Source organism: Achromobacter veterisilvae (assembly GCF_037619525.1).
GTDB lineage: Bacteria > Pseudomonadota > Gammaproteobacteria > Burkholderiales > Burkholderiaceae_B > Achromobacter > Achromobacter veterisilvae.
In genome coordinates, this window is record NZ_CP148753.1 from 624,703 (window position 1) to 737,943 (window position 113,241).

General features: G+C 66.1%; 101 protein-coding genes and 1 pseudogene (2 of these 102 cut by a window edge). 55 read left to right on the forward strand and 47 right to left on the reverse strand.

What is annotated here, in order from left to right; translation table 11 throughout:
- Window positions 1–874, forward strand: partial view of a tripartite tricarboxylate transporter substrate binding protein gene (locus WHX56_RS02885; protein WP_338880327.1) — the 3' portion only. 95 nt of this gene lie to the left of the window's left edge; only the last 874 of its 969 coding nucleotides appear in the window; its start codon lies beyond the left edge, outside the window; it ends in the stop codon at window positions 872–874.
- Window positions 875–937: 63 nt separating this feature from the next.
- Here WHX56_RS02885 and WHX56_RS02890 read toward each other — a convergent pair whose 3' ends face one another.
- Together WHX56_RS02890 and WHX56_RS02895 are read right to left on the reverse strand one after the other, a co-directional pair.
- On the reverse strand, window positions 938–4,897 hold the full coding sequence (locus WHX56_RS02890) for an FAD/FMN-binding oxidoreductase (RefSeq protein WP_338880329.1): 3,960 nt from the start codon (window positions 4,895–4,897) through the stop codon (window positions 938–940).
- A gap of 130 nt (window positions 4,898–5,027) precedes the next feature.
- Entirely contained in the window at window positions 5,028–5,564 is a 537-nt protein-coding gene (locus WHX56_RS02895) for a YqaA family protein (RefSeq protein WP_129240278.1), read from the reverse strand.
- Between the two features lie 84 nt (window positions 5,565–5,648).
- Here WHX56_RS02895 and ilvA point away from each other — a divergent pair, with 84 nt between their 5' ends.
- Complete coding sequence (ilvA, locus tag WHX56_RS02900; protein WP_129240280.1) at window positions 5,649–7,157, forward strand: threonine ammonia-lyase, biosynthetic; 1,509 nt, start codon at window positions 5,649–5,651, stop codon at window positions 7,155–7,157.
- A 167-nt stretch (window positions 7,158–7,324) separates the two neighbouring features.
- Here ilvA and WHX56_RS02905 read toward each other — a convergent pair whose 3' ends face one another.
- Window positions 7,325–8,437: a porin gene (locus tag WHX56_RS02905; protein ID WP_338880332.1), complete on the reverse strand. Its 1,113-nt coding sequence runs from the start codon at window positions 8,435–8,437 to the stop codon at window positions 7,325–7,327.
- 467 nt (window positions 8,438–8,904) lie between these two features.
- The gene (locus tag WHX56_RS02910; protein WP_287755400.1) at window positions 8,905–9,288 is read right to left on the reverse strand and encodes a DUF4148 domain-containing protein; all 384 of its coding nucleotides are present in this window, start codon (window positions 9,286–9,288) and stop codon (window positions 8,905–8,907) included.
- Window positions 9,289–9,672: 384 nt separating this feature from the next.
- Here WHX56_RS02910 and WHX56_RS02915 point away from each other — a divergent pair, with 384 nt between their 5' ends.
- Window positions 9,673–10,563 (forward strand): LysR family transcriptional regulator, encoded by an 891-nt coding sequence (locus tag WHX56_RS02915; RefSeq protein ID WP_287755401.1) that lies wholly within the window; start codon window positions 9,673–9,675, stop codon window positions 10,561–10,563.
- Between the two features lie 11 nt (window positions 10,564–10,574).
- Here the strand turns inward: WHX56_RS02915 and WHX56_RS02920 are convergent, their stop codons facing one another.
- The 8 genes from WHX56_RS02920 to purT form a co-directional block, all read right to left on the reverse strand.
- The gene (locus tag WHX56_RS02920) at window positions 10,575–11,126 is read right to left on the reverse strand and encodes an adenine phosphoribosyltransferase (protein ID WP_129240287.1); all 552 of its coding nucleotides are present in this window, start codon (window positions 11,124–11,126) and stop codon (window positions 10,575–10,577) included.
- Window positions 11,127–11,180: 54 nt separating this feature from the next.
- Entirely contained in the window at window positions 11,181–12,878 is a 1,698-nt protein-coding gene (cydC, locus tag WHX56_RS02925) for a thiol reductant ABC exporter subunit CydC (protein ID WP_338880335.1), read from the reverse strand.
- Window positions 12,875–14,551, reverse strand: a complete 1,677-nt coding sequence (cydD, locus tag WHX56_RS02930) for a thiol reductant ABC exporter subunit CydD (protein WP_338881734.1) — start codon at window positions 14,549–14,551, stop codon at window positions 12,875–12,877. The genes cydC and cydD overlap by 4 nt, the downstream gene beginning before the upstream one ends.
- An 89-nt stretch (window positions 14,552–14,640) precedes the next feature.
- Entirely contained in the window at window positions 14,641–14,766 is a 126-nt protein-coding gene (gene cydX, locus WHX56_RS02935) for a cytochrome bd-I oxidase subunit CydX (protein WP_042796116.1), read from the reverse strand.
- A 15-nt stretch (window positions 14,767–14,781) separates the two neighbouring features.
- A complete protein-coding gene (gene cydB, locus WHX56_RS02940) occupies window positions 14,782–15,936 on the reverse strand; it encodes a cytochrome d ubiquinol oxidase subunit II (RefSeq protein WP_129240292.1) in 1,155 nt (384 codons plus the stop codon).
- A gap of 13 nt (window positions 15,937–15,949) precedes the next feature.
- Window positions 15,950–17,521, reverse strand: a complete 1,572-nt coding sequence (locus WHX56_RS02945) for a cytochrome ubiquinol oxidase subunit I (RefSeq protein ID WP_129240294.1) — start codon at window positions 17,519–17,521, stop codon at window positions 15,950–15,952.
- Window positions 17,522–17,648: 127 nt separating this feature from the next.
- Window positions 17,649–18,194: a GbsR/MarR family transcriptional regulator gene (locus WHX56_RS02950; RefSeq protein ID WP_287755403.1), complete on the reverse strand. Its 546-nt coding sequence runs from the start codon at window positions 18,192–18,194 to the stop codon at window positions 17,649–17,651.
- A gap of 257 nt (window positions 18,195–18,451) precedes the next feature.
- The gene (gene purT / locus WHX56_RS02955) at window positions 18,452–19,669 is read right to left on the reverse strand and encodes a formate-dependent phosphoribosylglycinamide formyltransferase (RefSeq protein WP_338880340.1); all 1,218 of its coding nucleotides are present in this window, start codon (window positions 19,667–19,669) and stop codon (window positions 18,452–18,454) included.
- A gap of 104 nt (window positions 19,670–19,773) precedes the next feature.
- Between purT and WHX56_RS02960 the strand changes: the two genes are divergently transcribed.
- The 9 genes from WHX56_RS02960 to WHX56_RS03000 all read left to right on the forward strand — a co-directional run bounded on the left by WHX56_RS02960 (window position 19,774) and on the right by WHX56_RS03000 (window position 27,256).
- A complete protein-coding gene (locus WHX56_RS02960; RefSeq protein WP_129240300.1) occupies window positions 19,774–20,763 on the forward strand; it encodes a KpsF/GutQ family sugar-phosphate isomerase in 990 nt (329 codons plus the stop codon).
- On the forward strand, window positions 20,760–21,368 hold the full coding sequence (locus WHX56_RS02965; protein ID WP_129240301.1) for a KdsC family phosphatase: 609 nt from the start codon (window positions 20,760–20,762) through the stop codon (window positions 21,366–21,368). Before WHX56_RS02960 ends, WHX56_RS02965 begins: the two co-directional genes overlap by 4 nt.
- A gap of 37 nt (window positions 21,369–21,405) precedes the next feature.
- Window positions 21,406–22,038 (forward strand): LPS export ABC transporter periplasmic protein LptC, encoded by a 633-nt coding sequence (lptC, locus tag WHX56_RS02970; RefSeq protein WP_129240303.1) that lies wholly within the window; start codon window positions 21,406–21,408, stop codon window positions 22,036–22,038.
- Entirely contained in the window at window positions 22,035–22,664 is a 630-nt protein-coding gene (gene lptA / locus WHX56_RS02975; RefSeq protein ID WP_129240305.1) for a lipopolysaccharide transport periplasmic protein LptA, read from the forward strand. The genes lptC and lptA overlap by 4 nt, the downstream gene beginning before the upstream one ends.
- A 33-nt stretch (window positions 22,665–22,697) precedes the next feature.
- Window positions 22,698–23,492 carry an LPS export ABC transporter ATP-binding protein gene (lptB, locus tag WHX56_RS02980; protein ID WP_129240307.1) on the forward strand — a complete coding sequence of 265 codons (795 nt, stop codon included), beginning with the start codon at window positions 22,698–22,700 and terminating at the stop codon, window positions 23,490–23,492.
- Between the two features lie 222 nt (window positions 23,493–23,714).
- On the forward strand, window positions 23,715–24,053 hold the full coding sequence (gene hpf, locus WHX56_RS02985; protein WP_043546933.1) for a ribosome hibernation-promoting factor, HPF/YfiA family: 339 nt from the start codon (window positions 23,715–23,717) through the stop codon (window positions 24,051–24,053).
- Window positions 24,054–24,397: 344 nt separating this feature from the next.
- Window positions 24,398–24,853: a PTS sugar transporter subunit IIA gene (locus tag WHX56_RS02990; RefSeq protein ID WP_129240309.1), complete on the forward strand. Its 456-nt coding sequence runs from the start codon at window positions 24,398–24,400 to the stop codon at window positions 24,851–24,853.
- Between the two features lie 20 nt (window positions 24,854–24,873).
- Window positions 24,874–25,800, forward strand: coding sequence for an HPr(Ser) kinase/phosphatase (hprK, locus tag WHX56_RS02995; protein WP_013396727.1), 927 nt, complete (start codon window positions 24,874–24,876; stop codon window positions 25,798–25,800).
- A 22-nt stretch (window positions 25,801–25,822) separates the two neighbouring features.
- Window positions 25,823–27,256, forward strand: a complete 1,434-nt coding sequence (locus WHX56_RS03000) for a PLP-dependent aminotransferase family protein (protein WP_338880352.1) — start codon at window positions 25,823–25,825, stop codon at window positions 27,254–27,256.
- A 3-nt stretch (window positions 27,257–27,259) separates the two neighbouring features.
- Here WHX56_RS03000 and WHX56_RS03005 read toward each other — a convergent pair whose 3' ends face one another.
- The gene (locus WHX56_RS03005) at window positions 27,260–28,540 is read right to left on the reverse strand and encodes a cytochrome c (RefSeq protein WP_338880354.1); all 1,281 of its coding nucleotides are present in this window, start codon (window positions 28,538–28,540) and stop codon (window positions 27,260–27,262) included.
- A gap of 12 nt (window positions 28,541–28,552) precedes the next feature.
- Window positions 28,553–29,311: a c-type cytochrome gene (locus WHX56_RS03010; RefSeq protein ID WP_287755407.1), complete on the reverse strand. Its 759-nt coding sequence runs from the start codon at window positions 29,309–29,311 to the stop codon at window positions 28,553–28,555.
- 184 nt (window positions 29,312–29,495) lie between these two features.
- Between WHX56_RS03010 and rapZ the strand changes: the two genes are divergently transcribed.
- Window positions 29,496–30,368 (forward strand): RNase adapter RapZ, encoded by an 873-nt coding sequence (gene rapZ, locus WHX56_RS03015; protein ID WP_129240466.1) that lies wholly within the window; start codon window positions 29,496–29,498, stop codon window positions 30,366–30,368.
- Window positions 30,365–31,324 carry a septal ring lytic transglycosylase RlpA family protein gene (locus tag WHX56_RS03020; RefSeq protein WP_338880356.1) on the forward strand — a complete coding sequence of 320 codons (960 nt, stop codon included), beginning with the start codon at window positions 30,365–30,367 and terminating at the stop codon, window positions 31,322–31,324. Before rapZ ends, WHX56_RS03020 begins: the two co-directional genes overlap by 4 nt.
- 12 nt (window positions 31,325–31,336) lie before the next feature.
- Here the strand turns inward: WHX56_RS03020 and WHX56_RS03025 are convergent, their stop codons facing one another.
- Together WHX56_RS03025 and rsmI are read right to left on the reverse strand one after the other, a co-directional pair.
- A complete protein-coding gene (locus WHX56_RS03025) occupies window positions 31,337–31,921 on the reverse strand; it encodes a methylated-DNA--[protein]-cysteine S-methyltransferase (RefSeq protein WP_287755409.1) in 585 nt (194 codons plus the stop codon).
- A 3-nt stretch (window positions 31,922–31,924) separates the two neighbouring features.
- Complete coding sequence (gene rsmI / locus WHX56_RS03030; protein ID WP_338880358.1) at window positions 31,925–32,860, reverse strand: 16S rRNA (cytidine(1402)-2'-O)-methyltransferase; 936 nt, start codon at window positions 32,858–32,860, stop codon at window positions 31,925–31,927.
- A gap of 66 nt (window positions 32,861–32,926) precedes the next feature.
- On the opposite strand from rsmI, the gene WHX56_RS03035 reads away from it, so the two are divergent.
- The 4 genes from WHX56_RS03035 to WHX56_RS03050 all read left to right on the forward strand — a co-directional run bounded on the left by WHX56_RS03035 (window position 32,927) and on the right by WHX56_RS03050 (window position 35,312).
- Window positions 32,927–33,409 carry a YraN family protein gene (locus WHX56_RS03035; protein ID WP_338880360.1) on the forward strand — a complete coding sequence of 161 codons (483 nt, stop codon included), beginning with the start codon at window positions 32,927–32,929 and terminating at the stop codon, window positions 33,407–33,409.
- Between the two features lie 84 nt (window positions 33,410–33,493).
- The gene (locus WHX56_RS03040) at window positions 33,494–34,087 is read left to right on the forward strand and encodes a phosphoheptose isomerase (RefSeq protein ID WP_165359025.1); all 594 of its coding nucleotides are present in this window, start codon (window positions 33,494–33,496) and stop codon (window positions 34,085–34,087) included.
- Window positions 34,084–34,824 carry a BON domain-containing protein gene (locus tag WHX56_RS03045; RefSeq protein WP_129240326.1) on the forward strand — a complete coding sequence of 247 codons (741 nt, stop codon included), beginning with the start codon at window positions 34,084–34,086 and terminating at the stop codon, window positions 34,822–34,824. The genes WHX56_RS03040 and WHX56_RS03045 overlap by 4 nt, the downstream gene beginning before the upstream one ends.
- Window positions 34,821–35,312, forward strand: a complete 492-nt coding sequence (locus tag WHX56_RS03050) for a peroxiredoxin family protein (protein ID WP_129240328.1) — start codon at window positions 34,821–34,823, stop codon at window positions 35,310–35,312. The genes WHX56_RS03045 and WHX56_RS03050 overlap by 4 nt, the downstream gene beginning before the upstream one ends.
- 276 nt (window positions 35,313–35,588) lie before the next feature.
- Here WHX56_RS03050 and WHX56_RS03055 read toward each other — a convergent pair whose 3' ends face one another.
- Entirely contained in the window at window positions 35,589–36,377 is a 789-nt protein-coding gene (locus tag WHX56_RS03055) for a MetQ/NlpA family ABC transporter substrate-binding protein (protein ID WP_129240330.1), read from the reverse strand.
- A 264-nt stretch (window positions 36,378–36,641) separates the two neighbouring features.
- On the opposite strand from WHX56_RS03055, the gene argB reads away from it, so the two are divergent.
- The 5 genes from argB (at window position 36,642) to WHX56_RS03080 (ending at window position 41,798) form a co-directional block, all read left to right on the forward strand.
- Window positions 36,642–37,544 (forward strand): acetylglutamate kinase, encoded by a 903-nt coding sequence (gene argB / locus WHX56_RS03060; RefSeq protein ID WP_129240332.1) that lies wholly within the window; start codon window positions 36,642–36,644, stop codon window positions 37,542–37,544.
- Between the two features lie 118 nt (window positions 37,545–37,662).
- On the forward strand, window positions 37,663–38,409 hold the full coding sequence (locus WHX56_RS03065; RefSeq protein WP_129240335.1) for a pyrimidine 5'-nucleotidase: 747 nt from the start codon (window positions 37,663–37,665) through the stop codon (window positions 38,407–38,409).
- Window positions 38,410–38,463: 54 nt separating this feature from the next.
- Window positions 38,464–39,039: a nucleoid occlusion factor SlmA gene (gene slmA / locus WHX56_RS03070; protein WP_129240337.1), complete on the forward strand. Its 576-nt coding sequence runs from the start codon at window positions 38,464–38,466 to the stop codon at window positions 39,037–39,039.
- A 203-nt stretch (window positions 39,040–39,242) separates the two neighbouring features.
- Window positions 39,243–40,736, forward strand: coding sequence for a DASS family sodium-coupled anion symporter (locus WHX56_RS03075; protein WP_338880367.1), 1,494 nt, complete (start codon window positions 39,243–39,245; stop codon window positions 40,734–40,736).
- Window positions 40,737–40,748: 12 nt separating this feature from the next.
- Window positions 40,749–41,798 carry an Ldh family oxidoreductase gene (locus WHX56_RS03080; RefSeq protein WP_338880369.1) on the forward strand — a complete coding sequence of 350 codons (1,050 nt, stop codon included), beginning with the start codon at window positions 40,749–40,751 and terminating at the stop codon, window positions 41,796–41,798.
- Window positions 41,799–42,962: 1,164 nt separating this feature from the next.
- Here WHX56_RS03080 and rodA read toward each other — a convergent pair.
- The 5 genes from rodA to WHX56_RS03105 all read right to left on the reverse strand — a co-directional run bounded on the left by rodA (window position 42,963) and on the right by WHX56_RS03105 (window position 48,605).
- Window positions 42,963–44,099 (reverse strand): rod shape-determining protein RodA, encoded by a 1,137-nt coding sequence (gene rodA / locus WHX56_RS03085; protein ID WP_129240343.1) that lies wholly within the window; start codon window positions 44,097–44,099, stop codon window positions 42,963–42,965.
- Window positions 44,096–46,024 (reverse strand): penicillin-binding protein 2, encoded by a 1,929-nt coding sequence (gene mrdA, locus WHX56_RS03090; RefSeq protein ID WP_129240346.1) that lies wholly within the window; start codon window positions 46,022–46,024, stop codon window positions 44,096–44,098. The genes rodA and mrdA overlap by 4 nt, the downstream gene beginning before the upstream one ends.
- Before the next feature lie 15 nt (window positions 46,025–46,039).
- Window positions 46,040–46,606 carry a rod shape-determining protein MreD gene (gene mreD / locus WHX56_RS03095; protein ID WP_129240348.1) on the reverse strand — a complete coding sequence of 189 codons (567 nt, stop codon included), beginning with the start codon at window positions 46,604–46,606 and terminating at the stop codon, window positions 46,040–46,042.
- Entirely contained in the window at window positions 46,593–47,477 is an 885-nt protein-coding gene (gene mreC / locus WHX56_RS03100; protein ID WP_338880372.1) for a rod shape-determining protein MreC, read from the reverse strand. Before mreC ends, mreD begins: the two co-directional genes overlap by 14 nt.
- An 84-nt stretch (window positions 47,478–47,561) precedes the next feature.
- Window positions 47,562–48,605 carry a rod shape-determining protein gene (locus WHX56_RS03105; protein ID WP_006216320.1) on the reverse strand — a complete coding sequence of 348 codons (1,044 nt, stop codon included), beginning with the start codon at window positions 48,603–48,605 and terminating at the stop codon, window positions 47,562–47,564.
- A 226-nt stretch (window positions 48,606–48,831) separates the two neighbouring features.
- Between WHX56_RS03105 and gatC the strand changes: the two genes are divergently transcribed.
- From gatC to WHX56_RS03130, 5 genes are all read left to right on the forward strand, one after another.
- A complete protein-coding gene (gene gatC / locus WHX56_RS03110) occupies window positions 48,832–49,140 on the forward strand; it encodes an Asp-tRNA(Asn)/Glu-tRNA(Gln) amidotransferase subunit GatC (protein WP_129240351.1) in 309 nt (102 codons plus the stop codon).
- Window positions 49,141–49,143: 3 nt separating this feature from the next.
- The gene (gene gatA, locus WHX56_RS03115) at window positions 49,144–50,679 is read left to right on the forward strand and encodes an Asp-tRNA(Asn)/Glu-tRNA(Gln) amidotransferase subunit GatA (protein ID WP_338880375.1); all 1,536 of its coding nucleotides are present in this window, start codon (window positions 49,144–49,146) and stop codon (window positions 50,677–50,679) included.
- 4 nt (window positions 50,680–50,683) lie between these two features.
- Entirely contained in the window at window positions 50,684–52,141 is a 1,458-nt protein-coding gene (gatB, locus tag WHX56_RS03120; RefSeq protein WP_129240354.1) for an Asp-tRNA(Asn)/Glu-tRNA(Gln) amidotransferase subunit GatB, read from the forward strand.
- A gap of 132 nt (window positions 52,142–52,273) precedes the next feature.
- Complete coding sequence (locus tag WHX56_RS03125; RefSeq protein WP_287754444.1) at window positions 52,274–52,525, forward strand: hypothetical protein; 252 nt, start codon at window positions 52,274–52,276, stop codon at window positions 52,523–52,525.
- Complete coding sequence (locus WHX56_RS03130; protein WP_338880379.1) at window positions 52,522–53,067, forward strand: type II toxin-antitoxin system VapC family toxin; 546 nt, start codon at window positions 52,522–52,524, stop codon at window positions 53,065–53,067. The genes WHX56_RS03125 and WHX56_RS03130 overlap by 4 nt, the downstream gene beginning before the upstream one ends.
- On the opposite strand, the gene pyrE is transcribed toward WHX56_RS03130, so the two are convergent.
- Window positions 53,043–53,726 (reverse strand): orotate phosphoribosyltransferase, encoded by a 684-nt coding sequence (gene pyrE / locus WHX56_RS03135; RefSeq protein ID WP_338880381.1) that lies wholly within the window; start codon window positions 53,724–53,726, stop codon window positions 53,043–53,045. The two genes, WHX56_RS03130 and pyrE, sit on opposite strands and share 25 nt — an antisense overlap.
- Window positions 53,727–53,858: 132 nt before the next feature.
- Here pyrE and WHX56_RS03140 point away from each other — a divergent pair, with 132 nt between their 5' ends.
- Complete coding sequence (locus WHX56_RS03140) at window positions 53,859–54,647, forward strand: exodeoxyribonuclease III (protein WP_129240360.1); 789 nt, start codon at window positions 53,859–53,861, stop codon at window positions 54,645–54,647.
- Here WHX56_RS03140 and WHX56_RS03145 read toward each other — a convergent pair.
- The gene (locus WHX56_RS03145) at window positions 54,629–55,561 is read right to left on the reverse strand and encodes a LysR substrate-binding domain-containing protein (protein ID WP_338880384.1); all 933 of its coding nucleotides are present in this window, start codon (window positions 55,559–55,561) and stop codon (window positions 54,629–54,631) included. The two genes, WHX56_RS03140 and WHX56_RS03145, sit on opposite strands and share 19 nt — an antisense overlap.
- Window positions 55,562–55,669: 108 nt before the next feature.
- Here WHX56_RS03145 and WHX56_RS03150 point away from each other — a divergent pair, with 108 nt between their 5' ends.
- Entirely contained in the window at window positions 55,670–56,281 is a 612-nt protein-coding gene (locus WHX56_RS03150; protein ID WP_338880386.1) for a LysE family translocator, read from the forward strand.
- A gap of 429 nt (window positions 56,282–56,710) precedes the next feature.
- Entirely contained in the window at window positions 56,711–58,057 is a 1,347-nt protein-coding gene (gdhA, locus tag WHX56_RS03155) for an NADP-specific glutamate dehydrogenase (RefSeq protein WP_129240367.1), read from the forward strand.
- A gap of 263 nt (window positions 58,058–58,320) precedes the next feature.
- Here gdhA and WHX56_RS03160 read toward each other — a convergent pair whose 3' ends face one another.
- Together WHX56_RS03160 and WHX56_RS03165 are read right to left on the reverse strand one after the other, a co-directional pair.
- Window positions 58,321–58,821 carry a copper chaperone PCu(A)C gene (locus tag WHX56_RS03160; protein ID WP_338880388.1) on the reverse strand — a complete coding sequence of 167 codons (501 nt, stop codon included), beginning with the start codon at window positions 58,819–58,821 and terminating at the stop codon, window positions 58,321–58,323.
- A gap of 19 nt (window positions 58,822–58,840) precedes the next feature.
- Complete coding sequence (locus WHX56_RS03165) at window positions 58,841–59,740, reverse strand: LysR family transcriptional regulator ArgP (protein WP_129240373.1); 900 nt, start codon at window positions 59,738–59,740, stop codon at window positions 58,841–58,843.
- A 149-nt stretch (window positions 59,741–59,889) separates the two neighbouring features.
- On the opposite strand from WHX56_RS03165, the gene WHX56_RS03170 reads away from it, so the two are divergent.
- From WHX56_RS03170 to WHX56_RS03195, 6 genes are all read left to right on the forward strand, one after another.
- Window positions 59,890–60,522 carry a LysE/ArgO family amino acid transporter gene (locus tag WHX56_RS03170; protein WP_129240376.1) on the forward strand — a complete coding sequence of 211 codons (633 nt, stop codon included), beginning with the start codon at window positions 59,890–59,892 and terminating at the stop codon, window positions 60,520–60,522.
- Window positions 60,523–60,626: 104 nt separating this feature from the next.
- A complete protein-coding gene (locus WHX56_RS03175) occupies window positions 60,627–61,565 on the forward strand; it encodes a LysR substrate-binding domain-containing protein (RefSeq protein ID WP_165360125.1) in 939 nt (312 codons plus the stop codon).
- Between the two features lie 319 nt (window positions 61,566–61,884).
- A complete protein-coding gene (locus WHX56_RS03180; protein WP_129240378.1) occupies window positions 61,885–63,048 on the forward strand; it encodes an ABC transporter substrate-binding protein in 1,164 nt (387 codons plus the stop codon).
- Window positions 63,049–63,189: 141 nt separating this feature from the next.
- Window positions 63,190–64,062: a branched-chain amino acid ABC transporter permease gene (locus WHX56_RS03185; RefSeq protein WP_129240380.1), complete on the forward strand. Its 873-nt coding sequence runs from the start codon at window positions 63,190–63,192 to the stop codon at window positions 64,060–64,062.
- 2 nt (window positions 64,063–64,064) lie between these two features.
- A complete protein-coding gene (locus WHX56_RS03190; protein ID WP_287752358.1) occupies window positions 64,065–65,987 on the forward strand; it encodes an ABC transporter permease subunit in 1,923 nt (640 codons plus the stop codon).
- Between the two features lie 18 nt (window positions 65,988–66,005).
- Window positions 66,006–66,728 (forward strand): ABC transporter ATP-binding protein, encoded by a 723-nt coding sequence (locus WHX56_RS03195; protein ID WP_129240383.1) that lies wholly within the window; start codon window positions 66,006–66,008, stop codon window positions 66,726–66,728.
- 268 nt (window positions 66,729–66,996) lie between these two features.
- Here the strand turns inward: WHX56_RS03195 and WHX56_RS03200 are convergent, their stop codons facing one another.
- The 3 genes from WHX56_RS03200 to WHX56_RS03210 all read right to left on the reverse strand — a co-directional run bounded on the left by WHX56_RS03200 (window position 66,997) and on the right by WHX56_RS03210 (window position 68,794).
- On the reverse strand, window positions 66,997–67,422 hold the full coding sequence (locus WHX56_RS03200; protein ID WP_338880393.1) for an organic hydroperoxide resistance protein: 426 nt from the start codon (window positions 67,420–67,422) through the stop codon (window positions 66,997–66,999).
- 140 nt (window positions 67,423–67,562) lie between these two features.
- Window positions 67,563–68,024 carry a MarR family transcriptional regulator gene (locus WHX56_RS03205; RefSeq protein ID WP_338880395.1) on the reverse strand — a complete coding sequence of 154 codons (462 nt, stop codon included), beginning with the start codon at window positions 68,022–68,024 and terminating at the stop codon, window positions 67,563–67,565.
- 59 nt (window positions 68,025–68,083) lie between these two features.
- On the reverse strand, window positions 68,084–68,794 hold the full coding sequence (locus WHX56_RS03210) for a Crp/Fnr family transcriptional regulator (protein ID WP_129240386.1): 711 nt from the start codon (window positions 68,792–68,794) through the stop codon (window positions 68,084–68,086).
- A 169-nt stretch (window positions 68,795–68,963) separates the two neighbouring features.
- Between WHX56_RS03210 and WHX56_RS03215 the strand changes: the two genes are divergently transcribed.
- From WHX56_RS03215 to WHX56_RS03245, 7 genes are all read left to right on the forward strand, one after another.
- Window positions 68,964–70,940, forward strand: a complete 1,977-nt coding sequence (locus WHX56_RS03215; RefSeq protein ID WP_338880397.1) for an AMP-dependent synthetase/ligase — start codon at window positions 68,964–68,966, stop codon at window positions 70,938–70,940.
- A 5-nt stretch (window positions 70,941–70,945) separates the two neighbouring features.
- Window positions 70,946–71,779 (forward strand): ABC transporter ATP-binding protein, encoded by an 834-nt coding sequence (locus WHX56_RS03220; RefSeq protein WP_338880398.1) that lies wholly within the window; start codon window positions 70,946–70,948, stop codon window positions 71,777–71,779.
- Window positions 71,780–71,787: 8 nt separating this feature from the next.
- Window positions 71,788–72,717: a branched-chain amino acid ABC transporter permease gene (locus WHX56_RS03225; protein WP_129240389.1), complete on the forward strand. Its 930-nt coding sequence runs from the start codon at window positions 71,788–71,790 to the stop codon at window positions 72,715–72,717.
- Window positions 72,718–72,727: 10 nt separating this feature from the next.
- The gene (locus WHX56_RS03230; protein WP_129240390.1) at window positions 72,728–73,792 is read left to right on the forward strand and encodes a branched-chain amino acid ABC transporter permease; all 1,065 of its coding nucleotides are present in this window, start codon (window positions 72,728–72,730) and stop codon (window positions 73,790–73,792) included.
- Between the two features lie 126 nt (window positions 73,793–73,918).
- Window positions 73,919–75,256: an ABC transporter substrate-binding protein gene (locus WHX56_RS03235; RefSeq protein WP_338880400.1), complete on the forward strand. Its 1,338-nt coding sequence runs from the start codon at window positions 73,919–73,921 to the stop codon at window positions 75,254–75,256.
- Between the two features lie 193 nt (window positions 75,257–75,449).
- Window positions 75,450–76,289, forward strand: a complete 840-nt coding sequence (locus WHX56_RS03240) for an ABC transporter ATP-binding protein (protein ID WP_129240392.1) — start codon at window positions 75,450–75,452, stop codon at window positions 76,287–76,289.
- Between the two features lie 82 nt (window positions 76,290–76,371).
- The gene (locus WHX56_RS03245) at window positions 76,372–77,640 is read left to right on the forward strand and encodes a phenylacetate--CoA ligase family protein (RefSeq protein WP_338880402.1); all 1,269 of its coding nucleotides are present in this window, start codon (window positions 76,372–76,374) and stop codon (window positions 77,638–77,640) included.
- 71 nt (window positions 77,641–77,711) lie between these two features.
- Here WHX56_RS03245 and WHX56_RS03250 read toward each other — a convergent pair whose 3' ends face one another.
- Genes WHX56_RS03250 through WHX56_RS03260 form a run of 3 tightly spaced genes read right to left on the reverse strand, consistent with a single transcriptional unit; the run spans window position 77,712 to window position 78,896 of the window.
- Window positions 77,712–78,131 carry a DUF6691 family protein gene (locus WHX56_RS03250; protein ID WP_338880404.1) on the reverse strand — a complete coding sequence of 140 codons (420 nt, stop codon included), beginning with the start codon at window positions 78,129–78,131 and terminating at the stop codon, window positions 77,712–77,714.
- Between the two features lies 1 nt (window position 78,132).
- Window positions 78,133–78,564 carry a YeeE/YedE family protein gene (locus WHX56_RS03255; RefSeq protein ID WP_338880405.1) on the reverse strand — a complete coding sequence of 144 codons (432 nt, stop codon included), beginning with the start codon at window positions 78,562–78,564 and terminating at the stop codon, window positions 78,133–78,135.
- On the reverse strand, window positions 78,561–78,896 hold the full coding sequence (locus WHX56_RS03260; RefSeq protein WP_129240396.1) for an ArsR/SmtB family transcription factor: 336 nt from the start codon (window positions 78,894–78,896) through the stop codon (window positions 78,561–78,563). The genes WHX56_RS03255 and WHX56_RS03260 overlap by 4 nt, the downstream gene beginning before the upstream one ends.
- A 124-nt stretch (window positions 78,897–79,020) precedes the next feature.
- Here WHX56_RS03260 and WHX56_RS03265 point away from each other — a divergent pair, with 124 nt between their 5' ends.
- From WHX56_RS03265 to tenA, 8 genes are all read left to right on the forward strand, one after another.
- Complete coding sequence (locus WHX56_RS03265) at window positions 79,021–79,884, forward strand: MBL fold metallo-hydrolase (protein ID WP_129240397.1); 864 nt, start codon at window positions 79,021–79,023, stop codon at window positions 79,882–79,884.
- 106 nt (window positions 79,885–79,990) lie between these two features.
- The gene (gene pap, locus WHX56_RS03270) at window positions 79,991–81,457 is read left to right on the forward strand and encodes a polyphosphate:AMP phosphotransferase (RefSeq protein ID WP_129240398.1); all 1,467 of its coding nucleotides are present in this window, start codon (window positions 79,991–79,993) and stop codon (window positions 81,455–81,457) included.
- A gap of 22 nt (window positions 81,458–81,479) precedes the next feature.
- Window positions 81,480–81,929 (forward strand): GNAT family N-acetyltransferase, encoded by a 450-nt coding sequence (locus tag WHX56_RS03275; protein ID WP_338880408.1) that lies wholly within the window; start codon window positions 81,480–81,482, stop codon window positions 81,927–81,929.
- Window positions 81,926–82,390 carry an HIT family protein gene (locus tag WHX56_RS03280; protein WP_129240400.1) on the forward strand — a complete coding sequence of 155 codons (465 nt, stop codon included), beginning with the start codon at window positions 81,926–81,928 and terminating at the stop codon, window positions 82,388–82,390. The genes WHX56_RS03275 and WHX56_RS03280 overlap by 4 nt, the downstream gene beginning before the upstream one ends.
- A gap of 93 nt (window positions 82,391–82,483) precedes the next feature.
- Entirely contained in the window at window positions 82,484–83,704 is a 1,221-nt protein-coding gene (gene nhaA / locus WHX56_RS03285; protein WP_338880410.1) for a Na+/H+ antiporter NhaA, read from the forward strand.
- 59 nt (window positions 83,705–83,763) lie between these two features.
- A complete protein-coding gene (locus WHX56_RS03290) occupies window positions 83,764–84,153 on the forward strand; it encodes a DUF488 domain-containing protein (RefSeq protein WP_338880412.1) in 390 nt (129 codons plus the stop codon).
- Between the two features lie 146 nt (window positions 84,154–84,299).
- Window positions 84,300–85,088 (forward strand): 3-hydroxybutyrate dehydrogenase, encoded by a 789-nt coding sequence (locus WHX56_RS03295; RefSeq protein WP_287752135.1) that lies wholly within the window; start codon window positions 84,300–84,302, stop codon window positions 85,086–85,088.
- 92 nt (window positions 85,089–85,180) lie between these two features.
- A complete protein-coding gene (gene tenA, locus WHX56_RS03300; protein WP_287752133.1) occupies window positions 85,181–85,843 on the forward strand; it encodes a thiaminase II in 663 nt (220 codons plus the stop codon).
- Between the two features lie 50 nt (window positions 85,844–85,893).
- Here tenA and WHX56_RS03305 read toward each other — a convergent pair whose 3' ends face one another.
- The 6 genes from WHX56_RS03305 to WHX56_RS03330 form a co-directional block, all read right to left on the reverse strand.
- Window positions 85,894–88,296, reverse strand: coding sequence for a TonB-dependent siderophore receptor (locus WHX56_RS03305; RefSeq protein WP_338880417.1), 2,403 nt, complete (start codon window positions 88,294–88,296; stop codon window positions 85,894–85,896).
- Between the two features lie 321 nt (window positions 88,297–88,617).
- On the reverse strand, window positions 88,618–89,613 hold the full coding sequence (locus WHX56_RS03310; protein ID WP_338880419.1) for a FecR family protein: 996 nt from the start codon (window positions 89,611–89,613) through the stop codon (window positions 88,618–88,620).
- Window positions 89,614–89,624: 11 nt separating this feature from the next.
- On the reverse strand, window positions 89,625–90,131 hold the full coding sequence (locus tag WHX56_RS03315; protein ID WP_129240405.1) for an RNA polymerase sigma factor: 507 nt from the start codon (window positions 90,129–90,131) through the stop codon (window positions 89,625–89,627).
- A 290-nt stretch (window positions 90,132–90,421) separates the two neighbouring features.
- On the reverse strand, window positions 90,422–91,183 hold the full coding sequence (locus WHX56_RS03320; protein ID WP_338880421.1) for a hypothetical protein: 762 nt from the start codon (window positions 91,181–91,183) through the stop codon (window positions 90,422–90,424).
- 574 nt (window positions 91,184–91,757) lie between these two features.
- Window positions 91,758–92,381 carry a hypothetical protein gene (locus tag WHX56_RS03325; RefSeq protein ID WP_287752123.1) on the reverse strand — a complete coding sequence of 208 codons (624 nt, stop codon included), beginning with the start codon at window positions 92,379–92,381 and terminating at the stop codon, window positions 91,758–91,760.
- A gap of 24 nt (window positions 92,382–92,405) precedes the next feature.
- Window positions 92,406–93,599: a hypothetical protein gene (locus WHX56_RS03330; RefSeq protein WP_338880423.1), complete on the reverse strand. Its 1,194-nt coding sequence runs from the start codon at window positions 93,597–93,599 to the stop codon at window positions 92,406–92,408.
- A 235-nt stretch (window positions 93,600–93,834) separates the two neighbouring features.
- On the opposite strand from WHX56_RS03330, the pseudogene WHX56_RS03335 reads away from it, so the two are divergent.
- Window positions 93,835–94,042: pseudogene (locus WHX56_RS03335) on the forward strand (IS110 family transposase); the annotation flags it as partial.
- A gap of 30 nt (window positions 94,043–94,072) precedes the next feature.
- On the opposite strand, the gene WHX56_RS03340 reads toward WHX56_RS03335, so the two are convergent.
- From WHX56_RS03340 to WHX56_RS03360, 5 genes are all read right to left on the reverse strand, one after another.
- Window positions 94,073–94,828: a hypothetical protein gene (locus WHX56_RS03340; RefSeq protein WP_338880425.1), complete on the reverse strand. Its 756-nt coding sequence runs from the start codon at window positions 94,826–94,828 to the stop codon at window positions 94,073–94,075.
- Between the two features lie 70 nt (window positions 94,829–94,898).
- Window positions 94,899–95,672: a hypothetical protein gene (locus tag WHX56_RS03345; RefSeq protein ID WP_338880427.1), complete on the reverse strand. Its 774-nt coding sequence runs from the start codon at window positions 95,670–95,672 to the stop codon at window positions 94,899–94,901.
- A gap of 126 nt (window positions 95,673–95,798) precedes the next feature.
- A complete protein-coding gene (imm40, locus tag WHX56_RS03350; protein ID WP_338880429.1) occupies window positions 95,799–96,134 on the reverse strand; it encodes an Imm40 family immunity protein in 336 nt (111 codons plus the stop codon).
- Window positions 96,135–96,137: 3 nt separating this feature from the next.
- A complete protein-coding gene (locus tag WHX56_RS03355) occupies window positions 96,138–104,471 on the reverse strand; it encodes a hemagglutinin repeat-containing protein (protein ID WP_338880431.1) in 8,334 nt (2,777 codons plus the stop codon).
- A 69-nt stretch (window positions 104,472–104,540) separates the two neighbouring features.
- A complete protein-coding gene (locus tag WHX56_RS03360) occupies window positions 104,541–106,232 on the reverse strand; it encodes a ShlB/FhaC/HecB family hemolysin secretion/activation protein (protein WP_338880432.1) in 1,692 nt (563 codons plus the stop codon).
- Window positions 106,233–106,591: 359 nt separating this feature from the next.
- On the opposite strand from WHX56_RS03360, the gene WHX56_RS03365 reads away from it, so the two are divergent.
- On the forward strand, window positions 106,592–107,353 hold the full coding sequence (locus WHX56_RS03365) for a uracil-DNA glycosylase (protein WP_287756320.1): 762 nt from the start codon (window positions 106,592–106,594) through the stop codon (window positions 107,351–107,353).
- Between the two features lie 274 nt (window positions 107,354–107,627).
- Window positions 107,628–109,391 (forward strand): DEAD/DEAH box helicase, encoded by a 1,764-nt coding sequence (locus WHX56_RS03370; protein WP_338880435.1) that lies wholly within the window; start codon window positions 107,628–107,630, stop codon window positions 109,389–109,391.
- A gap of 127 nt (window positions 109,392–109,518) precedes the next feature.
- Here WHX56_RS03370 and WHX56_RS03375 read toward each other — a convergent pair whose 3' ends face one another.
- The 4 genes from WHX56_RS03375 to WHX56_RS03390 form a co-directional block, all read right to left on the reverse strand.
- Window positions 109,519–110,310 carry an IclR family transcriptional regulator gene (locus WHX56_RS03375; RefSeq protein WP_287756318.1) on the reverse strand — a complete coding sequence of 264 codons (792 nt, stop codon included), beginning with the start codon at window positions 110,308–110,310 and terminating at the stop codon, window positions 109,519–109,521.
- A gap of 82 nt (window positions 110,311–110,392) precedes the next feature.
- Window positions 110,393–111,766: an MFS transporter gene (locus WHX56_RS03380; RefSeq protein ID WP_129240413.1), complete on the reverse strand. Its 1,374-nt coding sequence runs from the start codon at window positions 111,764–111,766 to the stop codon at window positions 110,393–110,395.
- 178 nt (window positions 111,767–111,944) lie between these two features.
- Window positions 111,945–112,964 (reverse strand): 4-hydroxy-2-oxovalerate aldolase, encoded by a 1,020-nt coding sequence (dmpG, locus tag WHX56_RS03385; protein WP_088148037.1) that lies wholly within the window; start codon window positions 112,962–112,964, stop codon window positions 111,945–111,947.
- A 15-nt stretch (window positions 112,965–112,979) separates the two neighbouring features.
- Window positions 112,980–113,241 carry the 3' end of an acetaldehyde dehydrogenase (acetylating) gene (locus tag WHX56_RS03390; RefSeq protein WP_338880439.1) on the reverse strand. The gene runs 695 nt beyond the window's last position, so 262 of the gene's 957 nt are visible here — the last part of the coding sequence; its start codon lies off the right edge, out of view; its stop codon occupies window positions 112,980–112,982.

Below are 113,241 nucleotides of genomic sequence, written 5' to 3' on the forward strand. Positions count from 1 at the left end.
CTGGATCGTCCCCTATCCGGCCGGCGGCGGCACCGACGTGGTGGCGCGCACCGTGGCCAGCGGCCTGGAAAAAGCGCTGGGCCAGACCATCGTGGTCGAGAACCGGCCCGGCGCCGGCACCATCATCGGCGCGACCGCCATCGCGCAGGCCGAACCCTCCGGCTACGTGGTCGGCACCGCCGACTCCGGCACCCTGGCGTTCAACTCGTCGCTGTACGCCAAACTGTCCTACGACCCGGCCAAGTTCACCTACATCGGCGGCATCGCCAAGTTTCCGCTGCTGCTGGCCGTGAACGTCAATTCGCCGTACAAAACGGTGGACGAGGTGCTCGCGGCCGCCAGGAAGGAACCGGGCAAGCTGACGGCGGCCTCGGCCGGTGCGGGCTCGCCGCATCACCTGGCGCTGGAGCTGTTCAAGCAACGCACGGGCGCCAACCTGCTGCACGTGCCCTACAAGGGCGCCGCGCCCGCCATCCAGGACCTCCTGGGCGGACAGGTCGACCTGATGTTCATCGACCTCGCCTCGGGCCTGCCCAACGTGAAGGCCGGCAAGCTGCGCGTCCTGGCGGCCGCCACGCCCGAGCGCCTGTCGGTGCTGCCGGACACGCCGACCATGGCCGAGCAGGGCGTCGCCAACTTCACCGCCTACGCCTGGCAAGGGCTGGTGGGCCCGGCCGGCTTGCCGGCCGACGTGGTCAAGAAGCTGTCGGCCGACCTGGAAGCCACTCTCAAGACCCCCGCCGTGTCGCAGAAGATCCTGGACATGGGCGTGATTCCCATGCCGATGCCGGCCCAGGAGTTCAAGGCCTACGCCGACCAGGAGCGCAGCGCCTGGGCGGACGTGATCAAGAAGGCGGGCATCAAGCTGGAATAAGCCCGCCGGCAAGAAAAAGCCGCGGCCATCCGATGATGGCCGCGGCTTTTTTTTCGTTGGCGCTCAGACCAGCACGCGCTCGATGCCGCCCGCGTTGGCGCGGCGGACGTATTCCTCCATCCAGCTTTCGCCCAGGATGTGGCGCGCCATCTCGACCACGATGTAGTCCGCCTCCATGCCGGTGTCGCCCTCGTAGCGCGACAGGCCCTGCAGGCACGACGGGCACGAGGTCAGCACCTTCACGTCGCCGGCGAAGCCGTCGCCGCGCAGCGCGGCATCGCCCTTGAGCAGTTCTTCCTGCTTGCGGAAGCGCACCTGCGTGGAGATGTCCGGGCGGCTGACCGCCAGCGTGCCCGACTCGCCGCAGCAGCGGTCGCTCTTGACGGCGTCGTCGCCCACCAGCGAGCGCACGGTCTTCATCGGATCCTGCAGCTTCATGGGCGTGTGGCAGGGGTCGTGGTACATGTAGCGCACGCCCTTGGCGCCTTCGAGCTTGATGCCTTTTTCGAGCAGGTACTCGTGGATGTCGATCAGGCGGCAGCCGGGGAAGATCTTGTCGAACTCGTAGCCGGCGAGCTGGTCGTAGCAGGTGCCGCAGCTAACCACCACCGTCTTGATGTCCAGGTAGTTCAGCGTGTTGGCGACCCGGTGGAACAGCACCCGGTTGTCGGTGATGATCTGCTCGGCCTTGTCCGTCATGCCGTTGCCGCGCTGGGGGTAGCCGCAGCACAGGTAGCCCGGCGGCAGCACGGTCTGCACGCCCGCGTGCCACAGCATGGCCTGCGTGGCCAGGCCCACCTGCGAGAACAGGCGCTCCGAGCCGCAGCCCGGGAAGTAGAACACCGCCTCCGTGTCGGCCGTGGTGGCCTTGGGGTCGCGGATGATGGGCACGTAGTTCGCGTCTTCGATGTCCAGCAGCTTGCGCGCGGCCTGCTTGGGCAGCCCGCCCGGCATCTTCTTGTTGACGAAGTGCACCACCTGCTCGCGCAGCGGCGGCTTGCCCACCGTGGCCGGCGGCGCGGCCGTCTGCTTCTTCACCAGGCCCGACAGCAGGTCGTGGGCGGCGCGCTGCACCTTGTAGCCCACGCCCACCATCGCCTTGCGGGTGGCGTTGATGGTGGCCGGATCCTTGGCGTTCAGGAAGAACATGGCGCTGGCCGTGCCCGGATTGAACGACTTGCGGCCCATGCGGCGCAGCACGGCGCGCATGTTCATGGACACGTCGCCGAAGTCGATGTCGACCGGACAGGGGTTGTAGCACTTGTGGCAGACCGTGCAGTGGTCGGCCACGTCCTCGAATTCTTCCCAGTGCTTCAGGCTGACGCCGCGGCGGGTCTGCTCTTCGTACAGGAAGGCCTCCACCAGCAGCGAGGTGGCCAGGATCTTGTTGCGCGGCGAATACAGCAGGTTCGCGCGCGGCACGTGGGTGGCGCACACGGGCTTGCACTTGCCGCAGCGCAGGCAGTCCTTGATGGATTCCGAGATGGCGCCGATGTCGCTCTGCTGCATGATGAGCGATTCGTGGCCCATCAGGTTGAAGCTGGGCGTCCAGGCGTGGCGCAGGTCGGCGCCGGGCATGAGCTTGCCGGCGTTGAAATGGCCCTTGGGGTCCACGCGGCGCTTGTAGTTCTGGAACGGCGCCAGTTCGGCCTCGGTCAGGAATTCGTATTTCGTCAGGCCGATGCCGTGTTCGCCGGAGATCACGCCGTCCAGGTCGCGGGCGATCTGCATGATGCGCTCAACGGCCTGGTGGGCCTCTTGCAGCATCTCGTAGTCGTCCGAGTTGACCGGGATGTTGGTGTGCACGTTGCCGTCGCCGGCGTGCATGTGCAGCGCCACGAACACGCGGCTTTTCAGCACGCGGCCATGGATGGCGACCAGCTCGTCGACGATCTTCTTGTAGGCCGCGCCCGAGAACGTGCGCTGCAGGCCGGCCAGCACTTCGGCCTTCCAGGACACGCGGATCGTGCGGTCCTGCACCACGTCGAAGACGCGCGCGCCGGGCTGCGCCGCCAGGCGGTCCGACAACGCGGCCTGCAGCTCGCCCAGGCCCAGTCCGTGCAGCTCGGGCAGGGCCCGCAGCAGCGGCATGTCCAGGTTGTCCAGCAGCCACTGCCAGCGCTTGCGGGCGCCGGCCAGCAGTTCCAGCGCCTGGCGCGTGCGGTCGGCCAGCACTTCGGCGCGGGTGGTTTCCAGGTCCGAATCGTCGGCCTTGCCCACCGGCAGCGGCGTGCACAGATAGGCGTCCAGCGCCCCCAGCAGCTTGAGCTTGTTGCGCGTCGAAAGCTCGATGTTGATGCGTTCGATGTGATCCGTGTATTCGCCCATGCGGGGCAGCGGGATCACCACGTCTTCGTTGATCTTGAAGGCGTTGGTGTGGCGGGCGATGGCGGCGGTGCGCGAGCGGTCCAGCCAGAACTTCTTGCGCGCCTCGGGGCTGACGGCCACGAAGCCTTCGCCGTGGCGGGTATTGGCCAGGCGCACGACCTCGCTGGCCGCCGCGGCGACCGCGTCGTCGTCGTCGCCGACGATGTCGCCGATCAGGACCATCTTGGGCAGCACGCCGCGCTTGCTCTTGGTGGCGTAGCCCACCGCGCGCAGATAGCGTTCGTCCAGGTGTTCCAGGCCCGCCAGGATGGCGCCGCGTTCGCGGCCCTCGCCGTCCAGGTAGCCCTTGACCTCGACGATCGACGGGATGGCGTCGCGCGCCTGGCCGAAGAACTCCATACAGACCGTGCGCGTGTGGCGCGGCATGCGGTGCAGCACCCAGCGCGCCGACGTGATCAGGCCGTCGCAGCCTTCCTTCTGGATGCCCGGCAGGCCCGCCAGGAACTTGTCGGTGACGTCCTTGCCCAGGCCTTCCTTGCGGAACACGCGGCCCTGGATCTCCAGCGGCTCGGTCTTCAGCAGGCGTTCGCCCGGCTTGCCGCGGCCGTCGAACCACTTGAGTTCGAAGCGGGCCACCTCCACGTCATGGATCTTGCCCATGTTGTGGTCCAGGCGGGTCACTTCCAGCCAGTTGCCGTTCGGGTCGACCATGCGCCACCAGGCCAGGTTGTCCAGCGCGGTGCCCCACAGCACGGCCTTCTTGCCGCCCGCGTTCATGGCGATGTTGCCGCCCACGCACGAGGCCTCGGCCGAGGTCGGATCGACCGCGAACACGAAGCCCGCGGCCTCGGCCGCTTCGGACACCCGCTTGGTCACCACGCCGGCGCCGGCATGGATGACCGCCACGGGCTCGGAGAGCCCGGGCAAAATACAGGACTCGACCTTGCCGAGCTTGTCGAATTTCTCGGTGTTGATGACCGCCGACTTCCAGGTCAGCGGGATGGCGCCGCCGGTATAGCCGGTGCCGCCGCCGCGCGGGATGATGGTGAGGCCCAGTTCGATACAGGCGGTGACCAGGGCGGCGATCTCGTCTTCCGTGTCCGGCGTCAGCACCACGAAGGGATATTCCACCCGCCAGTCGGTGGCGTCGGTCACGTGCGATACGCGCGACAGGCCGTCGAACTTGATGTTGTCGCGCGCCGTGATGCGGCCCAGCACCTTCTGCGCCTGTTTGCGCATCATGGCCGTCTGGTCGAATTCGCCTTCGAAGGCGGCAATGGCCGAACGCGCCCGCGCCAGCAGGCCGACGACCTTTTCGTCGCGGTGCGGATCGTGGCCGGCCTCGGCCGGCACGTCGGGTTCGCGGCGGCGGTCGATCTCGGCCAGGCGGTGATGCAGGGCTTCGATGAGCTGCTTGCGGCGCTTGGGGTTGTCGAGCAGGTCGTCCTGCAGATAGGGATTGCGGCGCACCACCCAGATGTCGCCCAGCACTTCGTACAGCATGCGGGCCGAGCGGCCCGTCCGGCGCTCGCCGCGCAGGTCGGTCAACAGGCTCCAGGCATCGTCGCCCAGCAACCGGCCGACGATCTCGCGATCGGAGAACGAGGTGTAGTTGTAGGGGATTTCGCGCAAGCGCGCGGGTGCTGCGGGCGGCATCGCCCCGTTCAAGATGTGGCTAGCGAGAGGGGCGTTCATGGCTGCAAGAGGGGCCCGTAAAAAACTATTTTATGCCATTGATCGAGTCTGCCCCCGAATACCCCCAGGGACGCGCCCGAAACCGCGGGGAAACCGGCCTTATATGTCCCCGATTAAATCCGTGCCGGCGCTAGATCTGCCCGGGGAAGAACCACAGGAGACTGGCCGTCATGACCAGGTAGCGCAGGAATTTGCCGATGGCCATGTAGAGCACGCAAGGCCAGAACGACAGCCGCAGCCATCCCGCCACGGCGCACAGCGGGTCGCCCACGGCGGGCAGCCACGACAGCAGCAGGGCCGGCGGCCCCATGCGATGGATCCAGTCGTGGGCCCGTTCGTTCCAGCGCCCGCGCATGCGTCCGCCTTCGGTCGCGTCGGGGTGCGGATGGGGATGTTTTTCCTTCCAGCGCTGGACCGCGCGCTCGGCGCCCAGGCCCATGGCGTAGCTGATGGCTCCGCCCACTGTATTGCCCAGGGTCGCCACCAGGACCGCCGGCCAGAACATGTCCGGGGCCAGCTTGATGTAGCCGAACACGGCCGGCTCGGATCCCATAGGCAGCAGGGTCGCGGACACCAGCGAGACCGTGAAAATCGCGGACAGGCCGACCGAGGGCAGCGCCAGCACCCCCAGCATCCAGTGAACGGCGGATAGCAGACTTTCTTCCATGATGTGGCGCAGTGTAGCCGCGCCCGGGCGGATTTCCCTGCAATAATCTCCCCCACTTTCCCACTCTCGACGCCGCCGCAGTCCATGTCCACCGATTATCTGAAACGCATCCTGACTTCCAAGGTTTATGACGTCGCGGTCGAATCCCCGCTGGAAACGGCGCCCCTGCTGTCGCAGCGGATATCGAACACGATCCTGCTCAAGCGTGAAGATACCCAGGCCGTGTTCAGCTTCAAGCTGCGCGGGGCCTACAACAAGATGGCCAACCTGGCGCCGGCGGCGCTCAACCGCGGCGTCATCGCCGCCTCGGCCGGCAACCATGCCCAGGGCGTGGCGCTGGCGGCCAGCCGGCTGGGCTGCCGCGCCGTCATCGTCATGCCCACCACCAGCCCGCAGGTGAAGATCGACGCGGTCCGCCGCCTAGGCGGCGAGGTGGTACTGGCCGGCGAGAGCTTCTCCGATGCCTACGCCCACGCGCAGATCCTGGAAAAAAAGGAAAAGCTGACCTTCGTCCATCCCTTCGACGATCCCGACGTCATCGCCGGCCAGGGCACGGTGGGAATGGAGATCCTGCGCCAGCATCCCGGGCCGATCGACGCCATCTTCGTCGCCATCGGCGGCGGCGGCCTGATCGCCGGGGTGGCGGCCTACATCAAGCAGCTACGTCCGGAAATCAAGATCATCGGCGTGCAGACGGAGGACTCCGACGCCATGCTGCGCAGCGTGCGCGCGGGCCGCCGCGTGCAGTTGAACGACGTCGGGCTGTTCTCGGACGGCACGGCGGTCAAGATGGTGGGCGCGGAAACCTTCAAGCTCACGCGCCAGTACGTCGACGACTTCGTGGTGGTCAACACCGACGCGATCTGCGCGGCCATCAAGGACGTGTTCCAGGACACGCGCAGCGTGCTGGAGCCCGCGGGCGCGATGGCGGTCGCCGGCGCCAAGCAGTACGCGGCCGAACACAATCTGAAGGGCAAGACGCTGGTGGCCATCGCCTGCGGCGCCAACATGAACTTCGACCGCCTGCGCTTCGTGTCGGAACGCGCGGAAGTCGGCGAAATGCGCGAAGCCATCTTTGCCGTCACCATGCCGGAACAGCGCGGCAGCTTCCGCCGCTTCTGCGAGCTGGTGGGCGAACGCAGCGTCACCGAATTCAACTACCGCATCTCGGACGCCGACCGCGCGCACGTCTTTGTCGGCATCCAGGTGTCGTCGGCCTCCGAGCCCGACAAGATCGCCGCGAACTTCCGCCGCCACGGCTTCGATACGCTGGACCTGACCCATGACGAAATGGCCAAGACCCACTTGCGCCACATGGTGGGCGGGCATTCGGCGCTGGCGCGCAATGAATTGCTGTACCGGTTCGAGTTCCCGGAACGTCCGGGCGCGCTGATGCGCTTCCTGAACGCGATGAATCCGGACTGGAACATCAGCCTGTTCCATTACCGCAACCAGGGCGCGGACTACGGCCGCATCCTGATCGGCATCCAGGTGCCGCCGGCGGACAAGAAGCAGTTCCGCAATTTCGTGGCGGAACTGGGCTATCCGCACTGGAACGAAACCGACAACCCGGCCTACAAGCTGTTCCTGTAGCCGGGGCCGGCGGCCCCGGAAATGCGAGAGGGCCTCCTTGCGGAGGCCCTTCCCTTTCCTGCTCTAGATACGTCCGGCGGCAACCAGTAGGGGGGGTTCGCTGTCACTCGGCGGCCCACGGAGATAGGCCGCGCATTCAGCAAGGTCTGGCCGGACGCCCCTATCGCTTAGAAACGGTGACGCACACCCACGGCGACGGCGGTGTCGCGCGCATCGCGCTGGAACGCGTAGTTGTCGCCATAGGAGGCGTACGCGTACAGGTTGGTGCGCTTCGTGAAGTCATAGGTGTAGCCCAGGCTGTAGACGTTGAACGTCGCGTCGTCGCCGGTCAGCTTGTCATTGCTCGGCGTCGCGCGCTGCCACGAACCGAAGACGGCATGGCGGCCCAGCGGCACGGTGGCGCCGATCATGTACGAATTGGCGCGGAAGCCATCGGCCAGCTTGAAACTGCCGAGCTTCTGCATACCGTCGGGCGTGGTGCCCATGTTCTGTCCGATGAACCAGCCGTCGCGGGTCTGGCCGAACGCGGCGGCCACTTTCACGACTTCGAAATCATAGGAACCGCCGACGATGTATTCCTGGATTCGGGCGGACGACTTGCCGCTGGCGCGATCGTTGGAAGGATTGAAGCGGTCGTACGCGGCGGCCAGGTTCAGCGGGCCGTTGGCGTACTGCACGCCCGCGGTCAGCACGCGGTTGTTGTTGCCGCTTTCGAAACCGGTCTGCTCTTCATCGTCGATCGAATCGTCGGCGCTGAACGAGTAGCCGACGCCGACCTTGAAGCCGCCCAGGCTGGGAGTCTGGTACAGGACCATGTTGTCCAGGCGCATCGTGTTGGCGCTGCCGAACGTGGTACCCATGTTGGCGGTGTTATAGCTGATCGAGAACGGGTCGATCGAACCGAAGTACTTGGAAGCCAGGTTCGTCTGGCGGCCGAATTCCAGCCGGCCCCAGGAATCGCTGTCCAGGCCGACGGTGGCCTGGCGACCCCACAACCGGCCGTTCTGCAGCGAACTTCCGTTCATGGGACCGAAGCCGCCTTCCAGCGTGAAGACGGCGCGCAGGCCGTCGCCCAGGTCTTCGGTGCCGCGCAAGCCGAAACGCGAGCCGCTGCTCACGCCCTGCACGCCGCCGAAACGGCTTTGCGAGTTGCCGTCGAACTTCACCTTCTCATAGCCGACACCGGCGTCGATCAAGCCGTACAGCGTCACGGAGTCGGCAGCCTGCGCGGCACCGGCAAAGCCGGCCAGCAGCGCGGCGGCCAATAGCGTCTTCTTCATGTAAGTCCCCAAAATGGCGAGATGAAAGGCAAACCGCAAACCCGCCACGCAAACGGCCGGGATCTGCGTGCCGCAGCAAACAAGCAAGCGGCGCATGCACTGGAGATAGTGTCCAGCCTGGGGCAATTCGAAGTAACCCGGATTTCGAAGAACTACTTTCCATGGTTGGGATAATGATCCGCCCCTGGCGGCGCCACCACGTTGCGAACCTGCGCTAACGCATTGATATCAAATGTGAATTATTGCTCGCAATACGGCCGGCACTCGCGCGGGCAATCTCCGTCCGGCCAGGGAACCAACAAGAGTTGTTGTGGAGAGCGCCTAATTTCTGATGCGTAAACGCGACACTCGCCGCGAAGAGAAGAAATCCTTCAGCGCCGCGCCCTTTAGGCTTGCCGGGCAGGGCCCAAGACGAAAAAACCCCTCGGCGTCACGAGGGGTTTCTCTGACCATCCGGGCGGAACGGCTTACCGGCCTTGGGGCGGGTAGTCGAGTTCGCCGAAGGAGTAATCGCCGCGCGCCTTGGCCTCGGCCAGTTCCTGGCGGACTTGTTCGCGGCTCTTGCCGGCCGATTGCGATACGGCGGCCTTGGGCGGGTAATCCAGTTCGGCCGACGTCACCTGGCCGGCCGCCTTGGCGGCTTGCAGTTCCTGCTGGACCTGCCCGCGGGACAGGCTGGTCTGCTGGGCCGCGGCGGGCGGATAGTCCAGTTCGCCGAACGAGACCTGGCCGGCGGCGCGGGCGGCCTGCAATTCCTGCTGGACTTGTTCACGCGTCTTGCCATCGGCGTGGGCGGCGGACATACCTGCCAGCGTGGCGGTAACCATAAGTGCGGTAGCTAGGGCTTTCATTGAGAGGACTCCATCCTAAACCTTGCACAGCGTCTTCTGCCAGGCTGACAGGTGCGATGTGACAATTTGATTGCTGGGCTGAAGTATCTGGCGATTGCTGCCTAGTAAAAACCCTTATTTTGGTGAACATATTTGCACAGGCGGGACAATTTCAGGTCGTATCCCCTGAAATTTGCGCAATTCCTGCACAGTTCCCTATGAAGCCCTTCTGCCGCAAGCCTTGCCGGCGTTCAGCCTGACGCAAGCTACGTAACGGAACATGCTGTCGCCATACGCTGAGCGTGTTTGTTGGGTGTGGGGAAATAGACATTTCTGCTGGCGGGACAATAATTCCATTTATCATATGAATCTGCCAGCAATGGAATTTTGAATCACGAGGGCCCCATGGACATTCTGCTTAACGACATCGCGCTATTCGTCGAAGTCGCCAAGCGCAAGAACTTCAGCCACGCCGCCGAAGCCTTGAATATTCCGACGTCCACGCTCTCGCGCCGCGTCAGCGAACTGGAACGCAGCATCGGCATGCGCCTGCTCAACCGCAGCACGCGCAAGATAGACCTGACCGAGGCGGGCGCCATCTATTTCGAGCGCTGCCGGCACATCGTGGAAGAAGCGCGCGTCGCCCACGACCAATTGCTGGATATGGCGGTGCAGCCCAAGGGGCGCCTGCGCATTTCCCTGCCGACCAGCCTGGCGCAGTTGTTCCTGCCCGCCGTCATCCGCGAGTTCCGCGAGCAGCATCCCGATATCGAATGCGATTTCGACCTCAGCATGCGGCCGATCGATCCCATCAGCAATCCGTTCGACCTCGTCCTGCGGTTCGGGCAGCAGCCGGACTCCAGCCTGATTTCGCGCAAGATCGTGCTGATGGCCCACCAGTTGTACGCTTCGCCCGATTACCTGGCCCGCCACGGCGAGCCCAGGATGCCGGCGGATCTCAGCCACCACGAATGCCTGCGCCCCACGATGCGCGAGGAATCGTCCTTCTGGATGCTGCATTCGGGCGACAAGGTGGAACGCGTGCAGGTGTCGGGACGCCTGTCGGCCAACAATGTGGGCATGCTCGGCCGGCTGGCCAGCCAGGGCCTGGGCATCACGCCGCTGCTGGTGTTCGACGCCATGGAGCGGGCGATCAAGCAATCGGGACTGGTGCGCGTGCTGCCCGAATGGAGCCTGACGCCGCTGCCGCTATTTGCGCTGCTGCCCTCGCGCATGCTGCCCGCCAAGACCAAGGCCTTCCTGGACTTCATCCAGCCCAGGTTGTCGGACGCGTAATCCCTTCGAGGCTACGGCGTGTCGGCGCTGTACTGACAGACGGTGAAGAGCGGCGTGCCGGTGGCGGCCACCTTGGCCGAGCCGCCCAGGTCGGGCAGGTCGATGATGGCGGCGGCCTCGACCACGTTGGCGCCCAGGCGCTGCAACAGATTGATGGCGGCGAGCATGGTGCCGCCCGTGGCGATCAGGTCATCCACCAGCAGGACGCGCTGCCCGGTGCGCACGGCATCCGTGTGCATCTCGACCGACGCATTGCCATATTCGAGCGAGTATTCCTCGGCCACGGTGCGAAACGGCAGCTTGCCCTTCTTGCGCACGGGCACGAAGCCCAGGTTCAGCTCGTAGGCCAGCACGCTGCCGACGATGAAGCCGCGCGCGTCCACCCCGGCGACGAGGTCCAGGCGCTGGCGCATGTAGCGGTAGACGAAGAGATCGATAAGCACCCGGAACGCACGGGGATCCTGCAGCACCGGCGTGATGTCGCGGAAAACGACACCGGGTTGGGGCCAGTCTGGAACGCTGCGGATGGTGCGCCGGATGTACTCGGCGTAGTCGGTCTGCATGGAAGACGGCCCTGAAGAATTGAAGCAAGGCGAACTATAACCTCGCAACCGCGCTTAAGCCAGGATTGCCGCCCCGCATGACAATTCATGAAGCCGGCCGGCCCGCAGTTCGCAGCAGCGGTCCACGGCGCCGGGCGGCAGCGCCGCGTGGGTGGCGAGCACCACGGTGCGTCCGCGCACCGCCTCCCGCAGGTCCAGGAAGAACGCGGTCTCGGCGGCGGCGTCCAGGCCCGCGGTCGGCTCGTCCAGCACGATCACCGCGGCCGGCGACAACAGCGCCCGCGCCAGGCACAGGCGGCGCGCCTGCCCCGCCGACAACCGGGATCCGGTTTCGCCCGCCCAGGTGTCCAGGCCCTCGGGCAGGCCGCGCACGAAGTCGCCCAGCCTTGCCGCATCCAGCGCGCGCCACAACGCGGCGTCGTCCGCCTCCGGATCGCCGATGAGCAGGTTGGTGCGCAACGTTCCCAGGAAAACGGGGGCCTCCTGCGACAGCAGCGCGATGCGCCGGTGCCAATCGGCCTGCGCGCAGTCGCGCGCGTCGAGGCCGCCAAAGCGCACCTGCCCCGCCTGCGGATCCTCCAGGCGCAACAGCAGATGCAGCAAGGTCGACTTGCCGGCGCCGCTGGCGCCCGCGATGGCCACGCTTTCGCCGGGGGCCACGCGCAGGCTGACGTCCACCAGCACCGGCGGGCCCTCGTCCCGCGACGCCGCTGGATAGGAAAAGCGCACGCGGTCCAGTTCCAGCGCGCCGCTGGCGGGCAGGGTCCGCGGCGCGTCCGGGTCGCGCATGTCGGGCTCGCACTGCGTCACCTCCCGGATGCGCGCGGCCGCCGACATCGCGGACCCCATGCGCGAGGCGCCCCGCATGATCGGGCCCGCCACCTCGAAAATGCCGATGACCGCCAGCAGCAGCCCCGCGAGCGCCGGCCCGCCGATCCGTCCCGACTCGAGCGTGTCCAGGCCGAACCACAGCAAGGCCAGCACCGCCGCGCCGGCCGCGGCCTGCAGGAAGAACTGCCCCCGGGCCGCCACCCGCGCCTGGCTGCGGCGCGCCAAGGCGCTGGCCTCGCACAGGCGTTCGAAGTGCTCGGCCGTCTGGGCCTGCGCGTGCAGCGCCACCATGTCCGCGTGGCCGTCCACGGCGTCCAGCGTCGCGGCGCGCAGTCCCGCCGCGCTTTCCTGGGCGGCCGCGCCCGGCCGGCGCGCGGCGCGCACCAGCCACAACGGCACCAGCACGCAGGCCGTCAGCAGCGCCAGCGCGAATGCCAGCGCGGCGGCGGGCATCCAGTGCCCCAGCACCGCCGTCAGGACGGCCCCCGCCAGAATCGCCGTCGCCAGCGGCGCCAGCACGAACAGGAAAACGGTATCCAGCGCGTCCACGTCGCCGGTCATGCGCGCGACCAGGTCGCCGTCGCGAAAGCGCGCCAATTGCCGCGGCGTCAGCCGGACCAGCGCCGCGAACACCGCCGCGCGCAGGTCCGCCAGCAGGCGCAGCGTGGCGGCGTGCCCGACGACCCGGTCGGCGTAGCGCGACACGATGCGCAGGAACGACAGCCCGCGCACCAGCGCCGAGGGCGCGAACAGGTTGAACGCGCCGCCCGCGCCCGCCAGCGCCGCGCCGGTCAGGAACCAGCCCGACACGCCCAGCAGGCCCACGCCCGCCGCCACCGTGGCCAGCGCACAGAACAATGCGAGCAATAGCCCGCTTTTGCGGCGCGCATACAGCGGCAGGAGCAACAACAGGTTTTTCATGCGTCTTCCACTTTTCCGCCGGCCACGCGCAAGGTCCGGCCCAGCCGGCCGGCCACGGCGGGCGCGTGCGTCGCCAGCAGCAGGGTCCGGCCCGCGGCGAATGCCAGGATCTCGTCCAGCACGCGCGCCTGCGTCGCCTCGTCCAGGTGCGCCGTGGGTTCGTCCAGCAGGATCAGCCCCGGATCGCGCAGGAACAGGCGCGCCAGCGCGACACGCTGCGCCTGCCCGCCGGACAGGCCATGCCCGCGGCCGCCCAGCGGCGTGTCCAGCCCCTGCGGCAAGGCCGCCGAAAATTCGAGCACACAGGCGCGCCTCGCGGCCTCGTGCACGTCGGCGTCGGAGGCACTAGGACGCCCCAGCCGGATGTTGTCGGCGATGGAACCCGCCAGCAATTGCGGCTTCTGTCCGATCAGCGCCACGCGGTCCCGCAGCGCCGGCTCGCTCCATTGGGCCAGGGGCAGGCCGTCGATGCGGATGTCTCCCTGGCACGGCCGCAGGCGCGCGATGGCTTCGACCAGGGTGGACTTCCCGATGCCGCTCGCGCCCATCAGCGCCGCGTGTTCGCCCGGCGCCAGCGCCAGCGCGGCGCCCGACAGCACTGCCTGGGCGCGGCCGGGGGCAAGCATGGTCAGCCCCTCGACGGCGACGGCCGCGCCGCGGCCGCGGCCCCCGGCGGCCGGACAGGCGGCGCCTTCGGCATCGCCGCGGGCGTCACCTTCTTGCGGCAGGCCGTCGAACAACGCGGCGATCTGCGAGACCGCCGCGAGGGCGGCCGCGCGGTCGTGATAGTGCGCCGCGAACTGCCTGAGCGGCGCATAGACTTCCGGCGCCATCAACAGACAGAACAGCCCCGCCTGCAAGGTCAGCGGCGTCCAGCGCAGGTCGAGGAATCCCAGGTAGGTCAGGCCGATGTAGACGGCCACGCCCGCCACGCCCAGCGCGGCGAAGAACTCCAGCACGGCCGACGACAGGAAGGCGATGCGCAGCACCGACATCGTGCGTTGCCGCAGGGCGTCGCTGGCCGCCACGACGGACGCCGCCTCCGCCTCGGCCCGGCCGTGGAGCTTCAGGGTGGACAACCCGCGCAGGCGGTCGGCGAAGAACCCCGACAGGCGGGCGAAGGCGCGCAGGTGGCGGCGGCTGGCGCCCTGGGCGCCCCACCCCACCAGCGCCATGAACAGCGGAATCAGCGGCGCGGTGATCAGCAGGACCAGCCCGGCGATCACGTCCACCGGGAACAGCAGCACGGAAAACGCCACGGGCAGCAAGGCCGCCGCGGCCATGGCGGGCAGGTACTTGGCGAAGAAGCCGTCCAGCGCCTCGACCTGGTCCACCACCGCGCTGGCCAGTTCGCCGGCGGCGCGGCTGCGGCTCCAGTGCGGCCCCTTCAGGACCAGGCGCCGGAAGAGCGACTGGCGCACGTGGCGCTTGATGCGTTCGGCAGCGTCGGCGCCGGCGCGTTCGCCCGCCCACGTAATGCAGGCGCGCAGCAGCATGAGCCCGGCGATGCCCAGGATGCCGCCGGCCAGTTCGTGCCGGGGCACCTGCCTGGCGATGGCGGCGTCCAGCACGCTGGCCAGCAGCCAGGCCTGCACGACCAGCAGGACGCCGCCAAGCAGGGGCGCGGCGCCCGCCAGGACCAGCGGCAGCCTTGCCGCCCCGGCAAGCGCCATCAACCACCGCGACTGCTCGCGCGGCGGTTTGCCCAGCGCTGCCGAAGGATCGTGCTCGAGGGTGCTAGCCGGTAGTCCGGAGCCGCCCCTCACTCGTCGTTGCGGCTGGCGCGCGGGTCATGCGTATGCCCTTCGCGCAGCTCGAACCACATTGCGTTGAGGATGGCGAACGCACACGCCAGGCCCAGGCCGAGTATCCACGAGAAATACCACATGGTGGAGGCTCCTTGTCAGTATGAGTTGGGCGTGCCGCCCACCGATTCTTCGGTGACCTTGCCGCGCATCACGCGGTACACCCAGGCGGTGTAGACGGTCACGATGGGCAGGAAGATGGCGACCGCGATCACCATGATCCAAAGCGTCAGGTGGCTGGACGAGCCGTCCCAGATGGTCAGGCCGGCCTGCGGCTTCGACGACGAGGGCATGACGAACGGGAACAGCGAGAAGCCCACCGTCAGGATCACGCCGGCGATCGACACCGAGGACGCCAGGAAGGCCAGCACGTTGGCGCGCGCGGTCAAGAGCAGCGCCACCAGCACGGCCCCGGCCACGCCCAGCGCGGGCGCGATCCACATCAGCGGCCACTTCGCGTAGTTGGCCATCCATGCGCCGTCCCGCACCGCCACCGTCTTCAACATCGGGTCGGACGGACCGGCCATGTCCACCGCGCTGGTGATGACATGGCCGCCGACGCCGCCGGCCACCCAGAAGCCGCCCGCGACGAACAGCGCCGCGGTCAGCAAGGCGCACAGCCGGCCCCAGTTGCGGGCGCGCGAAGACACCGGGTCCTCGGTGCGCCAGGCCAGCAGCACCGCGCCGTGCATGGCCAGCATCACCACGCTCAGCACGCCGGCCAGCAGCGCGAACGGCATGAACAACTGGAAGAAATGTCCTTCGTAGACGGGGCGCAGCGTCACCGGATCGAAGGTGAAGGGAACGCCCAGGATGATGTTGCCCATGGCCACGCCGAACACCAGCGAGGCCACCACGCCCGAGAAGCACAGCACGCCGTCCCAGCTATTGCGCCACCGCGTGCCTTCCATCTTGCTGCGGTATTTGAAGCCCACGGGCCGCAGGATCAGCGCGATCAGGACCAGCATCATCGCCAGGTAGAACCCGGAGAACGACGCGGCGTACAGCAGCGGCCACGCGGCGAAGATGGCGCCGCCCGCCGTGATGAGCCAGACCTGGTTGCCTTCCCAGACCGGCCCCACCACGTTGATCACCACCCGGCGCTCCACGTCGGTCTTGGCGACCACCGGCAGCAGCGCCGCCACGCCCAGGTCGAAGCCGTCCATGACGGCGAAGCCGATGAGCAGCGCGCCCAGCAGCACCCACCACACTACGCGCAGCGTGCCGTAGTCGAAAGGAATGAGAGTTTCCATCGCTGTCTCCCCCTCAGGCGCGCACGGCGGCGCGCACAGGATCGGCGGCGCTGGAGGGCGCCGGCCCATCGGATTTCGGCCCCGCCTTGACGGCGTGCAGCATGACCTTCACGCCGATGATCAGCAGCGCCGTGTACAGCACCAGGAAGATCGCCAAGCTGATGGCCAGGTCGACGATGGTCAGGCCCGAGGCCGCGTAGTAGGTCGGCAGCACGCCTTCGATCACCCAGGGCTGGCGGCCGTACTCGGCCACGAACCAGCCGCTTTCGATGGCCACCCACGGCAGGGGCAGGCTCCACAGCGCCACCTTGAGCAGGCCGCGCCGGCTGTCCAGCCGCCCGCGCGAGGCCAGCCAGAAGGCCACGCCGAAGAACAGGATCAGGTACATGCCCACCGCCACCATGATGCGGAACGCCCAGAACAGCGGCGCCACGTTGGGCACGGTGTCCACCGCCGCCTTCTTGATGTCGGCCTCGGTGACCTGGCTCATGTCGGGCTGGTAGCGCTTGACCAGCAGCGCGTAGCCCAGGTCGGGCCAGGTCTTGTCGAAGACCATGCGCGCGTCGGTGTCCTTGGGATTGGCCCGGATCTTCTGCAAGGCGTCGTAGGCCACCATGCCGTCGCGGATGCGGTTCTCGGCGCGCAGGATGAGATCGTCGATGCCCAGCAGCGGCGTGGTCAGCGAACGCGTGCCGATGATGCCCATCACGTAGGGGATCTCGATCGCGAAATCGTTCTTGCGCTCTGCCTGGTTGGGAATGGCGATCAGGTTGAAGGACGCGGGCGCGGGCTCGGTGTGCCACATGGACTCCATGGCCGCGATCTTCATCTTCTGGTGTTCGGTGGTGAGATAGCCGCTCTCGTCGCCCAGCACCACGACGGACAGCGCCGAGGCCAGGCCGAAGCTGGCGGCGACCGCCATCGAACGCTTGGCCAGGTCGACGTGGCGGCCCTTCAGCAGGTACCACGCGCTGATCGACATGACGAACATGGCGCCGGCGACGTACCCCGCGCTGACCGTGTGCACGAACTTGGCCTGCGCCACCGGGTTGAAGATCACCGCGGCGAAGTCGGTCATCTCCATGCGCATGGTGTCGGGGTTGAAGATCGAGCCCACCGGATTCTGCATCCAGCCGTTGGCGATCAGGATCCACAGCGCCGAGAAGTTGGTGCCGAACGCCACCAGCCAGGTCACCACCAGGTGGCTGACCTTGGACATGCGGTTCCAGCCGAAGAAGAACAGGCCGACGAAGGTGGCTTCCAGGAAGAAGGCCATCAGCCCTTCGAGCGCCAGCGGCGCGCCGAAGATATCGCCCACGTAATGGCTGTAATAGGACCAGTTCATGCCGAACTGGAACTCCATCACGACGCCGGTGGCCACCCCCAGCGCGAAGTTGATGCCGAAGAGCGTGCCCCAGAACATGGTCATCCGCTTCCAGATGGGGCGGCCGGTCATGACGTACACGCTTTCCATGATGGCCAGGATGAACGAGAGGCCGAGCGTGAGGGGAACGAACAGGAAGTGATAAAGCGCGGTCGCGGCAAACTGAAATCGCGACAGGTTAACGACGTCGATATCAATCATTGGGGCGCTCCCAAGCAGTCGAGATGCCACAGCAACCGGCATGGTTCCCAGGCCGTCTCTCGCGCCATGTTACGGGCGTTGGATACAACTTCATAGAGGTTTCCTGAAAAATCGAGGCGGATCAAAGTCAGGCCTTGCCCCGCAATTTGCCGGCGAAACCCAGCACCTTCTGCACTTTCGAACCGAGTTTCATCAGGTTCTGCAGGGTCTCGGGCGGCAGCCGTTGAACCTCATCGAACCATCCGGTGGACAGTTCGATGAGCTCCAGCATTTCGTTCATGCGCTGTTGCGCGTAGGCCTCATCGGGCCCCGACGGGGGCTCCAGCAGGGTGTCGCGCAACAGGGAGAGTGTGGGATCGATTTCGCGCTTGCGCTTTTCTTCCATCAGGATCCGGAAGATCTCCCAGACGTCCTTGGGCGTCTCGAAGTAGTCGCGGCGGTCGCCCACCTGGTGGATGAGCTTGACCAGGCGCCAGGACTGCAACTCTTTCAGCCCCAGGCTGACGTTGGAGCGCGAGAAGCCCAGCGTTTCGGCGATGTCGTCGGCGTTCAGGGGCCTGGCAGACAGGAACAGCAGGGCGTAGATCTGGCCGACCGTGCGGTTCACGCCCCAACGGCTGCCCATCTCGCCGAAATGCAGGATGAAGCGTTCGTTTTGAGGAGTGAGAGCCATGATCGATCAGCGCCGGCAGGATACGGACAGCGGCGCGACTGGATAAACCTGGTTACACCGCTTTCAGAAATTCCTGAAATTATCGAACAAACCATGAGAAAGCGCAAACCACACTGGAGGCAGGGGCAAGGCGGCAAGCGAAAGCCAAATAAGACCCGCCGCCTGCCCTGAAACGGCGGCGGACGAACGCCAGCGGCCACCTGCCGGGTGGCGGGTGGCCGCTGTGGGATACCTGGATGGAAGAGGAAAAGCGGGGGTCAGCCGGCCTTGACGGACACGGCGGCGGACACCCGCTTGGCCTTGGCACGGGCGGCGGCGACGTCGTCGGCCACGGCCAGGCCCACGCCCATGCGGCGCTTGACGAAGGATTCGGGCTTGCCGAACAGGCGGATGTCGGTGCCGGGCTCGGCCAGCGCCTCGGCCACGTTGTGGAACGAGACCGCGGCGGCCTCGACGCCGCCGTAGATGACGCTGCTGGCGCCGGGCTGGCGCAGGCCGGTGTCCACCGGCAGGCCCAGCAGCGCCCGGGCGTGCAGTTCGAATTCGTTCTGGACCTGGGTGATCATGGTGACCATGCCGGTGTCGTGCGGGCGCGGGCTGACTTCCGAGAACCAGACCTGGTCGCCGGCCACGAAGAGTTCCACGCCGAAGACGCCCTGCCCGCCCAGGTTGGACGTGACGGCCAGCGCGATCTCCCGCGACCGCTCCAGCGCGGCGGGCGACATGGGGTGCGGCTGCCAGCTTTCCACGTAGTCGCCGTCGACCTGCTTGTGCCCGATGGGCTCGCAGTAGCGGGTCTGGATCTGGCCGTCGGCGCCGCGCGCGCGCACTGTGAGCAGGGTAATTTCGTAGTCGAAGCGGATGAATCCCTCGACGATGGCGCGCCCGCCGCCCACCCGCCCGCCTTCCTGGGCGTAGCGCCAGGCGGCGGCGACGTCGTCCGCGGTCCTGATCAGGGCTTGCCCCTTGCCCGAGGAGGACATGACCGGCTTGATGACGCAGGGGTAGCCGATGCCGCCGTCGATGGCCTGCAGCAATTCGTCTTCCGTGTCGACGAAACAGTAGGGCGAGGTGGGCAGCCCCAGGGTTTCCGCCGCCAGCCGGCGGATGCCCTCGCGGTTCATGGTCAACTGGGCGGCACGGGCCGTCGGGGTCACCCGGGCCACCCCGGCCGCTTCCAGTTCTACCAGTAAATTGGTGGCAATAGCCTCGATTTCGGGGACAATAACGTGCGGTCGCTCCTGTTCGATGATCTTGCGCAAGGCCTCCGGGTCCGTCATCGAGACCACATGCGCCCGGTGCGCCACCTGGTGGCCCGGGGCGTCGGCGTACCGATCCACCGCGATGACTTCCACGCCCAGCCGCTGCAGGGCGATGATGACCTCTTTGCCCAGTTCGCCCGAACCAAGCAGCATGACGCGGGTGGCCAGGGGGGACAAGGGCGTGCCAAGGACGGGGCTGGGAATGCTGGACATGGGACGAACCTGGAAAGGGAGTTTGAAATCCGTTGAAAAGAGCCGCCAGGATGCCATACCCCCCTGCCCGGGGCAAACCCGCCCACTGATATTAAAATCCGTCCATGACTGACCATCCCACAACATCGTCCGAGACCGCTCTGGCATCTGCGCGCAGGACGCTGCAAATCGAAAGCCAGGGGCTGCTGGACCTGTCGGCAAGGCTGGACGACAGCTTTACGCATGCCGTGGCCATGCTGCTGGCCTGCCGCGGCCGCGTGGTCGTCAGCGGAATCGGCAAGACCGGCCACATCGCCCGCAAGATCGCGGCGACGCTGGCCTCGACCGGCACGCCCGCCTTCTTCCTGCACGCGGCCGAGGCCGTCCATGGCGACCTCGGCATGATCACCCGCGACGACGTGATCATCGCCATCTCCTATTCGGGCTCCGGCCAGGAACTGCTGACCATCCTGCCGGTCGCCCGCCGGATGGGCGCGCGCCTGATCGCCATCACGGGCAATCCGCAGTCCGACCTGGCCGTGCTGGCCGACGTCCACCTGGACGCCAGCGTGGCCCAGGAGGCCTGCCCGCTGAACCTGGCGCCCACGGCCAGCACCACCGCGGCGCTGGCCCTGGGCGACGCGCTGGCCGTCGCCTGCCTGGAAGCCCGGGGATTCGGGCCGCAGGATTTCGCGCGCTCGCATCCGGGCGGCGCGCTGGGCCGCCGCCTGCTGACCCACGTGCGCGACGTAATGCGCCAGGGCAGCGCCCTGCCCATCGTGACGGCCGGCACGCCGGTGTCGCAGGCGCTCGAAGTCATGTCCGCCAAGGGCATGGGCATGACGGTCGTGACCGACGCGCAGCACCGCCCCCTGGGCATCTTCACCGACGGCGACCTGCGCCGCCTGATCGCCCGGCACGGCGACATCCGCAGCCTGACCGTGGAAGCGGGCATGACGCGCTCGCCGCGCAGCATCAACCCCGAGGCGCTGGCGGTCGAGGCCGCCCAGCAAATGGACGAGCAACGGCTCAACCACATGCTGGTGCTCGACAACGACGGCGCCCTGCTCGGCGCCCTGCACATGCATGATTTGATGGCCGCTAAAGTGGTATGACTATGACTCTTCCTGCTTCCGTGACTCACCCGGCCGAAGCGCTGGTCCTCGCCCGCATCCCCCCCACCGTGCGCGAACGCGCCGCCACCGTGCGCCTGATGGTGTTCGACGTGGACGGCGTGCTGACCGACGGCAGCCTCTACTACGGCGAAGGCGGCGAACTCCAGAAGCGCTTCAACGCGCTGGACGGCCACGGGCTGCGCCTGCTGATGGAAGGCGGCTTGACGGTCGCGCTGATGACCGGCCGTTCGGGCCCCATCGTGGCGCGCCGCGCCGCCGAACTGGGCATCGCCGAGGTCATCCAGGGCGTGCGCGACAAGGGCGGCGCCCTGGCCGAACTTGCGCAGCGTTCCGGTGTCCAACTGAACCAGACCGGCTACATGGGCGATGACATCATCGACCTGCCGGCCATGCAGCGCGCGGGCTTCGCCGCCAGCGTGCCGAACGCGCCGGGCTACGTCAGCCAGGCCGCCCACTGGGTGGCCTCGCAACCGGGCGGCGGCGGCGCGGTGCGCGAATGCTGCGACCTGCTGCTGGCGGCCCAGGGGCGCCTCGGCGCCTTCCTGGCGGCCCCGGGCCTGCTGGGCCCGGGCGCGATCCAATGACGGCCGCGACAACCAACGCGCCCTTGCGGCGAACCCAATGAAAGAACGCTTTCCCTCCCTGATCGCGCTGTTCCTGCTGCTGGTGCTGGTCACCAGTTCGTGGTGGGCGGCCGATTACGCGCAGCGGGCCATCCAGGTGGACCCGCCGCGCCGCATCACCCACGAGATGGACGCGTGGTCCCGCGACTTCGTCATGCTGCGTACCGACCCCAACGGCCGGCCCATCAACCGGCTGGAAGGCGAGTACGCGGAGCACTTCCCCGACGACGACTCGTATCACATCACCGAACCGCGCGCGGTGGGCCAGCGCGAGACCAATCCCATCACCGTGGCCGTCTCGAAGACGGCCGTGATGGAGCAAGGCGGCAAGCGCATCGTCATGAACGGCGACGCGCACGTGCACCGCCAGCCGGACGCCAACAACGACATGCTGGACGTGCGCAGCCAGCAACTGATCATCCTGCCCGACGACGACGTGGTCTACACCGACCTGCCCGCGGAGGTGCTCAAGGGCCGCTCGCGCATGAACGGCAAGGGCATGCATTACAACAACAAGACCCGCCAACTGCAGGTTTCGGCATCGACCGATGTGGAAATCGCCGGTTCCGAAGGCAAGCAGCAACGTCGGACCGAGATTCCCGCCAACAACACTGACCAGAAGAAACCATGACCGACCTCCGGATTCTCCTTGCCCCGACGACCCGCCTGATCGGCGCCGTCCTGCTGGCGGCTTCGGCGCTTGCGCCGGCCCACGCCGCGGATCCGGCGCCCAAGCCCGCCGCGCCGGCCGAAGAGCCCAGCACGCTGATCCTGTCGGATACGCTGCACTACGACGACGTGAAGAAGCAAAGCGTCTTCACGGGCAACGTCAACCTGACGCGCGGCCTCATGACCCTGACGTCGGACACCCTGCAGATGAACGAGGACGCGCAAGGCAACCAATACGGCACCGCGACGGCCAACAAGGGCAAGGTCGTGACCATCCGCCAGGAACGCCCCGAAAACTTCGAACTCATCGAAGGCAAGGGCCTGCGCGCCGAATACGACGGCGCGAAGAGCACCTTCGACCTCATCGGCCAGGCCGTCGTGGTCCGCTACGTCTGTGGGAAGCCGTTCGACACCATTCGCGGCGAACGGGTACGCTACAACGAAAAGACCGGCACGTACGAAGCCCAGGGCGGGCCCAATTCCTCCGCGGCGGGCGGCCGGGTCCGCTCCGTGGCCGAGCCGCGCGCCAAGTCGGACGCCGCCATCGCGGAATGCCGCAAGCAGCAAGCCGCCAAGAAAGGGCGTTGAAGCGCCTCCCCCGCAACACCACTCGCAGCCACGATGAACCAACCCTCAGTGCAGACTCCCGTGACCTCCGCCCCTTCGGGCGTCAAGCAGGGCAGCCTGCGCGCAACCGGCTTGCGCAAGACCTACAACGGCCGGACCGTGGTGCAGGACGTATCCCTGTCCGTGGTCAGCGGCGAAGTCGTCGGCCTGCTCGGCCCCAACGGCGCCGGCAAGACCACCAGTTTCTACATGATCGTCGGCCTGGTGCCCGCGGACGCCGGACGCATCGAGATCGACGGCGACGTCATCACCGCGATGCCCATCCACAAGCGCGCGCGCATGGGCCTTTCGTACCTGCCGCAGGACGCGTCCGTGTTCCGCCGCCTGACGGTGGAACAGAACATCCGCGCGGTGCTGGAACTGCAAACAGGGCCGGATGGACGGCCGCTGTCCACGCCCAGGATCAACGAACAGATGGAGTCCTTGCTGGAGGAACTCCAGATCGGCCACATCCGCAGCAACGCGGCCATTTCGCTGTCGGGCGGCGAACGCCGCCGCGTCGAAATCGCGCGCGCGCTGGCCACCAGCCCGCGCTTCATCCTCCTGGACGAGCCCTTCGCCGGCGTGGATCCCATCGCCGTCATCGAAATCCAGCGCATCGTGCGTTTCCTGAAGGGCCGCGGCATCGGCGTGCTGATCACCGACCACAACGTCCGCGAAACGCTGGGCATCTGCGACCGCGCCTACATCATCAGCGAGGGCAAGGTGCTGACCGACGGCCATCCCGATGAAATCGTGGGCGATCCCGCCGTGCGCCGCGTCTACCTGGGCGAGCACTTCCGCATGTAACGGGCGGCTCCGGGAAGACCCCTAGGGCGCCTGCGCGCACCGCCAGCGCGCCCCGGGGGCTCAGCCATAAAATTGCCACGATCTTGCGCTAGGTCAGCTTGTTTTATCGGCCCGAGTCTATACACTAGTACTAAACGAACCCTCTCAATCAAGGAGAACGCCTAACGAATCAACCGCGCTCTTTTGCGCACCTTTTTTCCTCTTTTAGAAGGAGAGCACACTATGAACCTGAGCATCTGCGGTCGTCACCTCGACGTCACCCCGGCCATCCGGGAATATGTCATGAACAAACTGGCGCGAGTGCTGCGGCATTTCGATCACGTCATCGATACCCAGGTCATGCTCTCGGTAGAGCCCCTGCGGCATAGAGCCGAAATCACCATGCGTCTGAGCGGTAAGGACATTCATTGTGAAGCAACCGATGAAAATCTCTATGCAGCCATAGATCTTCTTGCTGACAAAGTCGACCGTCAGGTCATCAAGCACAAGGACAAGGTACGAAGTCACACAGCGGAGTCCGTGAAGCGGCAAGCGGCGAATCTTTCGTCACCCCAGCAGTAACGCGCCTCACGATAGCTCGCCCTGCGAGACTAACGAAACAGCGATTCTCGAATCCTGACTGAGTCCCGGTGTCCCGCTAGACCACGAGTCCAGCCGGGGCATCGGCAAACTTCCCCCTCTTTGCCCCCCTCTGCGTCCCCCATTCCCGGCCCAGCCGGCGATCCCAGATTCCCCCCAGATTCCGACGTTTCCCGAGCCGCGGGGCTGCGCCTGGCGCAAGAATGCCCACAATCCGTCGCTATCGGTCTATGCTGTCGCTCTTGCCGCCCCACGGAGCGCCCACGCAGAGGACGCGCCGCAGAGGCCGATTATTGCACTGCATCATATAACCATATAATGACCCGATGAATCATTTGTCGCGCATCCTACCCGCCGGCAACGTCGTGCTCGATATGCTCGCAACGAGCAAGAAACGTGCGTTCGAACAGGCTGGCCTTCTCTTTGAAAACAACCACGGTTTGGCGCGGGCGCTCGTGTTCGACAGCCTGTTCGCCCGGGAACGCCTGGGCTCCACGGCCCTGGGGCAGGGAGTGGCCGTTCCGCATGGCCGCGTGAAAGGCCTGGAACAGGCCCTGGCGGCCTTCATCCGCCTGGCGCAGCCCATCTCCTTCGATGCGCCCGACGGCCAGCCGGTTTCGATGCTGCTGTGCCTGCTGGTGCCGGAAGCGGCCACGCAACAGCACCTGGACATCCTGGCCGAACTGGCCCAGCTCATGTCCAACAAGGCATTGCGCGAGGCCCTGGCCACGGAAACCGATCCGGCCATCGTCCACAAGATGCTCACGACCGGCCAACTCTGATCTCCTCGCGGAACGCTGCCATGCTCACGGTGCAGGAACTCGTCGACGACAACGCCGATAAAATCCCCTTTAACTGGATTTCGGGCCAGGGCGCCGCGGACCGCGCGATTCCCGACGACGGCATGTCGGCCGCGGACCTCGTCGGCCACTTGAACCTGATCCACCCGTCCCGCATCCAGGTGTTCGGGCAGGAAGAGCTGGCGTACTACACCCGCTTCGACCTGCGCCGCCGCATGCACCACATGGACGAGCTGCTGATCGGCGGCGTCCCCGCCATCCTGCTGGCCGACGGCCTGACGCCGCCCCAGGACCTGATCGACCAGTGCGACCAGCACCAGGTGCCGCTCCTGTCCACGCCCGTGGCGGCCGCGCAACTGATCGACCTGCTGCGCATCTACCTGGGCAAGAAGCTGGCGCCCACGACCACGGTGCACGGCGTGTTCCTGGACGTGCTGGGCCTGGGCGTGCTGATCACCGGCGAATCCGGCCTGGGCAAGAGCGAACTGGCGCTGGAACTGATCTCGCGCGGGCATGGCCTGGTGGCCGACGACGCCGTGGAGTTCTCGCGCACCGCGCCCAACATGATCGAAGGCCACTGTCCGCAACTGCTCCAGAACCTGCTGGAAGTGCGCGGCCTGGGCCTGCTCGACATCCGCACCATCTTCGGCGAAACCTCCGTGCGCCGGAAGATGCGGCTCAAGCTCATCGTGCACCTGGTGCGCGCCACCGCGCAGGACAAGTTCGAACGGCTGCCGCTGCAGGACATCACGCAGGACATGCTCGGCCTGCCGGTGCGCAAAGTCATGCTGCAAGTCGCCGCGGGCCGCAATCTGGCGGTGCTGGTGGAGGCCGCCGTGCGCAACACCATCCTGAAGCTGCGCGGCATCGACACGCTGGGCGAATTCATGGAACGCCAGGCCATGGCGATCCTGCAAAGCAGCAAATAGGCGCGTGTCGCCCGGCGGCGCCGTGAGCCTCTACGAAACGCTGGCCGCCGAGATCGCCAAGTCGATCCGCGACGGCGTGCTGCGCGCGGGCGACAAGCTCCCCTCCGTGCGCGACGCCTGCGCGGCGCGGGGCGTCAGCCCCTCCACGGTGTTCCAGGCCTATTACCTGCTGGAAGCGCGCGGCCTGATCCGGGCGCAGCCGCGCTCCGGCTACTACGTCAGCGCGCCCGCCGTCTCGCTGCCGCCGGAACCCGGCCCGTCGAACCCGGACGGCGAATCGACGGAACTCGCGATCAGCGAGCGCATCTTCGACATCCTGGGTTCCGTGCGCAACCGCGACGTCGCGCCGCTGGGCTCGGCCTTCCCCTCCCCGCTGCTGTTCCCGCTGCCGCGGCTGGCCCAGGCCATGGCCGCGCACCTCAAGCGCCAGGATCCGCTCGATACCGTGGAAGACCTGGCCCCCGGCAATCCCGGCCTGCGCCGGCAGATCGCGCTGCGCTACCTGATCGGCGGCATCAACGTGCCCGCGGCCGACATCGTCGTCACCAACGGCGCCCTCGAAGCGCTCAATCTCTGCCTGCAGGCGGTCACCCGGCCCGGCGACACGGTCATGGTCGAGGCCCCCACCTTCTACGGCGCCCTGCAGGCGCTCGAACGGCAGGGACTGAAGGCGCTGGAAGTGCCCACCCATCCGCGCACCGGCATCGACCTGGACGCGATGGAAACCGCCATCCGTCGCCACGCGCCCAAGGCCTGCTGGCTGATGACGCAGTTCCAGAATCCGCTGGGCAGCCTGATGCCGGACGACAGGAAGCGGCAGTTGGTGGACGTGCTGGCGCGCCACGGCATCCCCCTGATCGAAGACGACGTGTACGGCGAGCTGTACTTCGGCGCCGCGCGGCCCGTGCCCGCCAAGGCCTACGACACCCAGGGCCTGGTGCTGCATTGCTCGTCGTTCTCGAAATGCCTGGCGCCGGGCTACCGCATCGGCTGGACGTCCGCCGGCCGCTATACCCAGCGCGTGCAGCGCCTGAAACTGTCGTCGACGCTATCGGCGTCCGGCCCCGCGCAGGGCGCCATCGCCGAATACCTGGAGCAAGGCGGCTATGACCGGCACCTGCGCCGGCTGCGCGCGACGCTGCAGGCGCAGCAAGAACGCATGGCCGACGCGATCGCCCAGGAATTTCCCGCCGGCACGCGCGTCACCCGCCCGCAAGGCGGGTTCTTCCTGTGGCTGGAACTGCCCGCGCCGGTGGATGCGCTGGCCTTGCACCGGCAGGCCCTGGCGCGCGGCATCAGCGTGGCGCCGGGCCCCATCTTTTCCGCCAGCGGCCAATTCGGCAGCGCGCTGCGCCTGAACTATGGACACCCCTGGAACGCCGGCACGCAGGACGCGGTCCGCGTCCTGGGCGAACTGGCGCGCCAGGCCTGCGCGCAGGCCGTGAAGGCGGGCTAGCCCCTAGTTCCGCGTCGACGCGGCGCGCGCCCGCTTGACCTCCAGCGGCGTCACGCCACCGGCCTCGTTGCCCCAGCTATTGCGGATGTAGGACACGAGCATGGCGACGTCGCCATCGTTGAGCGACTGCCCGAACGGCGGCATGCCGTGGGGCCGGGGATTCGCCGCGGTGGCGGGCGCGTAGCCGCCGTCGAGCACCATGCGGATGGCATTGACGGGCGACGGCGCCGTCACGGTGGGGTTGCCGGCCAGCGCGGGCCAGGCCGCGCCGCTGCCCTCGCCCGCGGGCTGGTGGCATTGCGCGCATTGCTGGCGGTAGAGCTTGCCGCCCAGTTCCATCGCCGCCGGCGAGACCGCCGCCTTGGGCGGATCCGCCGCGGCCGGCCCGGCGGGCAGGGACTTGAGATAGACCCCGATGGCCAGCGCGTCGCCGTCGCTCAGGTGCTGAGTGCTGCCCAGCACCACTTCGGCCATGGGGCCGCTGGCGCTGGAATGCCGCGAGATGCCCGTCTTGAGCAGCGCGACGATGTCTTCCGCCGACCAGCGGCCCAGGCCGGTCTGCATATCGTTGGTGAGCGGCGGCGCGTACCAGTCCAGCACCGGAATCACGCCGCCCGCCAGGGCCTGGTCCGAACGCAGCGCGCCCATGCCGTTGCGCGGCGTGTGGCAGGCGGCGCAATGCCCCAGCCCTTCGACCAGGTAGCGGCCGCGGTTCCATTGCACCGATTGCCCCGCGTCGTCGTCCTGGACGCCCGGCTTGAAGTACAGCGCCCGCCAGGCGGCCAGCAGGGCGCGCCGGTCGTACGGGAAATCGAGTTCGGGCGGCCGGCTGGGCTGGCTGACCGGCGGCACGCTGCGCAGATAGGCGTACAGGGCATCCGAATCCGCGCGGGTGATGCGCGTGTACTCCGTGTACGGGAAAGCGGGATAGAGCAGCGTGCCGTCCCGCGACTTGCCGTTGTGCAGCGCCTGCCAGAAGTCGTCGGCCGTCCAGGCGCCGATGCCGGTTTGTTCGTCGGGCGTGATGTTCGGACCGTACACCGTGCCAAACGGCGTGGGAATGGGCGTGCCGCCGGCCAGCGCCTTGCCGCCGCGGCTGGTGTGGCAGGCCATGCAGTTGCCCGCCAGCGCGAGGTAGCGCCCGCGCTCGACCAGGGTGGCGGCGTCCGCCGCGATGGCGGGGCCCGTGCTGGCATCGTCGCGCGTGCCCGCCCAATAGAGACCGCCCGCCGCCGCGACCGCCGCCAGCAGCAGGACCCACAGGACTTTCTTCATCGGTTTCATCTGTTCCCCCGCCTAGCGTTGCGCCTGGCTGCCGCATTCCGCGGGCAGGCGCAGCGAGCCCGCGGGTTCGGGGGCATAAGGTTCGGCGACGGGCCGCGACGACAGCCACGCGGCCAGCGCGCCGATGTCGGCGGGAGTGAGCTTGTTGGAGATATCGGCCATGCAGTCCGGTTCGGCGGCGCGGCGCAGGCCGTTCTTCCAGCCGCCGATCTGCGAACCGATGTAGTCGCGCGGCAGGCCGAGCAGGCCGGGAATGGCGGGCAGCACGCCGCCCAGGGCGGCGCCATGACAGGATGCGCAGGCGGGCAGGCCGCGCGCCGCGTCGCCGTCCAGCGCCAGCCTGCGCCCGGCTTCCAGCGTCGCGGCGGACACGTCGGGACGCACCGGCGGCGGATACGGCACGTGCTGTTCGGAGAAATAGCCGGCCATTTCGCGCAGGTAGTCGTCGGGCAGGCCGGCCAGCAAATGGGCCATGGGCCGGTACTGCCGCCGGTCGTCGCGGAAATTCAGCAGTTGGTGGTACAGGTAGTCCTGGGGCTTGCCGGCCAGGCGCGGATAGTAGCCGTCGGCGCCGGCCCGGCCCTGCGCGCCATGGCAGGCCGTACAGGCCGCCACGCGGGCGGCCATGGTGTCCGGGCGCAGGGGCGCCGGGGACGCCTCCTGGGCCTGCGCGGGCGCTGCCGAAAAAACGACGGCGGCAGCGGCCGCGAGAACGGAAATTGCCCAAAACCGCGGCAGTGAAACACTACGAAAGGAAATGAGGGCTAACATCTAGGTCGAATTCCAATCCCCCGAAACGCATGGCGGCGGGGCGCGTATGTGAATCTATCGAGTACCCGGCGCCAAGCTTACGTCAGGGCAGCCAAAAAGGTACAGGCGCAGATTCCGAGTTTACGGCCATATCAGATGCCATCCCGCCGGCATCGTCCTGGAAAAGCGTGCCACAATCATGTCCATGTTGAAAGTCGTCCTCGTCACCGGCATCTCCGGCTCCGGCAAGTCCGTCGCCCTGCGCATGCTCGAGGACGCCAGCTACACCTGCGTCGACAACCTGCCCGTGCGGTTCCTGACCGAATTCATCGCCAACGCCCGGGACGAAGGCCTGGAGCGGGTGGCCGTCGCCATCGACGTCCGCTCGCCCGGCGAACTGGCCGAGCTGCCGGACGTGGTGACCGCGCTGCGCGCCATGGGCACGAGCCTGCGCGTGATCTTCCTGGACGCCAGCACCGCGACGCTGGTGCAGCGCTACTCCGAATCCCGCCGGCGCCATCCGCTGACCGACCGGCTGCAGCGCGGCGGCACCGCGCCTTCCCTGACCGACTGCATCGCGCTGGAGCGCGAACTGCTGGCGCCGCTGCGCGACCAGGAACACGTCATCGACACATCGGACCTGACGCCGGGGCAACTGCGCGCCTGGATCCGCGACCTGATCCAGGCCGATCGCGCGCCGCTGGTGCTGACGTTCGAATCCTTTGCCTACAAGCGCGGCGTGCCCGGCGACGCCGACCTGGTGTTCGACGTGCGCTGCCTGCCCAACCCCTACTACGACCGCAACCTGCGCCCCCTGACCGGGCGCGACGAGCCCGTGGCCGCCTGGCTGGCCGGCTTCGACCTGGTGGGCCAGATGATCGACGACATCGCCGGTTTCCTGAACCGGTGGCTGCCCCAATACACGCAAGACACCCGCAACTACCTGACCGTCGCCATCGGCTGCACCGGCGGCCAGCACCGTTCCGTGTACGTGGTCGAGCAACTGGCGCTGCGCTTCGCCGACCACGACCCGCTGCTGGTGCGCCACCGCACCCAACTGCCCGACGAATCCGCATGACCCTGTCCCGCCCGCTCCAACTGATCCCGATGCTGTTGCTGGCCATTGCCGTGGCCGGCTGTTCTTCCACCGGCGGGCGTAAAAAGGGCGGCTACTACAAGGACGACGGGCCCGACGCGAATCCGCCCGCGAACCTGGACCAGGTGCCCGACGCGGTGCCGAAGGTGGAACCGTACGCCAGCGGCGCGAACCGCCCCTACGTCGTGTTCGGCCAGCGCTACGTGCCCGACACCAGCGGCCAGCCCTACAAGAAGCGCGGCACCGCCTCCTGGTACGGCAAGAAATTCCACGGCAATTCCACGTCCATCGGCGAAGCCTACGACATGTACTCCATGACGGCCGCCCACACGACGCTTCCGCTGCCCAGCTACGCACGCGTCACCAGCCTGGTCAACGGCAAGACCGTCGTCGTGCGGGTGAACGACCGCGGCCCCTTCCACAGCGACCGCATCATGGACCTGTCCTATGTCGCGGCGTACAAGCTCGGCATCATCGGGCCGGGCAGCGGGCAGGTGGTCGTGGAGGCCATCCCCCCGGACGAGATACGGCGCCTGGCCTCGCAGGGCGCGCCGGCCGCGGCCCCGCCGGAGCCCGCATCGGCAACCGGGTCCGCGCCGGTGTCCGCCCCCGTGGCCGCCGTCCCCGTCGCGCTCACGGCGGAACCCCTCCCGGCGCCCGCGCCCGGCTCGGCCCCCGTGCGCCAATCGGCGGCGGGCGGCCCGGGCAACGTCTATCTTCAGGTGGGCGCGTTCAGCCAGCCGGCCAATGCGCAATCGCTGGTCAGCCGGATCAACACGCAACTGGGCGCCGAAGGCGCGCCGCCCGCGTCGATGGAACAGTCCAATAACCTGTACCGGGTCAAGATCGGCCCCTACCCCGACCGGCAAAGCGCCTTGAACGCCGTGCCGCTGGTGTCGGACCGCATCGGCATCCTGCCCAGCATCGCCGCGCAATAAGGAATTCCCTGGCTACCAGGGCAGTTCCGCCTGCCCGTCGCAGACGCGGCGCGCGCGCGGGTTGCGGCTGCGGTACAGATTGCCTTCGTGCGCCAGCAGCGCCTGCTTGCGCGGCAGCCCGCCGCCGAAGCCGGTCAGCGCGGTGTCGGCCCCGATCACGCGGTGGCACGGAATGATGATGCTGATCGGGTTGCGCCCCACGGCGCCGCCGACCGCCTGGGCCCCCTTGGGCCGGCCCACCGTGCGGGCCAGTTCGCCGTAGCTGGCCAGCACCCCGAACGCCAGGTCGCACAGGGCGTGCCAGACCTGGTGCTGGAAAGCCGTGCCGACGGGATCCAGCGGCACGTCGAACGTGCGCCGCCGGCCGGCGAACCACTCGTCCAGTTCGCGGCGCGCCTGCTCCAGGATGGGATCGGATTCCGCCAGCAGCCAGCCTTCGGCCGACGGCAGCAGGGCCTGGTCGCTGAACCAGGCGCCGCGCAGGCCCTTGGGGCTGGCGACCAGGCGCATGTCTCCCAGCGGCGTGGGCATGTCGCGGTAGGTGAGCCGTTCGTTGGGATCGGCGGGCTTGTTGGACACGACCGTTGCGTAAGTCATGGCTTATTCCGACGATTTCTTGCGGGCCAGCGCCCGGTTGTACAGAACGTCCCGCGGCAGGCCGGAGACCTTGGCCGCGACGCGGGCGGCGTCGCGCAGCGACAGCGACTCCAGCAGGGCGTCCAGCAGCGCGTCGGTGCGCGGGTCGGCGTCGTCCTGCACGGGTTCGTCCTCGCGGGCGTGCGCGATCAGCACGAATTCGCCCTGCTCGCGGTGGGCGTCCGCCGCCAGCCAGGCCGCGCCCTCGCCCATCGGGAAGGTGGCGATCTCTTCGAAGCGCTTGGTCAGTTCACGCGCAACGGTCAGCCGGCGGTCCGGGCCGCAGACTTCCAGCAGGTCGGCCAGGGTGGCCGCGAGCCGGTGCGGCGATTCGAACATCACCACCGGCGCGGGCAGCGCGCACCAGGTGCGCAGCCAGCGCTGGCGGGCCGCCGCCTTGGACGGCGCGAAACCGGCGAACGCATAGGCCGGGTTTTCGTCCGTGGTGACGCCGCTGCCCATCAGCGCCGCGATCACGGCGCTGGGGCCGGGCACCGGCACCACCTTGAAGCCGGCCTCGCGCACGGCGCGCACGATCCGCGCTCCCGGATCGCTGACGGCGGGCGCGCCGGCGTCGGACACCAGGGCCACGCGCTGGCCCTGTTCCAGCCGTCCGCAGATGGCCTGGGCGGCCGCGGCTTCGTTGTGGCGGTGGGCCGCCATGAGCGGCGTGGCGACGCCCCAGGCGTCCAGCAGCGTGCGGCTGGCCCGGGTGTCCTCGGCCGCGATCACGTCGGCGCGCTGCAAGGCATGCCAGGCGCGCAATCCCAGGTCGCCCAGGTTGCCGATCGGCGTGGCCACGACGTACAGCGTCGAGGCGGGCCAATGCTGCTCCGCCACGCGTTCGGCAACGCGGGACCAGGCATCTCCGGCTGGCGGGGGTGAGACATTTTGATTCATTGCAGCCTACTGACACGGAAAACCATGTCAGTGTAGCCGCCTATGCCCGCCGCCTCCGGAGCCCCCATGACGGATGAGACCTTGCGCCTGGCCTGCGAACTGGCCCTGGCCGCCCGCCGCCTCGCCAACAGGCGCCGCCGCCGCGCGGAACGCCGGCCGCCGGCCGAACGCCCGCCCCCGCGGCGCTCGCCCACCCAACTCGCGGGCGACCGCCACGAAGCCGCCGCGCTGCGCCTGCTGCGGGCGCAGGGCCTGGCGCTGCTGGCGCGCAACCTGCGGACCCGCGCCGGCGAGATCGACCTGGCCATGCGCGACGGCGACACCCTGGTGTTCGTCGAAGTCCGTTCGCGCGGCCGCACCCGCTATGGCGGCGCGGCGGCCAGCATCGGCCGCGAAAAACAGGCCCGACTGGCCCGCGCCGCGGCGCATTGGCTGCCCGAACTGGCCCGGCGGCACTGGCAAGGCAGGCCGCCGCCGGCCCGCTTCGACGCGGTCGTTTTCGAGGCGGGCCTTCCGCAATGGTTGCGCGGGGCGTTCTGGCTGGCCTGAATCCCGCCGCGCCGGTTACGTCCCGCCCGAAGCTCGTTACGCCTGGATAGAACGGCGTGACGGCCCCGTGAGATAATCGCGGCCATGGACATGACCTCTCGTATGACGTCGCACTTTCGCGACGCCATGGCTGCGTACGAACAAAGCATGAACGTGCTGGCCGAGCCGCTGGCGATAGCGGTGGACGTGCTGTTCGGCGCCCTGGCGAACAACGGCAAGATTCTGGCTTGCGGCAATGGCGGCTCGGCCGCCGACGCGCAGCACTTCATCGCCGAACTGGTGGGCCGCTTCGAGCGCGAACGCCTGCCCCTGGCCGGCATCGCGCTCAATACCGATACCTCCATCCTCACGGCCGTCGGCAACGACTACGGCTTCGACGAGGTCTTCGAGCGCCAGGTCAATGCCTTCGGCCAGGCCGGCGACGTGCTGGTGGCGATCTCCACCAGCGGCAATTCCCCCAATGTGGTGCGCGCCATGGAAGCCGCCAGCGCCCGCGAAATGCACGTGCTTGCCCTGACCGGCAAGGGCGGCGGCGTCATGGGGGAACTCATTACGCCCATGGACGTCCATCTATGTGTTCCCAGCGATCGCACCATGCGCATCCAGGAAGTCCACATTCTGCTGCTGCACGCACTGTGCGACGGCATTGACGCTCTTCTGCTTGGAGACACCGAATGATTTCTGACGTCCGAACCGCCGCCCGCCCGCTGATGCTTGCCGCGGCGCTGTCCACCGCCGCCCTGTCGCTGTCGGCCTGCGCGCCGCTGATCATGGGCGGCGCGGCCGCCACCACGGCGGTCGTCGTGACGGACCGCCGGACTTCCGGCATCCAGCTCGAAGACCAGAACATGGCGTTCAAGGCGCAGAGCCAGATCTCGCAGAAGCTGGGCGAAACCGCCCGCGTCAACGCCATGGCCTACGGCGGCCACCTGCTGCTGACCGGCGACGTGCCCACCGAAGAAGCCAAGAGCCAGGCCACGGCCATCGCCCAGGGCGTGGAAAACGTCAAACAGGTCACCAACCAGTTGACGGTGGGCCCCATCGCTTCGTTCGGCGTGCGCTCCAACGACACCTGGCTGACCTCCAAGGTCAAGACCGCCCTGATCAACACCAAGTACGTGCCTTCGGGCACCATCGCCGTCACGACCGACCACGGCGTCGTCTACCTCATGGGCAAGGTGACGCAGGCCGAGGGCGACTACGCCGCCAATGCCACCGCGGACGTGGGCGGCGTGGCCAGGGTGGTTAAACTGTTCGAAACCATCAGCCGCGAGGAAGCGATCCGGCTGTCGAACAGCGGTTCCCAGTCCAACACCGCCACGGAAACCAAGGCGCCGATCGAAAGCGGCGCGGGCGCGGCCAGCGACAACGCGGGCGGCACGGGCGGCGGCGTAGAGGTCATGCCCATCAAATGAAAAAAGCCATCGTAGCGCTCGCCGTCCTGGTGGCGGTCGGCATCGGCGCCTGGTTCGTCCTGCGCCCCGCGCAGACCGCCCCCGACGTCACCTTCACCACCCTGGAAGGCAAGACCTTCTCCATGCAGGACCTGCGCGGCAAGGTCGTGCTGGTCAAGTTCTGGGCGACCAGTTGCGTGACCTGCGTGAAGCAGATGCCCGAGACCATCGCGGCCTACAATGAATACGCCGGCAAGGGCTATGAGGCGGTCGCGGTCGCCATGGACTACGACCCGCCCAACTTCGTGCTGAATTTCGCCGAAACCCGCAAGCTGCCGTTCCCGGTCGCCCTGGACACCAAGGGCGACATCGCCCGCGCCTTCGGCGACATCCGCCTGACGCCCACGGCCTTCCTGATCGACAAGAAGGGCAACATCATCAAGCGCTACCTGGGCGAATACGACGTCGCGGAATTCCACGCGACGGTGGAAAAGGCGTTGGCGGGGTAGGCTCCCCCCAAGTGTCTGACACCCCTACGAAATGGCCGCCAGGCTTAAGTCGGCGTTCGCGGGTGTCTGACACTGACTTAGATACGGCCGGTGTCAGACACCCGGGGGAAGCTCCCCCCCCCAAGTGTCAGACACCCGTACGAAATGGCCGCCAGGTTGAAGCCGGCGTTGGCGGGTGTCTGACACTGACTTCGGATACGGCCGGTGTCAGACACCCGGGAGCACTGTCCCGGGTTCGTCAGGCTATCTCGTACGGGTGTCAGACACGCGGAGGGGTTAGAAAGCCGGAACCACCGCCCCCTTGTACTTCTCCTGGATGAACGCCTTCACTTCCGGCGTGTGCAGGGCATTCACCAGCTTCTTGATCCCCGGCGCATCCTTGTTGTCCTCGCGGGTCACCAGGATGTTGGCGTAGGGCGAATCCGAGCCTTCGATGAACAGCGCGTCCTTGGTCGGCACCAGGCCGGCTTCCAGCGCGTAGTTGGTGTTGATCAGCGCCAGGTCCACGTCGTCCAGCGAACGCGGCAGCATCGCGGCTTCCAGTTCGCGGAACTTCAGCTTCTTGGGATTCTCGACCACGTCCGCCGCGGTCGCGAGGATGTTGGCCGGGTCCTTCAGCTTGATCAGGCCCTGCTTCTGCAGCAGCACGAGCGCGCGGCCGCCGTTGGACGGGTCGTTCGGGATGGCGACGGCCGCGCCGTCCTTGAGCTCGGACAGGCTCTTGATCTTCTTGGAATAGCCGCCGAAGGGCTCGACGTGCACCAGGGCCACCGGCACCAGGTTGGCCTTGCGGTCCTTGTTGAAGGAATCCAGGTAGGGCTTGTGCTGGAAGAAGTTCGCGTCCAGTTGCTTGTCCGCGAGCTGCAGGTTCGGCTGCACGTAGTCGCTGAACACCTTGATGTCGAGCTCCACGCCTTCCTTGGCGAGTTGCGGTTTCACCACTTCCAGGATCTCGGCGTGCGGGACCTGGGTCGCGCCGACCACCACTTTTTCGGCATGGGCGGCGTTCGCCGCCACCAGGAAGGCCGACGCCACCAGGGCGGAACGGACAAGATTCAAACGCATGTATTGCCTCTTATATAGGTAAAAATTGGGGACAAAAGTCCTGCCAATACGGCCTAACCCCCTTTTGCGGGGTTCGCCGTTGCGAAAACGCCCCCAATTTACCTGAATGCCGGTTATTTGTCGGGCATATGAACATGGGTTTAAAGCATAAGAAACCTGTGGGTACTACAATCCGTCGTATGCTTGCGCTACCGCGTCCCGAACGCGTTTTTGTGCAGGCATTTTTTCTAACCATTCATACGTATATTTGCCGACTTAGCTGCCATGACCGACACCCCCGACCCTGCCGCCGTTTCGTCTCCTGCTGTCAAAGCCGCCGTGCTGTCTGAAGCACTGCCGTACATCCGACGATTTCACGGCAAGACCATCGTGGTCAAGTACGGCGGCAACGCCATGACGGAAGAGCGTTTGCAGCGCAGCTTCGCGCACGACGTCGTGCTGCTGAAGCTGGTGGGGCTGAATCCGGTGGTGGTCCACGGCGGCGGTCCGCAGATCGACGACGCGCTGCGCCGCATCGGCAAGCAGGGCACCTTCATCCAGGGCATGCGCGTCACCGACGCCGAAACCATGGAAGTCGTGGAATGGGTGCTGGGCGGACAGGTCCAGCAGGACATCGTCATGATGATCAACGAGGTCGGCGGCAAGGCCGTCGGCCTGACCGGCAAGGACGGCGGACTGATCCAGGCCCGCAAGAAGCTGATGGACAACAAGGACAACCCGTCCGAACCCATCGACATCGGCTTCGTCGGCGACATCACCATGGTCGAGCCCGCGGTGGTCAAGGCGCTGCAGGACGACCAGTTCATCCCCGTCATCTCGCCGATCGGCTATGGCGAGGACGGCACGGCCTACAACATCAACGCCGACGTCGTGGCCGGCAAGATGGCTGAAGTGCTGGGCGCCGAAAAGCTGCTGATGCTGACCAACACCCCCGGGGTGCTGGACAAGAGCGGCAAGCTCCTGCGCAGCCTGTCGGCCCAGACCATCGACGAACTGTTCGCCGACGGCACGATCTCCGGCGGCATGCTGCCCAAGATCTCGTCCGCGCTGGATGCCGCCAAGAACGGCGTGAATTCCGTGCACATCGTCGACGGCCGCGTGCCGCACTGCCTGTTGCTGGAAATCCTGACCGACCAGGGCGTGGGCACGATGATCAGCTCGCACTGATGTCCCCCCCGCAGCGCTGCGCGCTTCCCCCCAGGGGGCGCCGCTGCGGACCGGCGGAGCCGGATCCGCGCGGCCCCGAGTGGGGCGGCCTTGCCATATCTCCCCCGCGGTGCTTCTGATGCGGGCCCATCGCCAGTTGCTGCGGCCGGCGGTGCGGCTGCGCCGCTCCCGGCAGACGGCCGCGGCCGTTTCCGAGCGCCTGTGGCTGTTCGACCTCGACAACACGCTGCACGATACCTCGCACGCCATCTTCCCCCGTATCGACCACGGCATGACCATGGCCGTGGCCGAGGCGCTGAACGTGGACATCGACACCGCCAACCGCGTGCGCTCGCTGTACTGGAAACGCTACGGCGCCACCATGATCGGCATGGTCAAGCACCACGGCGTGGACCCGCATGCCTTTCTGCACCGCAGCCACGATTTCGATGTGAATTCGCTGGTCCGCGCGGAGAAAGCGCTGGCGTACAAGCTGCGGCGTCTGCCTGGCCGCAAGGTGCTGCTGACCAACGCGCCCCTGGGCTACGCGCGCGCCGTGCTGGCCCGCCTGGGCATCCTGCGCCTGTTCGACAGTCTGTGGGCCATCGAACACATGCGCCTGCATGGCGAATTCCGCCCCAAGCCCTCGGCCGCCCTGCTGCGCTACGTGCTGGCGCGCGAAGGCGTCCCGGCCCACCGCGCGGTCCTGGTGGAAGACACGCTGGCCAACCTGCGCGGCGCGCGCCGGGCCGGCCTGCGCACCGTGCACGTGTACCATCCGGGCACGCCTTTTTCCCGCGGCCGGTCGCAACGCCCGGCCTACGTCGACTTGCGGGTAAACTCCGTCAGTGATTTGCTGTTACGCCGACGTCCCTTGCGGGGATAGCGGCGCGCTCCTCCCTCCCCTTCACCGTCAGCCTGCGCGAGAGCAGACACTTCCATGGCGAGCAAACCCGGCGAGCGCAAGACCCAGATTCTGCAAACCCTGGCCGAGATGCTGGAGCAGCCCCATGCGTCCCGCATCACCACGGCCGCCCTCGCCGCGCGCCTGGAAGTCTCGGAAGCCGCGCTGTACCGGCACTTCGCCAGCAAGGCGCAGATGTTCGAAGGGCTGATCGAATTCATCGAGACCAGCATCTTCACGCTGGTCAACCAGATCGCCACCGCCGAGCCCTACGGGCTGGCCCAGGCCCACCAGACCGTCTCCATGCTGCTGACCTTCTCGGAACGCAACAAGGGCATGACGCGGGTACTGACCGGCGACGCCCTGGTAACGGAAGACAACCGCCTGCAGGAACGCATCAACCACATCAACGACCGCATCGAAGCGTCGCTGAAGCAATCGCTGCGCATCGCGATCACCGACGGCGGCCTGCCGCCGGAAGCCAACGTCGCCGCGCATGCCAGCCTGCTGACGCACCTGGTGCTGGGCCGCTGGCTGCGCTATGCCCAGAGCGGCTGGCGCGTTGCGCCCACGCTGCACCTGAACGAACAATTGCGCCTGGCGCTGGGCTGAGCGGCTTGCCGCCGGCGGGGGCCGACGAGCATAATGCGCGGGATAGGTTTTCCACAAGCGCAAATCTCCATCTGCTTGACTTGAATCAATACGGGTTTTCCGCAATGCCGTCACGATCATCCTGTAGCGTCGACATGCCGAATTGATTAATCCCGTGCTCGCGGGGCGGCGTGTCGTCAGTTTGACCTCAACCGGAGATGGATATGACCGCGCAAGCCGCCGTTCCTGCCTCGCAAGCCCCAAAGAAAACCAAAATTCCCATCGGACTGGTCGCCGGCATCGTCGTGATGATCGGCGTGCTGCTGCTGCCCCTGCCGGCCGACCTGCCCGTCGCGGGCCACCGGATGCTCGCCATCCTCGCGTTCGCCGTGGTGGTCTGGATTACCGAAGCCGTGTCCTACGAAGCCAGCGCGATCATGATCACGACGCTGATGGCCTTCCTGCTGGGCACGGCTCCGACAATCAAAGACCCGCAAGTGCTCTACGGCACCTCGGCCGCGATCAGCATGGCGCTGACCGGCTTCTCGAACTCGGCGCTCGCGCTGGTCACGGGCGCCCTGTTCATCGCCGCGGCGATGACGTTCACCGGGCTGGACCGGCGCATCGCGCTGGTGACCCTGTCCAGGGTGGGCACCAGCACCCGCCGCATCCTGATCGGGTGCATCGCCGTCACCATCGTGCTGAGCCTGGTCGTGCCCAGCGCCACCGCGCGCAGCGCGGCCGTGGTGCCCATCATGATGGGCGTAATCGCGGCCTTCGGCGTGGACAAGCGCTCCAACATCGCCGCCGGCATCATGATCATCGTGGCCCAGGCCACCAGCATCTGGAACGTCGGCATCCAGACCGCCGCGGCGCAGAACCTGCTGACCGTCGGCTTCATGGAAAAGATGCTGGGCGAACGCGTGGCGTGGTCGGACTGGCTGATCGCCGGCGCCCCCTGGTCGCTGATCATGTCGGTGGTGCTGATCGTCATCGTGCTCAAGCTGCTGCCGCCGGAAAGCGACAGCATCGCGGGAGGCAAGGAAGCCGTCGAGAAGTCGCTGCTTGAACTGGGCCCCATGACCGCCGCGCAGAAGCGCCTGATGGCCGTGTCCATCATGCTGCTGCTGTTCTGGTCGACCGAAGGCAAGCTGCACAAGTTCGACACCACCTCCACCACCTACTTCGGCCTCGTGCTGCTGTTGCTGCCGCGCTTCGGCGTGATGACCTGGAAAGACGTGCAATCGCGCATCCCATGGGGCACCGTGATCGTGTTCGGCGTCGGCATCAGCCTGGGCACCGCGCTGCTGACCACGCAGGCCGGCCAATGGCTGGGCAACCAGGTCGTGGCGCACACCGGCCTGGACCACCTCGGACCGCTGGCCATCTTCGCGATCCTGGCGGCCTTCCTGATCGTCATCCACCTGGGTTTCGCCAGCGCCACCGCGCTGACTTCGGCGATGCTGCCGATCCTGATCTCGGTGCTGGCCACGCTGCCGGGCGACTTCAGCCGCCTGGGCATGACCATGCTGCTGGGCTTCGTGGTGAGCTACGGCTTCATCCTCCCGATCAACGCGCCGCAGAACATGGTGTGCCTGGGCACGGAGACCTTCAACGCCAAGCAGTTCGCCAAGGTCGGCATCCTGGTCACCATCATCGGCTATGCGCTCATGATCCTGATGGGCATGACCTACTGGCGCTGGCTGGGCTGGCTGTAAGGAGGGCGGACGATGAAACTATCGCTAGCCCAGGCCAACGAATACGGCCGCCTCGTGCTGATGGCGCAAGGCGTGCCCGAGGACATCGCCCGCGACGTGGCCGAGCACCTGGTGGAGTCCGACCGGGTCGGCTACACCAGCCACGGCCTGTCCATCCTGACGAACTACCGCCGCGTGCTGTCCGAGGGCCTGGCCCGGCCGGACGGCCGGCCGGAACTGGTCAACGACCGCGGCGCGATGCTAGCCTACGACGGCCACCACGGGCTGGGACAGTACGTCGGCAAGGTGACCATCGAAAAGGCCATCGAGCGCACGCAGGAACACGGCCAGTGCATCCTGACCCTGCGCCACAGCCACCACCTGGGCCGCATGGGCCACTTCGGGGAAATGGTGGCCGCCAAGGGACTGATCCTGCTGGCCTTCACCAACGTGATCAACCGTTCGCCCACCGTCGCCCCTTTCGGCGGCGCGCAGGCGTGCCTGACCACCAACCCGCTGTGCTTCGCCGGCCCGCTCCCCGGCGGCCGCCCGCCCTTCATCGTGGACATGGCCACCAGCTCGATCGCCGTGAACAAGGCGCGGGTGCTGGCCGCCAAGGGCGAACAGGCCCCGCCGGGATCGCTGATCGACGCACAGGGCAATCCCACCACGGATCCCAACGCGCTGTTCTCCGATCCCCCCGGCGCCCTGCTGCCTTTCGGCGGCCACAAGGGCTACGCGCTGGGACTGGTGGCCGAACTGCTGGCCGGCGTCCTGTCGGGCGGCGGCACGATCCAGCCCGAGCATCCCCGCATCGGGGTGGCGACGAACAATATGTTCGCGCTGCTGCTGGATCCGCAGGTGGACTTCAATACGGACTGGCGGTCGATGGAGGTGGGCGCGTTCATCGACTACCTGCACGCCTGCAAGCCGCAACCCGGCGTCGAAGCCGTGCAGTATCCCGGCGAATACGAAGCCCGCAACCGGGCGGTGAACGCGGATTCCGTGGAATTCGACAGCCGGATCTGGGATGGGTTGAAGCAGTTGGCGAACGACCTGGGCGTGCCGGAGGCATTGCCGTGAGGTAGCGTTTCGCGGGTGTCTGACACCTGGCATTCTTGAGACACCTGCGCCAGTGTCTGACACCCTCAGGCCGGGGCATGTCAGGCTTGAAGCAGCGCTTCGCGGGTGTCTGACACCCGGGAAGATCGCTTCAATCCGCGAGGTCATCTCGTACGGGTGTCAGACACCTGGCATTCGTGAGGCCCTGCGCCAGTGCCAGACACCCTCAGGCCGGGGCGTGTCAGGCTTGAAGCAGCGCTTCGCGGGTGTCTGACACCCGGGAAGATCGCTTCAAGCCGCACGGTCATCTCGTACAGGTGTCAGACACCTGGCATTCTTGGGACACCTGCGCCAGTGCCTGACACCCTCAGGCCGGGGCGTGTCAGGCTTGAAGCAGCGCTTCGTGGGTGTCTGACACCCGGGAAGATCGCTTCAATCCGCACGGCCATCTCGTACGGGTGTCAGACACCTGGCATTCGTGAGGCCCTGCGCCAGTGTCTGACACCCTCAAGCCGGGGCGTGTCAGGCTTGAAGCAGCGCTTCGTGGGTGTCTGACACCCGGGAAGATCGCTTCAATCCGCGCGATCATCTCGTACGGGTGTCAGACACCTGGCATTAACTGGCATTCTTGAGACACCTTCCGGGGCAGCGCTCCGCTGATCGTCATTTCAACCCCGATGCCGGATGGGCGGCGCGCGCGTCCGGGTCTGCATACGCAAGCGGCTGCTTGCCGCGCGCGCCGCCCATCACCGCCCCTCCCCGCACGATAGGCACACCAGCAAACCACTCACCCGCATTCGCGCAAGCGCACCCGCGCCGACGCACAAGGCTGCGTATGCCGCTTGCGGCCGCCCGCGCGGCCGCAAGCGGCGGGCAACGCAAACCCCGTCCCTGAACACAGATCCAGCAGCGCGGCGAGCCAAGACGGCGGCAGCCCGTCGGCGCGGGCGCCGTGGACGCGAGCAACCTCGATGCGCCCGAGGGAATCCGAAGGAGTCGCCGAAGGCGAGGACGAGGATGACGCAGGGGAAGTCCGGAGCGAAGGCTCCGGACCGCAATCGTGGGCGCGAGCGGCCATGGCGCCCGCGCCGGCGGGCGACCTACGAAGAACAACCTACGAAGAGCGACCTACCAAAACTAACCGATAAGCGCCTACAAAGCCCACCCCGACGCCCACCAGAAGAATCAACTCTTCACCGACCGATGCCGACTAATGCTCATCATGATGCCGAAAGCAATCCCCATGGTGAACAAGGCCGTCCCCCCGTAGCTCATGAACGGCAACGGCACCCCCACCACCGGCAGAATCCCCGTCACCATCCCCACGTTCACGAACACGTAGATGAACAGCATCATCGTCAACGCCCCCGACAGCAAGCGCCCGAACTGCGACGACGCCCGCGACGCGATGGTCAGCCCCCGCGCCATCATCAGGCCGTACAGCACCAGGAGGGCGATGCCGCCGTACAGGCCGAATTCCTCGGCGTACACGGCGAAGATGAAGTCGGTGGTGCGTTCGGGGATGAAGTCCAGGTGGGTCTGCGTGCCCTTCATGTAGCCCTTGCCGTACATCCCCCCCGAGCCCACCGCGATCATCGACTGGATCGTATGGAAGCCCTTGCCCAGGGGATCGGAGCTGGGGTTGAGCAGGGTGCATACCCGGTGCTTCTGGTAGTCGTGCAGCACCACCCAGTCCACCTCGGGTTCGCACAACTGATCCTCGTAGTAGATCAGCGTGCCGATGGCGATGATGCCCGCCAGCATGACGGGCACCAGCAACTTGAACGACAGGCCCGCGAAATAGATCACGAAAAAACCGGCGCCGAACACCAGCAGCGCCGTGCCCAGGTCGGGCTGCAGCACGATCAGCCCGAACGGCGCGGCCAGCATGGCGGCGGCGGCCAGGAAGTCGCGGATGCGGACGGCGCCTTCGTGGCGCTGGAAGTACCAGGCCAGCATCATCGGCACGCCGATCTTCATCATTTCCGACGGCTGGATGCGGGTCACGCCCAGGTTGAGCCAGCGGGTGGCGCCCTTGCTGGTTTCGCCGAAGAACTCCACGCCCAGCAGCAGCACCACGCCCACCACGTAGAAGGGCAAGGCCAGCTTCATCAGCCACTTGGGCGGAATCAGCGCCATGGTCCACATCGCGAAAAAGGCGATGATGAAGTTGCGCGACTGCTCGGCGAAGCGCCAGTCGGTGCCGCCCACGGCCGAATGCATGACGGTCAGGCCCAGCGCCGCGAACATCAGCAGGATCGCCAGCAGCGGCCAGTCGAAGGCCGTGAACACGCGCAACAGGATGAGGCCCAGGCGTTTCATCGTTCGCGCACCACTTCGGAGGCTATGGTTTCAACCGAGGCCAGGGGGTCCGCGCGGTCGGGCCGCACGATCCTGTCCTGCCTGTCCTTGGCCAGCCAGTAATCGAATACCTTGCGCGCGACCGGCGCGGCGACGCTCGCGCCCCAGCCGGCGTTCTCGACGATCAGCGCCACCGCGATGCGGGGGTGCTCCAGCGGCGCGAATCCCATGAACAGGGCGTGGTCGCGCAGGCGTTCGTCGATGGCGCTGGCGCGGTAATGGCCGCCCCGCAGGCTGAACACCTGCGCGGTGCCGGTCTTGCCGGCCGCCTGGTAAGGCGCGTTCGCGAAAGCGCGCCGCGCCGTGCCGGCGCGCACCACGTCCGCCATGGCGTTCTTGATCACGTCGACGTTGGCCTGCTTGAGCGGAATGCGGTAATCGGGCACGGATTCGGTCGGCTTGGCCACGCCGCTGCGCGGATCGCGCACGGCGTGCACCAGGTGCGGACGGCGGTAGAGCCCGTTGTTGGCCAGGGTGGACGTTCCCTGCGCCAACTGCAGCAGCGTGAAGGCGTTGTAGCCCTGCCCGACCGCCACGGAAATCGTCTCGCCCGCATACCAGCGCTGGCGCTCCTTGTCCTTGTAGGCCGAGCGTTTCCAGTCGGTGGACGGCAGCACCCCGCGCTTCTCGCCTTCCAGGTCGATGCCGGTGATCTGGCCGAAACCGAACTGCTTGGTGAAATCGTGCAGCGCGTTCACCCCGATCTCGGGGCCGAGGGAATAGAAATAGGTGTCGGATGACACCACGATGGCCTTGTGCATGTCGGTCATGCCGTAGGCCGCGCCGCCGGCGTTGCGGAACTTCTGGCCGCCGAACTCGAAATAGCCAGGATCCGAAATCCGGTCCGTGGCGCGGCGCTTGCCCAGTTCCAGCGCGGCCAGGCCCACGAAGGGCTTGTACGTGGAACCGATGGGATAGGTGCCGTAAAGCGGCCGGTTGATCAGCGGATGGTCCGGCGATTCGTTCAGCATGCGCCAGTTGTCCACGTCGATGCCGTCCACGAACAGGTTGGGGTCGAAGGACGGCTGCGAGACGAAGGCCAGGACCTCGCCGGTGTCGGGGTCCAGAGCGACCAGCGCGCCGCGCTGCCCTTCGAAGGCCTCTTCGGCCACCTTCTGCAGCCCCAGGTCGATGGACAGCATGATGTCGGAACCGGGCACCGGGTCGATCCGGCGCAGCGTGCGCATCGGCCGCCCGCCGGCGGTCACTTCGACCTCTTCCAGGCCGGTGCGGCCGTGCAGTTGCTCTTCCCAGGTCTTCTCGATGCCCTTCTTGCCGATGACGTCGGTGCCGCGGTAGTTGCCCAGCAGGCCGGCGCGGTCCAGTTCTTCGATGTCGCCCTCGGCGATGCGGCCGATATAGCCCACCACGTGGGCGGCCGACAGGCCTTGCGGGTACTCGCGCACCCAGCGGGCGCGCAGTTCCACGCCCGGAAACTGGAAGGCATGCGCGGCGAACCAGGCGGCCTCGGTCTCGTTGAGGTTGTTGCGTAACTGCAGGCTGGCGTAGCGGCTGGATTCCGCGGCGCGGCGCTTGAAGCGCCGCTGGTCCGTCGGGCTGATGTACACGACCTCGGTCAGCCGGTCGAACAGCTCGTTCATGTTGCCGGCCTGGGCCGGCACGACCTCGAGCGTATAGGTGCGGTAGTTGCGCGCCAGCACCTCGCCGTTGCGGTCCAGGATCTCGCCGCGCCGGGGCGGGATCGGCACGACGGCGATGCGGTTGCGGTCGGCGCGCTCGGACAGGCCTTCGTAGCGGTCGACCTGCAGATACCAGAACCGGCCGACCAGCACGCCGAAGCAGGCCAGCGCGAAGATGCCGCCCACCCAGGCGCGCAGGCGGAAACGCTGCTTCTGCTGCTGGCCGGTTTTCTTGAATTCGAACATGACGCGGCGCCGCCGTCAGGCGGAGGACGATTCGGCGTCGTCGGCACCGCGCTGCGGCAGGTGCAGGACCCAGCCCGCCAGGGGCCACAGGGCGGCGGTCAGGAGCACGCTCACGCCCCAGTCCCAGCCCGGCCATTGCCCGGCCAGCCATGCATGGATGATCTGGGTCAGGAAGCGGGCAAGGAAGAAGACAGGCAGCATGTGCATCGCCTGGCTCCAGAGGTCGAACCGCTGCAGCCGGCGGTGCAGCACCACGGCCCCGTAGGCGACGAGCGTGTAGGACAGCGCGTGCTCGCCCAGCAGGCCGGCGTCGTGCACGTCCATGAGCAGCCCGAAGAAAAAGGCCGTGAACAGCCCCACCCGGCGCGGTTCGTGGACGCACCAGAAGGCGATGATCAGCAGCAGCACGTCGGGCGCGCCCTGCCACAGGCGCCAGGGCAGCAGGGAAATCAGCCACACCAGCAGCAAGGAGCCCCAGACGAACACGCCGTGCGCCGGGCCGGACAGGCGGTCGGGCTGCACATTGCTGGGCGTGCCCAGGCGGGGCCTGGCCTGCCCCGCGGATTGATTAGTCCGATCCACCGGAATCGACCTCCTGACGGTTGGATTCGGCGCGGGCCACGTCCACCTGCAACACCAGGAAGTGGCGATAGCGTTCGGGATGGGCCAGCGGTTCGCAGACGGCGCGCGCGAAGCCGGATGCCGTGTCGCGCTCGACCGAGGTCACCTTGGCCACCGGCAGGCCGGCGGGGAACAGGCCGCCGACGCCGCTGGTAACGATAGTATCGCCTTCCTTGATGTCGGCATTGGCCGCCAGGTAGCGGACTTCCATCTTGCCCGGCGAATTGCCGCCGAACGCGATCAGCCGCAGCCCGTTGCGCAGCAACTGCACGGGGATGGACACCTGTTCGTCGGTGACCAGGGCCGCTTCGGCCGTCATGGGCGTCACGCGCACGATCTGGCCGACCACGCCGCCTTCGTCGATCACCGGCATGCCCGGCGCCAGGCCGGCCTTGCTGCCCTTGTTGAACACCAGGCGCTGGGTGAACGCGTTGGTGGGCTCGTACATGACCTCGACCACCACGGCCGATTGCGCCACCGTGTCGGTCACGCCCAGCAGGCGGCGCAACTGCGCGTTCTCGGCGGCCAGTTGGGCCGCGTGCGTGGCCACCTGGGCCAGCTCGATGCGCTGGCGCTGGAGGGCTTCGTTTTCGCTACGGATGAGATTGGCCGCGTTGACCCATTCGTTCACCTGCTGGACGAGGTCGCGCGGCGCCATGACGGCGCGCTGGAACGGATACAGCGCCACGGACATCGCCCGGCGCGCCGGTTCCAGCATGCGCCATTGCGAATCCATGATGATCAAGGCCAGGGCAAGGACGACCAGAACGACCAGCCGCACCTCCGCGGGTGGGCCGCGCCTGAATAGGGGGGGAGTCCCTTGTCGTTGCATGAATCTCAGCCCGGACGCCCGCGTCCGTCGCTCCGGCAGCGGCCGGAGCCGTGAAAAAGCGGGGCTCCGGGCTGGCGGGCAAAATTAGTCGTTGATGAAGATGGCGCCCAGCTTTTCAAGATGTTCCAACGCCTCGCCGCAACCGCGCACGACGCAGGTAAGGGGATCGTCCGCCACCACGACGGGCAGGCCGGTCTCTTCCTGCAGCAAGCGGTCCAGGTCGCGCAGCAGCGCGCCGCCGCCGGTCAGGGCGATGCCCTTGTCGGTGATGTCGGCGCCCAGTTCGGGAGGCGTCTGCTCCAGCGCGATCTTCACGGCCGAAACGATCTGGTTCAACGGATCGGTCAGCGATTCCAGGATTTCGTTGGAGGAAACCGTGAAGCTGCGCGGCACGCCTTCGGCCAGGTTGCGGCCCTTGACCTCGATCTCGCGGACTTCGGAACCCGGGAACGCCGAGCCGATTTCCTTCTTGATGAGTTCGGCGGTGGGCTCGCCGATCAGCATGCCGTAGTTGCGGCGGATGTAGTTGACGATGGCTTCGTCGAACTTGTCGCCGCCCACCCGCACGGAACCCTTGTAGACCATGCCGCCCAGCGAAATCACCGCCACCTCGGTGGTGCCGCCGCCGATGTCGACCACCATGGAGCCGCTGGCGTCGGAGACGGCCAGGCCGGCGCCGATGGCCGCGGCCATCGGTTCCTCGATCAGGAAGACGTGGGACGCGCCCGCGCCCAGGGCCGATTCGCGGATGGCGCGGCGCTCGACCTGGGTGGATCCGCAAGGCACGCAGACGATGATCCGGGGGCTGGGCGCCAGCATGTTGCGGGGGTGCACCATGCGGATGAACTGCTTGAGCATCTGCTCGGTGACCGTGAAATCGGCGATCACGCCGTCCTTCATCGGCCGGATGGCCTCGATATTGCCGGGAACGCGGCCGAGCATCTGCTTGGCCTCGTGGCCGACGGCCTGGATGATCTTCTTGCCGTGAGGCCCGCCTTCATGACGGATTGCGACCACGGAGGGCTCATCGAGCACGATGCCCTTGCCGCGGACGTAAATCAGCGTATTGGCGGTACCGAGGTCGATCGCCATATCGCTGGAAAAATAACTGCGCAGGAATCCGAACATGGGAGCTCAGCTAAATTCTGGGGGAATTGGGTTCATGCCGCGGGGCGTAGGGCCCGGTAAAGGACGGGTCCGCCTGTCATCACGGCGATTAAACCGTGAATCATAACTTATAATTTCCCCGGAAATAGCGCATAAATGCAGGCTATTCAAGCTTTGTAACGGGTTCGGCATATGCATACTGCCTTGTCCCGCCCTTCAGCCTCCGCTTATCGATTTTGCAATCCCCATGGCGCTCAACGACACAGATGTGGCCCGCATTGCCCGGCTGGCCAGAATCGAACTGACTCCCGAACAGCGCGCGCTCGCGCAAGCCGAACTCAACGGCATCCTCCACCTGATCGAACGGCTCCAGTCGGTCGACACCCAGGGCGTCGACCCCCTGGCCCACCCTCTGTCCGCCCACGAGGACATTGTGCTGCGCCTGCGTGAAGACGCCGTGACCGAAACCAGCTCGGAAGCGCGCCGCCAGGAACTCCTGGCCAATGCCCCCGACGCCCGGGACGGCCTGTTCCTGGTTCCCAAGGTCCTGGACTAAGCCATGACGAAACCCGCCCTGCACACCCAATTCGAAGGGATCGCCGGCCTGCGCGCGGCCCTTGCGCAACGCCAGGTCAGCGCCGTCGAACTCGCCCAAAGCGCCCTGGCCGCGGCCGAAGCGGCCAGCGGCCTGAACAGCTTTTTACATATTGACGCCGAATTGACGCTGGCCCAGGCCCGCGCCGCCGACGCGGCGCTGGCCGCCGGCTCGGCCGGCCCGCTGGCCGGCATCCCGATCGCCCACAAGGACGCCTTCGTCACCCGCGGCTGGCGCACCACCGCCGGCAGCAAGATGCTCGACGGCTACGTCAGCCCCTTCGACGCCACCGTCGTCGAACGGCTGGAACAGGCCGGCGCCGTGTCGCTGGGCAAGCTGAACTGCGACGAATTCGCCATGGGTTCCGGCAACGAGAACTCCGCCTACGGCGCCGTGAAGAACCCCTGGGACCACGCCGCCGTGCCCGGCGGCTCCTCGGGCGGCTCGGCCGCCGCCGTGGCGGCCCGTCTGGTGGCCGCCGCCACCGGCACCGACACCGGCGGCTCGGTGCGCCAGCCCGCCGCGCTGTGCGGCGTCAGCGGCATCAAGCCCACCTACGGCACGGTATCGCGCTACGGCATGGTGGCCTTCGGCTCCAGCCTGGACCAGGCCGGCCCGCTGGCCCCCAGCAGCCGCGACCTGCTCGAACTGCTCGATCCCATGAGCGGATTCGACCCGCGCGACGCCACCAGCCTGGAAAAATGCGATGGCGCCGTGAACGAACCCGGCCGCGTCCGGCGCGATTTCGACGCCGCGCAGGGCCGTTTCGACGCCGCGGGCAGCCAGCCGCTCCAGGGCCTGCGCATCGGCGTGCCCGACGAATACTTCGGCGCCGGCCTGGCGCCGGACGTGGCCGCCGCGGTCGAGGCGGCGCTGGCCCAGTTCGAAGCGCTGGGCGCCGTGCGCGTGCCGGTATCGCTGCCGCGCACCGAACTGGCCATTCCGGCCTATTACGTGATCGCCCCCGCCGAAGCGTCCAGCAACCTGGCCCGCTACGACGGCGTGCGCTACGGCCACCGCGCCGCCCAGTACGGCGACCTGAACGAAATGATCAGCCGCTCGCGGGCCGAGGGCTTCGGCGACGAGGTCAAGCGCCGCATCCTGATCGGCACCTACGTGCTGTCCCACGGCTACTACGACGCCTACTACCTGCAAGCCCAGCGCCTGCGCCGCCTGATCGCCCAGGACTTCCAGCGCGCCTACGCCGGCCAGTGCGACGTGATCATGGGGCCGGTGACCCCCACGGTCGCCAAAAACATCGGCGACAACCGCGACGATCCCACGGCCGACTGGCTGGCCGACGTCTACACGCTGGGCGTGAGCCTGGCCGGCCTGCCGGCCATGTCGATCCCCTGCGGCTTTGGTGGAACGGGCAACCAGCGCCCGGTCGGCCTGCAAATCATCGGCAACTATTTCGACGAAGGCCGTCTGCTGGCCATCGCCGACCGCTACCAACAAGCGACGGACTGGCATAAGCGTGCCCCCGTCCAGCAAGGCTGAGAAAATGAACTGGGAAATCGTCATCGGCCTGGAAACGCACACCCAGCTTTCCACCGGCTCCAAGATCTTCTCGGGCAGCAGCACCCAATTCGGCGCCGCGCCCAACACGCAAGCCAACGAAGTCGACCTGGCGCTGCCGGGCAGCCTGCCCGTCATGAACCGCGGCGCCGCCGAACGCGCCATCCGTTTCGGCCTGGCGGTGGGCGCCGAGATCGCGCCGCGCTCGGTCTTCGCCCGCAAGAACTACTTCTACCCCGACCTGCCCAAGGGCTACCAGATCAGCCAGTACGAGCTGCCGGTGGTCGTGGGCGGCACGCTGTCGTTCTTCGTCGGCGAGGAAGAAAAAACCGTCAACCTGACCCGCGCCCACCTGGAAGAAGACGCCGGCAAGTCCCTGCACGACGACTTCAACCTGGCCAACGGCGCCCCCGCCAGCGGTATCGACCTGAACCGCGCCGGCACGCCCCTGCTGGAAATCGTGACGGAACCCGAAATGCGCTCGGCCGCCGAGGCCGTGGCCTATGCCCGCGCCCTGCACAGCCTGGTCGTGTGGCTGGGCATCTGCGACGGCAACATGCAGGAAGGCTCGTTCCGCTGCGACGCCAACGTGTCGGTCCGCCCGGTGGGCCAGAAGGAATTCGGCACCCGCACCGAGATCAAGAACGTAAACTCGTTCCGCTTCCTCGAACGCGCCATCACCTATGAAGCGCGCCGCCAGATCGAGCTGATCGAAGACGGCGGCACCGTGGTCCAGGAAACCCGCCTGTACGACGCCGACCGCGACGAAACCCGCAGCATGCGCAGCAAGGAAGACGCGCACGACTACCGCTACTTCCCGGATCCCGACCTGCCCACGCTGGTGATCTCCAGCGCCTGGGTGGACGAAGTGCGCGCCGCCATGCCCGAACTGCCGGCCGCGCTGCGCGTCCGCTTCGAGTCCGACTACGGCCTGACCGCCTACGACGCGGCCCAGCTCAGCGCCAGCCGCGGCCTGGCCGCCTACTTCGAGGCGGTGGCCCAGGCCCTGCCCGCCGGCCAGGCCAAGCTGGCCGCCAACTGGATCATGGGCGAAGTGGCCGCGACGCTGAACAAGGAAGAAAAGGACATCGCCGACTCGCCCGTGCAGGCGCCCGCCCTGGCCGCCCTGATCGGCCGCATCATCGACGGCACCATCTCCAACAAGATCGCCCGCGAAGTCTTCGGCGCCATGTGGGCCGGCGAAAACGGCGGCCAGCCCGACGCCATCATCGAGGCCCGCGGCCTGAAACAGATCAGCGACACGGGCGCCATCGGCGCCATGATCGACGAGGTGCTGGCGGCCAACCCGGCCATCGTGGAAGAGTACCGGGCCGGCAAGCAGAAGGCGTTCAACTCGCTGGTCGGCCAGATCATGAAGGCCGCGCGCGGCAAGGCCAACCCGCAGCAGGTGAACGACCTGCTGAAGCAGAAGCTGGACGGCTGATCATCTGCGGAGCACGCCCTTCAACGGCTGCGCTCACGAGGTATCAGACGAAACGAAGGGCCGCGGCATCTTGCCGCGGCCTTTTGTTTGGCCAAGAATGATCTGGTCGATTTTTGATCAGAGGCTTAGGCCATGACCATTCCCTACATTGCTGTTCCGCAGGAACACCTCCCCGACCGGTTGGACGAACTTATTCAAGCCGCGCGAGACGGGGCTCGCGTCGTCATCACGCGCGACGGCCAAGCACATGCGCAGATCTGTCCGGTCAATCCGCTATTGACCGAAGACGCCCACAATGCGATAGAAGAACTCAAGAATTTCCCCAAGGTTCCCTACATCGACGAAGCCACTTGGTGGTACATCGTCAAAGGGGTGCACGAATGAAACTCGTGCTGGACGCATCAGTCGCGCTGAGTTGGCTGCACTTGCCAAGCCAACCCTTTCGTTCACAGGCCATGGAAATACTGAATGGCCTGTATGGCAGGCCCGCTTATGTTCCGGTGGTCTGGCCGCTGGAGGTCGCCCAGGGCGCATTGCGCGTGGAGCGAGCCAAGGCGGCGGCCCCCGACGTCTTGGCACAGTTTGCACTGACGTTGTGGGACGCTCCCGTCGTCCACGACCCTCGTCCGCCGACGCAATGGCTAGAGCTCAGCGTATCGTTGGCCCGGGCGCACGGGCTCACCGTATATGACGCATCCTATCTCGAACTGGCCTTGACCGCCGACGCCGCGCTCGCCACGTTCGACCGCAAACTGGCTTCCGCTGCGCGCACGCTAGGCGTAGAACTGGCCGCGCAAACGAACCAGTTGGCCGAGCCGGCCGCTAGCTATGGCAAAAACGAAGAAACCGTCCGCCATGAAGCAGGCGCTGAAGCATCGGCCCGCCTGTCGCCATCAATACGCTACACCCCGTACTTCGTCCGGTAGGCCAGCACCGCGTCGCGGTGTTCGGCAAACGACGCGTCGTCCTGCAGCAGGGCCAGGATGTCCGACAGCGAAGCGATCGACACCACCGGGATGCCGTAGGTCTTCGCCACGTCCTGCACGGCGGAATGGGCCGACAGGGCGTCGTCCGGGCCCGCGCGTTCCATGCGGTCCATGGCGATCAGCACGGCGGCCGGCTCGGCGCCCGCGGCGCGGATGATTTCCACCGACTCGCGCACCGAGGTGCCCGCCGTGATCACGTCGTCGATGATGACGACCTTGCCTTGCAGCGGCGCGCCCACCAGCGTGCCGCCTTCCCCGTGGTCCTTGGCTTCCTTGCGGTTGTACGCGAACGGCACATCGCCGCGGCCCTGCATGCCGGGATGGGCGGCCAGCGCGACGGCCGTCGCCGTGGCCAGCGGGATGCCCTTGTAGGCCGGCCCGAACAGCATATCGAAGGCCACGCCGGAATCCAGCAGCGCCTGGGCGTAAAACTGAGCCAGCTTGCCGACCGAACCGCCGCTGTTGAACAGGCCCGCGTTGAAGAAATAGGGACTGATGCGGCCCGACTTGACCTTGAAGCTGCCGAAGCGCAGCACGCCTTCGTTCAAGGCGAAGCGGACGAAATCGAGGGCGGTGGCGGAGGAATGGGCGGCGGTCATGCGAGAGGGTCCGGTAGGTGGCAAACGCTGGCATTTTATCCGTTGTCAGGGCTATTCCCGGGCATCGGCGCCGAGTCGGTTAAATTCCTGGCATTGTCCGGCCCCTCAAGGCCGCCCTACAGGAGTTTCGCTTTGCTGCGCATTACGTCGCTCAATCTCAATGGCATCCGGTCCGCCTTCCGCAAGGGCCTGCAACCCTGGATGGAGAAGCACGCCGCCGACGTGCTTTGCCTGCAGGAAATCAAGGTCTCGCACGACGACCTGACCGAGGACCTGCGCCATCCGCCCGGCTACACCGGCCATTTCCACCATGCCGTGAAGAAAGGCTACAGCGGCGTCGGCATCTACCTGCGCAACGCGGCCGAACGCGTGCACACAGGCCTGGGCTGCGAGGAATTCGACCCCGAGGGCCGCATCATCCGCGCGGACTGGAAGAACCTGTCGGTGATCAGCGCCTACCTGCCGTCGGGCTCCAGCGGCGACGAACGCCAGCAGGCGAAGTACCGCTTCCTGGACCGCTTCGGCCCCTGGATCGACAGCCTGATGCACGAGCACCGGACCACCGGCCGCGAGTTCGTCATCTGCGGCGACTGGAACATCGCGCACAAGGAAATCGACCTGAAGAACTGGAAGGGCAACATGAAGAATTCGGGCTTCCTGCCCGAAGAGCGCGCCTGGCTGACGGACGTCTTCGACAAGCGCGGCTTCGTGGACGTGTTCCGCACCATCGACGACCGGCCCGACCAATACACCTGGTGGAGCAACCGCGGCCAGGCCTGGGCCAAGAACGTCGGGTGGCGCATCGACTACCAGATCGCGACGCCGGGCATCGCGGCGCGCGCCCGCAACGTAGCCATCTACAAGGACGAGCGCTTCTCGGACCACGCTCCGCTGACGATCGACTACGACACCACGCTCTGATCCGGGCCGGCGCCAGCGGCCCCTGCTTCCCGCAGCGATGCCGCCGCCTCCCGCCGCAGCCAGCCCAGGAACGCCGCCGCCCGGGGATCCTCGGCGCAGGGCCGCGGCGACAACAGGAAATAGGCCGAACCGTCGCGCACGAAACCGCAGGGCGCCGCCAGCCGGCGGTCGCGCACGGCGTCGCACGCCATCAGCGCGGACCCGATCGCCACCCCCAGCCCCGCGGCGGCGGCCTGCAGGCTCAGGTAGAAATGTTCATAGACCGGCCCCGCGCGCCTCGGGGGCTTCATGCCCGAGGCCTGGGACCATTGCCGCCAGGCCTGCGGCCGCGTTGCGCTGCCCAGCGCCGGCGCGCCGCCCCAGGCATCGCCGGCCGGGCCGGCGGTTGCGGCCTCGGGCAGGCCCGGCCGGCATACCGGCCCCGTCCATTCCTCGCACACGCGCTCGGCATGCAGCGCGGCATCCCACTCGAAGTCATTGCGGCGCAGCGCCACGTCCACGCCCCGGGCGGCGAAATCCAGGGGGCCGCCCGCCGCGTACAGGTGCACCTGTACGCCGGGGTGGATCCGCTGGAATTCAGGCAGCCGCGGAATCAGCCACATCATGGCGATCGTCGGTTCGCAGGACAGCACCAGCGGCGCGTCGGCCGCGGGCGGGCTCAGCTTCGCCAGGCCCACCGCCAACTGCTCGAACAGGGCGCGGGTGAGGTCGAATAGCTGCCTGCCCGGATCGGTCAGGAAAACACCCCGGTTCCGGCGTTCGAACAAGGCCAGCCCCAGGCTGTCCTCAAGCAGCCTGACCTGGCGGCTGACCGCGCCATGGGTCACGTGCAGTTCCTCCGCCGCCTTGCCGAACGCCTGGTGGCGGGCGGCGGCATCGAAGACGCGCAAGGCATTGAGCGGCGGCAGCTTCATGGCAATCGGTGATTTTTTCTGACGGATAGCCGGCATTAAAAATCGTTTTTGCGATACGCGCCAGCGCCGCACAATGCCGGCTCCGTTCACCGCCAGTCCCGCCCCGCCATGACCGAACTGATCGCCGTCGCCCTCATCACTATTCTCGCCGTCGTCAGCCCGGGACCGGACTTCGCCATGGTCACGCGGTACAGCTATCTGTACGGCCGGCGCATCGGCCTGATCTGCGCCGCCGGCATCGCGCTGGGCGTGCAGGTGCACGTGTTCTATACGATGTTCGGCGTGAGCCTGCTGGCCCGCCACGCGCAATCCGTGCTGCAGGGCGTCAAACTGGCGGGCGCCTGCTATCTGGCCTACATGGGCTGGAAGACCTTCTTCAACCGCACGCCGGTCGACCGCGACCTTTCCACCCGCCCGGCGATCTCGGGCCGGCAGGCGCTGTACAGCGGCTTCCTGACCAACGCGCTCAATCCCAAGACCACCTTGTTCGTCGTCAGCACCTATACCCAGCTTGTGTCGCCCGGCACGCCGCTGGCCTGGCAGTTCGGCTATGGGCTGTTCATGTCGTTCGCGCATTGGCTCTGGTTCAGCGCCGTGGCGTGGTCGATCTCCTCGCCGCTGCTGCGCCAGACCCTGCTGGACCACCAGAGGACGGCCGACCGCGTGGTGGGGGCCGTTCTGATGGCGCTGGGCGGCGCCCTGGCCGTCGCGCAGATATGAACTGTCTCCGGGGCGTGATCTTTCTCAAATAAATAAATGGGGACGTATAATTTAGAATTGCCGGCTCGACCAGTGCCCCGAAGGCCTCCCACAACCCGATTTCGACCCTGGCGGTCACCTGGCGAGCCAATTCTCCATAGGAGAATTAATTGGGGACAAATTAATTTCCCCAGTAAATTCAAGCCAATTCATGAAAAACCCATGGTTTTCAGACGCCAAGGCGCTTTTCGCACATAAATACGTCCCTAATTATAGGACTGCAAAAAGAGCTTTGATATCAAGGTGATGGCGCACTTTCCGGCTTTGCGCAGAGCAACAATTTAGCCCTACAATTCCGCACCATACAGGTGCGACCTTGCACCAAAACCGTGTATTTCGCGCCCCAATACGGCGCAGCCCGCACCTATTCGAAGCACCCCCAAGGAGATCATGTTGAAAGTGCAGAGTCTGGACGACTTCCTGCGTGGCGTCGCCGCGCGCGACCCGCAACAGCCTGAATTCATGCAAGCCGTCCAGGAGGTGATGCTGAGCCTGTGGCCTTTCATCGAACAGCACCCCCATTACGCCGAGCACGCCCTGCTGGAGCGCCTGGTGGAACCGGAACGCGTGATCCAGTTCCGCGTGTGCTGGACCGATGACCAGGGCCGCGCCCAGGTCAACCGCGCTTTCCGCATCCAGCACAGCTCGGCCATCGGCCCGTTCAAGGGCGGCATGCGCTTCCACCCCTCGGTGAACCTGTCCATCCTGAAGTTCCTGGCCTTCGAACAGACCCTCAAGAACTCGCTGACCACGCTGCCCATGGGCGGCGGCAAGGGCGGCTCCGATTTCGATCCCAAGGGCAAGTCCGACGCCGAAGTCATGCGTTTCTGCCAGGCCCTGATGATCGAGCTGTACCGCCACCTGGGCCCGGACACCGACGTGCCGGCCGGCGACATCGGCGTGGGCGCGCGCGAAGTCGGCTTCATGGCCGGCATGATGAAAAAGCTGTCCAACTCGACCGCCAGCGTGTTCACCGGCAAGGGCCTGACTTTCGGCGGCAGCCTGATCCGCCCCGAAGCCACCGGCTACGGCACGGTGTACTTCGCCGAAGAAATGCTCAAGCGCGTGGGCCGCTCCTTCGATGGCCTGCGCGTGTCCGTGTCGGGCTCCGGCAACGTCGCGCAATACGCGATCGAAAAAGCCATGGCGCTGGGCGCCAAGGTCGTCACCGTGTCGGACTCGAACGGCACCGTCGTGGACGAAGCCGGCTTCACGCACGAGAAGCTGGTTGCGCTGATGCACATCAAGAACGACCTGCGCGGCCGCCTGGACACGTACGCCCGCCAATTCGGCCTGAAGTACGAAGAAGGCAAGCGTCCGTGGCACGTGCCCGTGGACGTGGCCCTGCCCTGCGCCACCCAGAACGAACTGGAACTGGACGATGCGCAGACGCTGATCAAGAACGGCGTGATCTGCGTCGCCGAAGGCGCCAACATGCCGGCCACGCTGGAAGCCGCCAAGGCCTTCATCGCCGCCCGCGTGCTGTACGCCCCGGGCAAGGCCAGCAACGCCGGCGGCGTGGCCGTATCCGGGCTGGAAATGGCCCAGAACTCGGCCCGCCTGTCCTGGACGCGCGAAGAGGTCGACACCCGCCTGCATGCCATCATGCGCGACATCCACGAAAACTGCGTGCGCCACGGCCACACCGAACGCGAATACGTCAACTACCTGGACGGCGCCAACATCGCCGGTTTCGTGAAGGTGGCCGACGCCATGCGCCAGCAAGGGCTGTACTAGTCCCCCCCCGAAGCGCTGCGCGCTTCCCCCCCAGGGGGGCGCCGCTGCGGACCGGCGGAGCCCGGCTCCGCGCGGCCCCGATCGGGGCAGGTCTTGCCTCGTGGGTAGATGCCGGTCAAAGCGGGCGATCTAGCCCGGTGTCTGCCAGGTGTCTGACACCCATGTGAGACAGGCTTCAGCATGCGCGGGCGTGCCCTGGGTGTCAGACACCACCCGAGACTGAGACACCCCCCGAGACTGAACGCCGACAGCCCAGCGGCAGCCTAGTGCTTCATCATGCCGTGGTCCATGCCGCCGTGGCCCATGCCCGGATTGTGCGACGCGGGCTTGACCTTGAACTGCACGGCCACTTCGCCCGCCTTTTCGAACTTCAGCGTGGCCGGCACCGTGCCGCCTTCGGCGAACGGGGCCTTCAGCTTGATGAACATGACGTGGTAGCCGCCGGGGCTCAGCTTGACCTCGGTATCGGCCGGCAAGGCGATGCCGCCTTCCACCTGGCGCATCTTCGACACGCCGTTTTCGGTCTGCACCGTGTGCAATTCGACGCGCTCGGCGGCGTCCGACGCGACCGACAGCAAGCGATCCGCGGCCTTGGCGTCGTTGTCGATATCCATATACCCCGCGCCGTTGGACTGGCCCGGCGCGGAGGCGCGAACCCAGAGGTCGTCGATCTCGACCTCGCCAACCTTGTAGTCCTTCGCCCAGGCCGTCCCGGCCGTGCACAGGCCCAGGGCGGCGATGACAGCGAGCTTGCGGATGTTCATGGGTTGTTCTCCTAAGGGGTTAACGCCGCCGGACCAGGCTGCGGGCGGCTGACAGAACCGAATCGGTCAGGGCTTCCATCGCTTCGGAGTTTACCCGCCAATGCTGCCAATACAGCGGCACGTCTTCCCATGCGCGCCCCCGAAGCAGCATCAACTGACCTGCGTCAAGATGCTCCTGCACCAGCGGCAGGGGATTCATGGTCCAGCCCAGGCCGCCCAGCGTGGCCTGCACGAACGCGCGGGTGGACGGCACCCACCAGACCGGCGGCTGCCAGGGCGCGGGATCCGCGATCTTGTGCGCGAAGCGGGCCTGCAAGGCGTCCTTGCGGTTGAATACCAGCACCGGCGCCTGCGCCAGCGTTTGCGCGTTCACGCCCTGCGAGAAATAGCGCTTGTGGAACGCCGGCGTGCACGTCGCCACGTAGCGCATGCTGCCCAGCGCGTGGATGCGGCAGCCCTGGACCGGCTCCGCCAGCGCGGTCACGGCGCCCAGCACCGAACCGTTGCGCAGCAACGCGGCCGTGTGGTCCTGGTCTTCCGACTGCATGTCCAGCGTGGCCCGGGTGCGCGCCGAGAACTGCACGGCCGCCTCGACGAACCAGGTCTCCAGGCTGTCGTGGTTGACCGCCACGGGGATGCTGGCGTAGGGCACGTCGTCGTCCGCGACCCCCAGCCGGTTCAGGGCGTCGTGTTCCAGCAGCGCCGTCTGCTCCGCCAGCCGGACCAGCACCTGCCCGTCCGACGTGGCCGCCGCCGGCACCGTGCGCTGCACCAGCAGGCGGCCCATGCGGTCTTCCAGCGCCTTGATCCGCTGCGACACGGCGGACGGCGTGACGCTGAGGGCCAGCGCGGCCCGCTCGAAACTGCCTTCGCGCACCACCGCGGCCAGGGCCCGCAGGTTCCCGTGATCGATTTTCATAAGATTAGTTTTACTTAATATAGTGAAGAAAAATTAGCTTTATTTCATTCACTTGGCAAGGGAAAATAGCGCATTGCCGGTACTCCTCCCGTGGCCGGCGCGATTATCGAAGCGCCGCCACAGGCGCAGCAGTCATAGGTGTTTGCATCATGTTCGCCACGTTGTCCTCCCCCCTTTTCTTCACTGCCTGGGCCAGCGGAACGGCCACCGGGCTGGGCCTGTTCGCCGTCGTGGGCGCGCAAAGCGCGTTCATCCTGCGCCAGGGGCTGATGCGGGCGCATCTGCTGAGCGTGGTCGCCATTTGCGCGCTGATCGACGCCGTCTTCATCTTCGCCAGCGTCTCCGGGCTGCAGGCCCTCACGTCCTGGTTCCCCTGGCTGACGACCGCCGTGCTGTGGTTCGGGGTCGCCTTCCTGTCCTGGTACGCCCTGCAATCGGCGCGCCGCGCCTGGACCGCCACGGGCGGGCTGGCCGCCGCGCGCGACGTGGTCCCCTCGCGCCGCGCCGCGATGCTGGGCGCCCTGGGTTTCTCGCTGCTGAACCCGCACTTCTGGCTGGACATGGTGGTGGTCGGCTCGCTGGCGCACGGCTTCGAGGACGCCCGCATGGCGTTCGCCGCCGGCGCGTTCACGGCCAGCCTGCTGTGGCTGGCGGTGCTCGGCATCGGCTCGCGCGTGTTCGCGCCGTTCTTCGCCAGCGCTTCCGCCTGGCGCGTGCTGGACGGCGTCATCGCCGCGGTCATGGCCGCGCTGGCGGTCAGCCTGGCCTTGAAGGGCGTGTAAGCGCGCGAGGCCCCGATCCGGCGTTCCGCCCGCCTGGCGCCCGCGTCCTTATAATCGGTCCGTTGCCACTTTTTCGTCGGGCGCAGCCGGCCCTCCAGACGATCATGCGCGGACCTTCCCCCAAAGACGTGCGCCTGCCACCGCTGGCCGCCATCCAGGCGTTCGAAGCGGCCGCGCGCCTGGGCTCCTTCGAACGCGCCAGCGAAGAACTCTTCGTCACCGCCAGCGCCATCGGCAAACGCATCGCCGCGCTGGAAGCCTTGCTGGACGTCTCCCTATTCATCCGCAGCAGCCGGGGCGCGACGCTGAGTTCGGCCGGGCGCGAATACCTGGAACAGGTGCGCACCGCGCTGGACCTGCTGTCGGACGCCTCGCTGCACAAGCGCGGCGAGCCCAAGCCCGAACCGCTGCGCGTGGTGTCCACGCCGACCTTCGCCCGGCAGGTCTTGATCCCCTACCTGCCGGGCTTCACCGCCGCGCACCCCGACGTGGAGCTGGAGATCATGCTGTCCATTCCCTACCTGGACATCATGCCGCCCAACGCGGACGTCTGGATCCGCTTCGGCAGCGGCAAGCACCCCGGGCTGCATGCGCGCCCGCTCACCCAGGACCCGGTATTCGCGGTCTGCGCGCCGGGCTACCGCGACGCGCGCGGCCCCTTCAGGCGGCCCGCGGACCTGGCCCGGGCGCAGTTGCTGCGCTGCCCGATGGAGCCCTGGCGCCCCTGGCTGGACGCCGCGGGGCTGGACTGGCCGGAACCCTCCCGCGGCGTGTGGCTGGTCGACCTGGGCATGATGCTGGCGGCCGCGCGCGCCGGCCAGGGCATCGCGCTCACGCGCCGCACGCTGGCCGCGGAGTGGCTGGACGAAGGCAAGCTGGTGCGCGTGCTGGACATCGAAATCCCCGGCGAATCCCAGTACTACTTGTGCACCGAAGCCTCGCGCCCGCCCGGCGGCGCGCGCCAAGCGTTTTCCCTATGGCTGGAAGATGTCTGCAAACGGGCATCCCAATGGCCATGCGGCCTGCGGGCCGGTCAGGAATAAATTTCCAGCCCGGGGCGGAACGAAATTCCGCGCAGCGCGCCGCCACGCTGGCTAGGATGCGGCCAACGCAACTGTCCCATTGCCCCAAGGCGCGCTCCGGGCCCATACCTTTCGTTCCACCCCGATGCTGCATTGCAGCGCATGACCGGGGACCCCGTGCGCCCGTACTAGGTATTTACGCGGAAAAACCCCGCCGGGTCAGATTCGCGTAAGCGATTGGGCAGACAGTCACGACACGCAGCACAGGAGAAGCGCCGCCACACCCCGGCGCAGGCATAAGGTTTTCCACGCAGTTCTACCAATTACAACGGAGACATCCATGGATTTTCGTTTGAAGGTGCTAGCAGGAGCCCTCGCATTTGCCGCAATGGCCGCAAGCCACGCCGCCGACCCGATCAAGATCGGCGTGGCCGGCCCCTACACCGGAGGCTCGTCCTCCATGGGCGTCAGCATGCGCGACGGCGTGCGCCTGGCCATTGAAGAAATCAACAAGAACGGCGGGGTGCTGGGCCGGCAACTGGTCGCCGTGGAACGCGACGACGAAGCCAAGAACGAGCGCGGCGTGCAGATCGCCCAGGAACTGATCAACAAGGAACAGGTCGCGGCCACCGTCGGCTACATCAACACCGGCGTGGCGCTGGCCTCGCAACGCTTCTACCAGGACGCCAAGATCCCGGTGTTCAACAACGTGGCCACGGGCAGCGTCATCACGCACCAGTTCAAGGCCCCCGAATACCCGGACAACTATGTGTTCCGCAACGCGGCGCACGACAGCATCCAGGCCCCGATGATCGTCGAGGAAGCGATCACGCGCCGCGGCTACAAGAAGGTCGCCATCCTGGCCGATTCCACCAACTACGGCCAACTGGGCCGCGAGGATCTGGAAAAAGCCCTGGACAGCAAGGGCATCAAGCCCGTGGCGGTGGAGAAGTTCAACATCAAGGACGTCGACATGACGGCCCAGTTGCTGAAGGCCAAGTCCGCCGGCGCCGAAGCCGTGCTGACCTATGGCATCGGCCCCGAACTGGCCCAGATCGCCAACGGCATGACCAAGCTGGGCTGGAAGGTGCCGATCATCGGTAGCTGGACGCTCTCCATGGCCAACTACATCGACAACTCCGGCGCCAACGGAGAAGGCGCGCGCATGCCGCAAACCTTCATCCAGGACCCGGACACGCCCAAGCGCAAGGCGTTCATCGATGCCTACCTGGCCAAGTTCAAGCCCAAGAACAACCGCATCGACTCTCCGGTGTCGGCGGCCCAGGGCTATGACTCGATCTTCCTGCTGGCGGCCGCCTTCAAGCAGGCCAATTCCACCGACGGCCCGAAGGTCCGCGAAGCGCTGGAAAACCTGCAAACGCCCGTCGAAGGCGTGGTGATGACCTACAACAAGCCGTTCAACCACGACAACCACGACGCGATCACGGCGAAGGAAGTGGTCATCGGCGAGGTCAAGGGCGGCCGTGTAGTCAAGGCCAACTAGGTCCCGCAGCGCACTTGGCGGCGGCTGCCCGGCCGCCGCCGTCCGCGTCCTGCCCGCCAGGACGCGGGCATGCCGCCGCCTGAAAACAGCGTTCTGCCCACGGGGGTTGGGACGGAACCACAGCGCTTCAAGACACACACCATGATTCTTCTACAGCTCATCTATAGCGGTATCGCGCTGGGCATGATCTATGCCGTCATCGCGTTCGGATACCAGCTCACCTTCTCCACGTCGGGCACGCTGAACTTCGGCCAGGGCGAAGCCCTGATGCTGGGCGCGCTGGTCGGCCTCACCCTGGTCGGACTGGGCGTGAACTACTGGGTGATGATTCCCATCGTCTGCATCTTCGGCTTCGCGCAGGGCGCGCTGGTCGAGCGCGTGGGCGTTCGGCCCGCCATCAAGACCCGCTCCGAATTCGGCTGGATCATGGCCACCATCGCGCTGGGCATCATCTTCAAGAACGTGGCCGAGAACATCTGGGGCCGCGACGACCTGCGCTTTCCCTCGCCGCTGCCCGAAGCGCCGATCCAGGTGCTGGGCGCCAACGTCCTGCCGATGGAGCTGCTGGTGGTGTTCGGCGCGCTGGCGATGATGCTGCTGGTGGAAATCTTCAACCGCAAGTCCATCTACGGCAAGGCCTTCGTCGCCACCTCGAACGACCGCGACGCGGCCGGCCTGATGGGCATCAACACCGGCATGGTGATCACGTTTTCCTATGCCCTGTCGTCGCTGACCGCCGCGTTCGCCGGCGTGCTGGTGGCGCCGCTGACGCTGACCGGCGCCACCATGGGCGCGGTGCTGGGCCTGAAGGCCTTCGCGGTCGCCATCATCGGCGGCCTGTCCAGCGGCATGGGCGTCGTGGTGGGCGGGCTCATCCTGGGCATCGCCGAAACGACCACCGGTTTCTATCTTTCCACGGGATACAAAGACGTGCCTGGATTGGTCCTGCTGCTGCTCGTCCTGACCTTCAAACCCGCCGGCCTGTTCGGCAAGACCGCGATCAAGAAGGTGTGACGATGAAACCCCTGCACCTCCTGCTCTCCATCCTGGCCGTGGCCTGCCTGGCCGCGGTGCCGCTGGGCGTCACCAACACGTATTACCTGCACCTGATCGAAACCATCATGATCTACGCGATCCTGCTGTTCGGGCTCGACATCGTGGTGGGCTACACCGGCCAGGTATCGCTGGGCCACGCCGGCCTGTTCGGCATCGGCTCCTATGTGGCCGGCGTGCTGTTCTTCCATCTGCAGATGCCGATCTGGATCATCCTCCCGGCCGCGATCCTGATCGCGGCGGCCTTCGGGGCGGTGCTGGCGCTGCCGGCGCTGCGGGTCACGGGCCCGTACCTGGCCATGGTGACGCTGGCGTTCGGCACCATCATCCAGATCCTGATCAACGAGATGACCTTCCTGACCGAAGGCCCCCTGGGCATCAAGATCAACAAGCCGTCCATCGCCGGGCACATCCTCACCAAGAGCGAGTACTTCTGGCTGGTCGCCGCGCTGCTGGTGCTCTCGCTGATCGTGGTGCACCGCATCCTGAAGTCGCACCTGGGACGCTCGTTCGAGGCCTTGCGCGACAGCCCGATCGCGTCGGACTGCATGGGCGTGTCGGTGTACCGGCACAAGGTGTTCGCCTTCGTCATCAGCGCCGGCTTCGCCGGCCTGGCGGGCGCGCTGTATTCGTACTCGGAACAGTACATCTCGCCCAATACCTACAACTTCGAACTGACCATCCTGTTCCTGCTGGCCATCATCATGGGCGGGCGCAAGAGCCGCACGGGCGCGCTGCTGGGCGCCTCCATCATCGTGCTACTGCCCAAGATGCTGGACGACATCTCGACTTTCAGGCTGATCGCGCTGGGCGTGGCGATCCTGGTGACGGCGGGCAGCGCGGTCGCCGTGTCCAAGGGCCGCGCCGACCCCCGCCGGGTCGCCGTGCCCGTCGTCGGCACCATCCTCCTGGCGATCTTCTCGTTCTGGCTGGAAGCCGTGACCGACTGGCGCCTGACGATCTTCGGGGTCATGATCCTCTTCGTCGTGTACTACCTGCCCGACGGCATCGTGGGTTTCGTGCGCAACCTGTTCTTCTCCAGCCGCCGCACCGCGCTCGCGGTCAAGTCGGACCTGGTGAAGGCGCAGGAGGCGGTGCCCGACGCGGCCAAGGGCAAGGGCGAGACCCTGCTGGCGGCCAAGGGCGTGCTGATGCAGTTCGGCGGCCTGAAGGCGTTGAACGAGGTGGACCTGACCGTGAAGCGCGGCACCATCCATGGCCTGATCGGACCCAACGGCTCCGGCAAGAGCACCATGATGAACGTGCTGACGGGCATCTACGTGCCGACCGCCGGCGCGGTGGAGTTCTCGGGCAAGTCGCTGGTGGGCCTGGCGCCGGCGGACATCGCCGAGGCGGGCATTGCGCGGACCTTCCAGAACGTGCAGCTCTTCGGCGAAATGACCGCGCTGGAGAACGTGCTGGTCGGCCTGCACCACACCTTCACCACGGGGCTGGCCGGCATCGCGCTGCGCACGCCCAAGTGGAAGGGCGAGGAACAGGGCGCCCGCGCGCGCGCCATGGCGCTACTGGAATTCGTGGGCCTGGAATCGCTGGCCAGCGAAGAAGCCCGCAACCTGCCCTACGGCAAGCAGCGGCTGCTTGAAATCGCCCGCGCCCTGGCCCTGGACCCGCAACTGCTGTTGCTGGACGAACCCGCGGCCGGCCTGACCGCGCCCGACATCGTCGAGCTGCTGGCCATCATCCGCAAGGTGCGCGACCACGGCATCACGCTGATTCTCATCGAGCACCACATGGACGTGGTGATGGGGGTCTGCGACACCGTGTCGGTGCTGGACTTCGGCCAGAAGATCGCCGAGGGCCTGCCCAACGAAGTGCAAAGCAACGCCAAGGTCATCGAGGCGTATCTGGGCGGCGCGCCCGCCTGACGCCAAGGGGACGACAAGATGCTATCGATCAAGAATCTGGAAGCGGGCTACGGCAAAGTCAAAGTGCTGCACGGTATCAGCATGGAGGTGCCCAAGGCCAAGGTGGTGACGCTGATCGGCTCCAACGGCGCCGGCAAGACCACCACCATGCGGGCGCTGTCGGGCATGATCCGCCCCACCGCGGGCGAGATCACGCTGGGCGGCAAGCGCATAGACGGGCTCGAATCCCACCGCATCGCGCGGCTGGGGCTGGCGCACTCGCCCGAGGGACGGCGGGTGTTCCCGACCCTGTCGGTGACCGACAACCTGCTGCTGGGCGCCTTTCCGCGCCTGACGGGCAGCCGGCCCAAAGGCGACGTGCAGGCCGACCTGGGCCGCGCCATGGACCTGTTCCCGCGCCTGAAGGAACGCCGCGACCAATTGGCCGGCACGCTGTCCGGCGGCGAACAGCAGATGCTGGCCATGGCCCGCGCCGTGATGCTGAATCCTGAACTGGTGCTGCTGGACGAACCGTCGATGGGCCTGGCGCCGATCCTGGTGGAAGAAGTGTTCAGGATCATCGCGCGGCTGAAGGACGAAGGGGTCACGATGCTGCTGGTGGAGCAGTTCGCGGCCGCCGCGCTGAACGTGGCGGATTATGGATACGTGCTGGAAAACGGCCGGATTTCCGTGCATGGCAGCGCGGATAAGCTGAAGCACGATCCCGCCGTGGTCGCGGCGTATCTGGGCGGATCGCACTGAGGGAAACCGGCAAGAAGCAGGTGTCAGACACCCGTACGCCGGAGCAGGTGTCTGACACCCGTACGAGTTGGCCGTCCGTCTGAGGCGGAACTTCCCGGGTGTCAGACACCCAAGCGTTGCATGCTTTCGTTGGTGTCAGACACCCGGGCAGCGTCGGAGCAAGATGGAGAACGTCTCGTACGGGTGTCAGACACTTAGAGCCGCATCCCGTACCGGTGTCAGACACTGGAACGGGCATTCCGCAGGCGCCTGACACCGAAGCCGCCCCTCAGACTATCGTCAACGTCACATCGATGTTGCCGCGGGTCGCGTTCGAGTACGGGCACACGATATGCGCGGCCGCGACCAGTTTTTCGGCCTCGGCGCGCTCCATGCCCGGCAGCGAGATCTTCAGTTCCACTTCGATGCCGAAGCCGGTCGGAATGGGGCCGATGCCCACCGAACCGTCGATCGCCGCATTCGACGGCATGGCGATCTTGTCGCGGCCGGCGACGAACTTCATGGCGCCCATGAAGCACGCCGAATAGCCCACCGCGAACAACTGCTCGGGGTTGGTGCCGGCCGCGCCGGCGCCGCCCAGTTCCTTGGGCGTGGTCAGCTTGACGTTCAGGTTGCCGTCGTCGGTGGCGCCCGTGCCTTCACGGCCGCCGGTGACATGCGCATGGGCGCGGTACAGCACTTTTTCGATAGACATGATGCGTTTCCTTGGAAAGATAAAGGGGAACTGCCGGGCCTGGCGGGATCCTTCCCGTTTCGGCCTTACCAACAAAGTAGTACACAACTATATCGTGCACTACTTAAATGACCGGACGATGGCAGGCGCCAACGTCCGCCTCAAAGACTGGCGACCAGCTTCTCGCGCAGCGCGTGCAGGGCCTTCATGGTGTCCTGCGCCTCGTCCAGCGTGCATTGCGCGGCCGTGGCGACGGCCTGGGGCACGGCCTGCGCCTTGCCGCGCAAATCGCGGCCCTGCCGGGTCAAGGCCACGATCACCTGGCGCTCGTCGTCCAGGGCGCGCTGCCGCGTCACCAGTCCGGCCGCTTCCAGGCGCTTGAGCAACGGCGTCAGCGTGGCCGAGTCCAGGAACAGGCGCTCGCCGATGTCCGTCACCGTGATTTCGTCGCCTTCCCACAGCACCAGCATCACCAGGTATTGCGGATAGGTCAAGTCCAGGCCGCGCAGCAGCTTGCGGTACACCTTGTTCATCGCCAGCGAGGTCGAGTACAGGGCGAAGCAAAGCTGGCTGTCCAGCAGCAGCGGGTTGAAAGCGCCTTTGGGTTTGGATCTGGATTTCATTGCGCAATATTAAATAGCGCACTATTTATCGTCAAGCTTTTTTTTTGGCACGGCACGCGCTAGGCGCCCGCCTGCTCCCCTTCTCCCGTGGCGCGATCCGACCCGTATTGCTTCAGCCCTTCCAGGTCCAGCACCCGGACCGCGCCGTACTCCACGTTCAGCAATCCGGCTTCTTCCAGCTTGCGCAGCGCCTGGTTGGCCCGCTGGCGCGACACCCGGGCCAGATAGCCGACTTCTTCCTGCGTAATCGTCAGGCGCATGCCCATGCCGGGATACAGCAAAGGATTGAACAGCTCGGCCAGACAGCGGGCCACGCGCGCATCCGGGTCCAGCAGACGGTCGTACTCCGCCTTGCCGATGAACTGCGCCACGCGCTCGTTCAATTGGTGGAGCAGATAGCGGTTGAACGGGATGCTGGTGTCCAGCAGCCAGTCGAAGGTGGCGCTGGGCAGGCGCGCCACCACGGAATCCCGCAATGCCACGATGTCGTACTTGCGGATTTCGCTCTTGAGCAGCGACCCCTCGCCGATCCATCCGCCGGCGGGCACGCCGGTCAGCGACGCCACTTTGCCTTCGGCGTTGCCCACCGATACTTTGACCAGCCCGGCCAGCACGCCGATCCAAGCCTGTGCGAGTTCGCCTTTGCGCTCTATGATCGATCCGGCGGCCACCTGCTGCACGGTGAGGTCCCGCTCGACGCGCATTTGCTGTTCGCGGTCGAGCACGCGAAACCAGGCCGCGGCAAGTTGCAGGGAATCGGATAGCTGCATCGGGAATACCCTAAAAGGTCCTTGAATGTCGCGATGGTGACAGTTGGTAGCAACCCAACCTTATACCTTAACTCCTGCCGTAAATCTAAAACCAACTGGTCAAGCACCTCATCGCCATCGCCGCCCGCGCGGACTCCTGGCCCGAAGCGCCCAAACCGGAGGAGACAACGTGGCACATACATCGCCCGCATCCGCACGGATGCCGGCTGCGTCGGACACCTTTCCGGCGCTGCTGTTCACGCATGCCAAGGTTCGTGGGTCGCGGCCCGCGATACGCGAGAAAGATCTGGGGATCTGGCAAACCCTTACGTGGTCCGAAGTCGCGGAGCACGTCCGCCACGTCGCCCACGGCCTGGCCGCGCTGGGCATCCAGCCCGGCATGCACGTGGCCGTGGTCGGCGAGAACCGTCCCCGCCTATACATGGCCATGATGGCCGCGCAATCGCTGGGCGCGATTCCCGTGCCGCTCTACCAGGACGCCGTCGCCCAGGAAATGGTCTACGTGCTGCAGGATGCCGAGATCAGCGTGGCCATCGTCGAGGACCAGGAACAGGTCGACAAGATGCTCGAGATCAGCGAACAATGCCCCGCCCTGAAGCGCGTGGTGTTCGACGATCCGCGCGGCCTGCGCCACTACACCGACGCGATGCTGATGTCCTATGAAAAGCTGGAAGAGCTGGGCGCCGAATACGCCGCGCAGCACCCCGGCTTCCTGGATGGCGCCATCGCCGCCGTGCAGCCGCAGGACGCGGCCGCCATGTTCTATACGTCGGGCACGACCGGCAAGCCCAAGGGCGTCGTGCTGACGCACCACGCGCTGATCGACCGCGCGCGCGCCGTGTCCGAACTGGAAAACCTGACCGACCGGGAAGACGTGCTGGCCTACCTGCCGCCCGCCTGGATCGGCCAGAACATGTTCTCGTACACGCAGTTGCTGGTCACCGGCTTCACCGTGAACCATCCCGAATCGCCCGACACCGTGGCGATCGACATGCGCGACATCGGCCCCACCTATTACTTCGCGCCGCCGCGCGTGCTGGAAGGCCTGCTGACCCACGTGATGATCCGCATGGAAGACGCGGGATTCATCAAGCGCAAGCTGTTTGCCGGCTGCATGAAACTGGCGCGCCGCGTCGGCACGAAGATCCTGGACGGCGAATCGGTCGGCGCCTGGGACCGCCTGCGCTACGCGCTGGGCAACGCGCTGGTCTACGGCCCGCTGCGCAATGCGCTGGGCATGAGCCGCGTGCGGGTGGCCTATACGGCGGGCGAGGCCATCGGGCCCGACCTGTTCGTGTTCTACCGCTCGATCGGCATCAACCTGAAGCAACTGTACGGTTCCACCGAAACCTCCGTGTTCGTTTGCGTTCAGCCGGACGGCCACGTGCGCGACGACACCGTGGGCCCGCCCGTCGAGGGCGTGGAGATCCGCGTGGCCGACAACGGCGAGATCCTGGTCAAGAGCCCCGGTCTTTTCAAGGAGTACTACCGCAACCCCGAAGCGACTGCCGAGGCGCGCAGCGCCGACGGCTGGTTCCATACGGGCGACGCGGGCTATCTCGACACCGACGGCCAACTGAAGATCATCGACCGCGCCAAGGACGTGGGCAAGCTCGCCAACGGCAGCCTGTTCGCGCCGAAGTACATCGAGAACAAGCTCAAGTTCTTCCAGCACATCAAGGAAGCGGTCGCCTTCGGCGCCGACCGCGACGACGTGTGCGCCTTCATCAACATCGACCTGGAAGCGGTGGGCAACTGGGCCGAGCGGCGCGGCATGCCCTACGCCGGCTATACCGACCTCGCCTCCAAGGACGAGGTCTACCAACTGATCGCGGAATGCGTGGAACAGGTCAACGCCGACCTGGCCACGGATCCCAAGCTGTCGGCCTCGCAGATCAGCCGCTTCCTGATCCTGCACAAGGAACTCGACCCCGACGACGACGAGCTGACCCGCACGCGCAAGGTGCGCCGCGCCTTCATCGCGCAGAAGTACGGTGTGCTGATCGACGCCCTCTACAGCGGAAAGCAATCGCAGTACATCGAGACCGAAGTGAAATTCGAAGACGGACGCACCGGCAAGATTTCGGCGGACCTGAAGATCCGCCCGGTAAAGACGTTTCCCGCCATAACCGCCCGAGCCGCGTAGAGACCATGAGCCACAACGACCGCGACCAGCGCATCGGCGACGTCATGCTGGACATGCAGAACATTTCGCTGTCCTTCGGCGGCGTCAAGGCGCTGACGGATATTTCCTTCAACGTGCGCGAACACGAGATCCGCGCCATCATCGGCCCCAACGGCGCGGGCAAGAGCTCGATGCTCAACGTCATCAACGGAGTCTATACGCCCCAACAAGGCGGCATCGCATTCCGCGGCGAGCGCTTCTCGCGCATGAACCCCCGCCGCGCCGCCGAGATGGGCATCGCGCGCACGTTCCAGAACCTGGCGCTGTTCAAGGGCATGAGCGTGCTGGACAACATCATGACCGGCCGCAACCTGCGCATGAAATGCGGACTGCTGTCGCAGGCGTTCCGCCTGGGCCGGGCCGAGCGCGAAGAGATCCAGCATCGCGAATTCGTCGAGAACATCATCGACTTCCTGGAGATCCAGGCCTATCGCAAGACGCCGGTCGGCCGCCTGCCCTACGGCCTGCAAAAGCGCGTGGACCTGGGCCGCGCGCTGGCGATGGAGCCGCGCCTGCTGCTGCTGGACGAGCCGATGGCGGGCATGAACATCGAAGAGAAGCAGGACATGAGCCGCTTCATCCTGGATGTGAACGACGAATTCGGGACCACCATCGTGCTGATCGAGCACGATATGGGCGTGGTCATGGACATCTCCGACCGCGTGGTGGTGCTGGACTACGGCAAGAAGATCGGCGACGGCAAGCCGGACGAAGTCCGCGCGAATGAAGACGTCATCCGCGCTTACCTTGGCGTCGGCGGCGAAGCCGCCGTCGCCAAGGACGCTCCTGCGCTGAACTAGGAACAGACATGGGATTTTTTCTAGAGACCTTATTCGGCGGCCTGATGAGCGGCATGCTGTATGCCCTGATCGGCCTGGGCTTCGTCCTGATCTTCAAGGCGTCCGGCGTCTTCAACTTCGCGCAGGGCGCGATGGTGCTGGTGGCCGCGCTGTCCATGGCGCGCTTCTCGGAGTGGCTGCCGCGCTGGTTCGGCTTCGACAACATGATCCTGGCCAACGTGCTGGCGTTCATCGTCAGCGCGGCCGTGATGTTCGTGCTGGCGGTCGCCATCGAACGGTTCGTGCTGCGCCACCTGGTCAACCAGGAGGCCACCACCTTGCTGATGGCCACGCTGGGCATCAGCTACTTCCTGGACGGCCTGGGCCAGATCACGTTCGGCAGTTCGGTGTATTCCATCAACGTGGGCATGCCCAAGGATCCGCTGATGATCCTGGAGTCCGTCTTCGAAGGCGGGCTGCTGATCAACCTGGAGGACCTGACCGCGGCGGTCATCGCCGCCCTGCTGGTGGCGGCGCTGGCCCTCTTCTTCCAGTACACCTCGACCGGCCGCGCCCTGCGCGCGGTGGCCGACGACCACCAGGCCGCGCAATCCATCGGCATCCCGCTCAACCGGATCTGGGTGATCGTCTGGAGCGTGGCGGGCCTGGTGGCGCTGGTGGCCGGCATCATCTGGGGGTCGAAGTTCGGCGTGCAGTTCACGCTCTCCACCGCGGCGCTGCGGGCGCTGCCGGTGGTGATCCTGGGCGGCCTGACCTCGGTGCCGGGCGCCATCCTGGGCGGCCTGATCATCGGCGTCGGGGAAAAACTGTCCGAGGTCTACCTGGGGTCGCTCGTGGGCGGCGGTATCGAAATCTGGTTCGCCTATGTGCTGGCGCTGGTGTTCCTGCTGTTCCGTCCGCAAGGGCTGTTCGGCGAGAAGATCATCGACCGGGTCTGAGGAATAAAACATGTTCTATCGCGAAAACGGCCAATTCAAGACCAGCTATCGCGCTGACCAGCAGATCTTCCCGATCCGCCAGGACCGCATCTTCATCTGGCTGCTGCTGGCGGTGGCGTTCGTCGCCATCCCGGCGATGGCCAGCGACTACCTGCTGCGCGCCATCCTGATCCCCTTCCTGATCCTGGCGCTGGCCGCCGTGGGCCTGAACATCCTGGTGGGCTATTGCGGCCAGATCTCGCTGGGCACAGGCGCCTTCATGGCCGTCGGCGCCTACGCGGCCTGGAACTTCGGCGTGCGCTTTCCCGGCATGCCGCTGATCGTCCAGATCCTGCTGGGCGGCTTCTTCGCCACCATCGTCGGCGTGATATTCGGCATTCCCAGCCTGCGGATACGGGGCCTGTACCTGGCGGTGGCCACGCTGGCCGCGCAGTTCTTCGTGGACTGGGCGTTCCTGCGCATCCCCTTCTTCACGAACTACTCCTCGTCCGGCAGCGTGTCGGTGCCGCCGCTGACCGCCTTCGGCCTGCCCGTCCAGAGCGCCCTGGAAAAGTACCTGTTCGTGCTGATCCTGGTGGTGGTGTTCAGCCTCCTGGCCAAGAACCTGGTGCGCGGCGCGATCGGCCGCCAGTGGATGGCGATCCGCGACATGGACGTGGCGGCCTCCGTCATCGGCATCCGCCCCATGTACGCCAAACTGACGGCATTCGCGGTCAGCTCGTTCATCGTCGGCGTCGCCGGCGCCTTGTGGGGCTACATCCACCTGGGCTCCTGGGAACCGCTGGCGTTCGACCTGACGCGTTCGTTCCAGTTGCTGTTCATGGTGATCATCGGCGGCCTGGGATCTATCATCGGCAGCTTCTTCGGCGCGGCCTTCATCGTGCTGGTGCCGGTGGCGCTCACCAACATTCCGCACATGCTGGGGCTGCCGCTGTCGGTGGACACGGCGGCGCACGTGGAACACATGGTGTTCGGCGCGCTGATCGTGTTCTTCCTGATCGCCGAACCGCATGGGCTGGCCAGGCTGTGGAGCATCGGCAAGGAGAAGCTCCGCATCTGGCCGTTCCCTCACTGATTTCGCATTGATTTCCGCGGTCCGGAGCGGCACGAGCGTTCCGGATCCGCCCTGAATACCCGGCTCAAGACCGGGCCAATCCCGGTGTCCCAGGGTTTATAGACCCAAGCACCACGCAGGAGGTAAATGGAGATGAAGCGTCTTAACCTGAAGTTGGCGGCAGCCCTGGTGGCCGCAGCGGGCGCCGCCGGCGCCGTGGCCACGCCGGCGATGGCGGCCGAAGAGCAGTTCGTTCCGTTGCTGGTGTACCGCACCGGATCCTTCGCTCCCCTGGGCATCCCCTGGGCAGATGGCAAGCTGGACTACCTGAAGCTGGTCAACGAACGCGATGGCGGCGTCAACGGCGTCAAGATCACGTACGAAGAATGCGAAACCGCCTACGCCACCGACCGCGGCGTGGAATGCTACGAACGCCTGAAGGGCAAGGGCACCGGCGCATCGGGCTTCGACACCCAGTCCACCGGCATCACCTTCGCCGTCAGCGACAAGGCCATGGTCGACAAGGTGCCGGTCGAAACGATGGGCTACGGCCTGTCCCAGTCGGTCGACGGCAGCGTGTTCGAATGGAACTTCCCGCTGCTCGGCACGTACTGGACCGCGGCCGACGTGATGATCCAGGACATCGCCAAGAAAGAAGGCGGCATGGACAAGCTCAAGGGCAAGAAGATCGCCCTGGTCTACCACGACTCGCCTTATGGCAAGGAGCCCATCCCGCTGCTGCAGAAGCGCGCGGCCAAGGAAGGCTTCGAGCTGCTGCTGTATCCCGTGACCGCCCCCGGCGTCGAACAGAAGTCCACCTGGCTGCAGATCCGCCAGGCGCGCCCGGCCTACGTGCTGCTGTGGAGCGCGGGCATCATGACGCCCACCGCCGTCCGCGAAGCGCAGGCCAGCGGCTATCCGCGAGACAAGATGTACGCCATCTGGTGGGCCGGCTCCGAAGGCGACGTGAAAGACCTGGGCGACGTCGCCAAGGGCTACAACGCCATCACCGTGCACAACAGCGGCGCCGAGCACGACAAGGTCTACGACGACCTGAAGAAGTTCGTCTACGACAAGGGCCAGGGCGCGGACAAGACGGGCAAGACCACGCTGGGCACCGTCGCCTATACCCGCGGCCTGATGATCTCGATGCTGCAGGTGGAAGCGATCCGCACCGCGCAGGAAAAGTTCGGCAAGGGCAAGGCGCTGACGCCGGAGCAAGTGCGCTGGGGCTTCGAAAACCTGGACCTGACCCAGGAAAAGCTGGACAAGCTGGGCTTCGGCCAGATCATGCGCCCGGTCAAGACGGCTTGCGGCAACCACATGGGCGACGACTGGGCCCGCATCGTGCAGTGGGACGGCGCGAAGTTCAAGGTTGCCTCCGACTGGTACCAGTCGGACAAGACCATTCTCGATCCCATGGTCAAGGAAGCCGCGGCCAAGTACGCGAAGGAGAAGAACATCACTCCTCGAACGTGCGGCTGATCCCCCCCGAAGCGCCTTCGGCGCTTCCCCCCCAGGGGGGCGCCGCTGGGGACCGGCGTAGCCGGATCCGCCGCGGCCCCGCTTGGGGGGCGTCGGCTGCATGCGGCGCGGGTGCCGTAGGCGAGCCAAGGATGTTGATATGAACCGGCGATCGGCCCAGGGGGCCGGTCGCCACCACGCAGCAGGAACGATCATGACCGCCACTACTACCGCCGCCGCCGCGGACACGCCCAAGGTGCTGCTCGACGTGAACGGCATCGAGGTGATCTACAACCACGTGATCCTCGTGCTCAAGGGCGTGTCCCTGCAAGTTCCGGAAGGAAAGATCGTGGCGCTGCTGGGCGCCAACGGCGCCGGCAAGACCACCACGCTGCGCGCCATCTCGAACCTGCTCAAGGGCGAGCGCGGCGACGTGACCAAGGGCTACATCCAGTACCGCGACCAGCGCATCGAAAGGCTGTCGCCCGCCGAACTGGTCAAGCGCGGCGTGGTGCAGGTGATGGAAGGGCGCCATTGTTTCGCGCACCTGACCATCGAGGAAAACCTGCTGACCGGCGCCTATACGCGCAACATGGGCCGCGGCGACACCGCCTCGGCCCTGGACCGGGTCTACCAGTACTTTCCTCGCCTGAAGCAGCGCCGGACCAGCCAGGCCGGCTACACCTCGGGCGGCGAGCAGCAGATGACCGCCATCGGCCGCGCGCTGATGGCCAATCCCAACATGATCCTGCTGGACGAACCCTCCATGGGGCTGGCGCCGCAGATCGTCGAGGAGATCTTCGAGATCGTGCGCGACCTGAACCAGCGCGAACGCGTCAGCTTCCTGCTGGCGGAGCAGAACACCAACATCGCGCTGCGCTATGCCGACTACGGCTACATCCTGGAAAACGGGCGCGTGATGATGGACGGCGCGGCCTCGGACCTCGCCGAGAACGAGGACGTGAAGGAGTTCTACCTGGGCATTTCCAGCGGCGAACGCAAGAGTTTCCGCGACAACAAGTTCTACCGCCGCCGCAAACGCTGGCTGGCCTGATTCCTGGAGCGGCGAAGCCGGCGCGGTCCGGCCCGCCGCCGGCAACGACACCGCAGTACGGCACACGAGAGGGTGCGATCCCATGTCCGAGTTTTTCGATGTTCTGGAAACCCGCGCGCCCGAGCAGCGCGAGCGCGACCTGATGGCCGCCCTGCCCGGCGCGATCGCCCGGGCGATGGCCCGCGCGCCGGCCATCGCCGAGCAATTGCGCGGCATCGACCCCGCGGCCATCGCGTCCCGCGAGGCCCTGGCGCGCCTGCCCGTGCTGCGCAAGCATGAACTGCTGGAACGGCAGCAGCACAGCCGCGACGACGCCGCCGCGCCCGCCGGGCCGCGCAAGGCGTTCGGCGGCTTCTCGGCCATCGGCTGGGGAGAGGCGATGCGCGTCTTCGCCTCTCCGGGCCCCATCTATGAACCGGAAAGCGCGCGCGCCGACTACTGGCGCTTCGCCCGCGCGCTGCATGCGGCGGGTTTCCGCGCCGGCGAACTGGCCTACAACTGCTTTTCCTACCACTTCACGCCCGCCGGCTCCATGATGGAGACCGCCGCGCACGCCGTCGGATGCACCGTGTTCCCGGGCGGCACCGGGCAGACCGAGCAGCAGGTCCGCGCCATCCAGGACCTGGCGCCCACCGGCTACACGGGCACGCCCAGCTTCCTGAAGATCATCCTGGAGAAGGCCGACGAACTGGGCGTGAAACTGGATTCGCTGCGCCGCGCGCTGGTGTCCGGCGAAGCCTTCCCGCCGTCCCTGCGCGACTGGCTTGCCGCGCGCGGCATCGAAGGCTACCAGGCCTACGGCAGCGCCGACCTCGGCATGGTGGCCTTCGAAACGCCCGCCCGCGAGGGGCTGGTGCTGGGCGAGGACATCATCGTCGAAATCGTCCGGCCCGGCACCGGCGAACCCGTGCCGGACGGAGAAGTCGGCGAAGTCGTGGTCACCACCCTGAATCCGGACTACCCGCTGGTGCGCTTCGGCACCGGCGACCTGTCGGCCGTCATGCCCGGCCTCTCGCCCTGCGGGCGCACCAATACCCGCATCAAGGGCTGGATGGGGCGCGCGGACCAGACCACCAAGGTGCGCGGCATGTTCGTGCATCCGTCGCAGGTCGCCGACGTGGCGCGCCGCCATCCGGAAATCCTGCGCGCGCGGCTGGTGATCAGCGGCAGCACGGGCTCGGACCGCATGGTGCTCAAGGTGGAATCGCAGGCGCGCGGCGACGAACTTGCCAAGCGCATCGCGGAATCGGTGCGCGACGTGACCAAACTGCGCAGCGACGTGGAATGGGTGGACGCCGGCAGCCTGCCGAACGACGGCAAGGTCATCGACGACGTGCGCACCTACGAATGAACGTCGCGGCCGCCCGCCGCGTCGAGACCGCGTCGGCCTTGTTCCACGCGCGTGCGTGCCCGCGGGCCGGCCTACCGGCTTCTGGCTCTTTCCAGGATTGAAAATACCGCCATGCCGGCAAGCATGGCGGCCACGAACACCAGCGCCTGGGGCACGCCGGCGGACGCCGCCACCAGCGCCGGGCCCGGGCAGAAGCCGGCCAGCCCCCAACCGGCGCCGAACGCCAGGCTGCCGAGCGCCAGGCGCGCGTCGATGCCGGCCGCGGCAGGCCAGCGCAAAGGCTCGCCCGACAGGCTGGTCCGGCGCCGCCGCAACACGGCGAAACCCGCGGACGCGGCCAGCACGGCGCCCCCCATCACGAACGCGAGCGACGGATCCCAGTCGCCGGCGAGGTCCAGGAAGCCCAGCACCTTGGCTGGGTTGGCCATGCCGGAGACGATCAGCCCCAACCCGAACACCAGGCCCGACACGAAGGCGAACAATGCGTTCATGTCAGCCCGCCGCCAGATGCCGCATGGCGTAGACGACGCCGAAGCCCGCGGCCATGAACAGCGCCGTCGCCGCCAGCGAGCGGGGCGAGCCGCGCGCCACGCCGCAGACACCGTGGCCGCTGGTGCAGCCCGATGCATAGCGCGTGCCGATGCCCACCAGCAGGCCCGCGGCGATCAGGCGGGCCGTGCCGGCCTCGACCGCGATGACGGGCAGCGCGGCGCCGAGGCGGTACAGCCAGGGTGCCGCGAACAGGCCCAGCAGAAAGGCCAGCCGCCACGAACCGCCGCGCTCCATCGGCCACAGGCCGCCCAGGATGCCGCTGATGCCCGCGATGCGGCCCGCGCCGGCCATCAACAGCACGGCCGCCGCGCCGATCAACAAGCCGCCCAGGGCGGACGGCGCGGGAGTGAAGGCGGACCAGTCCAGATTCACTTGAGTGACTCCATCGCGCGGCCGCAGTACAAACTCGATAGCGTCTTCATGACCTGGCTGACCTCGAAGCTGGCCATCTGGTAGTAGACGTACTTGCCCTCGCGCCGCGTCGCCACCAGCCCTTCATCGCGCAACACCCCCAACTGCTGGGACAGCGTCGGCTGGCGGATGCCGGTCAGGGCTTCGAGTTCACCCACGTTGCGTTCGTTCTGCACCAGTTGGCAAAGCAGCAGCAGGCGGTCTTCGTTGGCCAGCGCCTTGAGCAGGGCGCAGGCCTGGGAGGCGGATTCGCGCAGGACGGCGGCCTCGCACTCGGTCAGGACTTCGTTCATTTGGGCAGCATCGATCGGCCTAGGAGAGATTGATCATTATATTGACCAATAGAATATTCAACAATATTATTGAAATATATATATTGTTTTGAGCGCGCAGCGATGCGCCGCCAGGCGAGCGTCCATGTCCCCCCAGATCCAAGGCTTTTTCGATCCCGTCACCGCCACGATCACCTACGTGGTCCATGAACCGGCGCCGGGCGGCGCTTGCGCCATCATCGATTCGGTCCTGGACTACGACCCCAAGTCCGGCCGCAGCGGCACCGGCAGCGCCGACCGCGTGGCCGACTACGTTCGCCAGCATGGCTTGAAGACCGAATGGCTGCTGGAAACCCACGCCCACGCCGACCACCTGTCGGCCGCGCCCTACCTGCAGCGGCAGTTGGGCGGAGTCATCGCCATCGGTCAAAGCATCCAGACCGTGCAGGGCGTGTTCAAGAAGATCTTCAACCTGGAACCGGAGTTCCAGTTGGACGGATCCCAATTCGGCCATCTGTTCGCCGACGGCGAAACCTTCCGCATCGGCGGACTGACGGCGCGGGCCCTCCACGTGCCGGGGCACACGCCGGCCGACATGGCCTACCTGATCGGCGACGCCGCCTTCGTGGGCGACACGCTGTTCATGCCCGACGTGGGCACCGCGCGCTGCGACTTCCCCGGCGGCGACGCCCATCAGCTATACCGCTCCATCCAGCGCCTGCTGAGCCTGCCCGCCGGCACCCGGCTGTACATGTGCCACGACTATCCGCCCGCCAGCCGCGACGCGTCCTGGCAGACCACGGTGGCCGAACAGCGCCGCGCCAACATCCATGTGCGCGACGGCATCGGCGAAGACGATTTCGTCGCCATGCGCACGCGGCGCGACGCCACGCTCGCCATGCCCACCCTCATCCTGCCCGCCATCCAGGTGAACATCCGCGCGGGCCACTTCCCGCCGGCCGAAGACAACGGCGTGCGCTACCTGAAGATACCCGTCGACGCGCTCTGACTCCCGGGGCCGCCCCCGCCCGGGCCGCATGTGCCGGGCTTGCGTGCCCCGCCCTTATCCCGCAAGATCGTCCGATCGCAGAATTGCCGACCAGACGGATCTCTCCATGTTCGCCGAAGCCGAAGCCGACCCCAGCCTCTCCAAGGAAGAATTCAAACCGCTGGAGGCGCGGCTGCGCGTCGCCCTGCTGAACGCGCAATACCAGCGCCTTGCCAGCGCCGAGAAGACGCTGCTGGTGGTCGTGGCCGGGATCGACGGCGCCGGCAAGGGCGCCACGGTCAACCTGCTCAACGAATGGATGGACCCGCGCCACATCAAGACGCTGGCCTATGGCCCGCGCGAAGGCGAAGCGCTGGAACGCCCGCCGCTGTGGCGCTACTGGAAGGACCTGCCGCCCAAGGGCAGCACCGGCATCGTGTTCGGTTCCTGGTACGCGCCGCTGATCCTCGAAGCCACGCGCAAGAAGCCCAACCAGGACAGCCTCGAGGCGCAGGCCGCGGTGATCCGGCGCTTCGAGGCGATGCTGGCCGCCGAAGGCGTGCAGATCGTCAAGCTCTGGTTCCACCTGTCGGCCGACGCCCAGAAGGCGCGCGCCAAGCGCCTCCTGGCCAGCCCGGAAACGTCGTGGCAGGTCAGTCCCGTCGACCTGAAGGTCTACAAGAAATACGACCGCATCCGCGCCGCCGGGCAGTCGGTGCTGAACCGCACGGACAGCGGCCACGCGCCCTGGGTCGTGATCCCCAGCGCCGACGAGAACATGCGCGCCGCCCGCACCGCGGAGGCGGTGCTGGCCGCCATGCGCCAGCGCGGCGTGCCCCGCATCCCGCCCTCGTTCGTGGCCCATTCCCGGCCCATGCGCGTGGTCGACCGCCTGGGGCAACTGGACTACGACGCCAAGATCGACAAAGACGATTACGAATCCGAACTGGGCCTGCTGCAGGGCAGGCTGGCGCGCGCCGCGCGTTCCCGGAAGTTCCTGGACCGGTCGCTGGTGCTGGTCTTCGAAGGCCAGGACGCGGCCGGCAAGGGCGGCGCCATCCGGCGCGTGACGCATGCGCTGGACGCCCGCCAATTCGACATCACCCCCGTCGCGGCGCCCAACAGCGAAGCGCTGGCCCGCCCCTACCTGTGGCGGTTCTGGCGCCAGGTGCCGCGCCACGGCCGCATCGCCATCTTCGACCGTTCCTGGTACGGCCGCGTGCTGGTCGAACGCGTCGAGAAGCTGGCCGCGCCCGCCAACTGGCGCCGGGCCTACGCCGAAATCAACGACTTCGAGGAACAGTTGGCGGCCAGCGGCGCGCTGGTGCTGAAATTCTGGCTGGCGGTCACGGCGGACGTGCAGTTGGAACGGTTCAAGGAACGCGAGAAATCGCCGTTCAAGAACTTCAAGATCACGGACGAAGACTGGCGCAACCGCGACAAATGGAAAGACTACGCGGCGGCGGCCAACGAAATGCTGACCCGGACCGACGTCGCCCATGCGCCCTGGCATCTGGTGTCCGCCAACGACAAGCGTTACGCTCGACTGCAAGTGCTGCGGCATATCGTCGAAGCCATGGAAGACCAACTCTGAAACGCCCGGGAGGCTGCAAGCCATGAGTACCGTAGAAATCCGTCCCATCGTCGCCGCCGACTTCGAAGCCTGGCTGCCGCTATGGAAAGGCTACCAGGACTTCTACCGCGTCGACATCAACGACGCCGTGACGCGCAATACCTGGGCGCGCTTCCTGGACGCGGCCGAACCCATGCACGCGGCGCTGGCCTACGACAGCGGCCGCGCCATCGGCCTGGTGCACTGGATTTTCCACCGGTCCACCTGGACCGCCGGCGACTACTGCTACCTGCAGGACCTGTTCGTGGCCCCGGACGTGCGCGGCACCGGCGCCGGCCGCAAGCTGATCGAACACGTATACGCGCAAGCCGCCGCGGCCAACTGCGCGCGCGTGTACTGGCTCACGCACGAAACCAACGCCACCGCCATCCAGCTCTACGACCGCATCGCCGACCGCTCCGGCTTCATCCAGTACCGCAAGGTGATGCCGTGAGCGCGCGCGACCCCAACTGTCCCCTGTGCCAGGAAGACGGCGGCACGCTGCTGTGGCGGGGGCCGCACCTGCGCATCATCGAGGTGGAAGATGCGGACTACCCCGGCTTCACGCGCGTGATCTGGAACGGCCACCTGGCTGAAATGACCAGCCTGTCCACGCACGGGCGCGAGCTGCTGATGCGGGCCGTGTACGTCGTGGAAGAGGCGCAGCAGGCCATCCTGGCGCCCGACAAGATCAACCTGGCCTCGCTGGGCAACATGGTCCCGCACCTGCATTGGCACGTGATCCCGCGCTGGCGCGGCGACCGCCACTTCCCCGATCCGATCTGGGCGCCGCCGCGGGTGCCGGCAGGCGCGGAATCCAGCGAATGGAAGGAACGGCAGGCGCGCGTGCAAGCCCAACTGCCGCGCTACCGCAACCGGCTGGTCGAGGCCATGAACGCCCTGCTCTGGCACTGACCCTGGTGGGCGCCGCGGCCCGCCGTCCTTTATTCAGCTAGAATTCAGGATCGCGCCGGACACGATCCCGCGGCAATCAAGGACGCCCAGACAGTGACAACGCCGGCTTCGGCCCGCCTCAAATCCCCCTCGTTCCTCCAGTCGTTCCTCCGCTCCGAAGCGCTGGGCGGCTACGTTCTCATGCTGGCCGCCCTGGTCGCGCTGGCGGTCGCCAACAGCCCCGCCGCCCCGTATTACTTCGGCGCGCTCGGAACCAAGCTGGGCTTCCAGGCGGGCCCGATCGTGCTCAAGGAAACCGCGCTGCACTGGATCAACGACGGCCTGATGGCCGTGTTTTTCCTGCTGGTCGGGCTGGAGATCAAGCGCGAAGTGCTGGACGGCCAGTTGCGCGGCGCCGCCCGCATCGTCCTGCCGGGCATCGCCGCGCTGGGCGGCATGGCGCTGCCCGCGCTGATCTACGTGCTGGTCAACGCCGGCAGCCCCGGCACGCTGCGCGGCTGGGCCATCCCCGCCGCGACCGACATCGCGTTCGCGCTGGGCATCCTGGCGCTGCTGGGCAGCCGCGTGCCGACATCGCTGAAGATCTTCCTGACCGCGCTGGCTATCCTGGACGACCTGGGCGCCATCGTCATCATCGCGCTGTTCTATACGTCGACGCTCAACACGTTCGCCCTGGGCATGTCGGGCGCCCTGCTGGCCTGCCTGTTCTGCCTGAACCGCGCGGGCGTATTGCGCCAGACGCCCTATCTGCTGATCGGCGCGGTGCTGTGGTATTTCGTCTTCAAGTCCGGCGTGCATGCCACGCTGGCCGGCGTGGCGCTGGCGCTGGCCATCCCGCTGCGCCCGCAGAACCAGGGGCAGCCTGGCGCGCATTCCCCGCTGCACGCGCTGGAACATGCCTTGCACAAGCCGGTTGCCCTGTTGATCGTCCCGCTGTTCGGCTTTGCCAACGCGGGCGTGTCCTTCGCCGGCCTGGGCCTGGGCAGCCTGGCGCAGCCCGTGCCGCTGGGCGTGGCCCTGGGCCTGTTCCTGGGCAAGCAGGTGGGCGTGTTCGGCTTTGCCTGGCTGGCCATCAAGAGCGGCATCGCCAGCCTGCCGCGGCATGCCACCTTTCCGCAACTGTACGGGGTCGCCCTGCTGTGCGGCATCGGATTCACGATGAGCCTGTTCATCGGGGCCCTGGCCTTCACCGACCCGGCCGCCGTGGACGCCACCAAGATCGGCGTGCTGACGGGGTCGCTGGCGTCCGCCGTCGCCGGTTTCGCGCTGCTGCGCGCCTGCGGCGCGTCCCCCGGCCGCCCGGAAAAGCCGTGAAATGGCGCGGCGGGCGCTAAAGTAGGCGGGGTCAGCCGCCACGATCCCGAGGAGCCGCCATGAAACCGCCCGTCATCACCCTGCAGCGCGTCTACGAAGGCACCGGCCCGGCGGGCAGCTACCGGGCGCTCGTGGACCGCGTCTGGCCGCGCGGGCTGCGCCGGGCCGACCTGGGGCTGGACGAATGGGCCCGCGACCTCGCGCCCACCGCCGAACTGCGAAAGTGGTTCAACCACGTCGAGGAACGCTGGGAAGAATTTCGCCGCAAGTACCTGGCCGAGCTGGCCGCGCCCGAACAGCAGGACCGCATGGCCGCCCTGCTGGAGGCCGCCGGCAAACGGCCGCTGACCCTGCTGTACGGCGCCCACGACGCCGAACACAACCAGGTGGTCGTGCTGCGCGACGCCCTGCTGGACTACGCCCGCCATCACGGCAAACGGTCCGCCTGAGCCCTCCGGCGCGGCCGGACACCCCCGCGCCGCCCGCGTTCAGCCTGCTCTCATGCTGAAGCGCTACCATCGAACCATGCTCCCTGCATCCGTGGGCGACGCGGCCCAGCCCGGCCCACAGTCAATCCCAACCTGGAGGTAACAGCATGCAGCATGACCTGAACGGAAAAACCGCCGTCGTCACCGGCGCCGCCAGCGGCATCGGCAAGGAAATCGCCCTGACGCTCGCGCGCGCGGGCGCGGCGGTCGCGATCGCCGACCTGAACCAGGCGGGCGCCGAAGCCGTCGCCCGGGAAATCGAGCAGGCTGGCGGCAAGGCCATGGGCGTCGCGATGGACGTCACCAGCGAAGAGGCCGTGAACCAGGGCATCGACCGCGTGGCCGCCGCCTATGGCGGCATCGACATCCTGGTCTCGAACGCCGGCATCCAGATCGTGAACCCCATCGAGAACTTCGCCTACGCCGACTGGAAGAAGATGCAGGCGATCCACGTCGACGGCGCCTTCCTCACAACCAAGGCGGCGCTCAAGCATATGTACAAGGGCGATCGGGGCGGCGTCGTCATCTACATGGGTTCGGTCCATTCGCACGAAGCCTCGCCGCTGAAATCCGCCTATGTCGCCGCCAAGCACGCGCTGCTGGGCCTGGCCCGCGTGCTCGCCAAGGAAGGCGCGGCCCACAACGTGCGCTCGCACGTGATCTGCCCGGGCTTCGTGCGCACGCCCCTGGTGGAAAAACAGATCCCGGAACAGGCCAAGGAACTGGGCATCAGCGAGGAAGACGTTGTCAAGAAAGTCATGCTGGGCGACACAGTGGACGGGGTGTTCACGACCGTCGAGGACGTGGCGCAGACCGCCCTGTTCCTGGCCGCCTTTCCCAGCGCCGCGCTCACCGGCCAGTCGTTCGTGGTCAGCCACGGCTGGTACATGCAATAGGGCGGCAGGCCCCTGCGCGGTCTTTGGTACCCTAGCCCCCTTACGGGCCGGCGCGTTCTTGCGCGCCGGCGGGCCTGTCTAGAGGAAACCCCATGTCTTTCAGTTCCGACGCCTGGGCGCGCAATGCCGCGCTGTACGAAACAACGCGCACCATGCCGTTCAACCAGGAACTGGCCAGCGGCCAGCTCGATGAGAACGCCTTTCGCCACTACATGATCCAGGACGCGCACTACCTGGTCGCGTTCGGACGCGCCCTGGCCATCGCGGCGGCCAAGGCCGACCACGCCGACGGCGTGGTGCAGTTCGCGGACGCGGCCAAGGGCGCCGTCATCGTCGAGCGCAGCCTGCACGCCGGCTTCATGAAGCAGTTCGGCATCGACGCGGCCACCTTCGAAGCCACGCCGCTGTCGCCCGCCAGCCACCACTACACCAGCTTCCTGATCGCCACCGCCTGGAGCGCCCCCTACCCGGTGGCGCTTGCGGCGCTGCTGCCGTGCTTCTGGATCTACGCCGAGATCGGCCGCGACATCCAGGCGCGCGCGGCCAAACCCAACCCCTACGCAGCGTGGATCGACGCCTACGCCGGCGAGGAATTCCACGCGCTGGTGCGCGCCGTCATCGCCACCGTGGACCGCAGCGCGGAAGCCGCGTCGGCGGAAACGCGCGAGGCCATGCACCAGGCCTACACGCATGCCGCGCAGTTGGAATGGATGTTCTGGGATTCGGCCTACCGCCAGGCCGGCTGGCCCGTCTGAGGCCCTGGCACGGCGGGCACGCGCGTCCTGCCGCGCGTGCCCGATCCCATCTAGAACTGATAGCGCGTGGTCAGCAGGAAACTGCGCGGCGTGCCGTAGTAGTTGCCGCCGTTGTTGCCCTGCAGCGAATCGAAGTAGCGCTTGTCGAACAGGTTGTTCACATTCAACTGGACATCCAGTTGGCGGTTCACGCTGTAGCCGGCGACCAGGTCGACCACCGCGTAGGGCGACTGCTTCACGACATAGCCGGCGCTGCCGGTCAAGGATTGGGTCGTGATCTTGCTTTGCGCGCGCACGGCGCCGCCGACCCGCCATTTCTCGTACGCGCCGGGCAGGTGATACATCGCCGCCAGCTTGAACTGGTGCTGCGGGATGTAGCTGGCGTAGGGCTGGCCGGCCGCGCCGTCCACGCCGCCGCTTGAAACCTTGGCGCGGGTGTAGGAATAGCCGATCCCCACGTTCAGGCGCGGCAGCAATTCACCATTGATGTCGATCTCCACGCCCTCGCTCTTCACCTCGCCCACCGCGCGGTAGCAGTTGGTGGCGACGAAGCACGACGCGATGTCCGTAACCGCCTGCGGCAAGTTGGTCTGCGTGGTCGAAAACAGCGCGATGGCGGCGTTGACGCGCTCGTCCAGATAGCTGCCTTTCAAGCCGATCTCGTAGTTGGTGCCCTCCACCGGCTTGATCACGGTGCCGGAGGTGTCCAGGTAGTACTGCGGCTTGAAGATGCTGGAATAGCTGGCGTAGACCGAGTGGTTGTCGTTCAGGTCATAGATCAGCGCGGCGTAGGGCGTGAAATGCGCGTCCTCGCCGAACTTGCGATGGCTGCTCCAGCTACCCTGGGTCTGCTTGTTGTCGAAGTCGAACCAATCCAGGCGCGCGCCCAGGATCATGTTCAGCGGATCGGCCAGGCGGAAGCGGCCCGTGGCATAGGCCGACGTCAGTTCGGAGCGCTGGTCGCGCCGCCACATCGTGTCTTTGACGAAGTCCTGGCGGCGCAGGGAATCCGGGTCCCAGGTGTAGGGGTTGACGCCGGCGACCATCAGGTAGCCGTTCGGCTCGTCCAGATAGCTGTAGCCGTTGTCCAGCCAGCGGTCGTTGCGGTAGCTTGCGCCCACCGCGATCTCGTGCTCGCGGCCGAACAGCGTAATCGGGCCTTGCGCGGACAGGTCGAAGCTGCGCTGCTTCTTGTCGTAGTCGTAGCGGCCGCCCATCACGTCGTACATCACGCCGTCCTGCCCGTCGTAGCCGCCGTTGACGAAGTACGCGCCGTCCAGCGACGACTTGGCGTTGACGCCGCGGGCCGCCGCCCGCGCGATCCAGCCGTTCTCGAAGGTGTGCTTCAGCTCGGCGAAGAGACTGTATTCGCTTTTGTCCCAATAGCTCCACGACGGCGAGAACCGGCGCGACCGCCGGATGTCCAGCGGCGAGCCGTCCAGCGCGGTCGGCACGCCCATCCATTCGGAGCCCGGGTTGTCCTCGCGGTTGGAGTACCCGCCCAGGGTCAAGGTGGTATGGGCGGCCAGGTCGATATCGACCACGCCGTAGTACAACTGCTTGCGGCTGCTGTAGCCATCGGTGAAGTAGTCCCGCGATTGCTGCGACGTCACGAAGCGGCCGCGCACGGAGCCGCTGTCGTTCAGCGGGCCGCCCGCATCGAGTTCGCCCGAGAAATTGTCCCAGTTGCCCGCGCGCGCGGTGGCGATGAACTGCGCGGAATCCGTCGGCTGCTTGCGCACGAAATTGATGGTACCGGAAGGGTCGCCCATGCCGGTCATCAGGCCCGTGGGGCCCCGCACCACTTCCACGTGGTCGTACATGGCCGTCGTGCTGTAGGTGGACGTGTCCGTCTCATAGGAAACGGGCAGGCCGTCCAGCAGGAAAGTGTTGATCGTGAAACCGCGCGAGAAATAGCGCGACCGGTCGTTGCTCCAGTGGTTGACGGTGATGCCCGTGGTGCTGTTGGCCACGTCGTCGATCGTCTGCATGGCGAAGTCGTCCAGCTTCTGCCGCGTGACCACGCTGACGGATTGCGGTGTTTCCTGGATGGTCAGCGGCAGCTTGGTGGCCGTGCTCATGGCGCCGGTGGTGTAGGACCCCGTGCCCTCGGTGATCGAGTTGCCCTTGCCCACGACGGTGATGGTGTTCATCATCACGCTCGACGAATCCGCCTCGCGCGACAGGGATACGTTGCGGCCCGATCGTTCGAACGCCAGCCCCGAACCGGCCAGCAAGGCCCGCAGCGCCTGATCGGGCGTCAGGCTGCCGGACACGGCGGGCGCGTTCAGCCCGCGGACCGTGTCGGGCGCATAAGCCAGTTCCAGCGACGCCTGCGTCGCCAACTGCGTCAAGGCGCCCTCCAGCGATTGCGCGGGAATATTGAGCGACAGCGGCGCCTCCTGCGCCCGGGCCGAGTGCGGCGGCAAGGCCAGCGCCAGCAGCAGGGACATGGCCAACACAGTCAGCCCGCGCGCCGGCGCCGGGCCACGCGGCCGGAGGCGCGCCGGGGTTTGGCGCGCAGCGCGAGAAAGGAATCCAGAGGGTTTACGGTTCACGGAACAAGCTTTCCAGAAGGGATCTTGGATCAACGCGCGCCAGTGGGCCGGTTGCGGCGAATCCTGACGGCGGGCAGCGGCATCGGAGCGATGCCCTTGGGAGACAGGACGCCTGTCGCGAACAAATCCCTGATGGAAAATCGCGGGTAATTAGTAATTATTTGTATCTTCGGTTGGCGTTTCCCCGACCCGGGCGGGCAGCCGCCGCGCGGGCCGCTACCGGCGCACGATCAAGGCCGCGCCATCCGCGCCGGTTTGCACGCGCACCGGCGCAATGGCCGGCAGCAGCGCCAGGAAGGCTTGGGGATTGTCGACGCTGAACACGCCGGAAATCCGGATCCCGGCCACGTCGGCGCCGGACACGCGGATCGGGGCGTGGCCGTACCGGTTCATTTCCGCCACCGCGTCCGACAGCGGCAAATCGCGGAAAACCGCCCTGCCCGCATGCCAGGCCAGGAGGTTCCCGACGTCCAGCTTCCCGGGCGGCGCCAGCCCCCCGTCGGCCACGGTCCGAGTGCCCTGGCCCACACCGAGCAAAACCTGGCTGCGATTCCACCAGTGGCCGGCCTGGACCTCCACCCGGCCGGAATCCACCGCCACGCTCACCGCGTCGCCGTCGCGCCGCACGTTGAATCGCGTGCCCGTCACGCGGACGGTCGCCCCGCCGGCTTCGACGTAGAACGGCCGGCTCGGGTCGGGGGTGACGGAAAACGTGGCTTCGCCCGCCGCAAGCTCCACCACGCGCCGATCCGCATACAGCTTGACCGAAAGTTGCGTGCCGGTATTCAAGTCCACCACGGACGCATCCGGCAGGGACACCTGCTGGCGCTGCCCCGGCTGCGTGGCGTATTGCGCGGCGTAACCCGGGTCGCCCGCGAGCCAGCGGGGCAGTATCGCGGCCACGGCGGCGGCGGAGGCCAGGGCCAACCCCGCCATCAGCCGGCGGCGCGCCGTTGCGGGCCGGCGCGCTACCGCGGGCGGTTCCTGGACCAGGGCGCGCAGCCGGTCGGCGCCCAACCGTCCGCTGGCGTTCCAGATACCGCACGCGCGCCGGTACTCCCGGTCATGCGCAGGATCGGCCCGCCGCCACGCGTCGAATTTCCGGCGTTCGGCCTCGTCCATCCGCGCCGAATGCGCGCGGGCGAACCAATACGCGGCCGCGTCGCGCGGATCAAGCAAGGTGTCGGGGTCGATGGGGGTGGGGGTTGTCATTGCGCGGCAGGTCAATCCGGGCAAAAGTGTTGGAGCTGTTCGCGGACTTCCCGCGTGGCGTCCATGATATAGCGTTCAACCGTGTTGAGCGCCAAGCCCATGCGCTGCGCGACTTCGGGCTGCGTATAGCCTTCGAGGCGGCACCAGACGTAGGCTTGCCGCTTCTTCAGCGGCAGGCTGGCCAGCGCGCGCTCCAACGCGTCGGCCAGCTCGCTGGCCCGCACATTGGCCTCCGGATCGTACAGCAGCGCAAGATCGTCGTCCGCCAGCGCCTCCAGCGAGATCTCGTCGTGGCGCGTCTGCCGCCTGATCTCGCTGATCAGGCGGTTCCGCGTCGCCCGGTACAAATAGGATTTGCCGTTCAATACGCCGGAGCCGCCGCCGCTCAGCAGACCGGCCATGACGTCCTGCGCGGCATCCTCGGCGTCGCAGGGCCGCGAATTGCGCTTGGCCCACGAGCCCACCAGCTCGCCGTAGTAGGCGAGCCATCCTTTCAGGTGGCGGGGAGGACGGGACATGGCGGTGGAGGCGGCAAATGCGTGAGTGCCGCAATATTAACAATGATTCTCAATTAGAAAACCATTGCCCCTTGCCTTTGCCCAACGCGGGCCCCTTGCTCCTGCGCCACGCCGCAGGGATCGACGACGCACGTGCCGGCGAGGAATCCCGGCAAGGTGCCAGACTACAGCCTTGCGGGCCGTCCACGCGGCCTGGGCGCGGATGGATTTATCCCTATCCGATCCCGATGATTGGGGTAGATGGAAAACTGGGGCTGATGCCCTGCCCCCTGGAAAAGCGCCATGCCTGCCTATTTCGCCGCCACCGGTTCGGAAAAGCGGAAAATCTCGGTATAGAGCGGCTCGCTCCAATAGTTCAACCTGGCGCTCAACTCTTCCCGCGCGCCCTGATAATCGTCGAGCAAACCCGCGTACGTCATGAAGGTTTTGTCCGACTGGCCGTAATACCGCGTGAACGACCGCGACATGAGCGCCTTGCCGTCGGCATCCTTCAAGGCATACTCGATGATCGTCACCGGCTTGTAGGTATCCGTGGCCGGGGTGGCGCCATAGCCGGCGCTCAAGCGCAACAGCAACTGCATATACCCTTCCGTGGGCACCAGGTCCTCGGACATGCTCAGCGCCAAATCCTCGTTTCCGCCCGGCCGTGTCACTTTCGTCACTTTGACCTGCCGCCCTTCTTGTTCCAGCAGATCGCCGACCTTCCGCGCAAAGTCCCGGTTAATGCTCTGATCGGGCAGGTTATCGGCAATCAGCTTGGAAAATTCTTCCGACCGCCGCACCGTGCGCGCCTTTGAATCCAGCGAGTGCGCCACATTGGCGGTCATACCCGCCAACAGGCCAATCGGCCCCAGAATGCCCAGCAGGCCCGCCGATTTCGAACCGCCAAGATCCACCACGGCATAGTCGTCGGCATGGTAGAAGATCTCGACCTGCCGGCCCGACTGTATAGCCGCCCGATTGGCCTGCTTATCCAGCTCGAATTTGGGCGTGGGCTGCTGGACCGCGCAGCCGCCCAGAACAATCACTGCAATCGACAGTAGCTTCTTCATCTTTCATTCCATGCTCAGCAGCGGCTGCGGCGGCCTGGGGCGACAAGGTGGGGCGGTGGGTATCCGTCTATTTTTTGAGCGGCATCCAAAAGCAAACGGCGTCCTGCCTCGGAAGGGTCCGGGGTTCCGGCCAATCGCTTCTGTGGAGAAAGGGGACCAATTGCCAACGGCAACGGGCGGGGGATATCAAGAGTGGGATGGATGCCGTAGTGCTTAAGCCGTTGCTTGGAATTTAGAGTGCCGGCAGCACATTTCCAATCAGACTTGTCTGAATTCTGTGATTTCGTCGATTCGTCTTCTCTATCGAACGCTCAAATCCGTGGAACAAAAATCCCTATCAGCTTCTCAATAGACTTTGAGCTTGAAAAGAGCCTTCTTGGTATCTCTGGAGACAAATGCATCTTCTACACCCCTTCTCTCGATAAGTTGGGAATTTTGATATTTCCTCACGCTTTACTTCCACAAGAATGTTGCCTTTACGATCGACCATGCCCGCCTTCTTCCGGGCTCGTTGGAAATAAGGCGTCAGACAGACGCCTGATCTGTGACACCTTATCTGTGAAATCCACTGGCATCAAATGACGTCTTGCCCGCCGCGCGGCATCGGTTGTGGGGGCATCGGTGGCCGATCACATGCATCAGCCTTGGGCAGATCCTTCAGTATCTTCCCGCCGGTGACCTTTCCGTCAACCACAATCAGTTCACGGACAACGGGGCGGCGCTGATAGCTCCACAATTCATAGTCTTTGCCAGCCTCGAATACGACTGTCACCGGATAATGCCACGGTGTTGTATAGGACTGCATATTGCCTCCAGGTACGGTTCCGCCCCCTCTCTGACTCAATGTAATCGGCATGTTGGCCGGCATGACAAACTCAGAATACGCGCCCATATCAATAAGATCCGATTCCGGCATGCCTATAGAGCGGCTTAGCACCTGGGTCATGCCTCGAGCCGTGATGCTTGTGAGCTGGGCACGCTGCCAATCATCATCGTAGCAATCCTGATTGAAATAGATGCCGACACTGACCCAATCTATGCCAACGCGCAAGCGCGCATGCTGGCTTGGATCATATTTTTCAGGCATTAAAGGATGTTTTACCGCGCAACCAGACAACAGGAGAACGATAATGGGAAGTAGAAATTTCATGTACATGGAATTTATTCGATTGGTTATTTTTAAAGATAGCGACGTCATCAGAACGTTTCGCCCATCTACAAATCAAAGCGTCTCAAGCGCGCTGATTGATGCCGCCACATCCGGCTTTGCAGGCTGATCCCCCTGGTTTCGTACGCGCAGCTCATCCCACCAATGCCGCAATAGCCGCTCTCGATACTCCACAGCCTTAGGATCAGGCTTACTCAACATGATCCCGTCATGCAGCCGTTGCTGCGCAAGGTAATCCTCGATTTGCAACGCCGCGTTGTTGCCGATGTAGAGCGCCACATAGTAAACATAGGCAGCATCGCGAAACACCTTGTCCTCGATCTTTCCTGGATCGATGCCATCCTGCTTGGCCATTCTGGCAATGGCCTGCTCCGTGGCGGACAAGAACTGCTTGCGTATATCACGGTTTTCCGAGCCGCCGAAGGTAAGCCACACAATCCCTGCCGCATACTCCTGTGCAAAGAACCATTCCACTTCCTCATCGCGCGGAAAAATATCCAGGGCGCGTTCATAAACGGTGGTCGAGGCAGGTATCCCAGTGACATGCCCCCGGTTCCGGACCACGGCAGGCACCAAGTTGATCATGTCGTTTTCGGTCATATAAACGATATATGAGCATTGGCGCAATTTTCTTGGACGACGTTCGACGATCAGATATTGTCCGTTGCGAATCACACTGACATGCCGTTTTTTGTCCATGTCAGCAGCCCGTGCCTTGTAGGCCTGCATAGCGGCATCATCTGGAAGTTGAGCAATGACTTCCTTCGTAAGCAGCACGTCCCCCACTTGCAGACTGTCCATCTTGATCGCGTAGGGAGCCACCCAATTTATCTGGCTAAAGAGCCATTTCGCTTCGCCCTTGTCCAACTGCATGCTGACGCCGGAGAGAGCCGTGGTGCCATCAGTATCATGGTCACTCAATCCACCGAAGCAGACTGGCGCCGCGGCGATAGATAGCTTTTCCGATATGGAGAATGACCAGTTGAGCCTGGATCTGGCAAATACATGATTACCCCTAGCTTGTACTCTCAAGGGCGGAGCCATGTCGGGGAACCATTCGCGCAACGGCGAGGGATCCACGGCTGCAGCGGCCGCCCGCGCAACGGGGGCATCATACGGTTTACTCATCAAGTCACGACCCATGCGATTCAGTTGCGAACAACCGGTGAGCACCAGGACGGACAGCGCCAGGCCGCAGGGCAAGGATAAGCGCGGAAGAAAGCGGGAAAATTTTCTTGAAAACGACATAGGCCAAATATTCTCTCGACGTAGTGACATGCCGAAACCGATATGCGACTACTCGGCAGATATCTCCCCCATATCTGGGCGACACTGGCGAAATAGCCACCATCTCATTTATTTCAGAGTAGGGAAATTCGCACCATGCGAAGCACAGAAAATTGATTAGTTTTCAATATAATTGGAAAATTTAGAAAGAGCCTAGCGCCCCCCTGCCAGGCAGTAAAATAAGGCTTCAGACCAAATTAAGGCCGGTCTCTCTCGGGTGCATGCCACGTTCCACATGGCTGCTGTCGTCGGCGCTCGTCGCAATCCCCATATCCGCGCTCTTTACGCGCGGCTGTTGCACCAACTTTCTCATGGCCGCGCTAGGCGCGGCCATGAGAAAGTTGGTGTATCTATGCTGCGGCGTACTTAGAACCCGCACCCCATACCAGCCTAACTATGCCTGAGTGCTTAGCGCCCAACACGGTTCTAGTCCTCTATTGAAACTGGAAGACCGGCGTCCGATAAGCGTGATTCAAAGGATAACGTGAATCGAAGAATATATTTTCATCCAAATGCCGTTTGACCATATTTTTCATGGTTCGCACCTCGGCGGGTCTATCGCGCATATCGAAGATAGATTGAGTTAGTTGAATGTATACTGCATCGGGGGTCAACTGCTCCACTTGATACGCAGGCGAAGACAACAGCTTATCTAAACCAAAGAGTTCCACATACGCTCTTCCAAAAATAGTCCCCCAGCACAAATCTGGCATTGTCCTTCGGAGAAGCTGGGTGCAAACACCAGCTTCCATTCGCATAGGCTCGTTATTTGATTCGGGACCGTTATACGAAGTACCGAAGCACGCAAAGTCAACCCCATCACTAGCGGCGGAATAGCAAAGGTAGCTGACCAACCAATCCACCTGCTCGTCATTTTTTACTGATAACCGTAACCGGTGTGCGGCATGTTCCTGCCCCGTCGGCGTCTGGAGCCTTCTGCTAATAGCTCCCTCTGCACGCGGCGACGTCTTGCGCTTCCAATGCAAAACAGAAGGCCCCTGCTGGACTAATGACCGCAGCTCCATAAGTGATAGTTTGGATCCTTCAGCGGAATCCGCAGCCCACATCTGCGGCTGGTATCCAGGCATGTAGAAAATAAAGTCCCTGATCAATCCGAAAAATGAATCACCGTCCGAGAAATCGGGTATCAGCAACATTTCCGCATTGATCTGCAAGTTCTCTTTTTTCATGGACTATAGAAACTCAACTTTATTTTTTTTAGGCAGAACAGAATCCCTTATAGTTGTGCAATCTGCGACATTATTCTGGAAATTCAAACTGCGGGACCCTATAGACGTGGTCCTTTTCGTTTCTCGGATCGAAAAAAATATTATCATCGAGATGCTGTTTTACTTTCTTCCGCACGATATCAACCTCGTCGTAGCGATCATGCAGATCAAACAGAGATTCCGATAATTGTACGGACACGGTTTCTGGCCCAAGTTGCTCTACTTTGTACGCAGGGGCTGAAAGGATTTTATCTAACCCTATCAACCTCACATACGCCGGACCGAATATTTGGAACCACATCACGTCCGGCAATGCTTTCACAAGCATATATGTATAAATGCTTATAATGTCTCTATATGGAGCCAAACCATTCTTGTGCGCCACATCCACATAGGGGAGAGAAAGAGTATCGCAATGCGCATACTCCACTCCCGCCCAACGGGACAAGTGATTCATATAAGAAATTAGATCCAAAACTTGATCGTTTTTTTCGACAGACACGTCCAAATGATGGCTTGCCAACTGCGGTCCCCGGAGCGGATTTGTGCGCTTCCTGAACACCCCCCAACCTTTAGGTGGCACATTTCTTTTCCACATAATATTGGAGCTTCCACACTGAAGAAACTCCCGAATCTCAGGCATAGAGAGACTAAGATTGATCGGTTCTATAACCCCCCACCGGCCTGGGGCGAACGTAGGCAATCGCGTTAAAAAATCTCCCACCAAATCCGCAAAGGTATCCGCATTCTTGAAGGACGGGGTAAGCAATGCCTTTGCGTTCAATGGAATGAATCGCCTTTTCATGATTTCCTAGTTTCTATTTTTTGGCACAGGGAATTAATTCCTGCTTTAAGGCATCGAATTAGTAGAAAGAGCGTGCGATAGTATCGCCAATAAACAGCACACCACCTGAGCCGATACCATTCTTCTTTACCGACAGATTAACGGAACCAAAGCGAAAAGAGCTCCGCCCACTTGGTAGTTTTCAATGTAAAGTTTTGCTTTAAGCAAACTACGTTTCAAAAATTCCAAATCCGATTCGCCTATGTTTTTTTCGCAATACCAGTTGTCATATGTATGTTCTACCCTCCCCCCAATAAGATGGTACACATCCCCCCCCAAGATAGCCACTCCGGAGCTTTCAAATTTCCCAATAGAAGCTAAAGCCTGGCTACGATTTAAAGCCCAGTTTTTTATTCCAACATCCTCCAGAGAATATCCGACGCTGAGAACCGCATCGATTTCTGGTGACCAAACATTATTCATAGCTCACTGCCCGGGATTCGGTTTAAATAAACGATGGTTTATGGACCCATCCGCCTCTTTTATAAATTCGAATACTCCTTGCTTACCACGGTATTCCCCAGGGATCTTTAACATATCTCTCACAACCCCATCCCCTCCGGTGATTCTTGACACTTCCCCCGCCTCCTGAAACATCTTCACACTTTCTGGAAACGCATGCAAATCTCCTGATTTTATTTGACTGACGACTTTATCTGTATATTTAGTTCCCGCAAAGAAATCATCTACTACAGAACCAACTCCTTTTATACTTGCATTAATTTCTTTAACAGAAGTTATTGCTAGATTACTCAAAGAAAAACTGATTCCGCTAAGCGCTCCGCCCCCACTATCAATCGCCAAACCTTCCGCGACACTTGCCGAAATGGTGTAATGAAATGTCCCGTCTCGAGGGTCAGGTGTCGCTTGAATCATGGGCGAATCCGCCGGCACCGCTATCGGCTTACCCTGTGTATCGAAAAACACAATATTGCCGCTGGCGGTGGCTAGCTTTATCGCTGCGCCGCAGAGCGAAGACGCAGGGTCAGCGCATGCGTTCGCTAGCGCTAGATCGCGCTTTTCGGATATACCTGCCAACTCGCGGGCCCGCGCGCAGCTATCAGGATTCGCTGGGCCGCAAGATGCAATTGCTGCATCGAATTGCCTTTGCTCTGCCGCCTTGAATCCTTCAGACTTCTGCCCGAAATAATTATTTCCGGTTTCGATTTGTGCTGCCACGGTCGCCATAGCAGCATCACCGCCAAGCGCCTCAGTGAGGCCCGCCACAATGCTTGCCACCAGATTGGCGTGAGCTTCCTTGCCTTCCGCAGAGAGCTTCTTGGCGTCCGCCCCGGTAAGGCGATCAACCAGGTTGTTGAGCACCACACTGGCTGCCGCTCCCATCGCCCCGGCTTCGCATTTCCCCCCCTTTCCGGCAGCGCCAGCGCAACCCACCAGTCCCTGCAAAGCGGTTCGTGCGACTTCGTTGTCCAACTCGTCGGCAATCGACTTCACTTGGCTGACGCCTAAGGCCTGCAAGTAGTTCACCGCAGCAGCCTGAACGAATTGCCCAGTGCTCCCCGTGACGTTTCCTCCGACCGCGCCAACGATTACTGTAAGACCTAAACGATACTCACCGTCTGGCCCCCATTTGGCCGCCTCGTCATACTGGGCCTTGAGACCTTTCTTAAGCTCGGGATCCGTCTCAGCATCCATTGCCTTCTTGAGCTCATCAGCCTCCTTCGCCCGATTCGCCAAGAACTGCCCCGTTTGCCGGTTCGCCTCCGACACGATCTCGAACCCCGCCTCGATCTTCTCCTTGTCAAAGATCGGCTTGAGCGCATTCAACGTATCCGACGTATCCCGGTTCAACGCCGCTATCGTCTCCGCCGCCGTCATCCCTGTCAGGTTCTGCTGCGCGACTTCGTCGCGGATCACGACCGTCCCGCCGCTGATCGCGCTGTGCGTGGTCGAACTGCCGCTGCCGCTGGCCGCCGCGGCTGTGGGCAAATTCACCGATACGTTGCCCGACGTGGGTACCGAGGTAGCGGCCTCCTTACTCGCGCCGCCAGCTACCTGGTTGTCCTTGGTCGTTCCCAACCCGGTGCCGCCGCCCTTCTCTCCGCCAAAGCCGATACCTCCGCCCACCGACACCTGGCTGGCGTTGTAGTTGGCCTTGTTCTTGATGTCCTCCGTCACCAGCGTGCCGGTGGCGAGCTTGTTCAACCCTTCGGCAACGGCCTTGTCGCTGCTGGCGATCACGCTGCCGATCAGCGTGGTGTTGTTCTTCACGTCGATCATGAAGCCGCCGTCGCCCGCCCACAGGCCCGTCTGCTCGGTGACCGACTTGAAGTCGCTGTGCATCTTGCCCGTTCCGGCGTTGGCCGATACTGAGGAACTACCCGCGCAGTAGGGCGGAATGCACAGGCTCACGCCGAATCCCGCGCTCTTGTTCTTCGAGTCGTACTTGCTGGTGTCCTGCAGGCTTTCCAACAACAGGTTGCCGCCTACCGACGCAATGATCTGCTCAGCCTTGCCCGATGCTCCTTTCAGTGTCGTGTCCCCTCCGGACTGCAGCGCCAACGTCTTGCCGGCAACAATGTTGCTGTTGGTCCAGCTCTCGTCACGGCCGTCTTCTTTCCCTCTACCCATGGAAGCGCCCAGTTCCAGCGTGAAGCCGTTCTGTGATCCTCCAGTCGAGTAGCCAATGCCGATGCTCGCGCTGCTACTCTTGCTCTCGGTCTTTTGCTCGAACGCATTACGTGCCGCTTGCAGCAGGATGTCGCCTTCGGCCTTGAGCACGGCATTGCGGCCGGCGGATAGGCTCGAGCCGGTGACCGTGATATCCGAGTCACTCCCAGCGCCCTTGGCAATAATTGTCAGGTCCTTGCCTGCGGCGACGGTCGATCCCACCGCCGTCGTGGAGTTGCGGTCGGTAGTGCTGCTGCTCTTGCTGCTGCCCAAGCTGAGCTTGATGCTGACGCCGCCGGCCTTGTCGATCTCGTTGGAGGAGCCAGGCTTGGCAGCCTCCGCCGCCGCCGCGGCCTTGGCGGAGGCTTGCACGGCGTCATAGGCGTTGTACGCCGCCAGCCCGGTGGTGGCGCCTGCCAGCCCCTGCATGACCGGGTTGTCCGTCTTGCCGGCCGCATCGGCCATTCGGCCAGCAGTCTGCATGGCGCTGACCACGGGGTTGCTGGCGGTCAGCGTGAGGCCCGTTTGCTTGACCTCGTGGAATTCACGCTGGCGCATCGTGTCGGCGCCTCCCACGATGCTGACGTCGCGGCCGATCATGGTGATATCGCCCTGGCGCGCGAGGATGTCGCTGCCCAGCACGTTGAGGGACCTGCCTGCGTTGATCAGCACGTCGCCCTGCACGCTGCCGACGGTGCTGCCGGTGTTCAAGCCGCGCTGGGTGTCGGTCCAGTCGGTGGTTTGGCGCGAGCCGTAACTGATGCCGCCCAATGCACCGAAGCCCGACTTCTTCACCTTCTCGTACTGGTATTCGTCGGACTTGTTCTGCACCGCGACGATGTTGACGTTACGGTCGGCCGACATGACCAGGTCATTCTGCGCCGCGACGTTGGAGCCCGCCACGTTCAGGTCCCGCCCAGCCATCATCACCACGCTGTCGCCCGTGAACGTGGACGAGGCCGAGCTCGTCCAATCGGATTCCGTCTTGCGGTGCTCGCTCTTGCTGGACAGGAAGCCGCGCTGCTTGTAGTAGGTCTCGTTGTACGCGTAGTGGCTGTCGGTGCCGGCGGCCACATTGATGTCGCGCCCCGCGCCTACCGCAAGCTGCTTGTCGGACGTGACTTCCGCGGCGCGCGCGTTGACGTCCCGGCCGGCGACCAGTGTCAGGTTGCCGCCGGCCGCGATGCTCGAACCCACTTCGGTGGACGAATGCATCTCGGCGCGGTTCTTCTTGCCGTAGTTGTAAGACTCCGCGTACCGCTCTTCGGCGGTGGTCAGATTGATGTTGTTGCCCGCCTGGATGCGGGCGTCGCCGCTGGCGGCGATGGCCGCCGCCTGGGCGTTGAAGTCGCGCCCGGCCTGCGCGTTCAGGGTGCCGGCGTCGATGCGGGCCACGCCGTCGATGCGCGTGCTGCTGACGCCGCCGCTGGCATTGGATTGGGTGGTGGCCGTCAGATTGATGTCGCGCCCGGCGCTGAGGGCGACTGCGTCGCCCTTCAGCAGACCCGCAATGTTGTCGATGTCGTTGCGGGCGGCCAGGTTCACGGTCTGGCCCTGCATGGAACCGACGGTGTTGCGGATGTTCTGCGCCTCGACCACCAGCGCGTTGCGGGCGCCGATGGTGCCGCTGTTCTTGACGTCGCCCGCGGTCTTGATCTGTGTGTCGCGGCCGGCGATCAGCGTGCCGTCGCCGCGCAGGTCGCCCGGCTTGACGGCCAGGTAGACCTGCGGCGCCAGCACCTTCTGCTGGGTGCCGTCGGGCAGCGTGACGGTCTGCTCGACCAGCCATACGATATCGCTGGTCAGATGCCGCATCTGCTCTTCGGACAAGGCCGTGCCGACGGTCAGGCCGAATTTGCCGGCGAAGTCCGCGCCGGCGCTCAGCAGCGCCTTGTACTGCGATTCGTTGTCGGTGTAGTCGCCGACGAAGCGCTGGCCGGTGGCCAGCATGATCTGCTCGGCGACCAGCTTCTGCTCATAGAAGCCGTCGCCCAGGCGCTTGAGGAAGTGGCCGCTGTCTTCGTTGAGCTTCTGCAGCAGGAAGTCGCTGGACACGGGCTGGAGCTGCCCCAGGAACCGGCTGTCGGTGGCGACCAGATAGCGCTCGTTCAGCCCCGGCATGATGCGATAGAGCGAGCTGGTGGGGATCGTCGGCGGCAGCGTGACCACGCGGATGATGCCCCTGCCGGGCAGGCCTACTTCCATCACCCGCGCCGGCGCCAAGGCGCCCGCCACGGCGCTGGCGCCCGGCTTCTGGTTGCCCGTGGCGGGCGGCGCGGTGTTGCCGTCGGAACTGGCGACCGCCAGGTCGATGCGCTGGGGCGCGGCGACGTCCCGGTAGTCGGACCAGCTTTCCTTGCGCCCGCCGCCTTTGGCCACGGTGCGGACTTCGGAGCCCACGCGCTCGATCGAGCGGATGCCCTGCGCGCCGATGTTGTTGATCGCCGGGCCGTCCACGGATAGCGTGCCGCCCGCGATGATGCGGCTTTTGTCGTTGGTGACGGCGCCAGTGAACCTGGCCGCGCCGCCGACGATGATCTTGGCCGGATCGGTAGAAACCGTGCGGCTTTCCATGACGACTTCCTCGACCTTGTAGTAGAAGAAGTTCGTGACCAGGCGGTTGTTGAAATCGGCGTTGAAGGCGTAGATCTTGCTGCCCAGCTCGTCGTGGCGAGCCTTGTTGGCCGCCAGAGCCTGGTCGCGCTCCGGCGTCGATACGAGGCAGGTCTCGTTGACGTTGCATTTCACCGCGACCATGGGCGGCACGGGCCCCGGCTCGGCGACGCCGAACACGCTCCAGATCCGATCGCCCACTTTGTAGCGCGGCCCGCCCACTTCGGTGACGCACGAGCCGCCGGCGTCTCCGCCGGGGCCGTCGCATACTTGCCGATCGGGCAGCCATGCAGGCGGGATGGGCGCGGCGACGCCGGCCTTGCCTTTTTCGCCCTTGACGTAGTCGAACGGCGGACCGTAGCGCGACTCCGGATACGTCGTGGACGGCAGCAACAGGCGCCGCTCGGAATCGTCGTCCAGGAAAGTCACGGGATCGCGGCCGCACAGTTCGGTCACCGCGTCGCACAGCCAGAGCTTGGACCCATCCAGGAACTCGGTGGAGTTTTCCAGGCGGTAGTAGAGCTTCGGCCCCCGGCTGACCTCGACGGTTTCGCTGGCGAAATGCATGTTGCGGTTGTGCAGCGCCGCCGCCGCGATATCCGCGTTGCCCGCGACCTCGATGGTGGCCGATTCATTGGACAACAGCGCGGCCTGGCCCGCGGCGCGGCCGGCGGCGTCCAGCGCGCCGCCCACGCGCAGGTCGGCGCCGGCATAGATCAGGGCGTGCTCGCGGTTGGTCAGCGTACCCACGCCCAGGTCCATGTCGCCGCGCGAGGCGATGACGGCATCGGCATCGTTCAGCAGCGCGGGCGTCTGGATGCTGATGCGGTCGCCATAGATGCGGCTGGTGTTGGTGACGCTGCCCGCGTCGATGCGGGTATGGCCGCCGTCGATCAGGCCGGCGTTCGACAGCGCTCCCGACACGTTGAGGGTGTTGTCGCGCGCGGCGACGATCTCGCCGCCGGCGCGGTTGGTCAGGCTGCCGGCGGTGATGGTCAGGTCCTGCGCCGAATGGATCTTGCCGGTGTTGTCCAGCGCGCCGGCGACGAGGTCCAGCGACGTGCCGGCCGCGATGGCCCCGGCGTCGTTGACGAGGCTGCTGAAGGCCAGGCTGGCGCTGGCGTCCGAGGACACGTTGCCGCGCGCGTTGTTCAGTACGCCGGTGGCGACGCCCAGGGTCTGGCCGGCGCCGATGCGTCCGGCCTGGTTGTCGATGGAGCCGGCGTTCAGCGTGACGTCTCCGCCCATTACGCCCAGCGGGCCGCTGGCGCCGTCGGCCAGCGTGTCGCGGTTGACGAGCGCGGCGGCGGCCAGGTCCAACGCGCCGTCGGCCTGGATCAGGCCTGCCGCGTTGTCCAGCGTGCCCAGGGTCCGCAGGGTCAGGCCAGCCGCGGCGATCAGGCCGCCCGTGTTGGCCAGGCTTTGCGCCTGGATGCCGGCGGCGCCCTGCGCCGCCACCGTGCCGCCGGTATTGTCGGCATGGCCCGCCGTATTCACGTCCAGCGCGCCGCCGCTGACCAGCTTGCCGGCCTGGTTCTCCAGGCTGGCGGCCTTGATGCTGACCTTGTCGTCGGCCGACCCGCCGTACAAGCCGCCGTCCTGGTTGTTCACCGCGCCCGCGCTGTCCACGGCAAGCCTGCCGTCGGCGTGCGCCACGCCCTTGCGGTTGTCCAGGCTGGCGGCCTTGATGTCGACCGACCCGCCCAGCAGCTTGCCGTCCCGGTTGTCGAGCGCGCCGCCCTCGATGGAGAGCGCGCCGGCGGCCTGCACCGCGCCGCCCTGGTTGTCGATGCCGCCCGATGCGCGCAGCGCCACGCTGTCGCCCGACACCACGCCGCCGCGCGCATTCGACAGGGACTGCGCCCGCAAGTCGAGCCCGCCCGCCGCCGCCAGCGTGCCGCCCGCGTTGTCCACGGCGCCGTCTATCAGGGCGGTCAATGCGCCGCCGCTGGTCAGTTTGCCTGCGGCATTGTCCAGGCTGCCCGCCTTCAGGTCCACCGACGCGCCATACAACTGGCCGTCCGCGTTCCGCACCGCGCCGCGGGCCTCCACCGCCAGGGCGCCGCCGGCGGCGAAACGGCCGCCGGACAGGTTCAGCGCGTCGGCCGTGACGCTGGCGTCCCCGCCCGCGACCAGGGTTCCGCTGTTGCGCAACGATTGCACCTGGGCGGAGAACGCGCCCAAGGGGCTGACCGATCCGTCGGCCTGCAGGCCGGCGGTGAGGACGCCGCTGTTGTCCAGTTGGCGCGCCGCCAGGTCCACGTTGCCCGAGGCCGACAGGCCGCCGGTATTGATCACACTGCCGTCGGCGCTCAGCGCCAGCCCGCCGCCGGCGGTGGCGGCGCCTTCGTTGACGATCTGGCCCGCGCTGCGCACGGACAGGCCGGCGGCCGCCTGCAGGCGGCCCGGCGACAGGTTCCGGACGTCGCCGGCGGCGCCGATCTGCAGGGCGCCGCCCCGGGACACGATGGTGCCGCCATTGCCGAGCTGGCCGCCCGCGATGCTGACGCCGCTGCCACCGGAAATCTCGCCAGTGTTCTCGATCCTGCCGGCCGCGTTCAGCGCGATGGCGCCGCCCGCCGTGACCACCCCCTGGTTGGCCAGGCCGCGCCCGCTCTGCACGGACAGGTCCGTGGCCGCCTGCATGCGGCCCGACGGCAGAATCTTGACGTCGCCGTTGGCGCTGACAGACAGGCTGCCGGTCAGGGCGGCCACGTTGCCTCCCACGTTCACGCCCACCCCGGCCTCGGTGCCGACCAGCCGGATGCTGTTGGCGTACATGCCGCCCAGCGCCGCCACGTCCAGCGCCACGGCCGGCGCGCCGCCCTGCGCCGCCAGCGCATCCACCGACACGCCGTCATAGCCCACGCGCGCGCCGCCGGCCACCAGGTTCAGCCGGTCGGCCCAGACCTTGGCGTTGATTTCCAGCGTGCGCGCCATCAGGTCCACCTGGCTCAGGTTCGCGCCATTCAGGCCCGCGCCTTCGATGCTCAACCCGCCGCCCGCGATCTCGAAGCTCAGCCCGTTCGGCCCGATCACGGGCTTGCCGGTGGTCAGCGTGGCGCGGTCGGCGTTCAGGAAGCCGCAGCCGTTGCAGGTGATACCGGCCGGATTGGCGACGATGACGTTGGCGCGGTTGCCGGCGACTTCCAGCATGCCCATCAACTGCGACGGGTTGGGCGCGGTGACCTGGTTCAGGATGGTGGCCGCGCGCTGGTTGCCCAGCATGGCGTTGCCGGCGATCTGCCCGGCAAGCTGCGTGCGGCTGGCGGCGCCGCTGTTGTTCAGCACCACGCCGGACGGGCCGACGTTGAATTGGGTAAAGCGGTTATTCGACACGCCGCCGGCCGACGGCGGCGCGATGTTCACGACCGGCACGCCATTGCTGACACCGACGACGGGCCGCTGGCCCCCCGCGCTCTTGTCCACGGAAATGGGCAGCGTCTGCGCCAGGACCGGGGTCCAGACCTGGGTGTAGAGCACGAGCCAGACGATGACGGAACGGAGCTTGGACATAATGCGTTGACTCTCGGTAATCGGTTCGGAGGGTTCGCCGCGGCGCGGAAGGACCGGCCGCGCCGCGCGCTAGAACTCGAACATCAGCGACAGGGCGAACACGGTGTTGCTGGTCTTGAGGTTTTCGGGTTTTTTCAGCGGCCAGCCCGCCGACAGGTCGTAGCTGGCGTTCACATAGGGCATGGCGACGCGGCCGCGCAGGCCGGCGACGGCGCCGGCCAGCGTGCGGCCGGACAGGAATTCGGCGGACGGGCCGCCCACGCGGCCCACGTCCAGGCCGGCATAGAGCTGCTGGCCCAGGTCGCCGAGATTCAGCGACAGGTCGTTGCGCAGGCTCCAGCCGTCTTCGGAAGCCAGCGTCATCTGGCCGTCGAAGCCGCGCACGGCGTAGCGGTTGCCGATGGTGAAGTAGTCGGCCGGCACCACGGCGGTCTTCGCGTGCTGGATCTGCCAGTTGGCCTGGTAGGCCAGTTGCTGCCCCGCCACCTTGAAAGGCAGGTACAGGCCGGCGTTGGCGGAAAGTATGGTGCTGCGCCCGTTCCAGTCCGGGTCGCCATAGACGTAGCCGGGCTGGTCGGAAAACTGCGGCAGGGTGCCGCGCACGCCGCCGCCCACGTCCAGCACGGCCTGGCCCAGGTACTGGCGATGCCCGTAGCCGAATTCGTAGCCGGCGACGTCGCGGCGCTGCACTTCGATGTCGATGTCGTTGATGGTGCTGTTGACGCGCTTGCGCAGGAACTTCAGCGTGGCGGTGCCCTTGTAGTTGCTGCCGCGGTAGGGCACCACGGACACGCCCAGGTCCACCTGCCGGGTGGTGCCGCCATAGACGATGGGCTCTTCGAAACCCGCCACGGTCTGGCGGTAGCGCGACTTGCTGGCGCCGGCGAACAGGGTCCAGTAGCCGAAGGGAATGCTGTAATTGATGGACGCCGCGCGCGACAGCGCGTCGTCGCGGCGCAGGCTGGCGTTGCTGTTCCACGACACCGAAAGCTGGTCGTACAGGAACAGCGGCGAATCCAGCGTCAAGCCCGCGTTGAGCTGGTTCTTGCCGGTGGCTTCCATACCGGCGTTGTCGCCGCCCACATAGGCGTGCCAGCGCTTGCCGGTGCCCGGCTTGATGAGAATGTCGGAATCGCCCAGCTCGGGGCCCGGCGCCACGTCGATGGTGGCGTCGGCCTGGCTGCCCAGGCGCCGGATGTTTTCCAGCGCCTGGTCCAGGTCGCGCTGATTGAGATCTCCGCCGGGCCAGGTCGGCAGCGCGGTGCGCCACCAGCCGGCCGCGCCCTCGCTCTTGACCGCCGAAATACGGCCGGGCACGTAGCGCAGCGTCAGCGTGCCGCCGGCGAGCGATTGCTCCGGCACCAGCACGCGGGCGGTGATGAGGCCCTGGTCGATCAGGCGGGCGTGCAGATGCTCCTGCAAGGCCTTCAGGCCCTGGCCGCCCACGCAGGGGCCGATGGCGGCCTCGGCCACGCGGCGCAGTTCCGCCGGGGGCTCGGGGCCGTCCCACAGGACGTCGCGCAAGGCGAAGCAGGGGGTTTCCTGGGGAAACACCAGGGGCCCCTCGCCCGCCGCCGGCGCCTCGGGCGCGGACAGCACGTCCGGGCGCTGGGCGGCGCGGGCGCGCTGGGCCTCGAGCTCCTGCTCCTGGCGGCGCTGGATCTCGCCGGCACGGGCGGCGGCCTCTGCCTGCGCCGGCTGCGCGGCCACGGAGGATGCGAAGAACGCCGTCAGTCCCACCGACAGCGACAGACGGCGCAAACCCTTATGCCGGAGGATTCGCCGCCAGGAAAGGCTGGCTCGCACTTGTTTCTTGTTGAAATTAAAAATTTCTATATTTCGGTTGACGGAACTATGCGGGCAAAACTTAAGATTTGATTTAATTGATAAATAGCGACAAATTTATGCAAATTTGCCGACATTACCGATGATTAGATATTTTTCATTGATATTTATTAATGCGTGCACGACTTTCACACGTTTGAATTAGTTACACGCTACGCGTTGGACGGCCGCGGCTCCATCAGACGAGTCTGAAAAATTTCCCGGGGAAAACCCTGTACAGGCGCCTCCGTCGACGCCGCTCCGCCACCCGCCCGGGCTATGCCAAAATCGCGCCCATGCCGATCGACAACCGCCTGACTCCCCACGCCCTCGCCGCCCAGACGGCGCAACTGCCCGCTGCCTGGCGCGCGGCCTTCGCCGACCCGCAAGTGGCCGACGCCCTGGCGGCAGTGACCGCCCACGTCGAAAAGCGCCTGGGCGAAGGCGCCACCATCTACCCCGCCACGCCTTTCCGCGCCCTGCAAGGACTGGCGCCGTCGGACGTGCGGGTGGTGATCCTGGGGCAGGACCCCTACCATGGCCCGGGCCAGGCCCAGGGCCTGGCCTTCTCGGTGCCGGACGATTGCAAGCGGCCGCCCAGCCTGCGCAACATCTTCAATGAGATCGCCCAGGAATTTCCGGGCACGCCCGTCCCCGCCGGCAATGACCTGAGCAGTTGGGCCGGGCAGGGCGTGCTGCTGCTGAACACAGCGCTGACGGTGGAAGACGGCCTGCCGGCCTCCCACGCCAAGCGCGGCTGGGAAACGGTGACCGACGCATTGATCGCATTGGTCGCCCGCGACCCCTCGCCCAAGGTCTTCATGCTTTGGGGCGCGCATGCCCAGGCCAAGCGTTCGTTGCTGCCTGACAACAGCGGCCACCTGGTCCTGATGTCCAATCACCCCTCGCCGCTCTCCGCGAGGCGGCCGCCGGTGCCGTTCCTGGGTTGCGGCCACTTCCGGGCGACCAACGAATGGCTGGCCGACCAAGGGAAAAACCCTATTGATTGGGGACTGGACAAAAAAACAATTCCCATGCAAGGCGAATTCAGGTTATGATCGCCGCACTGCACAAAACGAGTTCGGCATTTACCGCTTTGATTTAGCGGAAGTTTTCGCAGTCCGCCGGGCAGCAGCCCCGGCCTCTGCCGAACCATCATCGATTCCTGACCCCTTTCCTTTCGCCCTGCGTTCCAATCTGTACAAGTGAACGCGCCACGCGCATGGTTGATCCGGTCGGCACGATGCTCCATCAACCGTCGCCTGGATCCGGCCGCCTAATCCCCTGGCCCGACCAAGCACTGCGTCGCATTGATTGCGGCAAGGGAAAGTAATGTCTTTCGAAAACCTGGGTCTTGCGCCCGCTCTGTTGTCGGCCGTTCAAGACGCTGGCTTCAACACCCCCACCGCCGTCCAAGCCGCCGCCATCCCGCAGGCGCTGGCCGGCCACGACCTGATGGTCTCCTCGCAAACGGGCAGCGGCAAGACCGCCGCCTTCATGCTGCCGGCGCTGCACCGCATCGCCCAGATGCCCGCCAACAAGGGCGTCGGCGTGCAAGTGCTGGTGCTGACCCCGACCCGCGAACTGGCCCTGCAAGTCACCGAAGCCACCGCGACCTACGGCCGCAAGCTGGCCGACCTGCGCACCGCCACGGTCGTGGGCGGCATGCCCTACGGCGCGCAATTGAAGGCGCTGTCGCGCCGCGTGGACGTGCTGGTCGCCACCCCGGGCCGCCTGATCGACCACCTGCAATCGGGCCGCGTCAAGCTGAACACCGTGCACACGCTGGTGCTGGACGAAGCCGACCGCATGCTGGACATGGGCTTCATCGAGGATATCGAGACCATCGTCGGCCGCCTGCCGCAAGACCGCCAGACGCTGCTGTTCTCGGCCACGCTGGACGGCACCATCGCCAAGCTGGCGGCGCGCATGATGCGCGACCCGCAACGCATCGAAATGGCCGGCGCGAAGGAAAAGCACACCAACATCACGCAAAGCCTGCTGTACGCGGACGACGCCAGCCACAAGATGCAGCTCCTGGACCACGTGCTGCGCGACGCCTCGCTGGACCAGGCCATCGTCTTCACGTCGACCAAGCGCGGCGCCGACGACCTGGCCGACCGCCTGGCCGACCAGGGCTTCGCCGCCGCCGCCCTGCACGGCGACATGAACCAGCGCCAGCGCACCCGCACCCTGTCGCAACTGCAACGCGGCCAACTGCGCATCCTGGTCGCCACCGACGTGGCCGCCCGCGGCATCGACGTCCAAGGCATCAGCCACGCCGTCAACTTCGACCTGCCGATGCAGGCCGAAGACTACGTGCACCGCATCGGCCGCACCGGCCGCGCCGGCCGCAACGGCCTGGCCTTCACGCTGGCCACGCATTCCGAGCGCCACAAGGTGCGCCGCATCGAGCACTACATCGGCCAGTCGATCAATCCTGAAGTGATCGCCGGCCTGGAACCCAAGCGCACCCCGCGTCCGTCGACCGGCGGCGCCCCGCGTGGCGGCAAGCCGTTCGGCAAGCGTCCCGGCGGCGGCTACCAGGGCCAGCGCGAAGGCCGTTCCTTCGGCGGCCCGCGCGGCGAGTTCAAGCCGCGTGAAGGCGGTTACCAAGGCAACCGCGAAAGCGCCCCCCGTGAAGGCGGCTACCAAGGCAATCGTCCGTTCGGAGATCGTCCGGCCCGCTCTTTCAGCGATCGCCCCAGCTTCGGCGACCGCCCGCAGCGTGAAGGCGGCTACCAGGGCAACCGCCCCTTCGGCGACCGTCCTCAACGCGAAGGCGGCTTCCGCGGCGGCGACCGCGACTCGCGTCCCAGCTTCGGCGACCGCCCCAGCTATGGCGACCGTCCCCAGCGCGACGCCCGTCCGTTCAGCGAACGCGGCCCCCGCGAAGGCGGTTTCCGCGGCGGCGACCGTGACGCCCGCCCCAGCTTTAGCGACCGCCCCAGCTTCGGCGACCGTCCTCAGCGCGAAGGCGGCTTCCGTGGCGGCGACCGCCCCGAAGGCGGTTTCCGCGCCAAGCCCACGTTCGACAAGCGCCCCGGCGGCCCCGCCAAGCGCTTCGCCAAACCGGCCGGCGCGCGCCGCGACTGATCCCGGTCCCAGCGGTTCGACAAGAACCGCGCCGGCGATCTGACCGCACCCCAGGCATCGGACGACAATCCGATCCCTGGGGTGTTTTGCATTCTCCGCCGGCAATCCGCCTGGCGCGGATCTCGGGCTACGTGCTTCTGGCGCCCAGCAGCATGCTGATCTTGCGGGCGACGTTCTGCACGAGCGGAATGATCTCGTGCATGCGGGCTTCGTCGGTATAGGCGTCCGTGCTCGTCACGCTGATAGACGCGACGATCTCTCCGCTGGCATCGCGCACAGGCGTGCCGACGCAACGAATCCCGTCGACGTTTTCGCCCAGGTCAAAGGTGTATCCCTTCGCGGCATAGGTCGCCATGGCTTCCAGCCACTGCTCCAGCGACAGCGGTCCGGCAAGCCCTTTTGCCGCCTCTTGTTCGTAGCGCTTCGTCCAGGCGGCGCGCCCCTGGTCGAGAATCAACGCCTTGCCCACGCTGGTGCAGCACACGGGCTTGCGCCCGCCTATGCGCGTGTTGACTTCGATGGGGCGTTTGCCGCCGATCTTGTCGAGATAGATGATGCCTTCGTCTTCATCCAGCGCGGCCAGATGCACCGTGTCTTGCGTCTGCGCGGCCAGTTCCTCCAGCAAGGGGCGGGCCGTCGTGGTGATGGCCGATTCGCGATAGGCCAGGAAGCCCAGCTCGACCAGCCGGCTGCCCAGGCGATATCCCTTGCGGGGCTCGAAATGCAGGTAGCGGATCTGCACCAGCGCCGAAGCCAGCCGGTGCGTGGTGCTGAAGGCAATGCCGGTTCTGTCCGAGATGTCCTTCACGCTGCGGCAGCCTTCGGCCACCGCGCTCACCACGTCGAGTCCGCGAAAGAGGGTCTGGCTGGCGAGCGGTTTGGCTATCTTGGCGGTCTTGGTGTCGGGCTTTTCGGTCATTTCGTGGGCAGTGAGTGACGGATCGTGAAGCATCGGACAGCCATCGGCGCCGCCGGCGCCGATGCCTCACGCACTCGCTGCATCACGCATCCAGCGGTTGTCCGGTACGATCCTTGGTGAAGCTGATCGCGATCAGCGATACCAAAGCGCACAGGGCAATGAAGATCGCAACCGGGACATAGCTGCCATGATACCGGGCCAGCAAGGCCGTGGCGATGAGCGGCATCGGGCCGCCGACCAGCGCGGCCCCCACCTGGTAGCCGAGCGAAATGCCGGTGTAGCGCACATTCGGCGGGAAGCTCTCGGCGAAGAAGGTGCCCAGGACCGAACCGTAGGTGGACCAGATGATGGAAAAGCCCACCACCACCGCCGCCGTGGAAATCAGCGCCGAGCCCTGGTTGAGCAGCCAGAAGTAAGGCAGCGCATAGACCACGATCGCGACCGTGCCCCACACAAAGACTTTCTTGCGGCCGATCCGGTCGGACAACGCGCCAAAATACAGCATGACAGGCACGGCGATCAGCGCGGCGACCAGCACCACGTTCAGCGCCGCGACACGCTCATAGCCCAGGCCCACCAAATACGAAATGGTGAACGTGGCGAAGAGAAAGAAGGTGCTGGTCTCCACGAACTTGGCGCCAATGGCGATCAGCACGGCGCGCCAATGCCGGGTCAGCGTTTCCACCAGCGGCATCCGCTTGTGTTCGGCGCTCTTGGGATTCGCCCGCGCCTCTGCGGCCACCTTGCGGAAGGACGGCGTCTCTTCCACCTTGTTGCGGATCCACATGCCGATCAGCACCAGCACGATGGACAGCACGAACGGAATGCGCCAGCCGTAGGACAGGAAGGCTTCTTCCGAAAACAGCGCGCTCAGGCCCGAGGTGACGAAGTTGCCCAGCGCCAGGCCGAACAGCGCGCCGGTTTGCGGCACCGCGCCGTAGAAGCCCCGCTTTTCGGCGGGCGAGTATTCCACCGCCAGCAATACGCCGCCTCCCCATTCGCCGCCCAGCGCCAACCCCTGCAACAAGCGCAGCAGGGTCAGCAGGATGGGCGACCATACGCCGATGCTCGCATAGGTCGGCGTAAGGCCGATCAGCACCGTGGAAATCCCCATGATGGACAGCGTTATCACCAGCGTCTTCTTGCGGCCGACGCGGTCGCCCACGTGCGCGAAGACGATGCCGCCTATGGGACGTATCAGGAACGCCAGCGCGAACGAGGCGAGCGCCAGCAACTGGCTGGTCACGGGGTCGTCCGAGGGAAAGAACAGCCTGCCGAAGACGATGGACGACATGGTTCCGTAGAGGAAATAGTCATACCACTCGATGGTGCTGCCCACCGCGCTGCCAAACAGCGCGCGCCGGCGGTCGGCCGGGCTGATGGCGGCGGTTGCCGAAGCGGCGTTGTTGCCCGCCGGCCTGTTGCCCGCGGTCGGGGCCAGTTGTGTTGCGCTCATGGTCTTGTTTGTCTCGTGAGTGTTTGATCGGACATCCGCGGGGAATTCCCCGCATGAAATGGATGCCGTGCTTTTTTTTGTACTTGCGCCGGCAAACCGCCGGCTCGGACCCAGCCCGCCTCAAGCCTGCCGGCTGCCCACGCGGGAGCGGCCGGCAGCGGGCTTGGCTCCCCGCGGCTCAGGCGCGCTGCTTGAGGATGTCCAACGCCACGTCGACGATCATGTCTTCCTGGCCGCCCACCATGCGGCGCTTGCCCAGCTCGACCAGGATGTCCACCGTCTTCAACCGATACTTCGCCGCCGCCGCCTCGGCATGGCGCAAGAACGAGCTGTACACGCCCGCATAGCCCAGCGCCAGCGTCTCGCGGTCCACCCGCACCGGACGGTCCTGCAACGGGCGCACGATATCGTCGGCCGCGTCCATGAGCTTGTAGAGATCGGTGCCGTGGTTCCAACCCATGCGGTCGATGGCGGCGATGAAGGCCTCCAGCGGGGCGTTGCCCGCGCCGGCGCCCATGCCGGCCAGACTCGCGTCCACGCGGTCGCAGCCCTCTTCCACCGCGACGATGGAGTTGGCCACCCCCAGGCTCAGGTTGTGGTGGGCATGCATGCCGGTCTGCGTTTCAGGCTTGAGCACGTCCTTGAACGCGCGAAAGCGGTCCCGCACGTCCTGCATGCCCAGCGCGCCGCCGGAGTCCACCACGTAGCAGCAGGTCGCGCCGTAGCTCTCCATGAGCTTGGCCTGCCGCGCGAGCGCCTGCGGTTCGGTCATGTGGCTCATCATCAGAAAGCCCACGGCCTCCATGCCGAGATGGCGGGCATATTCGATATGCTGCCGGGACACATCGGCCTCGGTGCAGTGCGTGGCCACGCGCACCACGCGCACGCCCGCGTCATAGGCGTTCTTCAGGTCGTGCACGGTGCCGATGCCGGGCAGCAGCAGCGTCGCGATCCTGGCATGCTTGACCACGCTGGCCACGGCCTCGATCCACTCCAGGTCGGTGTGCGCGCCAAAACCGTAGTTGAAACTCGATCCCTGCAGGCCGTCGCCATGCGCGACCTCGATGGAGTCCACTTTGGCGTCATCGAGCGCCTGGGCGATCTGCTTGGCGTTTTCAACGCTGTATTGATGACGGATGGCGTGGCTGCCATCGCGCAGCGTCACGTCGGAAATGTAGATTTTCTTGGCTTGATTCATGGTGTGTTGCCGCTCTCAAACAGCCACGGTGGTTGCCAGCATGCGCTTGGCCATGTGTTCCGCGGTGCGCAGACCCGCGCTGGTCATGATGTCCAGGTTGCCGGCATAGGCCGGCAGATAGTGGGCCGCGCCTTCAACTTCCAGGAAGATCGAGGTCTTCAGCCCCGTGAGCGCATCGCCCACGCCAGGCAGGCGCACCGGCGTGTCGATACGGTCGAACTGCACCCGCTGCTTCATGCGGTAGCCGGGCACGTAGGCCTGCACGGCGGCCGCCATC

What these genes read in the sequence shown, in the direction of transcription:
- WHX56_RS03005 (WP_338880354.1), bottom strand. Translation starts at nt 28,540, where the DNA reads ATGAAACCGATGAAGAAAGTCCTGTGGGTCCTGCTGCTGGCGGCGGTC.
- WHX56_RS03315 (WP_129240405.1), bottom strand. Translation starts at nt 90,131, where the DNA reads ATGTCCCGTCCTCCCCGCCACCTGAAAGGATGGCTCGCCTACTACGGC.
- WHX56_RS02910 (WP_287755400.1), bottom strand. Translation starts at nt 9,288, where the DNA reads ATGAAAGCCCTAGCTACCGCACTTATGGTTACCGCCACGCTGGCAGGT.
- WHX56_RS03040 (WP_165359025.1), top strand. Translation starts at nt 33,494, where the DNA reads ATGGACATGACCTCTCGTATGACGTCGCACTTTCGCGACGCCATGGCT.
- WHX56_RS02905 (WP_338880332.1), bottom strand. Translation starts at nt 8,437, where the DNA reads ATGAAGAAGACGCTATTGGCCGCCGCGCTGCTGGCCGGCTTTGCCGGT.
- WHX56_RS02960 (WP_129240300.1), top strand. Translation starts at nt 19,774, where the DNA reads ATGACTGACCATCCCACAACATCGTCCGAGACCGCTCTGGCATCTGCG.
- WHX56_RS03175 (WP_165360125.1), top strand. Translation starts at nt 60,627, where the DNA reads ATGCGCGGACCTTCCCCCAAAGACGTGCGCCTGCCACCGCTGGCCGCC.
- WHX56_RS03250 (WP_338880404.1), bottom strand. Translation starts at nt 78,131, where the DNA reads ATGAACGCATTGTTCGCCTTCGTGTCGGGCCTGGTGTTCGGGTTGGGG.
- WHX56_RS03340 (WP_338880425.1), bottom strand. Translation starts at nt 94,828, where the DNA reads ATGAAAAAAGAGAACTTGCAGATCAATGCGGAAATGTTGCTGATACCC.
- gatB (WP_129240354.1), top strand. Translation starts at nt 50,684, where the DNA reads ATGAACTGGGAAATCGTCATCGGCCTGGAAACGCACACCCAGCTTTCC.
- WHX56_RS02965 (WP_129240301.1), top strand. Translation starts at nt 20,760, where the DNA reads ATGACTATGACTCTTCCTGCTTCCGTGACTCACCCGGCCGAAGCGCTG.
- WHX56_RS03310 (WP_338880419.1), bottom strand. Translation starts at nt 89,613, where the DNA reads ATGACAACCCCCACCCCCATCGACCCCGACACCTTGCTTGATCCGCGC.
- WHX56_RS03105 (WP_006216320.1), bottom strand. Translation starts at nt 48,605, where the DNA reads ATGTTCGGATTCCTGCGCAGTTATTTTTCCAGCGATATGGCGATCGAC.
- WHX56_RS03345 (WP_338880427.1), bottom strand. Translation starts at nt 95,672, where the DNA reads ATGAAAAGGCGATTCATTCCATTGAACGCAAAGGCATTGCTTACCCCG.
- WHX56_RS03150 (WP_338880386.1), top strand. Translation starts at nt 55,670, where the DNA reads ATGACCGAACTGATCGCCGTCGCCCTCATCACTATTCTCGCCGTCGTC.
- slmA (WP_129240337.1), top strand. Translation starts at nt 38,464, where the DNA reads ATGGCGAGCAAACCCGGCGAGCGCAAGACCCAGATTCTGCAAACCCTG.
- hprK (WP_013396727.1), top strand. Translation starts at nt 24,874, where the DNA reads ATGCTCACGGTGCAGGAACTCGTCGACGACAACGCCGATAAAATCCCC.
- WHX56_RS03265 (WP_129240397.1), top strand. Translation starts at nt 79,021, where the DNA reads ATGTCCCCCCAGATCCAAGGCTTTTTCGATCCCGTCACCGCCACGATC.
- hpf (WP_043546933.1), top strand. Translation starts at nt 23,715, where the DNA reads ATGAACCTGAGCATCTGCGGTCGTCACCTCGACGTCACCCCGGCCATC.
- WHX56_RS03235 (WP_338880400.1), top strand. Translation starts at nt 73,919, where the DNA reads ATGGAGATGAAGCGTCTTAACCTGAAGTTGGCGGCAGCCCTGGTGGCC.
- WHX56_RS03160 (WP_338880388.1), bottom strand. Translation starts at nt 58,821, where the DNA reads ATGAACATCCGCAAGCTCGCTGTCATCGCCGCCCTGGGCCTGTGCACG.
- gdhA (WP_129240367.1), top strand. Translation starts at nt 56,711, where the DNA reads ATGTTGAAAGTGCAGAGTCTGGACGACTTCCTGCGTGGCGTCGCCGCG.
- WHX56_RS03195 (WP_129240383.1), top strand. Translation starts at nt 66,006, where the DNA reads ATGCTATCGATCAAGAATCTGGAAGCGGGCTACGGCAAAGTCAAAGTG.
- WHX56_RS03370 (WP_338880435.1), top strand. Translation starts at nt 107,628, where the DNA reads ATGTCTTTCGAAAACCTGGGTCTTGCGCCCGCTCTGTTGTCGGCCGTT.
- WHX56_RS03190 (WP_287752358.1), top strand. Translation starts at nt 64,065, where the DNA reads ATGAAACCCCTGCACCTCCTGCTCTCCATCCTGGCCGTGGCCTGCCTG.
- lptA (WP_129240305.1), top strand. Translation starts at nt 22,035, where the DNA reads ATGACCGACCTCCGGATTCTCCTTGCCCCGACGACCCGCCTGATCGGC.
- WHX56_RS03080 (WP_338880369.1), top strand. Translation starts at nt 40,749, where the DNA reads ATGAAACTATCGCTAGCCCAGGCCAACGAATACGGCCGCCTCGTGCTG.
- WHX56_RS03245 (WP_338880402.1), top strand. Translation starts at nt 76,372, where the DNA reads ATGTCCGAGTTTTTCGATGTTCTGGAAACCCGCGCGCCCGAGCAGCGC.
- WHX56_RS03305 (WP_338880417.1), bottom strand. Translation starts at nt 88,296, where the DNA reads ATGTCCCTGCTGCTGGCGCTGGCCTTGCCGCCGCACTCGGCCCGGGCG.
- mreC (WP_338880372.1), bottom strand. Translation starts at nt 47,477, where the DNA reads ATGCAACGACAAGGGACTCCCCCCCTATTCAGGCGCGGCCCACCCGCG.
- WHX56_RS03130 (WP_338880379.1), top strand. Translation starts at nt 52,522, where the DNA reads ATGAAACTCGTGCTGGACGCATCAGTCGCGCTGAGTTGGCTGCACTTG.
- WHX56_RS03365 (WP_287756320.1), top strand. Translation starts at nt 106,592, where the DNA reads ATGCCGATCGACAACCGCCTGACTCCCCACGCCCTCGCCGCCCAGACG.
- purT (WP_338880340.1), bottom strand. Translation starts at nt 19,669, where the DNA reads ATGTCCAGCATTCCCAGCCCCGTCCTTGGCACGCCCTTGTCCCCCCTG.
- WHX56_RS02990 (WP_129240309.1), top strand. Translation starts at nt 24,398, where the DNA reads ATGAATCATTTGTCGCGCATCCTACCCGCCGGCAACGTCGTGCTCGAT.
- gatA (WP_338880375.1), top strand. Translation starts at nt 49,144, where the DNA reads ATGACGAAACCCGCCCTGCACACCCAATTCGAAGGGATCGCCGGCCTG.
- WHX56_RS03225 (WP_129240389.1), top strand. Translation starts at nt 71,788, where the DNA reads ATGGGATTTTTTCTAGAGACCTTATTCGGCGGCCTGATGAGCGGCATG.
- WHX56_RS03330 (WP_338880423.1), bottom strand. Translation starts at nt 93,599, where the DNA reads ATGTCGTTTTCAAGAAAATTTTCCCGCTTTCTTCCGCGCTTATCCTTG.
- imm40 (WP_338880429.1), bottom strand. Translation starts at nt 96,134, where the DNA reads ATGAATAATGTTTGGTCACCAGAAATCGATGCGGTTCTCAGCGTCGGA.
- WHX56_RS02890 (WP_338880329.1), bottom strand. Translation starts at nt 4,897, where the DNA reads ATGAACGCCCCTCTCGCTAGCCACATCTTGAACGGGGCGATGCCGCCC.
- WHX56_RS02950 (WP_287755403.1), bottom strand. Translation starts at nt 18,194, where the DNA reads ATGGCTCTCACTCCTCAAAACGAACGCTTCATCCTGCATTTCGGCGAG.
- WHX56_RS03375 (WP_287756318.1), bottom strand. Translation starts at nt 110,310, where the DNA reads ATGACCGAAAAGCCCGACACCAAGACCGCCAAGATAGCCAAACCGCTC.
- WHX56_RS03035 (WP_338880360.1), top strand. Translation starts at nt 32,927, where the DNA reads ATGACGGATGAGACCTTGCGCCTGGCCTGCGAACTGGCCCTGGCCGCC.
- WHX56_RS03025 (WP_287755409.1), bottom strand. Translation starts at nt 31,921, where the DNA reads ATGACTTACGCAACGGTCGTGTCCAACAAGCCCGCCGATCCCAACGAA.
- pyrE (WP_338880381.1), bottom strand. Translation starts at nt 53,726, where the DNA reads ATGACCGCCGCCCATTCCTCCGCCACCGCCCTCGATTTCGTCCGCTTC.
- WHX56_RS03230 (WP_129240390.1), top strand. Translation starts at nt 72,728, where the DNA reads ATGTTCTATCGCGAAAACGGCCAATTCAAGACCAGCTATCGCGCTGAC.
- pap (WP_129240398.1), top strand. Translation starts at nt 79,991, where the DNA reads ATGTTCGCCGAAGCCGAAGCCGACCCCAGCCTCTCCAAGGAAGAATTC.
- WHX56_RS03240 (WP_129240392.1), top strand. Translation starts at nt 75,450, where the DNA reads ATGACCGCCACTACTACCGCCGCCGCCGCGGACACGCCCAAGGTGCTG.
- WHX56_RS02915 (WP_287755401.1), top strand. Translation starts at nt 9,673, where the DNA reads ATGGACATTCTGCTTAACGACATCGCGCTATTCGTCGAAGTCGCCAAG.
- lptB (WP_129240307.1), top strand. Translation starts at nt 22,698, where the DNA reads ATGAACCAACCCTCAGTGCAGACTCCCGTGACCTCCGCCCCTTCGGGC.
- WHX56_RS03320 (WP_338880421.1), bottom strand. Translation starts at nt 91,183, where the DNA reads ATGAAGAAGCTACTGTCGATTGCAGTGATTGTTCTGGGCGGCTGCGCG.
- WHX56_RS02895 (WP_129240278.1), bottom strand. Translation starts at nt 5,564, where the DNA reads ATGGAAGAAAGTCTGCTATCCGCCGTTCACTGGATGCTGGGGGTGCTG.
- WHX56_RS03170 (WP_129240376.1), top strand. Translation starts at nt 59,890, where the DNA reads ATGTTCGCCACGTTGTCCTCCCCCCTTTTCTTCACTGCCTGGGCCAGC.
- WHX56_RS03045 (WP_129240326.1), top strand. Translation starts at nt 34,084, where the DNA reads ATGATTTCTGACGTCCGAACCGCCGCCCGCCCGCTGATGCTTGCCGCG.
- argB (WP_129240332.1), top strand. Translation starts at nt 36,642, where the DNA reads ATGACCGACACCCCCGACCCTGCCGCCGTTTCGTCTCCTGCTGTCAAA.
- gatC (WP_129240351.1), top strand. Translation starts at nt 48,832, where the DNA reads ATGGCGCTCAACGACACAGATGTGGCCCGCATTGCCCGGCTGGCCAGA.
- cydD (WP_338881734.1), bottom strand. Translation starts at nt 14,551, where the DNA reads ATGGCGCTTGCCGGGGCGGCAAGGCTGCCGCTGGTCCTGGCGGGCGCC.
- WHX56_RS02945 (WP_129240294.1), bottom strand. Translation starts at nt 17,521, where the DNA reads ATGATTGATATCGACGTCGTTAACCTGTCGCGATTTCAGTTTGCCGCG.
- cydX (WP_042796116.1), bottom strand. Translation starts at nt 14,766, where the DNA reads ATGTGGTATTTCTCGTGGATACTCGGCCTGGGCCTGGCGTGTGCGTTC.
- mrdA (WP_129240346.1), bottom strand. Translation starts at nt 46,024, where the DNA reads ATGTTCGAATTCAAGAAAACCGGCCAGCAGCAGAAGCAGCGTTTCCGC.
- WHX56_RS03295 (WP_287752135.1), top strand. Translation starts at nt 84,300, where the DNA reads ATGCAGCATGACCTGAACGGAAAAACCGCCGTCGTCACCGGCGCCGCC.
- WHX56_RS03260 (WP_129240396.1), bottom strand. Translation starts at nt 78,896, where the DNA reads ATGAACGAAGTCCTGACCGAGTGCGAGGCCGCCGTCCTGCGCGAATCC.
- lptC (WP_129240303.1), top strand. Translation starts at nt 21,406, where the DNA reads ATGAAAGAACGCTTTCCCTCCCTGATCGCGCTGTTCCTGCTGCTGGTG.
- rsmI (WP_338880358.1), bottom strand. Translation starts at nt 32,860, where the DNA reads ATGAATCAAAATGTCTCACCCCCGCCAGCCGGAGATGCCTGGTCCCGC.
- WHX56_RS03185 (WP_129240380.1), top strand. Translation starts at nt 63,190, where the DNA reads ATGATTCTTCTACAGCTCATCTATAGCGGTATCGCGCTGGGCATGATC.
- dmpG (WP_088148037.1), bottom strand. Translation starts at nt 112,964, where the DNA reads ATGAATCAAGCCAAGAAAATCTACATTTCCGACGTGACGCTGCGCGAT.
- tenA (WP_287752133.1), top strand. Translation starts at nt 85,181, where the DNA reads ATGTCTTTCAGTTCCGACGCCTGGGCGCGCAATGCCGCGCTGTACGAA.
- WHX56_RS03205 (WP_338880395.1), bottom strand. Translation starts at nt 68,024, where the DNA reads ATGAAATCCAGATCCAAACCCAAAGGCGCTTTCAACCCGCTGCTGCTG.
- cydB (WP_129240292.1), bottom strand. Translation starts at nt 15,936, where the DNA reads ATGGAAACTCTCATTCCTTTCGACTACGGCACGCTGCGCGTAGTGTGG.
- WHX56_RS03290 (WP_338880412.1), top strand. Translation starts at nt 83,764, where the DNA reads ATGAAACCGCCCGTCATCACCCTGCAGCGCGTCTACGAAGGCACCGGC.
- WHX56_RS03020 (WP_338880356.1), top strand. Translation starts at nt 30,365, where the DNA reads ATGACCCTGTCCCGCCCGCTCCAACTGATCCCGATGCTGTTGCTGGCC.
- WHX56_RS03075 (WP_338880367.1), top strand. Translation starts at nt 39,243, where the DNA reads ATGACCGCGCAAGCCGCCGTTCCTGCCTCGCAAGCCCCAAAGAAAACC.
- WHX56_RS03010 (WP_287755407.1), bottom strand. Translation starts at nt 29,311, where the DNA reads ATGTTAGCCCTCATTTCCTTTCGTAGTGTTTCACTGCCGCGGTTTTGG.
- WHX56_RS03200 (WP_338880393.1), bottom strand. Translation starts at nt 67,422, where the DNA reads ATGTCTATCGAAAAAGTGCTGTACCGCGCCCATGCGCATGTCACCGGC.
- WHX56_RS03055 (WP_129240330.1), bottom strand. Translation starts at nt 36,377, where the DNA reads ATGCGTTTGAATCTTGTCCGTTCCGCCCTGGTGGCGTCGGCCTTCCTG.
- WHX56_RS03145 (WP_338880384.1), bottom strand. Translation starts at nt 55,561, where the DNA reads ATGAAGCTGCCGCCGCTCAATGCCTTGCGCGTCTTCGATGCCGCCGCC.
- WHX56_RS02920 (WP_129240287.1), bottom strand. Translation starts at nt 11,126, where the DNA reads ATGCAGACCGACTACGCCGAGTACATCCGGCGCACCATCCGCAGCGTT.
- cydC (WP_338880335.1), bottom strand. Translation starts at nt 12,878, where the DNA reads ATGAAAAACCTGTTGTTGCTCCTGCCGCTGTATGCGCGCCGCAAAAGC.
- WHX56_RS03050 (WP_129240328.1), top strand. Translation starts at nt 34,821, where the DNA reads ATGAAAAAAGCCATCGTAGCGCTCGCCGTCCTGGTGGCGGTCGGCATC.
- WHX56_RS03325 (WP_287752123.1), bottom strand. Translation starts at nt 92,381, where the DNA reads ATGACGTCGCTATCTTTAAAAATAACCAATCGAATAAATTCCATGTAC.
- WHX56_RS03180 (WP_129240378.1), top strand. Translation starts at nt 61,885, where the DNA reads ATGGATTTTCGTTTGAAGGTGCTAGCAGGAGCCCTCGCATTTGCCGCA.
- WHX56_RS03380 (WP_129240413.1), bottom strand. Translation starts at nt 111,766, where the DNA reads ATGAGCGCAACACAACTGGCCCCGACCGCGGGCAACAGGCCGGCGGGC.
- WHX56_RS03275 (WP_338880408.1), top strand. Translation starts at nt 81,480, where the DNA reads ATGAGTACCGTAGAAATCCGTCCCATCGTCGCCGCCGACTTCGAAGCC.
- WHX56_RS03165 (WP_129240373.1), bottom strand. Translation starts at nt 59,740, where the DNA reads ATGAAAATCGATCACGGGAACCTGCGGGCCCTGGCCGCGGTGGTGCGC.
- WHX56_RS03125 (WP_287754444.1), top strand. Translation starts at nt 52,274, where the DNA reads ATGACCATTCCCTACATTGCTGTTCCGCAGGAACACCTCCCCGACCGG.
- WHX56_RS03355 (WP_338880431.1), bottom strand. Translation starts at nt 104,471, where the DNA reads ATGTCCAAGCTCCGTTCCGTCATCGTCTGGCTCGTGCTCTACACCCAG.
- ilvA (WP_129240280.1), top strand. Translation starts at nt 5,649, where the DNA reads ATGTCCACCGATTATCTGAAACGCATCCTGACTTCCAAGGTTTATGAC.
- rapZ (WP_129240466.1), top strand. Translation starts at nt 29,496, where the DNA reads ATGTTGAAAGTCGTCCTCGTCACCGGCATCTCCGGCTCCGGCAAGTCC.
- WHX56_RS03210 (WP_129240386.1), bottom strand. Translation starts at nt 68,794, where the DNA reads ATGCAGCTATCCGATTCCCTGCAACTTGCCGCGGCCTGGTTTCGCGTG.
- rodA (WP_129240343.1), bottom strand. Translation starts at nt 44,099, where the DNA reads ATGAAACGCCTGGGCCTCATCCTGTTGCGCGTGTTCACGGCCTTCGAC.
- WHX56_RS03065 (WP_129240335.1), top strand. Translation starts at nt 37,663, where the DNA reads ATGCGGGCCCATCGCCAGTTGCTGCGGCCGGCGGTGCGGCTGCGCCGC.
- WHX56_RS03220 (WP_338880398.1), top strand. Translation starts at nt 70,946, where the DNA reads ATGAGCCACAACGACCGCGACCAGCGCATCGGCGACGTCATGCTGGAC.